This window comes from Pseudomonas sp. HAR-UPW-AIA-41, from assembly GCF_002304225.1.
Classification (GTDB): domain Bacteria; phylum Pseudomonadota; class Gammaproteobacteria; order Pseudomonadales; family Pseudomonadaceae; genus Aquipseudomonas.
This window is the reverse complement of record NZ_NSLB01000004.1, coordinates 1-111,924: the sequence shown is the minus strand read 5'-3', so window position 1 is coordinate 111,924 and position 111,924 is coordinate 1. Positions and strand designations below refer to the sequence as shown.

At 63.4% G+C, this 111,924-nt stretch carries 104 protein-coding genes, 1 tRNA gene and 2 pseudogenes (1 of these 107 only partly in view); 54 read left to right on the top strand and 53 right to left on the bottom strand.

The annotated features are described in order from the left end of the window. The 18 genes from CK486_RS09750 to dksA form a co-directional block, all read right to left on the bottom strand. Positions 1–1,320 carry the 5' portion of a rhomboid family intramembrane serine protease gene (locus tag CK486_RS09750; RefSeq protein ID WP_095940108.1) on the bottom strand. 135 nt of this gene lie to the left of the window's left edge, so the window shows 1,320 of its 1,455 coding nt (coding positions 1–1,320); its start codon is at positions 1,318–1,320; its stop codon lies beyond the left edge, outside the window. 24 nt (positions 1,321–1,344) lie between these two features. Beyond that, entirely contained in the window at positions 1,345–1,647 is a 303-nt protein-coding gene (locus CK486_RS09745) for a DUF2845 domain-containing protein (RefSeq protein WP_095940107.1), read from the bottom strand. A gap of 8 nt (positions 1,648–1,655) precedes the next feature. Beyond that, on the bottom strand, positions 1,656–1,883 hold the full coding sequence (locus tag CK486_RS09740) for a DUF2845 domain-containing protein (RefSeq protein WP_095940345.1): 228 nt from the start codon (positions 1,881–1,883) through the stop codon (positions 1,656–1,658). Positions 1,884–1,945: 62 nt separating this feature from the next. Next, on the bottom strand, positions 1,946–4,924 hold the full coding sequence (locus tag CK486_RS09735) for a DUF748 domain-containing protein (protein WP_095940106.1): 2,979 nt from the start codon (positions 4,922–4,924) through the stop codon (positions 1,946–1,948). 70 nt (positions 4,925–4,994) lie between these two features. Beyond that, the gene (locus tag CK486_RS09730; RefSeq protein WP_095940105.1) at positions 4,995–6,011 is read right to left on the bottom strand and encodes a class I SAM-dependent rRNA methyltransferase; all 1,017 of its coding nucleotides are present in this window, start codon (positions 6,009–6,011) and stop codon (positions 4,995–4,997) included. A 214-nt stretch (positions 6,012–6,225) separates the two neighbouring features. Further along, positions 6,226–7,404: an acetyl-CoA C-acetyltransferase gene (locus CK486_RS09725; RefSeq protein WP_095940104.1), complete on the bottom strand. Its 1,179-nt coding sequence runs from the start codon at positions 7,402–7,404 to the stop codon at positions 6,226–6,228. An 89-nt stretch (positions 7,405–7,493) separates the two neighbouring features. Beyond that, complete coding sequence (locus CK486_RS09720) at positions 7,494–8,372, bottom strand: oxygenase MpaB family protein (protein WP_095940103.1); 879 nt, start codon at positions 8,370–8,372, stop codon at positions 7,494–7,496. 4 nt (positions 8,373–8,376) lie between these two features. Further along, entirely contained in the window at positions 8,377–10,314 is a 1,938-nt protein-coding gene (acs, locus tag CK486_RS09715; protein ID WP_095940102.1) for an acetate--CoA ligase, read from the bottom strand. A 173-nt stretch (positions 10,315–10,487) separates the two neighbouring features. Further along, positions 10,488–12,152: a glucose-6-phosphate isomerase gene (pgi, locus tag CK486_RS09710; protein ID WP_095940101.1), complete on the bottom strand. Its 1,665-nt coding sequence runs from the start codon at positions 12,150–12,152 to the stop codon at positions 10,488–10,490. Between the two features lie 113 nt (positions 12,153–12,265). Then, complete coding sequence (gene panC / locus CK486_RS09705) at positions 12,266–13,120, bottom strand: pantoate--beta-alanine ligase (protein WP_095940100.1); 855 nt, start codon at positions 13,118–13,120, stop codon at positions 12,266–12,268. Then, positions 13,117–13,917, bottom strand: coding sequence for a 3-methyl-2-oxobutanoate hydroxymethyltransferase (panB, locus tag CK486_RS09700; protein ID WP_095940099.1), 801 nt, complete (start codon positions 13,915–13,917; stop codon positions 13,117–13,119). Before panB ends, panC begins: the two co-directional genes overlap by 4 nt. Before the next feature lie 161 nt (positions 13,918–14,078). Next, a complete protein-coding gene (gene folK / locus CK486_RS09695) occupies positions 14,079–14,588 on the bottom strand; it encodes a 2-amino-4-hydroxy-6-hydroxymethyldihydropteridine diphosphokinase (protein ID WP_095940098.1) in 510 nt (169 codons plus the stop codon). A gap of 1 nt (position 14,589) precedes the next feature. Continuing rightward, a complete protein-coding gene (locus CK486_RS09690) occupies positions 14,590–15,996 on the bottom strand; it encodes a polynucleotide adenylyltransferase PcnB (RefSeq protein WP_095940097.1) in 1,407 nt (468 codons plus the stop codon). A gap of 666 nt (positions 15,997–16,662) precedes the next feature. After that, positions 16,663–18,069: a sigma-54 dependent transcriptional regulator gene (locus CK486_RS09685; RefSeq protein WP_095940096.1), complete on the bottom strand. Its 1,407-nt coding sequence runs from the start codon at positions 18,067–18,069 to the stop codon at positions 16,663–16,665. Between the two features lie 78 nt (positions 18,070–18,147). Continuing rightward, complete coding sequence (locus tag CK486_RS09680) at positions 18,148–21,102, bottom strand: sensor histidine kinase (protein WP_095940095.1); 2,955 nt, start codon at positions 21,100–21,102, stop codon at positions 18,148–18,150. Next, a complete protein-coding gene (locus tag CK486_RS09675) occupies positions 21,086–21,262 on the bottom strand; it encodes a hypothetical protein (RefSeq protein WP_095940344.1) in 177 nt (58 codons plus the stop codon). Before CK486_RS09675 ends, CK486_RS09680 begins: the two co-directional genes overlap by 17 nt. Positions 21,263–21,338: 76 nt before the next feature. After that, positions 21,339–22,226: a tRNA glutamyl-Q(34) synthetase GluQRS gene (gene gluQRS / locus CK486_RS09670; RefSeq protein WP_095940094.1), complete on the bottom strand. Its 888-nt coding sequence runs from the start codon at positions 22,224–22,226 to the stop codon at positions 21,339–21,341. Positions 22,227–22,278: 52 nt separating this feature from the next. Continuing rightward, positions 22,279–22,722 carry an RNA polymerase-binding protein DksA gene (dksA, locus tag CK486_RS09665; protein ID WP_095940093.1) on the bottom strand — a complete coding sequence of 148 codons (444 nt, stop codon included), beginning with the start codon at positions 22,720–22,722 and terminating at the stop codon, positions 22,279–22,281. Between the two features lie 191 nt (positions 22,723–22,913). Between dksA and CK486_RS09660 the strand changes: the two genes are divergently transcribed. Further along, positions 22,914–24,095 (top strand): pyridoxal phosphate-dependent aminotransferase, encoded by a 1,182-nt coding sequence (locus CK486_RS09660; protein ID WP_095940092.1) that lies wholly within the window; start codon positions 22,914–22,916, stop codon positions 24,093–24,095. Then, on the top strand, positions 24,085–24,792 hold the full coding sequence (sfsA, locus tag CK486_RS09655; RefSeq protein ID WP_095940091.1) for a DNA/RNA nuclease SfsA: 708 nt from the start codon (positions 24,085–24,087) through the stop codon (positions 24,790–24,792). Before CK486_RS09660 ends, sfsA begins: the two co-directional genes overlap by 11 nt. A gap of 7 nt (positions 24,793–24,799) precedes the next feature. On the opposite strand, the gene CK486_RS09650 is transcribed toward sfsA, so the two are convergent. After that, the gene (locus tag CK486_RS09650; protein ID WP_095940090.1) at positions 24,800–25,117 is read right to left on the bottom strand and encodes a Rieske (2Fe-2S) protein; all 318 of its coding nucleotides are present in this window, start codon (positions 25,115–25,117) and stop codon (positions 24,800–24,802) included. Between the two features lie 58 nt (positions 25,118–25,175). After that, positions 25,176–27,449: a TonB-dependent hemoglobin/transferrin/lactoferrin family receptor gene (locus tag CK486_RS09645; RefSeq protein ID WP_095940089.1), complete on the bottom strand. Its 2,274-nt coding sequence runs from the start codon at positions 27,447–27,449 to the stop codon at positions 25,176–25,178. Between the two features lie 132 nt (positions 27,450–27,581). Between CK486_RS09645 and CK486_RS09640 the strand changes: the two genes are divergently transcribed. The 6 genes from CK486_RS09640 to CK486_RS09615 are packed head-to-tail and all read left to right on the top strand — an operon-like array spanning position 27,582 to position 32,943. Beyond that, entirely contained in the window at positions 27,582–28,250 is a 669-nt protein-coding gene (locus CK486_RS09640) for an energy transducer TonB (RefSeq protein ID WP_095940088.1), read from the top strand. Between the two features lie 36 nt (positions 28,251–28,286). Next, on the top strand, positions 28,287–29,369 hold the full coding sequence (locus CK486_RS09635; protein ID WP_095940087.1) for a hemin-degrading factor: 1,083 nt from the start codon (positions 28,287–28,289) through the stop codon (positions 29,367–29,369). A gap of 20 nt (positions 29,370–29,389) precedes the next feature. Then, a complete protein-coding gene (locus CK486_RS09630; RefSeq protein WP_371915497.1) occupies positions 29,390–30,247 on the top strand; it encodes a hemin ABC transporter substrate-binding protein in 858 nt (285 codons plus the stop codon). Positions 30,248–30,297: 50 nt separating this feature from the next. Next, positions 30,298–31,284, top strand: coding sequence for an iron ABC transporter permease (locus CK486_RS09625; protein WP_176481693.1), 987 nt, complete (start codon positions 30,298–30,300; stop codon positions 31,282–31,284). Next, positions 31,284–32,051: a heme ABC transporter ATP-binding protein gene (locus tag CK486_RS09620; RefSeq protein WP_095940084.1), complete on the top strand. Its 768-nt coding sequence runs from the start codon at positions 31,284–31,286 to the stop codon at positions 32,049–32,051. Before CK486_RS09625 ends, CK486_RS09620 begins: the two co-directional genes overlap by 1 nt. A 7-nt stretch (positions 32,052–32,058) precedes the next feature. Beyond that, positions 32,059–32,943, top strand: a complete 885-nt coding sequence (locus tag CK486_RS09615) for a ChaN family lipoprotein (protein ID WP_095940083.1) — start codon at positions 32,059–32,061, stop codon at positions 32,941–32,943. 42 nt (positions 32,944–32,985) lie between these two features. Here the strand turns inward: CK486_RS09615 and CK486_RS09610 are convergent, their stop codons facing one another. From CK486_RS09610 to CK486_RS09600, 3 genes are all read right to left on the bottom strand, one after another. Beyond that, complete coding sequence (locus tag CK486_RS09610; protein ID WP_095940082.1) at positions 32,986–33,480, bottom strand: RDD family protein; 495 nt, start codon at positions 33,478–33,480, stop codon at positions 32,986–32,988. Between the two features lie 109 nt (positions 33,481–33,589). After that, positions 33,590–33,802, bottom strand: a complete 213-nt coding sequence (locus CK486_RS09605) for a cold-shock protein (protein ID WP_095940081.1) — start codon at positions 33,800–33,802, stop codon at positions 33,590–33,592. A gap of 245 nt (positions 33,803–34,047) precedes the next feature. Beyond that, positions 34,048–34,133: transfer RNA gene (locus CK486_RS09600), tRNA-Leu, on the bottom strand. Positions 34,134–34,265: 132 nt separating this feature from the next. Between CK486_RS09600 and CK486_RS09595 the strand changes: the two genes are divergently transcribed. From CK486_RS09595 to CK486_RS09565, 7 genes are all read left to right on the top strand, one after another. Beyond that, positions 34,266–35,012: an ABC transporter substrate-binding protein gene (locus tag CK486_RS09595; RefSeq protein ID WP_256574398.1), complete on the top strand. Its 747-nt coding sequence runs from the start codon at positions 34,266–34,268 to the stop codon at positions 35,010–35,012. A 77-nt stretch (positions 35,013–35,089) separates the two neighbouring features. Next, complete coding sequence (gene queA / locus CK486_RS09590; RefSeq protein ID WP_095940080.1) at positions 35,090–36,145, top strand: tRNA preQ1(34) S-adenosylmethionine ribosyltransferase-isomerase QueA; 1,056 nt, start codon at positions 35,090–35,092, stop codon at positions 36,143–36,145. 5 nt (positions 36,146–36,150) lie between these two features. Then, on the top strand, positions 36,151–37,269 hold the full coding sequence (gene tgt / locus CK486_RS09585) for a tRNA guanosine(34) transglycosylase Tgt (RefSeq protein WP_095940342.1): 1,119 nt from the start codon (positions 36,151–36,153) through the stop codon (positions 37,267–37,269). Positions 37,270–37,397: 128 nt separating this feature from the next. After that, on the top strand, positions 37,398–37,739 hold the full coding sequence (yajC, locus tag CK486_RS09580; protein WP_095940079.1) for a preprotein translocase subunit YajC: 342 nt from the start codon (positions 37,398–37,400) through the stop codon (positions 37,737–37,739). 67 nt (positions 37,740–37,806) lie between these two features. After that, positions 37,807–39,669, top strand: a complete 1,863-nt coding sequence (secD, locus tag CK486_RS09575; RefSeq protein ID WP_095940078.1) for a protein translocase subunit SecD — start codon at positions 37,807–37,809, stop codon at positions 39,667–39,669. Between the two features lie 12 nt (positions 39,670–39,681). Then, the gene (secF, locus tag CK486_RS09570) at positions 39,682–40,593 is read left to right on the top strand and encodes a protein translocase subunit SecF (protein ID WP_095940077.1); all 912 of its coding nucleotides are present in this window, start codon (positions 39,682–39,684) and stop codon (positions 40,591–40,593) included. 162 nt (positions 40,594–40,755) lie between these two features. Then, a complete protein-coding gene (locus tag CK486_RS09565; protein WP_095940076.1) occupies positions 40,756–41,310 on the top strand; it encodes a glycine zipper 2TM domain-containing protein in 555 nt (184 codons plus the stop codon). Positions 41,311–41,369: 59 nt separating this feature from the next. Here the strand turns inward: CK486_RS09565 and suhB are convergent, their stop codons facing one another. Then, positions 41,370–42,185 carry an inositol-phosphate phosphatase gene (gene suhB / locus CK486_RS09560; protein WP_095940075.1) on the bottom strand — a complete coding sequence of 272 codons (816 nt, stop codon included), beginning with the start codon at positions 42,183–42,185 and terminating at the stop codon, positions 41,370–41,372. A gap of 142 nt (positions 42,186–42,327) precedes the next feature. Between suhB and trmJ the strand changes: the two genes are divergently transcribed. From trmJ to CK486_RS09480, 16 genes are all read left to right on the top strand, one after another. Further along, entirely contained in the window at positions 42,328–43,101 is a 774-nt protein-coding gene (trmJ, locus tag CK486_RS09555) for a tRNA (cytosine(32)/uridine(32)-2'-O)-methyltransferase TrmJ (RefSeq protein WP_095940341.1), read from the top strand. Continuing rightward, positions 43,101–43,877, top strand: a complete 777-nt coding sequence (gene cysE, locus CK486_RS09550; protein ID WP_095940074.1) for a serine O-acetyltransferase — start codon at positions 43,101–43,103, stop codon at positions 43,875–43,877. Before trmJ ends, cysE begins: the two co-directional genes overlap by 1 nt. Positions 43,878–43,883: 6 nt before the next feature. Then, entirely contained in the window at positions 43,884–45,770 is a 1,887-nt protein-coding gene (locus CK486_RS09545) for a flavodoxin domain-containing protein (RefSeq protein WP_095940073.1), read from the top strand. Continuing rightward, positions 45,760–46,674 (top strand): FAD:protein FMN transferase, encoded by a 915-nt coding sequence (locus tag CK486_RS09540; RefSeq protein ID WP_095940072.1) that lies wholly within the window; start codon positions 45,760–45,762, stop codon positions 46,672–46,674. Before CK486_RS09545 ends, CK486_RS09540 begins: the two co-directional genes overlap by 11 nt. 304 nt (positions 46,675–46,978) lie before the next feature. Further along, a complete protein-coding gene (locus CK486_RS09535) occupies positions 46,979–48,613 on the top strand; it encodes a sulfatase-like hydrolase/transferase (RefSeq protein WP_218192098.1) in 1,635 nt (544 codons plus the stop codon). Between the two features lie 20 nt (positions 48,614–48,633). Continuing rightward, on the top strand, positions 48,634–49,401 hold the full coding sequence (locus CK486_RS09530) for a hypothetical protein (protein ID WP_095940071.1): 768 nt from the start codon (positions 48,634–48,636) through the stop codon (positions 49,399–49,401). 13 nt (positions 49,402–49,414) lie between these two features. Then, on the top strand, positions 49,415–50,083 hold the full coding sequence (locus CK486_RS09525; RefSeq protein ID WP_095940070.1) for a TetR/AcrR family transcriptional regulator: 669 nt from the start codon (positions 49,415–49,417) through the stop codon (positions 50,081–50,083). Between the two features lie 63 nt (positions 50,084–50,146). Then, complete coding sequence (locus CK486_RS09520) at positions 50,147–50,824, top strand: DUF3313 domain-containing protein (protein ID WP_095940069.1); 678 nt, start codon at positions 50,147–50,149, stop codon at positions 50,822–50,824. A gap of 151 nt (positions 50,825–50,975) precedes the next feature. Continuing rightward, on the top strand, positions 50,976–52,334 hold the full coding sequence (locus tag CK486_RS09515) for a DUF1254 domain-containing protein (protein ID WP_256574407.1): 1,359 nt from the start codon (positions 50,976–50,978) through the stop codon (positions 52,332–52,334). A gap of 18 nt (positions 52,335–52,352) precedes the next feature. Then, on the top strand, positions 52,353–53,645 hold the full coding sequence (locus CK486_RS09510) for an OmpP1/FadL family transporter (protein WP_095940067.1): 1,293 nt from the start codon (positions 52,353–52,355) through the stop codon (positions 53,643–53,645). A gap of 116 nt (positions 53,646–53,761) precedes the next feature. Next, on the top strand, positions 53,762–54,184 hold the full coding sequence (locus tag CK486_RS09505; protein ID WP_095940066.1) for a MerR family transcriptional regulator: 423 nt from the start codon (positions 53,762–53,764) through the stop codon (positions 54,182–54,184). 93 nt (positions 54,185–54,277) lie between these two features. After that, positions 54,278–55,972: a VWA domain-containing protein gene (locus CK486_RS09500; protein WP_095940065.1), complete on the top strand. Its 1,695-nt coding sequence runs from the start codon at positions 54,278–54,280 to the stop codon at positions 55,970–55,972. After that, positions 55,969–56,559 (top strand): RNA polymerase sigma factor, encoded by a 591-nt coding sequence (locus CK486_RS09495; RefSeq protein ID WP_095940064.1) that lies wholly within the window; start codon positions 55,969–55,971, stop codon positions 56,557–56,559. Before CK486_RS09500 ends, CK486_RS09495 begins: the two co-directional genes overlap by 4 nt. Further along, a complete protein-coding gene (locus tag CK486_RS09490) occupies positions 56,556–57,335 on the top strand; it encodes a hypothetical protein (protein ID WP_095940063.1) in 780 nt (259 codons plus the stop codon). The genes CK486_RS09495 and CK486_RS09490 overlap by 4 nt, the downstream gene beginning before the upstream one ends. A gap of 74 nt (positions 57,336–57,409) precedes the next feature. Next, positions 57,410–59,902 (top strand): hypothetical protein, encoded by a 2,493-nt coding sequence (locus tag CK486_RS09485; protein ID WP_095940062.1) that lies wholly within the window; start codon positions 57,410–57,412, stop codon positions 59,900–59,902. Positions 59,903–60,373: 471 nt separating this feature from the next. Next, positions 60,374–60,643: a hypothetical protein gene (locus tag CK486_RS09480; protein ID WP_095940061.1), complete on the top strand. Its 270-nt coding sequence runs from the start codon at positions 60,374–60,376 to the stop codon at positions 60,641–60,643. 33 nt (positions 60,644–60,676) lie between these two features. Here CK486_RS09480 and CK486_RS09475 read toward each other — a convergent pair whose 3' ends face one another. Continuing rightward, positions 60,677–62,503, bottom strand: a complete 1,827-nt coding sequence (locus tag CK486_RS09475) for a long-chain-acyl-CoA synthetase (protein WP_095940060.1) — start codon at positions 62,501–62,503, stop codon at positions 60,677–60,679. A gap of 295 nt (positions 62,504–62,798) precedes the next feature. On the opposite strand from CK486_RS09475, the gene CK486_RS09470 reads away from it, so the two are divergent. After that, a complete protein-coding gene (locus CK486_RS09470) occupies positions 62,799–64,427 on the top strand; it encodes a mechanosensitive ion channel family protein (protein ID WP_095940059.1) in 1,629 nt (542 codons plus the stop codon). 33 nt (positions 64,428–64,460) lie between these two features. Here the strand turns inward: CK486_RS09470 and CK486_RS09465 are convergent, their stop codons facing one another. Further along, a complete protein-coding gene (locus CK486_RS09465) occupies positions 64,461–65,486 on the bottom strand; it encodes an autotransporter outer membrane beta-barrel domain-containing protein (protein ID WP_176481682.1) in 1,026 nt (341 codons plus the stop codon). Between the two features lie 668 nt (positions 65,487–66,154). Between CK486_RS09465 and CK486_RS09460 the strand changes: the two genes are divergently transcribed. The 3 genes from CK486_RS09460 (at position 66,155) to CK486_RS09450 (ending at position 67,350) form a co-directional block, all read left to right on the top strand. Further along, on the top strand, positions 66,155–66,562 hold the full coding sequence (locus tag CK486_RS09460; RefSeq protein ID WP_095940057.1) for a GNAT family N-acetyltransferase: 408 nt from the start codon (positions 66,155–66,157) through the stop codon (positions 66,560–66,562). Beyond that, complete coding sequence (locus CK486_RS09455; RefSeq protein ID WP_095940056.1) at positions 66,562–66,906, top strand: hypothetical protein; 345 nt, start codon at positions 66,562–66,564, stop codon at positions 66,904–66,906. Before CK486_RS09460 ends, CK486_RS09455 begins: the two co-directional genes overlap by 1 nt. Before the next feature lie 66 nt (positions 66,907–66,972). Next, positions 66,973–67,350, top strand: coding sequence for a VOC family protein (locus CK486_RS09450; RefSeq protein WP_095940055.1), 378 nt, complete (start codon positions 66,973–66,975; stop codon positions 67,348–67,350). A gap of 42 nt (positions 67,351–67,392) precedes the next feature. Here the strand turns inward: CK486_RS09450 and CK486_RS09445 are convergent, their stop codons facing one another. From CK486_RS09445 to CK486_RS09415, 7 genes are all read right to left on the bottom strand, one after another. Then, on the bottom strand, positions 67,393–68,211 hold the full coding sequence (locus CK486_RS09445; RefSeq protein WP_095940054.1) for an NAD(P)-dependent oxidoreductase: 819 nt from the start codon (positions 68,209–68,211) through the stop codon (positions 67,393–67,395). 93 nt (positions 68,212–68,304) lie between these two features. Then, complete coding sequence (locus CK486_RS09440) at positions 68,305–70,293, bottom strand: acetyl/propionyl/methylcrotonyl-CoA carboxylase subunit alpha (protein WP_095940053.1); 1,989 nt, start codon at positions 70,291–70,293, stop codon at positions 68,305–68,307. A gap of 22 nt (positions 70,294–70,315) precedes the next feature. Next, positions 70,316–71,113: an enoyl-CoA hydratase/isomerase family protein gene (locus CK486_RS09435; RefSeq protein WP_095940052.1), complete on the bottom strand. Its 798-nt coding sequence runs from the start codon at positions 71,111–71,113 to the stop codon at positions 70,316–70,318. 10 nt (positions 71,114–71,123) lie between these two features. Further along, positions 71,124–72,281, bottom strand: a complete 1,158-nt coding sequence (gene atuD, locus CK486_RS09430; protein WP_095940051.1) for a citronellyl-CoA dehydrogenase — start codon at positions 72,279–72,281, stop codon at positions 71,124–71,126. A 20-nt stretch (positions 72,282–72,301) separates the two neighbouring features. Further along, complete coding sequence (gene atuC / locus CK486_RS09425) at positions 72,302–73,918, bottom strand: geranyl-CoA carboxylase subunit beta (protein WP_095940050.1); 1,617 nt, start codon at positions 73,916–73,918, stop codon at positions 72,302–72,304. A 4-nt stretch (positions 73,919–73,922) separates the two neighbouring features. Then, positions 73,923–74,792, bottom strand: coding sequence for an SDR family oxidoreductase (locus CK486_RS09420; protein ID WP_095940049.1), 870 nt, complete (start codon positions 74,790–74,792; stop codon positions 73,923–73,925). Positions 74,793–74,806: 14 nt separating this feature from the next. Next, entirely contained in the window at positions 74,807–76,594 is a 1,788-nt protein-coding gene (locus tag CK486_RS09415) for an acyclic terpene utilization AtuA family protein (protein ID WP_095940048.1), read from the bottom strand. Between the two features lie 204 nt (positions 76,595–76,798). Here CK486_RS09415 and CK486_RS09410 point away from each other — a divergent pair, with 204 nt between their 5' ends. The 3 genes from CK486_RS09410 to CK486_RS09400 are packed head-to-tail and all read left to right on the top strand — an operon-like array spanning position 76,799 to position 79,122. After that, the gene (locus CK486_RS09410; RefSeq protein ID WP_218192100.1) at positions 76,799–77,422 is read left to right on the top strand and encodes a TetR/AcrR family transcriptional regulator; all 624 of its coding nucleotides are present in this window, start codon (positions 76,799–76,801) and stop codon (positions 77,420–77,422) included. A gap of 56 nt (positions 77,423–77,478) precedes the next feature. Continuing rightward, positions 77,479–78,279: an ABC transporter substrate-binding protein gene (locus CK486_RS09405; RefSeq protein ID WP_095940047.1), complete on the top strand. Its 801-nt coding sequence runs from the start codon at positions 77,479–77,481 to the stop codon at positions 78,277–78,279. 45 nt (positions 78,280–78,324) lie between these two features. Next, positions 78,325–79,122 carry an amino acid ABC transporter substrate-binding protein gene (locus tag CK486_RS09400; protein WP_095940046.1) on the top strand — a complete coding sequence of 266 codons (798 nt, stop codon included), beginning with the start codon at positions 78,325–78,327 and terminating at the stop codon, positions 79,120–79,122. Here the strand turns inward: CK486_RS09400 and CK486_RS09395 are convergent. The 6 genes and pseudogenes from CK486_RS09395 to CK486_RS09370 all read right to left on the bottom strand — a co-directional run bounded on the left by CK486_RS09395 (position 79,097) and on the right by CK486_RS09370 (position 84,613). Then, positions 79,097–79,829: pseudogene (locus CK486_RS09395) on the bottom strand (lysostaphin resistance A-like protein). The gene CK486_RS09400 and the pseudogene CK486_RS09395 overlap by 26 nt on opposite strands. 44 nt (positions 79,830–79,873) lie before the next feature. Beyond that, positions 79,874–80,041: a DUF2897 family protein gene (locus CK486_RS09390; protein WP_095940045.1), complete on the bottom strand. Its 168-nt coding sequence runs from the start codon at positions 80,039–80,041 to the stop codon at positions 79,874–79,876. Positions 80,042–80,092: 51 nt separating this feature from the next. After that, positions 80,093–80,845 carry an ethanolamine ammonia-lyase subunit EutC gene (eutC, locus tag CK486_RS09385; RefSeq protein WP_095940044.1) on the bottom strand — a complete coding sequence of 251 codons (753 nt, stop codon included), beginning with the start codon at positions 80,843–80,845 and terminating at the stop codon, positions 80,093–80,095. Further along, a complete protein-coding gene (locus CK486_RS09380; RefSeq protein WP_095940043.1) occupies positions 80,845–82,239 on the bottom strand; it encodes an ethanolamine ammonia-lyase subunit EutB in 1,395 nt (464 codons plus the stop codon). The genes eutC and CK486_RS09380 overlap by 1 nt, the downstream gene beginning before the upstream one ends. Before the next feature lie 76 nt (positions 82,240–82,315). Then, positions 82,316–83,686, bottom strand: a complete 1,371-nt coding sequence (eat, locus tag CK486_RS09375; RefSeq protein ID WP_095940042.1) for an ethanolamine permease — start codon at positions 83,684–83,686, stop codon at positions 82,316–82,318. A gap of 162 nt (positions 83,687–83,848) precedes the next feature. Continuing rightward, positions 83,849–84,613, bottom strand: coding sequence for an ABC transporter substrate-binding protein (locus tag CK486_RS09370; protein WP_095940041.1), 765 nt, complete (start codon positions 84,611–84,613; stop codon positions 83,849–83,851). Positions 84,614–84,787: 174 nt separating this feature from the next. On the opposite strand from CK486_RS09370, the gene pyrF reads away from it, so the two are divergent. Further along, positions 84,788–85,483 carry an orotidine-5'-phosphate decarboxylase gene (gene pyrF / locus CK486_RS09365; RefSeq protein WP_095940040.1) on the top strand — a complete coding sequence of 232 codons (696 nt, stop codon included), beginning with the start codon at positions 84,788–84,790 and terminating at the stop codon, positions 85,481–85,483. 17 nt (positions 85,484–85,500) lie between these two features. Here the strand turns inward: pyrF and CK486_RS09360 are convergent, their stop codons facing one another. Continuing rightward, entirely contained in the window at positions 85,501–85,932 is a 432-nt protein-coding gene (locus tag CK486_RS09360) for a GNAT family N-acetyltransferase (protein ID WP_095940039.1), read from the bottom strand. A gap of 151 nt (positions 85,933–86,083) precedes the next feature. Between CK486_RS09360 and CK486_RS09355 the strand changes: the two genes are divergently transcribed. Then, positions 86,084–86,845, top strand: a complete 762-nt coding sequence (locus tag CK486_RS09355; protein WP_095940038.1) for an SDR family oxidoreductase — start codon at positions 86,084–86,086, stop codon at positions 86,843–86,845. A 573-nt stretch (positions 86,846–87,418) separates the two neighbouring features. Further along, positions 87,419–88,307, top strand: a pseudogene (locus tag CK486_RS09350) (bile acid:sodium symporter family protein); the annotation flags it as partial. A 9-nt stretch (positions 88,308–88,316) separates the two neighbouring features. Here CK486_RS09350 and CK486_RS09345 read toward each other — a convergent pair. Beyond that, positions 88,317–89,504 carry a benzoate/H(+) symporter BenE family transporter gene (locus CK486_RS09345; protein ID WP_095940036.1) on the bottom strand — a complete coding sequence of 396 codons (1,188 nt, stop codon included), beginning with the start codon at positions 89,502–89,504 and terminating at the stop codon, positions 88,317–88,319. A gap of 221 nt (positions 89,505–89,725) precedes the next feature. On the opposite strand from CK486_RS09345, the gene CK486_RS09340 reads away from it, so the two are divergent. Next, complete coding sequence (locus tag CK486_RS09340; RefSeq protein WP_095940035.1) at positions 89,726–90,352, top strand: hypothetical protein; 627 nt, start codon at positions 89,726–89,728, stop codon at positions 90,350–90,352. Between the two features lie 25 nt (positions 90,353–90,377). On the opposite strand, the gene CK486_RS09335 is transcribed toward CK486_RS09340, so the two are convergent. After that, positions 90,378–90,830 (bottom strand): MarR family winged helix-turn-helix transcriptional regulator, encoded by a 453-nt coding sequence (locus CK486_RS09335; protein WP_095940034.1) that lies wholly within the window; start codon positions 90,828–90,830, stop codon positions 90,378–90,380. Between the two features lie 80 nt (positions 90,831–90,910). On the opposite strand from CK486_RS09335, the gene CK486_RS09330 reads away from it, so the two are divergent. Genes CK486_RS09330 through CK486_RS09320 form a run of 3 tightly spaced genes read left to right on the top strand, consistent with a single transcriptional unit; the run spans position 90,911 to position 93,259 of the window. Beyond that, positions 90,911–92,074 (top strand): PLP-dependent aminotransferase family protein, encoded by a 1,164-nt coding sequence (locus tag CK486_RS09330; RefSeq protein ID WP_095940033.1) that lies wholly within the window; start codon positions 90,911–90,913, stop codon positions 92,072–92,074. A 29-nt stretch (positions 92,075–92,103) separates the two neighbouring features. Further along, positions 92,104–92,706 carry a glutathione S-transferase family protein gene (locus CK486_RS09325; RefSeq protein ID WP_095940032.1) on the top strand — a complete coding sequence of 201 codons (603 nt, stop codon included), beginning with the start codon at positions 92,104–92,106 and terminating at the stop codon, positions 92,704–92,706. Positions 92,707–92,710: 4 nt separating this feature from the next. Next, positions 92,711–93,259, top strand: coding sequence for a GNAT family N-acetyltransferase (locus tag CK486_RS09320; RefSeq protein ID WP_176481681.1), 549 nt, complete (start codon positions 92,711–92,713; stop codon positions 93,257–93,259). Here CK486_RS09320 and folE read toward each other — a convergent pair. Further along, positions 93,243–93,788 carry a GTP cyclohydrolase I FolE gene (folE, locus tag CK486_RS09315; RefSeq protein ID WP_095940030.1) on the bottom strand — a complete coding sequence of 182 codons (546 nt, stop codon included), beginning with the start codon at positions 93,786–93,788 and terminating at the stop codon, positions 93,243–93,245. The genes CK486_RS09320 and folE overlap by 17 nt on opposite strands. Before the next feature lie 167 nt (positions 93,789–93,955). Between folE and CK486_RS09310 the strand changes: the two genes are divergently transcribed. Both CK486_RS09310 and CK486_RS09305 read left to right on the top strand, forming a co-directional pair. Next, on the top strand, positions 93,956–94,405 hold the full coding sequence (locus CK486_RS09310; protein ID WP_095940029.1) for a hypothetical protein: 450 nt from the start codon (positions 93,956–93,958) through the stop codon (positions 94,403–94,405). Further along, the gene (locus CK486_RS09305; protein ID WP_095940028.1) at positions 94,402–95,970 is read left to right on the top strand and encodes an FAD-dependent oxidoreductase; all 1,569 of its coding nucleotides are present in this window, start codon (positions 94,402–94,404) and stop codon (positions 95,968–95,970) included. The genes CK486_RS09310 and CK486_RS09305 overlap by 4 nt, the downstream gene beginning before the upstream one ends. A 6-nt stretch (positions 95,971–95,976) precedes the next feature. Here the strand turns inward: CK486_RS09305 and CK486_RS09300 are convergent, their stop codons facing one another. Both CK486_RS09300 and CK486_RS09295 read right to left on the bottom strand, forming a co-directional pair. Next, positions 95,977–96,537 (bottom strand): Smr/MutS family protein, encoded by a 561-nt coding sequence (locus tag CK486_RS09300; protein WP_095940027.1) that lies wholly within the window; start codon positions 96,535–96,537, stop codon positions 95,977–95,979. Between the two features lie 36 nt (positions 96,538–96,573). Beyond that, positions 96,574–96,894, bottom strand: coding sequence for a hypothetical protein (locus CK486_RS09295; RefSeq protein ID WP_095940026.1), 321 nt, complete (start codon positions 96,892–96,894; stop codon positions 96,574–96,576). Between the two features lie 116 nt (positions 96,895–97,010). Here CK486_RS09295 and prmB point away from each other — a divergent pair, with 116 nt between their 5' ends. After that, positions 97,011–97,922: a 50S ribosomal protein L3 N(5)-glutamine methyltransferase gene (prmB, locus tag CK486_RS09290; RefSeq protein ID WP_095940025.1), complete on the top strand. Its 912-nt coding sequence runs from the start codon at positions 97,011–97,013 to the stop codon at positions 97,920–97,922. 204 nt (positions 97,923–98,126) lie between these two features. On the opposite strand, the gene CK486_RS09285 is transcribed toward prmB, so the two are convergent. Beyond that, positions 98,127–98,912 (bottom strand): hypothetical protein, encoded by a 786-nt coding sequence (locus CK486_RS09285; protein ID WP_095940024.1) that lies wholly within the window; start codon positions 98,910–98,912, stop codon positions 98,127–98,129. 144 nt (positions 98,913–99,056) lie between these two features. Here CK486_RS09285 and aroC point away from each other — a divergent pair, with 144 nt between their 5' ends. The 6 genes from aroC to CK486_RS09255 all read left to right on the top strand — a co-directional run bounded on the left by aroC (position 99,057) and on the right by CK486_RS09255 (position 102,818). Then, entirely contained in the window at positions 99,057–100,148 is a 1,092-nt protein-coding gene (gene aroC / locus CK486_RS09280) for a chorismate synthase (protein WP_095940023.1), read from the top strand. Continuing rightward, on the top strand, positions 100,145–101,308 hold the full coding sequence (locus CK486_RS09275; protein WP_095940022.1) for an MFS transporter: 1,164 nt from the start codon (positions 100,145–100,147) through the stop codon (positions 101,306–101,308). The genes aroC and CK486_RS09275 overlap by 4 nt, the downstream gene beginning before the upstream one ends. Positions 101,309–101,322: 14 nt before the next feature. Next, complete coding sequence (locus CK486_RS09270; RefSeq protein WP_095940021.1) at positions 101,323–101,865, top strand: acireductone dioxygenase; 543 nt, start codon at positions 101,323–101,325, stop codon at positions 101,863–101,865. A 70-nt stretch (positions 101,866–101,935) separates the two neighbouring features. Continuing rightward, on the top strand, positions 101,936–102,331 hold the full coding sequence (locus tag CK486_RS09265; protein WP_095940020.1) for an MAPEG family protein: 396 nt from the start codon (positions 101,936–101,938) through the stop codon (positions 102,329–102,331). Positions 102,332–102,342: 11 nt separating this feature from the next. Continuing rightward, positions 102,343–102,534 (top strand): PLDc N-terminal domain-containing protein, encoded by a 192-nt coding sequence (locus tag CK486_RS09260; RefSeq protein WP_095940019.1) that lies wholly within the window; start codon positions 102,343–102,345, stop codon positions 102,532–102,534. A 68-nt stretch (positions 102,535–102,602) separates the two neighbouring features. Next, complete coding sequence (locus tag CK486_RS09255; protein WP_095940018.1) at positions 102,603–102,818, top strand: VF530 family DNA-binding protein; 216 nt, start codon at positions 102,603–102,605, stop codon at positions 102,816–102,818. On the opposite strand, the gene CK486_RS09250 is transcribed toward CK486_RS09255, so the two are convergent. From CK486_RS09250 to CK486_RS09220, 7 genes are read right to left on the bottom strand one after another with little or no spacing between them, the layout of a single operon-like run. Next, positions 102,815–104,770: an acetoacetate--CoA ligase gene (locus CK486_RS09250; protein ID WP_095940017.1), complete on the bottom strand. Its 1,956-nt coding sequence runs from the start codon at positions 104,768–104,770 to the stop codon at positions 102,815–102,817. The genes CK486_RS09255 and CK486_RS09250 overlap by 4 nt on opposite strands. A 2-nt stretch (positions 104,771–104,772) precedes the next feature. Then, positions 104,773–105,687, bottom strand: a complete 915-nt coding sequence (locus tag CK486_RS09245; protein ID WP_371915492.1) for a hydroxymethylglutaryl-CoA lyase — start codon at positions 105,685–105,687, stop codon at positions 104,773–104,775. Then, on the bottom strand, positions 105,684–107,633 hold the full coding sequence (locus CK486_RS09240; protein ID WP_095940016.1) for an acetyl/propionyl/methylcrotonyl-CoA carboxylase subunit alpha: 1,950 nt from the start codon (positions 107,631–107,633) through the stop codon (positions 105,684–105,686). The genes CK486_RS09245 and CK486_RS09240 overlap by 4 nt, the downstream gene beginning before the upstream one ends. Next, positions 107,633–108,430 (bottom strand): gamma-carboxygeranoyl-CoA hydratase, encoded by a 798-nt coding sequence (locus tag CK486_RS09235; RefSeq protein ID WP_095940337.1) that lies wholly within the window; start codon positions 108,428–108,430, stop codon positions 107,633–107,635. Before CK486_RS09235 ends, CK486_RS09240 begins: the two co-directional genes overlap by 1 nt. A gap of 5 nt (positions 108,431–108,435) precedes the next feature. Then, the gene (locus tag CK486_RS09230) at positions 108,436–110,043 is read right to left on the bottom strand and encodes a carboxyl transferase domain-containing protein (protein WP_095940015.1); all 1,608 of its coding nucleotides are present in this window, start codon (positions 110,041–110,043) and stop codon (positions 108,436–108,438) included. A gap of 50 nt (positions 110,044–110,093) precedes the next feature. Further along, entirely contained in the window at positions 110,094–111,257 is a 1,164-nt protein-coding gene (locus tag CK486_RS09225; protein ID WP_095940014.1) for an isovaleryl-CoA dehydrogenase, read from the bottom strand. A gap of 40 nt (positions 111,258–111,297) precedes the next feature. Beyond that, positions 111,298–111,687, bottom strand: coding sequence for a MerR family DNA-binding transcriptional regulator (locus CK486_RS09220; protein ID WP_095940013.1), 390 nt, complete (start codon positions 111,685–111,687; stop codon positions 111,298–111,300). Between the last annotated feature and the right edge of the window lie 237 nt (positions 111,688–111,924).

The window sequence follows — 111,924 nt, the reverse complement described above, 5'->3', positions numbered from 1 at the left end:
CAGGCTCAGTGTGGCCAGTTGAGCGGGCACGGGTGTCTGTGCAGCGAGCAGGCGCCAGGGATGCAGAGCATGGCGGCTGTCGCCTTCACGCAGCAGATGCTGCAGCAGGTGCAGCAGCACGCTGGGGTGCCTGAGCATCGGTGACTGACCTTCGCCGGCGTCGCTGGCAAGCTTCTGCAGCAGGGCCAGTTGTCCGCTACCGGGGGGCAGAGTAAACAGCTGCTTGAGCAATGCGCTGAACAGCGCCTTGTCCTGGCGCGTCTTGGCCACTGGGTAGAGCTTGTCGAGCAGCTCCAGGCGCTCGGGGTAGCGCTGCAACAGGTCCAGTCCGCGAGTGGCGGCCAGGTCGAGAACGAAGCGACCGATCAGTTGATCCAGCGCCTGCAGCTCGCGCTTGAACGGCGCATCGGCATCTTCTTTGTTGATATAGGCCTCATCGACCTTGATGCGGTTGAACTGACGTGGCAACCAGACGGCGATGAAGCCGAAGGCGATACCGCCAAAGTGCGCCCAGTAGTTGACGTTATTGTCGGCCAGCAGGGCGCCATAAAGCTCCTTGCCGAGAAATACCGGCAGTACCCACAGGGCCGGCGCCGTGAAGTAGCCAAACAGCGGGCCTAGCCAGTAGAAGAACTTGATCTTGCGCAGGCCGTAGACACCCAGATACATGCCCATCAGTCCAGCAATCGCACCCGAGGCGCCTACGCCTGGCACCCAGGCTGGCTCTACGGCCCACCACAGTAGGTGCGAGGCTAGGCCGCTGGCCAGATACAGCAGCAGGTAGGTGGCTTTGCCCAGTGCCAGCTCCAGAGCAAAGCCGAAGATGAAAAGGAACAGCATGTTGCCGAACAGGTGATCGAAGCTGCCATGCAGGAACATGGCGCCGAACAGCCCCTGAACGGTAAAGCGCTCGGGAATGAAGCCGAAGCGGAAACTACTGATCTGATCGCGGGCGGCTTCGGCGGCCTGGCGCTTGGCCTGCCATTGGGCATCGGCCTGGTAGTCGGCGCGTTGGTGGATCTGCTGTTCGAACTCCAAATCGGTGAGCGCGGCGCCCGCCAGTTGCTGACGAGGCATGGCCTGGACCTGCTCGCGTTCGTACTCCTTGAGCTCATGCTCCTGCATCAGTCGCTCGACGATCAGATTGCGCTCCCGATTCAGCAGTCCGCCATCGAGGTAGCTCTTGATGGCGGCTTCCTGTCGCGCCTCATCGCCACTCTGGTAGGCGAAGTAGATCAGGCAGTTGAGCAGGATCAGCAGCAGGGTGATGACCGGCGGGCGTTTCCAGTCGAGCGGGTGTTCCGCCGGAATGATCAGCATGGGGGACTTCCGTGTGCTTGGGTTTTACTGCTTGCGCTTGCTGGTCACACTGGTCAGGCGACCGCCTTTGAAGCGCAGAAAATGATACATGCCGCTGCGTGGGCCGTAGACCCATTCCTCCACCGCGACTTCGTTGCGTTCGCCATAGTAGCCGGTGACGACTCGGTAACCGAGGAAGTCGCGGCTGATCGGTTCGCCGCAGGTGCTGATTACTTCGCCGGTGGTGTCGCCGCTGCTGACCAGGCCACTGCCGCAGCGCAGGGTTGAGCTGGCCCAGAGTGAGGGGCTTACCAGCAGGAGCAGGCAGAGCAGCAGTCGGCAAGGCATGGCAGAACTCACTGGTTGCGTTTGGTTTCGATGCTGCGCAGGCGGTTGGCCTCGAAGGTGAGGATATACAGCATGCCGTTGTTCGGCCCGTACACCCACTCCTCAATCCTGAACTCGCGGCGGTCGTATTCGCCCAGGCTGTAACCCAGCACGTCGCGGTATTTCGGCGGGCCGCAGCGCTGCTCGACCTCGAAGGCGCGGTCGCCCACGCTGACCAGCGCGCTGCCACAGCGCATGCTTTCTGCCTGGCTGGCGGCGCTCCAGGTCGCCAGCAGGAGGAACCACAGAGGTTTGTTCACTATTCGCTGTCCAGGTGCAGGGCGCTGGCGGTGCGCCCGGGTTCGGCGGTGTCGCTGAGGGCGACATCTAGCAGGAAGATGCGTTCGTCGGCCAGGCCCTGACTGACCAGGAAATCCTTGATGCTGCGGGCGCGATCCTGAGCCAGCTGACGCAGCAGCAGCTCGCTGCCCTGCCAGTTGGCGAGCACCGCCTGCTCCAGGCGGGCACTGCGCTCCGCATCACCCAGCTCTTTCCATTCGGTCGGAGGCTGTTGTTTCAGGCGGGCGCGATAGATGCCTTCGAGCAGGCTGGGTTTGATGCCGTCCGGTACTTCAAGCTCGCTGGGGCTGGCCGGGACCTTGTCACCGCTGCGTTGCAGCATGCGGTAGTAGTTGCTCTGGTACTCCTCCTGCAGGCGCTGGCTCGCCAGCAGGGGGCCATCATTGGCCTTGGCGCTGACGCCTTCCACGTCCAGGCGCAGGGCGGGGCGTTCCTGCAGGGCCTTGGCCAGGGTCTCCAGGGTGCCCGTGGCCTGTTTGTCCAGACTGTCGCTGCCGGGGGCAAAACTGACCTGACTGAGGTCGGCCTGCTCGCCGCCGACCAGCCCGGCAATGAAGTTGAACGGCGCCTGTACGGCCCGCACCACCAGATTGCGCAGTGTCTGCCAGACGATGGGCATGACACTGAATTCAGGATTGTTCAGATCGCCCGATACCGGCAGCTCGATGCTGATCTTGCCTTCGCTGTCCTTGAGCAGCGCGACGGCCAGGCGGATGGGCAGATCCACGGCATCCTTGCTGTCCACCTGCTCACCCAGTTGCAGCTGTTCCAGCACCAGTTTGTTGTCGGCATTCAGCTGGCCTTTCTCTATGCGGTAGTGCAGGTCGAGGTTGAGGCGGCCCTTCTTGATCCGGTAACCGGCGAACTTGCCGGAGTAGGGGGTCAGGGTGGTCAGTTCAACGTGTTGGAAGCTGGTGGCGATATCCAGTTTGTCCAGCGGGGCGAAGGGGTTCAGCGCGCCCTTGATGCTGACCGGCGCATAGCGATCGACACGGCCTTTGATATCGACAGCTGCCGCCTTGGGCGAGCGACTGTCGATGGTGCCGATGTGGCCCTCGAGGCGCTGAATGGCGGTGGCAAAGTTGGGGCTGAGGCTGAAGTCGGCAAAGTTGGCTGAGCCGTCGGCAATCGCGATGCCACCGATATGAATGCCCAGCGGTTTGCCTGGGGCACTGGGGGCAGGGCTGGCGGGTTGCGGGATCAGCAGCTCGTTGACGTTGGTGGTCAGGTCTTCGTTGATGATGAAGCGGGCGTAAGGCTGCTGCAGACGGATCTTTTCGATACGCAGCTGATCGCCATGGACATACTGCAAACCATCAAGCTGAAGCCGCTGCCACTTGAGAAAGTCGCGGTTCTTCAGGGTGTCGAGTGTATGCAGCTGATGCACTTCGGCACTGCCGGCAACGCTGAAGACCAGTGGCGCAGCACTCTTCAGATCGACCTTGAGATCGCTGCCCAGCAGGCCGCTGCGTAGCTCCAGGCGCACGAACGGCTGAAGATAAGCCTGCGCCAGACGCAGGTCGATATCCTTCGTGGTGACCTGCAGCTGGGCACCGAGCGGTTGCAGCAGGACCTGGCCGGCCGCGCTGAGCTTGCCTTGCTTGCCCAGGCCACTGTCGAGTTTCAGCTGGAAGGGCTGATCACCGCTGCTGACGAAGTTCTGCAGGTCGAGATCCAGAGGGCCGACATCCAGTTTCACCGCCCGTTCGGGTACGCGGTCTTCGAGATGCGCGCGGTAGCCGCGTAGCTGGGTATCGACCAGGGTGATCTGCCAGGGTTTGTCTGTGCCAGGCTCTGCCGGCGCCGCTGTGGCCTGGTCGTTCGCCTTGGTTTCGCCGGCCGCTGGTGTCGGGGTGGTTGTGGCTAATGCAGTTGTTGCTGTTATAGCCGGTTCAGCCGGGCTGGCGCTCGGCTCTTCGCTGGCTGCCGGTTTGGCCGGGGTAGCCAGCAGTTTCTGCCAGTCGAGTTGGCCATCCTTCTCGCGGGCCGCCCAGGCTTCCAGGTTCTGGCTGCGAATCTGGCCGATGATCACTTGCTTTTGCGCCAGATCGAGCGAGCTGTTGCTGATGTCCAGTCGCTCGAGCTTCAGCAGCGGTTTCTGTTCTGGGCTCTGGATGGCAAAGGGGGCAAGGCTGACGGCGAGTTGCTCAAGCTTCAGGGCGGTACCCTGCAGCAGGCTGAACTGGTAGTTGGTGCTGGCGCTCAGGGTGCCTTCCTGCAGGTCCAGTGGCACGGCATCACGCACATAGGGCCAGAAGGCTTTGAGCTTGGCATCGCTGAGCTTCAGGCTGCCCGTGGAGGCCAGAGGGCTGAGGCTGAACTCGCCCTGCCATTCCAGCTTGCCGCCGTTGGGACCGGTGGCCATGAGCGTCAGATCGGCATTGTCATCCGGCAGGGTGCTGAGCTTGTGCAGGCTCAGGTCGAGGCTGTCGTAGGTGAATTCGATGGCTTCAGTCGGGCGCTCATCCTTGAAGTGCAGGCTGCCACCGTTGAGGGCAAAGTGGTCCAGACGCAGCGGGAAGGGTTCGGCCGCCGGCTCTTCGGTCTTGCCTTGGCTGGCGGGCAGTTTGAACAGTTGGGTCAGGTTGAGCGTGCCGTCCTTGGCGAACAGCAGCTCGGTGTGCGGTTTGTTCAGTTCGACGCTGGCCAGGTGCAGCGCGCCGCTCCACAGACTGTTCCATTGCAGGTCGATGCCCAGGTGCTCGAAACCGACCTGACGCTGCGTGTCGTCACCCAGTTGCAGGCCCCAGAGATCAAGCCTGAGGGTGAAGGGATTGAGCTCGATGCGCTGCAGGCTGGCCGGCACGGCGGCATACTGAGCCAACTGCTGGTTGACGACGCGCTGTGCGACGCCGGGCAGAATGAGGAAGCCCAGCAGGCTGTAGGCGCCGGCGGCGACGGCGAGTGTGGTGAGGCCGCGTTGCAATCCTTTGGACATGGCTGTGTGCACTTTCCCGACACATGATGCCTTGAGTATGGCTGCCCGAGCGTGAAGTGGTCTAGCTGGCTTAGAGTTGCAGGCGCAGTGTCTTCAGTGGCGGCTTGCCATCGCGCGAGGGGAAGTCGTCGGCCGGGCGGATCACCTGGCAATCCCGAACCGGTCTGCCGAGTTTTTCCGCACAGCGCAGCACTTGGTTCCGCCAGTCTTCCAGCTCGACCTTGGCCAGGTTGTTACAGCACACCAGCGTGCCGCCCTCGGCAGTTGCCAGCAGGGCCGGCTTGAGCAGGCTCTGGTAATCACGCAGCAGATCCACCGTGCCAAAGGCGCTCTTGGCCCAGGCGGGCGGGTCGAGCAGAACCAGATCGAACTGGCGCTGTTCCAGGCGTGGATAGTGCGGCAGCTTCTGCCCGCGCCGCGTACTGACCGGCAGTCCGGCGAGCTGGCGGATGGCCGGGAAATAGTCGGACTGGATGAACTGCATGGCTGGCAGTTGTGGATTCAGTGCGCCGTTTTCCTTACCCACCGCCAGATTGCCCTCGGCAAAGTCGAGGTTGACCACTTCGCGGGCGCCACCGGCTGCGGCACACAGGCCGACGCCGCAGGTGTAGGCGAACAGATTGAGTACCGATTTGCCTGCGCTGTGAGCCTTGATCCAGCCGCGGGTATTGCGCAGGTCTAGAAACAGCAGCGGGTCCTGTCCCGGGTGGCGCGCGCGTACCCGGTAGTTGAGGCCCCACTCGTGGCCGATCTGATCTTCCAGGGCGGCGGGTTCGATCTGATACACCGGGTCGCTGCGGTCGATCCGCGAATTGCTGCCGGAGCGGTCGTTGTAGACCAGCTGTAGTTCCAGTCCCAGAGCCTGGTTGACGGTGGCGTGCAGTTGCAGGAGAGCATCGCGCTCGATGGGCTGGTGGAAGCTCTGCACCATCAGTTGCGGACCGTAGCGGTCGGCTGTCAGGCCGGGTATGCCCTCCTGGCTGCCATGGAACAGGCGGTAGCAGTCGGTGCCCTGGTTGTGCAGTTCCGCCAGCAGGGTTTCGCGGGCGGCGAAGGCGGCGCGCAGCGCCTGGTCGAGAGAGGACATGCGCGGCGTCTCGCAAAGGGAAGGCGCGCAGTTTACCAAGAAAAACGCCGGCACTAGGCCGGCGCTAATTGGAATAGCAGGAGCAATCGCGTCGCGAGCGTAGGTCAGGCTAGGCGAAAGCTGGCGAGGGCGCGGAGTTTACTTGTGTGTAAATGAGCAGCCCGAGCCTGCTTTCAACAACGCCTGATCAAGCGCAGCAGCGATTGACCTGCTATCAGCGTTCGATGGCCAGGGCCACGCCTTGCCCGCCACCGATGCACAGGGTGGCCAGGCCTTTCTTGGCGTCGCGCTTGATCATCTCGTGTAGCAGGGTCACCAGCACGCGGCAGCCGGAGGCGCCGATCGGGTGGCCGAGGGCAATGGCACCGCCGTTGACGTTGACCTTGCTGGCATCCCAGCCCAGTTCCTTGCCGACGGCCAGGGCCTGTGCGGCAAAGGCTTCGTTGGCTTCGATCAGGTCCAGGTCGGCCAGCTGCCAGCCGGCCTTGGCCAGCGCGCGCTGGGTGGCGCAGACCGGGCCGATGCCCATGATGGCCGGGTCTACACCGGCATTGGCGTAACCGGCGATGCGCGCCAGTACCGGCAGTCCGAGCTCCTTGGCCTTGTCGGCACTCATCAGCAGCACGGCAGCGGCGCCGTCGTTGAGGGTGGAGGCGTTGCCGGCGGTGACGCTGCCGTCTTTCTTGAACGCCGGCTTGAGCTTGGCCAGCGACTCGGCGGTGGTGCCGGCGCGCGGCTGTTCGTCGGTGGCGAAGCTGACCGGCTCGCCCTTGCGCGAAGGAATCAGGATCGGGGTGATCTCGTCAGTGAAACGCCCGGCCTCGATAGCGGCGGCGGCCTTGGCCTGGGAAGCGGCGGCGAAGGCGTCCTGCTCCTCGCGGCTGATGCCGTACTTTTCCACCAGGTTCTCGGCGGTGATGCCCATGTGGTAGTCGTTGAAGGCGTCCCACAGGCCGTCCTGGATCATGGTGTCGACCAGCTTGCCGTGGCCCATGCGCTGGCCGGTGCGGGCCGCGGGCATGACATAGGGCGACTGGCTCATGTTTTCCTGACCGCCGGCGATGACCACCTCGGCATCGCCGCAGCGGATGGCCTGGGTGGCCAGGTGCAGGGCCTTGAGGCCCGAGCCGCAGACCTTGTTGATGGTCATGGCCGGGACCGTGTGCGGCAGGCCGGCCTTGATCACGCTCTGGCGTGCCGGGTTCTGGCCGGCACCTGCGGTAAGAACCTGGCCGAGCAGCACTTCATCAACCTGCGCGCCGTCGAGGCCGGTTTGAGCCAGCAGCTGCTTGATGACAGCGGCGCCCAGCTCGGTGGCCGGGACGTTGGCCAGAGAGCCTTGGAAGCTGCCGATGGCGGTGCGGGTGGCGGCGACGATAACGACTTCACGCATGGAGCTTGTCCTCACAACGGATAACGACGGTCAGGGACTGACCGGGAAAGCGGCAATGGTCGCATACCGGGCAGGCAGCAGCCAGCGGCTCAGTCGCGTGTTGGCAGTCCCATCCTGCGCCGGGCGCGCTGAGCGGCTCCGTCGCGTACGGCCCAGCGCAATAGCGGAGCCAGGGTGTGCACACCGCTGCGGATCAAGGAGCGCTGCCAGGCACCTAGTTGCAAATGGAGTTGTGTGCGAGCCCAGTCAGGCAGAAGGTCGATGCCGGCCAAGCGAAACAGATGGGCGATCGGTACGCTGATACGGCTGGGAGCAGGTGCGTCGCGCAGCAACTGCCAGACTTCCACGGTGCGCTCATCACAACGCAGTTGCGGACGCATGGCCGTCAGATAGTCCGCTACTGCCAGGCACGAAGTGGGAACGTTGGTGGCGCCTAACCCTTCGGCAACCCGAGCCATTTCCGCGTAGTAGCGATCTTGTTCGGCGACACTCAGATGGGGGTTGCAGTAACGCCTGTAGCTAGCAAGAAAGCAGGAAACTTCGGCGACGTGTACCCAAGTCAGCAGTGCTGGATCACTGGCCGCGTAAGGTTGACCATCAGTTGTGATGCCGTTGACGCCCTGATGGATTTGCCGAACCCGTTTTAGCAGCCAGTCCACAGAGGCGCTGGGGCCGAAGGTGGTTCCTGCGACGAACTGGCCCGTCCGACGGAGGCGCCCCAGCATATCCTGACGAAAATTCGAGTGGTCCCAGACTCCTGCTAGCGCAAGCGGGTGGAGCATCTGCAAGAGCAGTGCAGCCACTCCGCCGACCAACATGCAGGTGAAATCGCGGTGCACCTCCCAGGGCATGGAGTCGGGGCCGAAAAAGCCCTTATCGCCTATGGGGTGCTCGTAGTCGATTTGCCCCAGAGCCAGGCCGCTCAGACTGAGAACCTGGGCTTCGATGCGCCGTCGCAGTGCTTCCACGGTGTTAGCGGTTTAGGCGCTGTTCAATCAGGCTTTCGACCACACTGGGGTCTGCCAGGGTCGAGGTGTCGCCGAGGTTGTCCAGCTCGTTGCAGGCAATCTTGCGCAGAATGCGGCGCATGATCTTGCCCGAGCGGGTTTTCGGCAGCCCCGGTGCCCACTGCATCAGCTCAGGCTTGGCGAAGCTGCCGATCTCCTTGCTGACCAGCGCGAGCAGCTCGGCCTTGAGGCGCTCGCACAGCTCCACGCCCAGTACGGGGGTGACGAAGGCGTAGATGGCCTGGCCCTTGATATCGTGAGGGTAGCCCACTACTGCGGCTTCGGCGATGGCGTCATGCAGGACCAGCGCGCTTTCCACTTCGGCGGTGCCGATGCGGTGGCCGGAGACGTTGATCACGTCGTCGACCCGGCCGGTGATCCAGTAGTAGCCGTCCTCGTCGCGGCGCGCGCCGTCGCCGGTGAAGTAGTAGCCGGGATAGGGCTTGAAGTAGGTGTCGATCATCCGCTGGTGATCGCCAAAGACACTGCGGATCTGGCTTGGCCAGCTTGACTTGATCGCCAGTACGCCACTGCCCGGTCCGTCGATTTCATGCCCCTTGTCGTCCAGCAGCACCGGCTGTACGCCGAAGAAGGGGCGGGTGGCCGAGCCGGGTTTGAGGTTGGTGGCGCCAGGCAGCGGGGTGATCATGATCGAGCCTGTTTCGGTCTGCCACCAGGTGTCGACGATGGGGCAGCGGGTATCTCCGACCACGTGGTAGTACCACTCCCAGGCCTCCGGGTTGATCGGTTCGCCCACCGAGCCGAGCAGGCGCAGGCTGGAGCGGTTGGTCTTGCGCACCGGCTCCTCGCCTTCGCGCATCAGGGCGCGCAGGGCAGTGGGGGCGGTGTAGAAGATGTTGACCTGGTGCTTGTCGATCACCTGCCAGAAGCGCGAGGCATCCGGGTAGTTCGGCACGCCCTCGAAGATCAGGCTGGTGGCGCCGTTGGCCAGCGGGCCGTAAACGATGTAGCTGTGCCCGGTGACCCAGCCGACGTCGGCGGTGCACCAGTAGATGTCGCCCTCGTGGTAGTCGAACACGTATTTGTGGGTCATGGCGGCGCCGAGCAGGTAACCGCCGGTGGTGTGTAGTACACCCTTGGGTTTGCCGGTGCTTCCGGAGGTATAGAGGATAAACAGCGGGTCTTCGGCATCCATCGGCTCGGCCGGGCAGTCACGGCTGACCGTCTGCATGGCCTGGTGGTACCAGAGGTCGCGGCCCTCAACCCAGTTCACCTCGCCCTGGGTACGCTCCACGACAACCACGGTGGAGACCTCCGGGCAGCTTTCCAGTGCCTTGTCGACATTCTTCTTCAGCGGGATGTACTTGCCGCCGCGCACGCCTTCATCGGCCGTGATCACCGTGCGGCAGTCGGCGTCGAGGATACGGTCACGCAGGGCATCCGGAGAGAAACCGCCGAACACCACCGAATGCACTGCGCCGATGCGCGCACAGGCGAGCATGGCGTAGGCGGCTTCGGGGATCATCGGCATGTAGATGCACACCCGGTCACCTTTCTGTACGCCGCGGCTTTTCAGGACATTGGCCAGCCGGCTGACTTTGTCGTGCAGGCGGTTGTAGGTGATGTGCGCCGATTCGCTGGGGTTATCACCTTCCCAGATCAGCGCAATCTGCTCACCCCGCTCAGCCAGGTGGCGGTCGATGCAATTGTGCGCGACGTTGAGCAGACCGCCCTTGAACCACTGCGCCTCGCCTTTGGCGAGATCGCTGTGATGCAGCTGATCCCAGGGCTTGAACCAGTCGAGGAAGGTCCGCGCCTGTTCGTTCCAGAAGGCTTCGGGCTGTTCGATCGACTGGCGATACAGGCGCAGGTAGGCGTCGTTGTCCAGGTGCGCGCGGGCGCGCACGGCATCGCTGACCGGATGCTGGGTGATGGCGTACATGGCGAGGTCCTTATTGTTGTGATTTCGCTATGGACGCTAGGGTGAACCAAGCAACTGCTTGGTTCAATAGTTGGTGCGCAGTATATGGCTGGCATATTGGTCAGCCGATGGCGACAAAAAAGCCGACCGGTCTATACGGCGCGATCGGCTTTGACTGCGGCGGGTGGCTTTGCTTAGCCGCGGTGGCGACCGCGGAAAAACTCGATCAGGCCCTGGGTCGAGCCGTCATCGGCCTGGCTGTCGTCGCTGCCGGTGAGGCGCGAATAGACGTTCTTGCCTAGCTCCTTGCCAAGCTCCACACCCCACTGGTCAAAGGCATTGATCCCCCAGAGCACGCTCTGTACATAGACCTTGTGCTCGTACATGGCGATCAACGCGCCGAGGCGGCGCGGGCTGATGCGTTCCAGCACCAGGGTGTTGCTCGGCCGGTTGCCGGGGATCACCTTGTGCGGCGCCAGGCGCTGCACTTCGCTTTCCGGCAGGCCCTTGCTGCGCAGTTCGGCCTCGGCTTCCTCACGGCTCTTGCCCTGCATCAGCGCCTGGCTCTGCGACAGGCAGTTGGCATACAGCCACTGGTGGTGGTCGGCGACCGGGTTATAGCTGGATACCGGCACGATGAAGTCGGCCGGAATCAGCTGGCTGCCCTGATGCAGCAACTGGTGATAGGCATGCTGGCCGTTGCAGCCGACGCCACCCCAGATCACAGGGCCGGTGCCGGCGGTGATCGGCGAGCCATCCTGGCGCACAGTCTTACCGTTGGACTCCATGTCCAGTTGTTGCAGGTGGTCGGTGATGTTGCGCAGGTAGTAGTCGTACGGCAGGATCGCCTGGCTGCGTGCGCCCCAGAAATCACCGTACCAGACGCCGAGCAGGGCCAGCAGCACCGGGATGTTGCGGTCGAAGGGGGAGCTCTGGAAATGCTGGTCCATGGCATAGGCGCCGGAGAGCATTTCCTTGAAGTTGGAAATGCCGATGGACATGGCGATCGGCAGACCGATGGCCGACCACAGCGAGTAGCGCCCACCCACCCAGTCCCACATCGGCAGCACGTTTTCCTCGCGGATGCCGAAGGCCTTGGCTGCGGCGACATTGCTCGATACGGCGATGAAGTGGCGGTGCAGTTCGGCCTCGCTGCCGCCCTGAGCCAGGTACCAGGCTCTTGCCGCCTGGGCATTCTTCAGGGTTTCCAGGGTGCTGAACGACTTGCTGGAAACGATGAACAGAGTGGTTTCCGCCGACAGCTTGCTGACCAGTTCGCGGAACTCGCTGCCGTCCACGTTCGCTAGGTAGTGGCAGCGCAGTCCCTTCTGAGCGAAAGGAAGCAGGGCCTCGGAAACCAGTTGCGGGCCGAGGAAGGAGCCGCCGATGCCGATATTGACCACATCGGTGATGACCTTCTCGCTGTAGCCGCGCCAAAGCCCGTTGTGCAGGCGGGTGACCAGATCGGTCATTTGCTGCAGCACCTGATGTACGTCGGTCATGATGTTCTTGCCGCCGACGAACACCTTGTCGCCCACGGGGCGACGCAGCGCTGTATGTAGCACGGGGCGCTGCTCCGAGGCGTTGATCACCTGACCGTTGAACATGGCGCTGATGGCATCGCCCAGTTGCGCCTCTTCGGCCAGTTTCACCAGCAGCTCGAGGGTCTGCTCGGTGATCAGGTTTTTCGAGTAGTCCAGCATCAGGCCGCAGGCATACAGACTGAAACGCTGAAAACGCTGGCTGTCGCCGGCGAAGGCCGCGCGCATGCTGAACGTGCTCATCGCATCCCGGTGTTCGGTGAGAGCCTTCCAGTTGGCCAGTTGGGTGACATCGAGGGGCGTCAGGTGATGATCCATATAAACCTTGCGGCAAGAGTGGCTGGCATTGTTATGAAAAAGCCCGGTAAGACCGGGCTTGATTCTAGCGGTTATGTGGCGCAAGCCAATGGCTGGCGCTCTTCGAGTCAGGTTCAGGGGTGGCTGGTGAACGCCAGATTGTCTATCAGCCGGGTGGTGCCCAGGTAGGCCGCCACCAGAATCACCAGTTCCCTGTCGCCGGCCTGGGCCGGGCGCAGGCTGCCCGCTTCGCGGATTTCCAGGTAATCGGGGCGGAAACCGGCCTTCTCCAGGTGCTTGAGACCATCCAGAGTCAGGCGTGAGAAATCGTCGCGGCCGCCACAGATGCTGTCGGCCATGTCCTTTAGGGTGGCGAACAGCTGAGGCGCTACCTGGCGCTGCTCGGCACTCAGGTAACCGTTGCGCGAGGACAGGGCCAGGCCGTCGTCGGCGCGCACCGTGGGCTCACCGAAAATCTGTACCGGCAGGTTGAGATCGCGTACCAGCTTGCGGATCACCGCCAGTTGCTGGAAATCCTTTTCACCGAAGATCGCCAGATCCGGCTGAACCATGTTGAACAGCTTGGCCACCACGGTGGCGACGCCCTCGAAATGCCCCGGGCGACTTCCGCCGCAGAGACCTTCGGATACTACCGGCACGCTGATGCGGGTCTGGTTGTCCATGCCCTGGGGATACATCTCCTCGGGCGTCGGGGCGAACAGCAGATGGCAGCCGGCGCTGACCAGTTTCTCCTGATCGGCGGCGAGGGTGCGCGGGTATTTGGCGAGGTCCTCGTTGGGGCCGAACTGCAGCGGATTGACGAAGATGCTGGCCACCACGAAGTCGGCTCGCTGGCTGGCTTTCTCCACCAGCGCGACGTGGCCGCTGTGCAGGTTGCCCATGGTTGGTACGAAGCCGATGCGCTTGCCTTCAGCGCGCGCGCGGGCAATGGCGGCACGCAGTTCGCGTACGGTCTTGACGGTGTTCATGCGGAGAATCCGTGCTCGGGAGCGGGGAAACTGCGTTCCTTCACGGCGCTCACGTAGGCGGCCAGTGCTGCCTGGATGGAAGGTTGACCGTCCATGAAGTTTTTCACGAACTTCGGTGTGCGCCCTGACAGGGCCAGGCCCAGCATGTCGTGCAACACCAGAACCTGGCCATCGGTATCGACGCCGGCGCCAATGCCGATCACCGGAATTTTCACCGACTGGCTGATTTCCGCGGCGAGTGCGCTGGGCACGCATTCGAGCAGGAGCATGGCGGCACCCGCTTGCTCCAGTGCCATGGCGTCGGCACGCAATTGACGGGCCTGGGCCTCCTGGCGCCCCTGAACCTTGTAGCCGCCGAGGATGTTGACCGCCTGCGGGGTCAGCCCCAGGTGCGCGCAGACCGGAATGCCGCGCTCGGCCAGCAGGCGGATAGGCTCGGCCAACCAGGCCGCGCCTTCAAGCTTGACCATGTGTGCGCCGGCCTGCATCAGCGCGGCGCAGTTGGCAAAGGTCTGTTCCAGCGTCGCGTAGCTCATGAACGGCAGGTCGGCGAGGATCAGTGCGCCTCGGTTACCACGTTTAACGGCAGCAGTGTGATAGGCCATGTCGGCGACGCTGACCGGCAGAGTGCTGTCCTGACCTTGCAAAACCATGCCAAGGGAATCGCCGACCAGCAGCACATCGACGCCAGCCTGGCAGGCCGCCTGGGCGAAGGTGGCATCATAGGCCGTGAGCATGGCGATCTTCTCGCCGCGCTGCTTCAGCTCTTGCAGGGTGGTCAGGGTTACATCAGGCATGGGCATGTCCTCATTCAAGCTGCCGGCGTACGGCGACTGCGCGGGGCAATGTCAGCGTCGGCAGGCCTGGATTGGCGCCTCTCGAAACAGGGCGCTAGGCAACGGGACGCCTATAGTCCTGATGGGGGGCGGGGAAGTCAATTGCAGGTGTTACCTGCGTGTTACGTCGTTACCGCCAGCAGAGGCGCCTCGGCAATACGCTCAAGGCCAGTGAAGGGGCAGGCGCTCAGCAGTGTGGCCAGCGTGCGGCCATCGGGTAGCTGCAGGTCGGGGGCCAGCTCGGCCAGCGGATACAGAACGAAGGCGCGGGCATGCATATGGTAGTGTGGCACGGTCAGGCGCTCGTCGTTCAGCAGGCGTTGGCCAAACAGCAGAATGTCCAGATCGAGCGTGCGCGGCCCCCAGCGTTCGGCCTTGCGCTGGCGCCCCTGCTCGAGCTCGATGTGCTGCAGATGATCAAGCAGCTCGTGCGGTTCGAGGCGGGTGTCGAGAGCGGCCACGGCATTGACGTAGCGCGGCTGGTCGGGTGGGCCGAGCGGGTCGCTGGCATACAGCGAAGAGCATCTGCTGAGCTGGCTGTCAGGCAGCCCCTGCAGGGCCTGCAGGGCGGCGCGCAGTTGCTCCTGAGGCTCGGCGAGATTGCTGCCGAGGCCGATATACACGCGCTCCATCTTATTCGCCGCTGGGTGCGTTGCCGTCACTGCGCGGGCCGCGACGCCGGCGATTACCGCCGCGACGGCGCTTGCGTGGCGCGCCATTGCTGTCTTCCCGCTCTTTGCTGCTGAGGTCGCGGATCATCTGCCGGCGTTCGCTGTCGGAGACTTCCTGATAGTCAGTCCACCAGTCGCCCAGACCGTCCGTTTGCTCGCCTGCGCTTTCACGCAGCAGAAGGAAGTCATAACCGGCGCGGAAGCGCGGATTTTCCAGCAGCAGGTCGGCCCGCTTGCCTTGGCGGCGCGGCAGGCGCTCCTGCATGTCCCAGATTTCGCGGATCGGAATGGTGAATCGCTTGGGGATAGCAGTGCGCTGGCACTGCTCGGCGATCAGGCTGTGTGCCGCTTCCTGCATGGCCGGGATCGGCGGCATGCCCTGTTCCTGCAGGCGCAGCACGCGGGCTGGCAGCGCAGGCCAGAGAAGCGCGGCGAAGAGGAAGGCGGGGGTAACCGGCTTGCCCTGTTCGATGCGGTCGTCGGTATTGATCAGGGCCTGGCGAATCAGCTTGCCGGCATAGTCCGGCTGCTGACGCAGGGCAGCCCCTGCGGCGGGGAACAGCGGGGCGAACAGATCATATTGCAGCAGCAGTTCGAAGGTGTGTTCGGCGTAGCCGGAGAGGAACAGCTTGAGCACTTCGTCGAACAGGCGCGCCGAGGGAATGTCGCGCAGCAGTGGGGCCAGGCGCTGGATTGGCGCGGCGGTGTGGCGTTCGATGTCGAAGTCGAGCTTGGCGGCAAAGCGCACCGCACGCAGCATACGCACCGGGTCTTCCTGGTAGCGCTGGGTCGGGTCGCCGATCAAGCGTATCTGCCGGTTGCGGATGTCAGGCACGCCATGGGCGTAGTCGAGTACGCGCTCGGTCACCGGGTCGTAATACAGGGCATTGATGGTGAAGTCGCGGCGTTGGGCGTCGTCCTCCAGGCTGCCGTAGACGTTGTCGCGCAGGATGCGCCCGCTTTCGTGGCGGGAGGATTGCTGCGGGTTGTCTTCGTCATCGATTTCCGGATGGTTGGCACGGAAGGTCGCGACTTCGATGATCTCGCGGCCGAAATGCACATGAACCAGTTTGAAACGCCGGCCAATGATGCGTGCGTTGCGGAACTCGGCTCGGACCTGTTCGGGGGTGGCGCTGGTCGCGACGTCAAAATCCTTCGGGTCGAAGTCCAGCATCAGGTCGCGGACGCAGCCTCCCACGGTGTAGGCCTGGTAGCCGGCTTTCTGCAATCGCTCGACCACATTCACGGCGTTGCGGCTGATGCGGTCGCGGGCCAGATTATGCTGGCGGGCATTGAGCACGGTGGGTGTGCTGCGCGGAGTGGCGTTGGGGCGCTTGCGTCGTAGCGACTGGATCAGCTTCTTCAGCATGGGGTGTTCTGTCGAATGGATTTCGGGGCCGGCAGGATAGAGGCCCGGGCAATAGGCGCGGATTCTAGCACTGGCACGAAGGCTGGTGAATGCAGCGGGGGGAGAAGGGGCAAAGCTACTGGGGGAACCGAAGTTCCCCCCCAAGTTGGTGCGTGCTTTGTTTTTATTATTATTACGGGCTTGTTGTTGGAATTGTTTGACCCGTAAGGCAGGCCAGGGGCCTTGTCAGCTACTCCCAAGCAGGGAGTCAGTAGCCAACGGATTGCTTTGGAAGCTGATGTTGCCATGATCAATCCATGATCCAGTCAGAGCGGCTGCTGCCTCGGGGCAGTTTTATTATTCTCGGTCTGGCTGCGGTTTTACCCGGCGGCGCTTCCTCTCCAAAACAATCAGTTAACTGCGCCTCCACATTTTTGTTTTTGTTGTGCGGGAGTCGTAACGTCTTGTTCTTATTGTTTTTGGTTGGAGCTTTTTATTGTTGTTGTGCCAAATAGAAAGCAGATGGCGTGCCAACTTTTGAAAATCCTTTAAAAACAATGGTTTGATGGTTTTGTGTGGCGCCAGTGTGGTGCTGGTGGGGGCATTCTCGTTACCGCTTTCCCCGGACTTGTTACGAGATATTGAGGGGGTAACAGCAAACTGCCGGCTCGGGGCCGGCAGTCTGGGTCAGGATGAGGCGCTGGATTTGCGCCGTGGGATGCCTAGGCGCTGGCGTCGTTCCCACAGGCACTTGCGGCTGATGCCGAGTTTGCGTGCCAGTTCGGTTTCGGTCATGTGGTCCTGGTGCTCAAGGACGAAATGCTGGAAGTAGTCTTCCAGTGACAGGTCTTCGGTAGGCTCCAGGCCAGAACCGCTGCTGCTGTTATCGAAATCGTCGTCCAGCTCCGCCAGCTCGATATCGATGCCCAGCAGCTCGGCGCTGATCTCGCCGCCCTCGCAGAGGATCACCGCGCGCTCGATGGCGTTTTCCAGTTCGCGTACGTTGCCAGGCCAGCTGTACTGGGCAATCGCCTGTTCGGCCTCGAAGCTGAAATGCAGGCCTTCGCGCGCCATCTGCGTGCACTGGCGCTCCAGAAAGGAGCGTGCGATTTCCAGAACATCATCGCCACGTTCGCGCAGAGCAGGCAGGCGCAGGGCGATGACATTCAGGCGGTAGTAGAGGTCTTCGCGGAACTGGCCGGTCTTGGCCAGTGATTTGAGGTCGCGGTGGGTGGCGGCGATCAGGCGTACGTCGACCTTCTGTGACTGTACCGAGCCGACCCGGCGAATCTCGCCTTCTTGCAGCACGCGCAGCAGGCGGGCCTGGGCTTCCAGTGGCAGTTCACCGATCTCGTCGAGAAACAGGGTGCCGCCATCGGCGGCTTCCACCAGACCGGCGCGACCGGCGCTGGCGCCGGTAAAGGCGCCTTTTTCATGACCAAAAAGCTCGGACTCGATCAGGCTTTCCGGGATGGCGGCGCAGTTCACCGAGATCATCGGTGCTTTGGCCCGGCGCGAGAGGTTGTGTAGGGCGCGGGCTACCAGCTCCTTGCCGGTGCCTGATTCACCCTGAATCAGTACGGTGGAATCGGTGGGTGCCACTTTGCGGATTTTGCTGAAGAGGTCCTGCATCGGCATGCAGTTGCCGATGATGTTCATGTCGCCTTCGCTGGCCGCGGCGGCTTTATCCTGACCGCGAGGCGCACTGCTGCGCGGGCTTTCTGCCGGGCGGTTACGGGCATTCTCGCGATCCTTGAGGATGCGGGCCACGGCCTGGAGCATCTCGTCATGGTCGAAGGGCTTGGCGATGTAGTCCACCGCGCCAAGCTTCATCGAGTCCACCGCCGAACGCAGGCTGGCATAGCTGGTCATGATCAGCACCGGGATGCCTTCGGCAAGCTTGATCAGCTCGGTGCCGGGAGCGCCGGGCAGGCGCAGGTCACTGACGATCAGGTCGAAACCGGGGATGTTGTGGCGTTCCTGAGCTTCCTGCACCGAGCCAGCTTCGCTGACCTGGTACTGGTTGCGCTCCAGCAGGCGTCGCAGCGCGGAGCGGATGATGGTTTCGTCTTCGACGATCAGGATGTTCGGCATCAATACAATTCTCTCGACGGTCGCGGGATCGGTGCTGCAACACAGTCGGCTTCAGGCCGGCCGGGAGCGCGCGATTGCTCAGGGTTCATCGGACGTCGCCTCGACATGCCGGGGCAGGGTGACACGAATGCGGGTTCCGCACTGACGGTCAGGGAAGGCCGGGCTATCGATGGATATCTGCCCATAATGCTCTTCCACGATCGAATAGACCAGTGCCAGGCCGAGGCCCGTACCTTTGCCCGGGTCCTTGGTGGTGAAGAAGGGTTCGAACAGCCGATCCATGATCGACTGGGGAATACCGCTGCCCTCATCCTCGACGGTCAGCTCGATACTGTCACCCTGCTGCTCGCTGGAGACCCGGATGATGCCGCCATCCGGTGAGGCGTCGCGTGCGTTGGACAGCAGGTTGATCAGCACCTGAGCCAGGCGCTGCGGGTCACCGTTGACCCAGTGATCGGGATGACAGAGGTTGAAGAACTGCACGTCGTTGCTGCGCTTGTTCAGCGACAGCAGGCCGATGGCCTCGCGCGCGACTTCGGCCAGGCAAACAGGTTCGGCGTCATGGGTGCGGGTGCCGGCGTGGGCGAAACTCATCAGTGACTGCACGATGCGTGAGACGCGCCTGGTCTGTTCGAGAATCTGCAGACTGATTTCCTCGAGCTCGCCGTCGCCCTCGCGTTCCTCCTTGAGGTTCTGCGCCAGGCAGGCGATGCCGGTGATGGGGTTGCCGATCTCGTGGGCGACCCCGGCGGCCAGCCGGCCGATGCTGGCCAGGCGTTCGGAGTGCACCAGCTTGTCTTCCAGCAACTGGGTCTCGGTCACGTCTTCGATTAGTAGTACCAAGCCATTGCTGCCAGGTGCCAATGGCTCTTCAATGGCGGCTTTATGCAGATTGAGCCAGCGCGCCTGGCCGTCGAGGTTCAGGCGCTGCTTGTGCAAGTGCTCAATATTCAAGTCGACGAAGCACACCAATAGCTCACGCCAGGGGCTGGGCAGGGCATCGAGTCGGGAACCGATGACCTGCTGCGCGGGAATCTCGGTGAGATCCTCCATGGCGTGGTTCCACATCACGATTTCCCGGTCGGTGGCCAGCGAGCACACGCCCATCGGCAGTTCCTGCAGGGTCTGGCGGTGGTAGCGGCGCAGGGTGTCCAGTTCGGCGGCCAGGCCGGTCAGGCGCGAGTGGTAGTCCTCCAGGCGCGTCTCGATGAAGTGGATGTCTTCGCTGACGTAGGCCTTGCTGCCGGACTTGTAGGGCAGGAAGTTTTCCACCAGATCCTGCGCCACGCTGGGGCCCATCAGGCCGGACAGGTTGGCCTCCAGGCGGTCGCGCAGACGGCGCAGGGCATAGGGGCGGCGCTCATCGAAGGGCAGGTGCAGATCGCGCAGGGCCCGCTCGACTTCCTTCTGTGCGGTCATGGGGCCGAGAGGCTTGGCCAGTTGTGCGGCAAATTCCTGTGGCGAGACGGCCAGCAGTTCGCGGCGCTGCGGGCGGTGCACATTGTCCACGGCGCAGGCTTCAGCGGCGCTGACTTCATCGGCGCTGGCCTCGGTGAACAGCGACACCAGGGTAAACACCAGCACGTTGGCGGCCAGCGAGGCGATGGCCGCGAGGTGCCAGCTGGTGTCATCCAGCACGTACACGGTGCTGAACAGCGGCACATAGAGCGTTTGCACATTACCCAGCAGTGGTAGCAGCAGGCTGACTGCCCACACCAGCATGCCGGCCAGCATGCCGGCGATGAAACCGCGCCGATTGGCGTTCGGCCAGTAGAGTACCGAGAGGGTGGCCGGAAGGAACTGCAGGGTGGCGACGAAGGCGACGATGCCCAGGTTGGAGAGGTCCTGTTCGGCCTTGAGCAGGCGATAGAAACCATAGCCGGCGACGATGATGGCGCAGATCAGGCCGCGGCGTGTCCATTTCAGCCAGCGGTAGATGTTGCCCTCGGCAGGCGGCTGGTACAGCGGCAGCACGATGTGATTGAGGACCATGCCTGACAGCGCCAGGGTCAGCACGATGATCAGACCGCTGGCCGCCGACAGGCCGCCGACATAGGCGAGCAGGGCCAGGGTCTCGCTTTCCACGGCGATGCCCAGGCCGAGGGTGAAGTATTCCGGGCTGGTGGTGGCGCCGAGCTTGAGGCACGACCAGAGGATCAGCGGGACTGCCAGACTGAACAGCAGCAGCAAGAGTGGCAGGCCCCAGCTGGCCGTGACCATGGCTCGTGGGTTGAGGTTCTCGGTGAAGGCCATGTGGTACATGTGCGGCATGACGATGGCCGAGGCGAAGAACACCAGCAGCAGGGTACGCCACGGACCTTCCTGCAGTGGCGTGTGCAGGGCGGTCAGCGCCGACTGGTTCTGCAACAGCCACTGCTGCAGATCCTGCGGGCCGTCGAACACGCCATACAGGGCGTACAGGCCGATGCCGCCAAGGGCCACCAGCTTGACCACCGACTCGAACGCGATGGCAAACACCAAGCCTTCATGTTTCTCGCGGGTGGCCACATGGCGGGCGCCAAACAGCATGGTGAACAGGGTAATCAGGCCGCAGAAGGCCAGGGCCACGCGTTCCTGCAGGGGTTCGTGGGTGAGGATACTGATCGAGTCGGCGACCGACTGGATCTGCAGTGCCAGCAGCGGCAGCAGGCCGAGCAGCATGAATACCGTGGTCAGGGTACCGGCGGCGGTGCTGCGGAAGCGGAACGCGAACAGGTCGGCCAGCGATGACAGCTGGTAGGTGTGGGTGATGCGCAGAATCGGATAGAGCAGCACCGGCGCCAGCAGGAAGGCTCCGGATACCCCCAGGTAGCTGGCGAGAAAGCCATAGCCGTACTGGTAGGCCATGCCCACGGTGCCGTAGAAGGCCCAGGCACTGGCATACACGCCCAGTGACAGGGTGTAGGTCAGCGGGTGGCGCATGACGCGCCGGGGAATCCAGCCGCGCTCACTGATCCAGGCGACGCCGAACAGGGCCAGCAGGTACAGCGTGCTGATGGCCAGCAGCTGGCTAAGGCTAAAGCTCGTCAGCATCGTGTTGGCTCTGCAGGATGAAGGTTGCCACGATCAGGATCAGCCACAGCAGGTACGGGCGGTACCAGGCGCCGGAGGGCTCGATCCACCAATCCATGATGGCGGGGGAGAACAGGTAGATCCCTACTACCAGGAGCAGGACCAGACGGTAGATGTACATGCCGGAACTCTTGACGGGCGTGCCGCGATGGTAGCGGAGCCGACCGGCGGCTGAAAGCATCGTGAGCCGCCGTGGGTCAGCGTAGCTGTGCTTCGGCCAGGGTGCGGCAGCGCGGGATGCGCTGGGCATCCCAATGACGGATGGCCCAGTCCAGCACCTCGCCGGTGTTGCAGGTGGCGAGCGCTTCCGGCGGCTGCTGGCCTAGGGCGCGCAGGGCGCGCACCAGCAGGGCGGGAGCCTGATCGGCCGGCAGCGGCGGCGAGCGGTAGGATTTGCCCAGCTTGTGGCCATCGGGCTGGATGATCAGCGGTACATGCAGGTAGCGCGGCGTGGGGAGGCCGAGCAGCTCCTGCAGGTACAGCTGGCGCGGGGTGGAATCCAGCAGATCGGCGCCGCGGACGATATCCGTGATGCCCTGCCAGGCATCATCCAGCACCACAGCCAGCTGATAGGCGTAAAGCCCGTCGCGGCGGCGGATGACAAAGTCACCGACCTCGCGGCCCAGATGCTGGCGGTATTTGCCCTGTACCCGGTCGCAGAAGTGGTACTCCAGCTCCGGCACGCGCAGGCGGATGGCGGCGTTCTCGGCGGGCAGCTGGCGATTGCGGCAGGTGCCGGGGTAGATGCCGTGGTGGCCTTCGAGCTGCTTGCGCGAGCAGTCGCAGGCGTAGGCCAGGCCTTGCTGCAGCAAGCGCTCGATCACCGCCGCGTAGGTTGCGTGGCGCTCGCTCTGGCGAATGACCTCGCCGTCCCAGTGCAGACCGTAGATTTCCAGAGCGCGCAGAATGGCGTCCTGGGCACCGGGCATTTCCCTTGGTGGGTCGAGGTCTTCCATGCGCACCAGCCAGCGGCCGCCCACATGGCGGGCGTCGAGGAAGGAAGCGAGAGCAGCTACCAGTGAACCGAAGTGCAGGTGGCCACTGGGGGTGGGAGCGAAGCGCCCGATATAGGAACTGGCGGTCATGGCGAGGCAGGCGGCAGAAATGCAACGGGGCGCCTAGGCGCCCCGTCCGGGATCAGGAACCGATCTGCTTTTCCTTGATTTCCGCCAAGGTCTTGCAGTCGATGCAGAGAGTGGCGGTAGGGCGGGCCTCGAGGCGGCGAATGCCGATCTCAACGCCACAGGAATCGCACCAGCCGTAGTCATTGTCTTCGATCAGCTGCAGGGTTTCGTCGATCTTCTTGATCAGCTTGCGCTCGCGGTCGCGGGCACGCAGTTCCAGGCTGAACTCTTCTTCCTGGCTGGCGCGGTCGGCCGGGTCCGGGAAGTTGGCCGCTTCGTCCTGCATGTGATGCACGGTACGGTCGACTTCCTGCATCAGCTCCAGCTTCCATTTGTTGAGAATGTCAGTGAAGTGCGCGCGCATCGAATCGCTCATGTACTCCTCACCCTTTTTCTCTTTGTAGGGTTCGAAGCCGCGAATCAGTTGGCTGTTCTGTTGTTTTGCTTTGGTGGCCATGGATGACTGCCTCTCACTTTCTCTTATCCACTGCGCAGGAACGTGTCCATCGCCCGATAAACGGGCCCTGCGGCTGCAAGCGGGCGAACTTACCAGAAGGTTCCCGTGGGCGCCACTCCCGCATGTCGTGCTTGCTGCCGTGTGCGCAGGGCTTGGGTAGAATTGCGCCTTTGTCTTTTCAGGGTAGCCCCATGGCCCAGTCTTACAGTGCACGCAGTCGTGCCATCGAGCCCTTTCACGTCATGGCACTGCTGGCGCGGGCCAATGAATTGCAGGCCGCCGGTCACGATGTGATTCATCTGGAAATCGGCGAGCCGGACTTCACCACCGCCGAACCCATCGTGCGTGCCGGTCAGGCGGCGCTGGGCGCCGGCCATACCCGTTACACCGCCGCCCGTGGCCTGCCTCAACTGCGTGAGGCCATTGCCCGGTTCTACGCCGATCGCTATCGCTTGTCGATTGATCCAGAGCGCATTCTGATCACCCCCGGTGGCTCCGGCGCGTTGCTGCTGGCGGCCAGCCTCCTGGTCGACCCGGGCAAGCACTGGCTGCTCGCCGACCCGGGCTATCCGTGCAATCGTCATTTTCTGCGTCTGGTCGAAGGTGCCGCGCAGTTGGTACCGGTCGGCCCCGAGGTGCGTTACCAGTTGACGCCGGAACTGGTCGAGCGTTTCTGGAGTGCTGACAGTGTGGGTGCCCTGGTGGCCTCGCCGGCCAATCCCACCGGTACCCTGCTGGAACGCGACGAGCTGGCTGCGCTCTCGCAGTCCCTCAGGCATCGTGGCGGGCATCTGGTGGTGGACGAGATCTACCACGGCCTGACCTACGGCTGTGAGGCGGCCAGCGTGCTGGAGGTGGATGACGAGGCATTCGTGCTCAACAGCTTCTCCAAGTATTTCGGCATGACCGGCTGGCGTCTCGGCTGGCTGGTGGCGCCGCCGGCGGCGGTGGGCGAGCTGGAGAAACTGGCGCAGAACCTCTATATCAGCGCCCCCTCGATGGCCCAGCATGCGGCACTGGCCTGCTTCGAGCCGGAGACACTGGCCATTCTTGAAGAACGCCGTGGCGAGTTCGCCGCGCGCCGCGACTACCTGCTGCCGGCCCTGCGTGAGCTGGGTTTCCGCATCGCCGTGGAACCACAGGGCGCCTTCTATCTATATGCCGACATCTCGGCATTCGGTGGCGACGCCTTTGCCTTCTGCCGGCACTTTCTGGAAACCGAGCATGTGGCCTTCACTCCGGGCATCGACTTCGGCCGTTACCAGGCCGACCAGCATGTGCGCTTTGCCTACACCCAGAGCCTGCCGCGTCTGCAGCAGGCGGTCGAGCGCATTGCCCGTGGCCTGAAGAGCTGGCGCCCCGATGCGCTTTGATCCGCCGATGGAGGAGGGCCGCCTGCTACGCCGCTACAAGCGCTTTCTCGCCGATATCGAGACAGCCGGCGGCGAGCAGCTGACCATCCACTGCCCGAACACCGGCTCGATGCTCAACTGCATGAGCGAAGGCTGCCGTGTCTGGTTCAGCCGCAGCCAGGACCCCAAACGCAAATTGCCGGGCACCTGGGAACTGGGCGAAACCCCGCACGGGCGCCTGGCCTGCATCAATACCGCGCGGGCCAATGCGCTGGTGGAGGAAGCTCTGCGCGGCGGGGTGATCACCGAACTGGCCGGTTTCGCAGGGCTCCGGCGCGAGGTGCGCTTTGGCGAGGAAAACAGCCGGGCGGACTTTTGCCTGCAGTTCGCCACAGGGCCGGCCTGGATCGAAGTGAAGAGCGTGACCCTGGGCTTTGCGGATTCGGCCGTGGCCGCCTTCCCCGATGCCCGCACTGAACGGGGCGCCAGGCACCTGCGCGAGCTGGCGGCACAGGCTCGCGCCGGTGTGCGGGCCGTGCAGCTGTATTGCGTGAACCTGAGCGGCATCGAAGCGGTACGCGCGGCGCAGGAGATTGATCCGGCCTATGCCGCCGGGTTGTGTGAAGCCCGGGAGGCGGGCGTCGAGGTGCTGGCCTATGGCGCCGAGATTACTCCCGAGGCAATTAGTCTGGTGCGGCGCCTGGAAGTGCTGCTCTAACCGGTTTCTAAAGCGAAACCCAGATGCTGCCGTCCTGCTCCTGGCAGGCCAGCGTCTGGAGCATCTGTCCGGCACAGGGGCCTGCCACGCACTCGCCGGACTCGATGAGAAACAGTGCGCCGTGGGTCGCGCACTGGATCAGACTGCCGCTGTGATCGAGAAACTGGTCGGGCAGCCACTCCAGGGCAATTCCGCGATGGGGGCAGCGGTTGCGGTAGGCGTACACCTGCCCATGCCGGCGCACCACCAGCAGGCTGGTTTCTTCAATGACAAAGCCGCGGCTCTGGCCTTCGGCCAGATCACGGCTTTCACACACTGCATGCATGGCGACCTCCGTTGGGGCGGTGATTATCACCGCCCGCGGTGGAGGCCGAAAGTGCCGCTCAGATTTCCCAGATCAGGTTGGCGGCCATGTAGCGGCCCGGCTGGCTGTAACGGCCGAGACCGGCGCTGGTGCTGCTCAGGCCGCGCACATCACCCCATTGCCAGTATTGCTTGTCGGTGAGGTTGTACAGGCCGCCATTGACCGAGACCTCCTCGGTGAGCTGCCAGTAACCCAGCAGGTCCAGGGTGCCGTAGCCGGAGGGCTGGTACTGGTTGGCTGTCTGGCTGTCGTCGATGCGCTCCTTGGCGGCGACCAGCGTCCAGGCCAGTTCGCCCCCGAACTGCCCGCTCGGGGCGTCGTAGGCTAGACCGATCACGCTTTTCAGCGGATCGATACTGTTGATCGGCTGGCCGCTTTCCTCGTCCTTGCCGCGCGCATAGGCAAGGCTGCCGCGCAGCTTGCTGCCGGCTGGCAGGCCGGCGTTGTCGAGGAACAGTTCGCCACGGGCCTCGGCGCCGCGGATGGTCACGCGGTCGAGGTTCTGCGACTGGAAGGTCAGGCGGCCATTGCCGGTCGGATCTTCCGCCAGGGTGACCTGTTCGATGAAGTCATCGTACTGGTTGTAGAACAGCGCCAGGCCCCAGCTGCCCTGCGCGTACTGGCCGCGCAGACCGACTTCGAAGCTGTCGCTGGTTTCCGGTTTGAGGCTGGTGTTGGCCAGCGTCTGGTAGTTGCTTTGCAGATTGACGAACTCGCCAAAGATGTCGATCACCTCCGGTGCGCGGAAGCCGGCGGCGTATTGACCATAGAGGCTGTGGGCATCGTCGAGCTGGTAGGTGGCGGCCAGTTTCGGCGACAGGTGGCTGTCGCTGAAGCTCGACGGGTCACGGTCCAGCGGGTTGTTCTTCAGGTACTCGGCGGTGGCATCCGGTTTCATCCGGTAGTAGTCATAGCGCAGGCCGGCGAGCAGGTTCCAGCGGCCGACATCGATGCTGTCCTGAACGAATAGGGCGTATTCGTCCTGAGTCGGGTCGGGGAAGTCGCTGAGCGGAAAGGGCTCGGGGTTGGCGTAAGGCAGCCCGGTGACGGTATTGATTTCACTGCCCTTGCGCAGGTCACTGCTTTCGCTGCGTGACAGGTCCGCGCCGTAGGTCAGCAGGTGTTCGGTCTGGCCCAGGGTGAAACCTTTCTTCAGCTGGCTGTTGAAGCTCCATTCGTCTTCCTCGTAGACCGAGTCGCGGTAACGCTGGCGCAGCGGGGCGGAGCCCGGCGGCGTGCTGCTGGCCGCGCCCGTCCAGCTGTAACGCTCCTGGTAGGTGCGCTGGCGGGTCTGGCTGGTCTGATAGTTGAGCTGCCAGTCGACATGGTCGGCCAGCAGGCTGCCGATGTGGAAACTGTGCTCAAGACCGACCCGCTCGCGGTCGGTGCTGTCCCGCCCATCGCTGCTCTTGATCAGGGTGTTGCTGTAGGTGTTGCCGAAGAGGCGGGTGCTGCTGGCCTGGTTGTAGCCGCTGCGCACCCGGGTGTCGCTATCGTCGGCGAAACGCTCATAGACCAGTTGCAGGCGATCGCCGTCAGCGTAGTTCCAGCCCAGCTTGGCCAGCAGGTTATCGGTGGTGAAGTCCACCGGGTTGGCCTCTTCACGCGAGCTGCCATTGCCGCCCTGACCACCGTAGGTGTCGAGGGCCTGGCCGGTGCGGCGGCTGAGGTGCAGCAGACCATCGAAATCGCCCTGGCGGGCCGCCAGGGTGGCGCTGCGCTGCCAGCTGTCATCGCTGCCGTCGTACCCGGTTTTCAGCCGGGCATAGCTGTCGTCGCCGTCCTCCAGATAGTCGCCGGCATCCTTGGTCAGGAAGGACACCGCGCCGCCGATGGCATCACTGCCATACAGGGTGCTGGCGGGGCCACGGATGATCTCGACCTGTTTGACGGTGTCCAGGTCGATGTAATTGCGCTGGGCACTGAGAAACGGACCGAAGGCGAACTCGCCCGGCACGCTGACGCCGTCCACCTGGGTCAGCACCCGGTTGCCACCGATACCGCGGATGCTGATGCCCGAGAGGCCGAAGCGGCTACCGGTGCCGCTGACCGACACGCCGGGTTCGTAGCGCACCAGGTCTTTCATGTTCTTGATCTGCTGCTGATCGATCTGCCGGGCATCCACCACGCTCACGGTGCTGGGCACGCTGCCAAGGCTCTGTTCGCTGTGGGTAGCGGTAACCGTCACGGTATCGAACTGGGTGGGCTGGGCTTCGCTGGCCAGCGCCAGAGGCGGGCAGAGCAGCAGGGCAAGCAGCGGGAAACGACGGGCGAAGGGCGGTGAGTACAGCATGAGCGGCTCCTGAAATGCGCCGTAGACGTGCCGGAAGGCAGATGGGCGCCGGTTGATATCGGCGCCGAACATTACTCAGCTTGACGATTTGATGCAAATGCTTATCAAATAGATTCGCATCTGGAGAGAGTCATGCTGCGATTTTTCCTTCCCCTCGGCTGTTCGCTGGTCCTGCACATGGTGCTGGGCTGGTGGCTGCGCGACGCCTGGCCGGAGGCCGCTGCACCTGTGGCAGGGCAGGCGAGTGAGGTGTTCGAGATCAGTCTGGCGCCGCTGCCAGCTCCTTCTCAGACAGTGGCGCCAGTGCCTGTGCCTAAGCCGGCAGCGAAGCCAGAGCTCAAGCCGCCAGTGACGGTGCAACAGGCGCCGGCGCGCGTTCGCCCCCGTGCCCGGCCGACCGAGGCCCGTGAGATGCCGGCGCCAGTTCCGACGGTTACCACTGGTGTGTCAGCGGCTCCGGCTACCGCAAGGAGAGAGCCGGTTGCGCCGGCGGTGGACAGGGTGTTGCCAGAGGTGTTGGTGCAGCGCCCGAGCTTTCGTCAGGCGCCGACTGCGCCGCGCTATCCGGCCCTGGCCCGGCAGCGCCGCCTGCAGGGCGTGGTGTGGGTCGAGGTACGTCTGGGTGTTCGCGGTGAGCAGCGTGAGCGTCGTCTGCTGCGTTCCTCCGGTGTGCCCATGCTCGACCGCGCGGCGCTGGAGGCCGTGCAGACCTGGCACTTCAACCCCGAGCGCGTGGGCGGTCAGGCCGTGCCCAGCCGGGTGCAGATTCCCATCGAGTTCAACCTGCTGACGGCGCGATAGCCGGCAGCGTCCATTCCCTCCGAGTAAGGACTAACCATGAATTCCGTCAGTATTTCATCCGCCGTCGTGACAACGCCTGCCCTTTACCGTGCCTGGCAGCACCTGCGCAGTGAGCAGCCCAAGCTGCGGGCGCGTGAGGCTGCCCAGCAGCTGGGTGTCAGTGAAGGCGAGCTGTTGGCCTGCCGTGTCGGCACCGATGCTCTGCGCCTGCGCCCGCACTGGGCCGACCTGCTGCCGGCGCTGGAGAGCCTGGGTTATGTGATGGCGCTGACCCGTAATGAGCACTGCGTTCACGAGCGCAAGGGCATCTACCGCGAGGTTTCGGTAAGTACCAATGGTGGCATGGGGCTGGTGGTGTCGGCGGACATCGATCTGCGCCTGTTCCTCAAGGGCTGGGAGAGCGTCTTTGCGCTGACCGAGTCGACGGGGCGTGGTGTTCAGCGCAGCCTGCAGGTGTTCGATGCGCAGGGGATGGCCGTGCACAAGGTGTTTCTCACAGAGCAGAGTGATCTGGATGCCTGGAACCTGTTGCTGGAACGCTTCCGTCATGAGGATCAGCAGCCGGAGCTGGAGATCCTTCCTGGCATGCCGAAGACGGCGGCGCGAGCCGATGACGAGATCGATGCCGACTCGCTGCGAGCTGGCTGGACAGCCCTCAAGGACACCCACCACTTCTTTGCGCTGATCAACCGGCACGCTGCTGCCCGTGAGCAGGCGCTGCGTCTGGCTGGGCGCGAGTGGGCCGAGCCGCTGGCGGTGACCGAACTGCCGCGCCTGTTCGAAGCGGCTGCCGCTCGGGAAGTACCGATTATGGTGTTTGTCGGCAACGCCCACTGCATTCAGATTCACAGCGGCCCGGTGCAGAACCTGCGCTGGCTGGACAGCTGGTTCAACGTGATGGACCCCGAATTCAACCTGCACCTGCAGACGCGCGGCGTGCATTCTCTGTGGCGCGTCCGCAAGCCGAGCACGGATGGTGTCATTACCAGCTGGGAAGCCTTCGATGCGGATGGCGAGCTGGTGCTACAGCTGTTCGGTGCGCGCAAGCCCGGCGTGCCGGAGCTGGACGGCTGGCGTCAGCTGGCCGAGTCCTTTGTGGCGCTGGAGGCGGCGCAATGAGGCGCTGGCTGTTGGCATGGATGGCGGCACTTGTTGCCGGGAGCCTGCACGCACAGGATGCCCCGCGCTGGGTCAGCGCAGGGGGCGCCATCAGCGAGTGGGTGGTTGCATTGGGTGGCGAGTCGCGTCTGGTCGGCGTGGACAGCACCAGTCTGCACCTGCAGTCGTTGGCTCAGCGGCCAAACATCGGCTACCAGCGTCAATTGGCGGCCGAAGGTATTCTGGCCTTGCGCCCGCAGGTGCTGCTGGGGACCGAGGAGATGGGGCCGCCACCGGTGCTGCAGCAGCTCAAGGCCGCCGGTGTGCAGATTGAAGTGCTGTCGGCCCGCGCCGATCTGCCGACATTGCAGGGCAATCTGCAGCGTCTGGGCCTTCTGCTGGGTGATGCGTCTGCTGCAGAGCAGGCGTGGCAGCGGTTCTCTCGTGATCTGCAGGAACAGGCCGAGGCCATTCGTCAGGCTCAGCAACGCCAGCCGGCGCCACGGGTACTGATGCTGCTGGGGCACGCCGGAGGCAGTCCGCTGATTGCCGGGCGGGACACCTCGGCGGTATGGCTGATCGAGCAGGCCGGGGGAGTCAGTCCGGTCGCGCATCAGGGATACAAGCCACTGTCGAGTGAAGCCCTGCTGGGGCTGGATGTCGATGTGCTGCTGGTGGCCGACCGGCGCCTGCGGGGTGAAGCCGCCATTGCGGCCTTGCTGGCGCAGAATCCGGCGCTTGAGCAGCTGCGTGCGGTGCGTGAGCAGCGGGTGTCGAGTCTGGATCCGAGCGTCCTGGTCGGCGGGCTGGGGCCGCGGATTCCGCAAGTGCTGGCCAGCCTGACGGCAGGCTTTTATCCTGCCGCTCCTAGTCCCCGCCTGGCGCACGCTCAGCCATGATTGCCGTCATCTCTCCCCGCACCCTGTTTATCGCACTGACGGCCTTGCTGATGGTGGCGCTGTGGTTGTCGCTGGCCCTGGGGCCGGTCAGCCTGCCATTGCTGGATACCCTTGAGGCACTGCTGCGCCTGAGCGGATTGTCCGCTGAGCAGGTGCCGGGGCAGGCTGAGCTGATCATCGGTCAGATTCGTCTGCCGCGAACCCTGCTGGGCCTGTCGGTGGGCGCGGTGCTGGCGCTGTGTGGTGTCGCCATGCAGGGGCTGTTTCGCAATCCGCTGGCCGATCCAGGTCTGGTCGGGGTTTCCAGCGGAGCGGCCCTGGGCGCGGCGCTGGTGATTGTCGGTAGCGCCACTCTCGGCTGGGGGCTGGGGCCTCTGTGGCTGCAGCCCTATCTGCTGTCGCTGGCCGCCTTCGCCGGTGGTCTGGGCGTGACGGCCGTGGTGTATCGCCTCGGCCGGCGTGACGGCCAGACCAGTGTGGCGGCCATGCTCCTGGCCGGGGTGGCGCTGAGTGCCCTGGCCGGGGCGCTGATCGGACTGTTCACCTATCTCGCCGACGATGCGACCCTGCGCAGCCTGACGTTCTGGAACATGGGCAGCCTCAATGGCGCCAGCTATGCACGGTTGTGGCCGTTGCTGCTGGTGGGTGTGGGGGTGGCCATCTGGTTGCCACGCCGGGCGACGGCGCTGAACGCGCTGCTGCTGGGGGAGTCGGAAACCCGTCATCTGGGCTTCGAGGTCGAGCGGCTGAAGCGGGAGCTGGTGCTGTGCACTGCGCTGGGGGTAGGCGCTGCGGTGGCAGCGGCCGGGCTGATCGGTTTTATCGGGCTGGTGGTGCCGCATCTGCTGCGCCTGCTTGTCGGCCCGGATCACCGCATTCTCCTGCCGGCATCGGCCATGGCCGGTGCGGCGCTGTTGCTGTTGGCGGATCTGCTGGCGCGCTTGCTGCTGGCTCCGGCGGAATTGCCGATCGGCATTATTACCGCATTGCTCGGTGCGCCGTTCTTCCTCTATTTGCTGGTCAAGGGGCGTCACTGATGCTGCAGGTAATCGATCTGGGCGTGAACCGTGGCGAGTGCCCGGTATTGCGCGACATTGCCCTGACTGTGCGGCCGGGGGAAGTGCTGGGGGTGCTGGGGCCCAATGGCGCGGGCAAAAGCACCTTGCTGGCTGCTCTGAGTGGCGAGCTGCCGGCCAGTCGCGGGCAGATACTGTTGAGCGGCACGCCGTTGCAGGACTGGGAGGCGTTGCCCCGGGCCCGGCAGCTGGCGGTGTTGCCGCAGAGCTCCACGCTGGGGTTTGCCTTCCGCGTGGATGAGGTGGTGGGCATGGGGCGCCTGCCGCACGCCAGTGGCCGGGTTGTCGATGCGCAGATCATCGAGGCCGCACTGGCTGCAGCGGATGTCGGGCATCTTGCAGGGCGCAGTTATCTGACCCTGTCCGGCGGTGAGCGCCAGCGTGTGCATCTGGCCCGGGTCATGGCCCAGTTGTGGCCGGGGCAGGCCGGACAGGTGCTGTTGCTCGATGAGCCGACCTCGATGCTGGATCCGCTGCACCAGCACACCATCCTGCAGGCGGTGCGCCAGTTTGCCGAGCGTGGCGTGGCGGTGCTGGTGATCCTGCATGACCTGAATCTGGCGGCGCGCTATTGCGATCAGTTGCTTCTGCTGAATCGCGGCGAGTCCTGTGCCTATGGTCCAGTAGCCGAGGTTCTTCAGGCTGAAACAGTGGGTCGGGTATTCGGGCTGGAAGTGCTGGTACAGGCCCATCCCGAACGTGGTCATCCGTTGATTGTGGCGCGTTGAGGTGATGATGAAGTTACGTTTTTTGCTGGTGACAGTGCTGGGGTTGCTCAGTGCCTGTCAGTCGACAGTGTCGCCAGTGCCGGCCTGGCAAGCGACGGCGCAGCGGGATCACCCGCAGTTGGGCGTCATTGAAGATCTGCGTAGCGGCCAGCGTTTGACGCCGGATGAGCTGCTGTCTCGCCTGGCGGGCGCGTCGCAGGTGTTGGTGGGGGAAAAACACGACAATCCCGACCATCATGCCCTGCAGTTGTGGTTGCTGCGCGGCCTGGCGGGCGAGCGTCCGCAGGGCAGTCTGTTGCTGGAGATGCTCAATCCGGATCAGCAGGGCAAGGTCGAGGCGGTTCAGCAGCGTCTTCGCCAAGGGGAGAGGCCTGAGAACCTGCCGCGGCAGCTGGGATGGCAGAAGAACTGGTCGTGGTCGATGTACGGCCCGCTGGTCGACTATGCCCTGCAGCAGCCGTTTCCGTTGCTGGCGGCCAACCTTGATCGTGACGAAATCATGGCGATCTATCGCAGCAAGCCCGCGCTGAGTGGCAGGGCGTCGACGGCTGAAACGGTGCAGAAAGCGCTGCTCGATGATATTCGTGCGTCACATTGCGGTCTCTTGCCGGAGGCGCAGCTGCCGGCCATGCTGGCCGTCCAGCAGCAACGTGACCGGCGCATGGCTGAGCGCCTGCTGGCGGCGCCGGCGCCGGCCCTGCTGTTCGCCGGAGGCTTCCATGTGCGCAAGGATCTGGGCATTCCCCTGCACCTGAAGGATCTGGCTGGCGACGAACCGGTCGTACTGATGTTGGCGGAGGCGGGGCAAACGGTCGGTGTCGAACAGGCCGACTATGTCTGGTACACGGCGGCCTTGCCCGAGCAGGACTATTGCGCCCAGTTGCGCCGTTAGGCATGGGGTTAAATGAAAGAAGCCGGCAACTGCCGGCTTCTTTCATTTCTTGTGCACGTTCTTCGGTAGTTGCACCACCCGGCTTTCCGAGTAGATGTCGTGCCAGGTGCGTTTTTCTTTGTCCCACAGCAGCCACAGGTAACCCAGACCGCCACAGAGCCAGGAGCCCACGGACACGACAAAACGCAGCAGTGCCTGCCACAGGCTGATGGCGCTGCCGTCGGCATTCTGGATGCGCAGTCCCCAGACCTGCATGCCGAGGGTCTGACCATTGTGGGTCCAGAATTTGGCAAAAAAGCCGAACAGCACCATGACCAGCACCGTCGAGAGCAGTGGATCGCCGTCCAGCGCGCCGGCATCGCTCAGCTGACGCAGGCGCTCTTCACCAATGATACTCATCTGGATGCCCTTGTAGATCAGGGTCACCACCATCAGCAGGGCTACGCTGAGCAGGAAGTCGTAGAACATGGCGGCCAGGCGGCGGGTCAGCCCGGCAGTGGGGAAGTCGCCCTGAGGGCGCAACTGATGTTTCGGCATGACGGGCTCACGAAGTGCATTCGGCCGTCATTGTAAGGCGGGAGCAGCAATAAATGGCAGACAGAAAAAAGCCCCCAGGGTTTCCCGTGGGGGCTTTTCTCATTTGGCCTTAGCCTACCAGTTGTACCTGGTCTGCTTGCATGCCTTTCTGGCCTTGAACGGCCACGAAAGTCACTTTCTGGCCTTCTTTCAGGCTCTTGAAGCCGTCAGCCTGAATAGCGCGGAAGTGAACGAACAGATCTGGGCCGCTTTCCGGGGTGATGAAGCCGTAGCCTTTCTCATCGTTGAACCACTTCACGGTGCCGTTTTGACGCTGGGACATGCCTAAAATCCTTGAAACTTAATAAAACGCCTCGTCCGCATGGCCGAGGGCCGGTACTGAGTTTTGCAAGGATTTAAGGAAAATCAAGCAAAGATGAAGCGGATCAGGCGATCTACTGCATCAGGTCATGTTTCTCGTGACCCATGCAAACACACAGTGAAAAGCACTCTACGCCAATGTGTGAGGATTGCCAACAGGAAAAACAGGGGGGATGCGGGGATAAAAACGAGGGGTAAATCTAGGAGTGGTGCCCCGGGAGAGACTCGAACTCTCACGTTGTTACCAACGGCGGATTTTGAATCCGCTGCGTCTACCATTCCGCCACCGAGGCACAGGGCGCGAAGTATAGGGATGCGTCTTTGGGCGGTCAATCGACAGACGGTCTTTGTCAGCGACTTTGGGCGAGCTGTCGTTCTCTGGCACGTGAGGGCTATGCTCGGGAAAACATTGCTCGGAGCCTGATGTGAAAGATCTTGCCCGGTGGGTGGTGTGGGTCTTGTTGCCTCTGTCGTTTTATGCCCAGGCGGATGCGGCCCGTTACGCTGTGACCAGTGAGAGTTGGGAGCCCTATTGGATCGTGCGCGGCAGTGCCGTCAGCGGAATCCTGAGTGATGTTATGCAGGCGCTCCAGGTGCATGTGGATGAGCCTCTGCTGCCGGACCGGCCGCTGCCGCCCCTGCGAGCGCAGAAACAGTTCCTTCAGGCAAAGGTGCAACTGGAGTGCTGTGTCAGCATGGCCTGGCGGGCGTCGCCTGAGCAGGCCGAGGTGTCGCTGTGGAGCGATACGGTGCTGGAGGCCGAAGAGGTGCTGGTGTTTCCGGTTGGCCGGGCATTTCCCTTTGGCAAGTTGCAGGACCTGCAGGGCCATACCATCGCTACCGTGCGGGGCTATGGATACATCGGCAGTGAGTACTTCATCCGCAGTGACAGTCCCGACAGTAAGTCGCAGTTGCTCCGGCTCGCTCAGGGACGGGCTGAGGCGGCGATTATCGACCGGGTGGAGCTTGCTTATTTGTTGCGCGAGCACGCGGAGCTCAAGGGGGTTGCCGGGCGGATTGAGTCGGGGCCGGTGATCAACAGATCCGCGCTGCGGATTCGGGTGCATCGTTCCCGCGCGGATCTGCTGGAGCCTCTTAATGCTGCCATTGCCACGCTGCGGAAGGATGGCACGCTCACAGGCATTGTTGAGCGTTATACGGGCGGGCGTTAGTCGGGCCGGCAGGCTTGTGCGTGGCTGAGGATAGGGGTTTCCGGTAAGATTTGCGCCCCTTACGAGAATTGCCTGTCATGCGTGTTGCCGACTTTCATTTTGAACTCCCTGAACATCTGATTGCCCGCCATCCGCTGGCTGAGCGACGTGCCAGTCGTCTGCTGGTTCTGGAGGGGGAGTCGGGTTCGCTGAATCATGGCCAGTTTGCTGATCTGCTGGATTACCTGCGCCCCGGTGATCTGATGGTGTTCAACGACACCCGGGTGATCCCGGCTCGTCTGTTTGGTCAGAAGGCCAGCGGCGGCAAGCTGGAAATCCTTGTCGAGAGAGTGCTCGATACCCATCGTGTACTGGCTCATGTGCGTTCCAGCAAGTCGCCCAAGTCGGGCACGCAGATTCTTATCGATGGCGGTGGATCGGCCGAGATGCTGGCCCGTCACGATGCGCTGTTCGAACTGCGTTTCTCCGAGCCGGTATTGCCGCTGCTGGACCGCGTCGGTCACATGCCGTTGCCGCCCTATATCGATCGCCCTGACGAAGCCTCAGACCGTGAGCGTTATCAGACGGTCTATTCCGATAAGGGCAAGGCCGGAGCGGTCGCTGCGCCTACGGCGGGTCTGCATTTTGATGAGGCGTTGCTGGCCAGTATCCGCGAGAAGGGTGTGGATATGGCCTTTGTCACCCTGCACGTCGGGGCTGGCACCTTCCAGCCCGTGCGCGTCGAGCGCATCGAAGATCACCACATGCACAGCGAGTGGCTGGAAGTCACTCAGGCTGTGGTTGATGCCGTGGCGGCATGCCGGGCTCGTGGCGGGCGGGTGATTGCCGTGGGCACCACCAGCGTGCGCTCTCTGGAGACGGCAGCGCAGAGCGGCGAGCTCAAGGCCTTCAGCGGTGACACGTCTATCTTTATTTATCCGGGGCGACCGTTTCATGTGGTCGACGCCCTGGTGACCAACTTCCACCTGCCGGAATCGACCCTGCTGATGCTGGTCAGTGCGTTCGCTGGCTACCGCGCCACCATGGCCGCTTATGCGGCGGCGGTTGAACACAGCTACCGCTTCTTCAGTTATGGCGATGCCATGTTTATCACGCGTAATCCGCAACCCGACGCGCCGGAGACCCAGGCATGAGCTTCATGAAATTCGATTTGCTGGCCACTGACGGGCGTGCCCGCCGTGGTCGCCTGACCTTTCCCCGTGGTGTGGTGGAAACTCCGGCTTTCATGCCGGTAGGCACCTACGGCACGGTCAAGGGCATGCTGCCGCGCGATATCGAGGCGATCGGCGCCCAGATCATTCTGGGCAATACCTTTCACCTGTGGTTGCGCCCGGGTACCGAAGTCATCAAACAGCACGGTGACCTGCACAACTTCATGCAGTGGCAGGGGCCGATTCTTACCGACTCCGGTGGTTTCCAGGTGTTCAGCCTCGGTGCCATGCGCAAGATCAAGGAGGAGGGGGTGTATTTCTCCTCTCCGGTGGATGGCGCCAAGGTCTTCATGGGGCCGGAAGAATCGATGGCCGTTCAGCGCGCGCTGGGCTCCGATATCGTGATGATTTTCGATGAGTGCACGCCTTACCCGGCCGACTTCGATACCGCCAAGCGTTCGATGGAGCTGTCGCTGCGCTGGGCCAAGCGTTCCAAGGAGGCCCATGGCGACAATCCGTCGGCCTTGTTCGGCATTGTTCAGGGCGGCATGCACGAAGAGTTGCGGCTGCGTTCGCTGGAAGGCCTCAACGAGATCGGCTTCGATGGTCTGGCCATTGGCGGTTTGTCGGTGGGCGAGCCCAAGGAAGAGATGATTCGCGTACTGGATTTCCTGCCGCCGCACCTGCCGGCCGACAAACCGCGTTACCTGATGGGCGTTGGCAAACCGGAAGATCTGGTGGAAGGTGTGCGGCGTGGGGTCGACATGTTCGACTGTGTGATGCCGACGCGTAACGCCCGTAATGGCCACCTGTTCACCGACAGCGGCGTGATCAAGATCCGTAACGCGGTGCACAAGCATGATGATTCGCCGCTGGATGCGAGCTGCGATTGCTACACCTGCCAGAACTTCTCGCGCGCCTATCTCCATCACCTGGACAAATGCGGCGAAATGCTCGGCAGTATGCTCAATACCATCCATAACTTGCGTCATTATCAGCGCCTGATGGCTGGTTTGCGCGAGGCTATTCAACAGGGTACATTGGCCGACTTCGTTGCGGCCTTCTATGCCAAGCGCGGCCTGCCAGTGCCGCCGCTGGCGGATTAGGCAGGGTTGAAATCGGCTCGCGTGCGCCCCACTTAATGAGAATTCCTGCCAGTTTGCAGAGTTCATGCGATATCGGCCGGGTTGGCCAGTCGCACACCATATCCAAGACCTTTGACTAGGAGTTTTACATGAGCTTTCTGATTCCCGCCGCGTATGCCGATGCAGCTGCTCCGGCTGCAGCTGCTGCTCCTGCTGGCAGCGGTTTCGAGTGGGTATTCCTGATCGGTTTCGTGGTCATCTTCTACCTCATGATCTGGCGCCCGCAGGCCAAGCGTGCCAAAGAGCACAAGAACCTGATCGGCAGCCTGCAGAAGGGTGATGAAGTGGTGACCTCCGGTGGTATCGCTGGCAAGGTGGTCAAGGTTTCCGATGAGTTCGTGGTGATCGAGGTTTCCGACACCGTCGAGCTGAAGATGCAGAAGGGCGCGATTGCTGCGGCTCTGCCGAAAGGCACACTGAAAGCCATCTGACTTTCAGGCTGGTCTTCCAATAACGGGGCGCTTATGGCGCCCCGCTTCATAATAAACGGGCGGTGTCATGCTCAATAAATACCCACTGTGGAAATACCTGCTGATCCTGGCTGTGCTGGCGATCGGCTTCATTTATTCCGCGCCAAACCTCTATCCCAACGATCCGGCCATTCAGATCAGCGGTGAGAGTACGGCGCTGAAAATTACCGAGGCAGATGTCAAGAAAGCCGAGGCGGCGCTGCAGGCGGCCGGTATTGCGGTCAAGGCCGGCAGTCTGGGCGAGAAGAACGCCCTGCTGCGCCTGACCAAGATGTCCGACCAGTTGCCGGCAAAGGATGTGCTGCGTCATGCCTTCGGTGATGGCTATGTAGTCGCATTGAACCTGGCACCGACTACGCCGCAGTGGCTGCGCAATCTGGCCGCCAGCCCGATGAAGTTGGGTCTGGACCTCTCGGGTGGTGTGCACTTCCTGCTGGAAGTGGATATGGACAAGGCCGTCACCTCGCGCGTTAAGGTCTATGAGGGTGAGGTCAAGAGCCTGCTGCGCAAGGAGCGTGTGCGCTACCGCAGCCTGCCGCCGCAGGATGGTGCCATCTCGCTGGGCTTCAGTGATGAGGCGACGCTGGAACAGGCCGAGGCGCTGGTGCGCAAGAGCTTTACCGAGTTCGAGATGACTCGCGGTGAGCGCGCCGGTCAGCAGGTGCTGCGTCTGGCTCTGAGCCAGGCCAAGCTGGCCGAGATCCGTGAATACTCGATCAAGCAGAACCTGACCACCGTGCGCAACCGCGTCAACGAGCTGGGTGTGGCCGAGCCGCTGGTGCAGCGTCAGGGCGCCAACCGTATCGTGGTCGAGCTGCCGGGCGTGCAGGACACTGCCGAAGCCAAGCGTATTCTCGGCAAGACTGCCAACCTTGAGTTCCGTCTGGCGGCCGATGCCGACACTGCACGTGCCGCGACCGAGTCTTTCGAGTTCCGTGAAGCCGGTCGCCCGGCTGTGCCGCTGGAGCGGGCGGTGATCATCACCGGTGATCAGGTGACTGATGCCCAGGCCAGCTTCGACGAGAACGGCCGCCCGCAGGTGAACATCCGTCTGGATGGTCACGGTGGTGAGCTGATGACCCGTGCCACCCGTACCAACGTCGGGCGCAGCATGGCGGTGATCTTTATCGAGCAGAAGCCACAGAGCAAACTGGTGCGCCAACTGGTCGACGGAGTCGAGAAGGAAGTCGAAGTACAGACCTTCAAGGAAGAGAAGAAGATCATCAGCCTGGCCACAATCCAGTCGGCGCTGGGCAACAGCTTCCGTATCACTGGCCTGGATGGCCCGGGCGAGTCCTCGGAGCTGGCCCTGCTGCTGCGTGCCGGTGGTCTGGCCGCGCCTATGCACTTCGCCGAGGAACGCACCATTGGTCCGAGCTTGGGCGCCGAGAACATCCAGCTGGGCATCGAGGCATCCCTGTGGGGCTTCCTCTTTGTTTCGCTGTTCATCATTGCCATCTACCGCTTCTTCGGTGTGCTGGCGACGGTAGCGCTGGGCTTCAACATGGTCGTTCTGCTGGCGCTGATGTCGGCGCTGGGTGCGACCCTGACCCTGCCGGGTATTGCCGGTATCGTGCTGACCATGGGTATGGCGGTGGACGCCAACGTGCTGATCTTCTCGCGTATTCGCGAGGAAATCGCCAACGGCATGTCGGTGCAGCGGGCCATCCATGAAGGCTTCGATCGCGCCTTCACGGCGATCATCGACGGCAACCTGACCACGCTGCTGGTTGGCGGCATTCTGTTTGCCATGGGTACCGGCCCGATCAAGGGCTTCGCCGTGACCATGTCGCTGGGCATCATCACCTCGATGTTCACGGCGGTGGTGGTGACCCGGGGCATGGTCAACCTGATCTTCGGTGGTCGGGACTTCAAGAAGCTGTGGATCTAAGGGGCTGACCAGATGAAGAAAGTCATTAATTTCATGGGTATTCGCCACGCGGCCTTTGCGGTCACCGTGGTGCTGACCCTGATTTCGCTGGGTAGTCTGGCCACCAAGGGGCTCAACTTTGGTCTGGACTTCACCGGTGGCACGCTGATCGAGTTGTCTTACGAGAAACCGGCTGATCAGCAGCAGGTCAAGGCGCAACTGGTTGAGGCCGGTTATGCCGATGCCGTGGTGCAGAGCTTTGGTGCCACCACTGACCTTCTGGTGCGTATGCCGGGCGATGATCCGCTGCTGGGCAACAAGGTGGCTGATGCGCTGCTCGAGGCAGACAGCGCCAATCCGGCTACGGTTAAGCGCGTCGAATTCGTGGGGCCCGCTGTAGGCGAGGAGCTGCGTGATCAGGGTGGTCTGGGCATGCTGTTGGCGCTCGGCGGCATCCTGCTTTACGTCGCCTTCCGCTTTCAGTGGAAGTTCGGTTTTGGCGCCATTGTGTCGCTGATTCACGACGTGATCGTGACTCTGGGCGTGTTCTCCTTCTTCCAGATTCCATTCGATCTGACTGTGCTCGCGGCCGTACTGGCGATCATCGGTTACTCGTTGAACGACACCATCGTGGTCTTCGACCGTATCCGGGAGAACTTCCGTGTGCTGCGCAAGACCGAGCTGATCGACAACATCAACATCTCGACAACTCAGACCTTGCTGCGCACCATGGCGACGTCGATCTCCACGTTGCTGGCGATCGTGGCGCTGATGATCTTCGGTGGTGAGCCGCTGTGGGGCTTTTCCCTGGCGCTGTTCATTGGTGTGTCGGCGGGTACCTACTCGTCGGTTTATATCGCCAGCATTCTGCTGATCTGGCTGAAACTGACCAGTGAGGACCTGATTCCCCCTGCGGCGTCCGAAGAGGTTGATGAGCGCCCCTGAGGTGTTGCTAATCAAGAAGCCCGGCCTTGTGCCGGGCTTTTTTGTGGGTTGAGTCGCAACTACGGGGCTTTACTGGCGGTGGCTGGAACTTGCCGGTGCAACCGCTCTCCAATGCTACAGGTGCGGGGCTTTTCCGCAGGTCTGGCCATAGTGGAGGGCGAGATGAACAAGTCGATGATCGTTGGCGCGGTGCTGGGTGCTGTGGGTGTGACTGCCGGGGGCGCCGTGGCGACCTACCATATGGTCACTGCTCCCAAGTATGCCGAAGTGCTGGCGGTGCAGCCGGTCAAGGAAACCATCAAGACGCCGCGCCAGGAGTGCCGTGAGGTAACGGTGACCAAGCAGGCTCCCGTAAAGGATCAGCATCAGATCGCCGGTACGGTGATTGGTGCGCTGGCCGGTGGTCTGCTCGGCAATCAGGTAGGTGGTGGTACCGGCAAGAAAGTGGCGACCGTGGCGGGTGCGGCGGCCGGTGGCTACGCGGGCAACAAGGTGCAGGAAAACATGCAGGCCAGCGATACCTACACCACCACTGAAACGCGCTGCAATACGGTGACCGATACCAGTGAAAAACTGGTGGGTTATGACGTGCAGTACCAGTTGGATGGCAAGATCGGTCAGGTGCGCATGGATCATGATCCGGGTCAGCGGATTCCGCTGAGTGACAGCGGTCAGCTGATTCTTTCGCAGCAGACTGTGGCACCTTCGGCGCAGTAATCTTCCGACAATAAAAAAGCGCCCTGAGGGGCGCTTTTTTATTACTGAGCAGGGTGCGCTTAGCGCTTCATGCTCGGTGCCAGGTGCGGCTGGATGGCCGTCAGGACGGCCTTGAAACACTTGGTGTTGCCCGCCACGATGTGGCCCTTCTCAAGGAATTCGTGGCCGCCAGTGAAGTCGCTGACCAGGCCGCCGGCTTCCTGAATCAGCAGGGCGCCTGCTGCCATGTCCCATTCGGACAGGCCGAACTCCCAGAAGGCGTCGAAGCGACCGGCAGCCACGTAGGCCAGGTCCAGGCTCGCGGCGCCGGCGCGGCGGATGCCGGCGGTTTCGCCGACCAGGCTGCGGAACATCCCCAGATAGTTGTCCAGGTTGTCCAGCTGGCTGTCGCGGAAGGGGAAGCCGGTGCCGAGCAGGGCGCCTTCCAGGCTCTTGCGATTGCTGACACGAATGCGACGGCCGTTCATGGCGGCGCCACCGCCACGGCTGGCAGTAAATTCTTCCTGGCGGACAGGGTCCAGAATCACCGCGTGCTCAAGGCGGCCGCGGTATTTGCAGGCGATGCTGACGGCGAAATGCGGTACGCCACGCACGAAGTTGGTGGTGCCATCGAGCGGGTCGATGATCCACAGGTAATCCTTGCCTTCGCCCTGACCTTCACTGAGGCCGCTTTCTTCGCCGTAGATGCCGTGGTTAGGATAAGCCTTGCGCAGTGCAGCGATGATGGTCTGCTCAGCCGCACGATCTACTTCGGTGACGTAGTCCTTGGCGTCCTTCTCGTTGACGGAGATGGCGTCCAGGCGCTCGATGGAACGGAAAATCAGTTCACCGGCGCTGCGGGCCGCGCGCAGCGCGATATTCAGCATGGGCTGCATGGCAATTTACCTGGGGCGTTAAAGAAAGCCGATCATATTACCAGAAAAGCGTAGGTCATGCAGGCTGCTCCGTCTGTTGCGTGCGTTGAATCGCTTCGTTCGGTAACATCGCGGCTTATCCCATGTCGTGTGAGAGTCTGTGGTGCTGCAGAACATTCGAGTCGTACTGGTTAATACCAGTCATCCCGGCAATATCGGCGGTGCTGCGCGAGCCATGAAGAACATGGGCTTGTCTCAGTTGGTGCTGGTGCAGCCTGAGGACTTCCCCAGCGGCGAGGCGGTCGCGCGTGCTTCCGGGGCGACCGATATTCTTGATGCGGCGCTGGTGGTGGATACCCTGGAAGAGGCTCTGGCTGGTTGCAGTGTGGTGCTGGGTACCAGTGCCCGTGACCGGCGCATTCCTTGGCCGCTGCTTGATCCTCGGGAATGTGCGACTACTTCGCTGGAGCATGTGGAGCAGGGTGGGCAGGTGGCGCTGGTGTTTGGTCGTGAGTACGCCGGCCTGACCAATGAGGAGCTGCAGCGCTGTCACTTTCATGTGCACATTCCTTCCGATCCCGAATTTGGCTCGCTGAACCTGGCGGCTGCTGTACAGGTGCTCACCTATGAAGTGCGCATGGCCTGGCTGGCGCGGCAGGGGCAGCCGACCAAGATGGCCAAGCTGGAAACCACGGCCATGCTCAATAGTCAGCTGGTGACGGTTGAGGAGCTTGAGGCTTACTTCCGTCATCTGGAGCAGACGCTGATCGCCATTCGCTTTCTCGATCCCGAGAAGCCGCGCCACCTGATGGCGCGCTTGCGTCGTCTCTACGGGCGCTGCGGGATCAGCCGGCTGGAAATGAACATTCTGCGCGGCATCCTTACGGAGACCTTGAAGGTTGTCGAAGGCGCTGCTTGCAAAAAAGGTGATGAGTGATGTTCGAGCGCATGCGGGAAGACATTCAGAGCGTGTTTCATCGTGACCCGGCGGCGCGCAGTGCTTTCGAGGTGCTGACCTGCTATCCGGGGTTGCATGCGATCTGGCTGCATCGCGTCGCGCATGCCTGCTGGCGGATGGGTTGGAAGTGGCTGGGGCGCCTCGTGTCCACCTTCAGTCGCTGGCTGACCGGAATCGAGATCCATCCGGGGGCCAAGATCGGCCGGCGCTTCTTTATCGATCACGGCATGGGCATTGTGATCGGTGAAACGGCGGAGATCGGCAATGACGTTACGCTCTATCAGGGCGTGACACTGGGTGGGACCAGCTGGAACAAGGGTAAACGCCATCCGACTCTGGAAGATGGCGTGGTGGTGGGGGCGGGGGCCAAGGTGCTCGGTCCCTTTACTGTCGGTGCGGGTGCCAAGATCGGTTCCAATGCCGTGGTGACCAAGGCGGTACCGGCTGGCGCAACGGCGGTGGGCATTCCGGGCAGGATCATTGCCAAAGGAGTGGATGAGCAGGAAGCCAAGCGCCAGGCGATAGCCGAGAAGTACGGGTTCGATGCCTATGGTCTGGGGCAGGACATGCCGGATCCGGTGGCGCGCGCCATCGGCCAGTTGCTGGATCACCTGCAGGCGGTCGACGAGCGCCTGGAGGGGATGTGCAAGGCGCTGACGGCGCTGGGCAGCGACTATTGCGCGAAGAAGCTCCCGGAGCTGCGTGATGAGGATTTCGCCGAGGTAAAGGGTGAGAGTGAGTCGTCGCCTCGCTGATGCCATATGGCTGCGGGCTTGTTACAATTCGCGCCCGCACGCCTGATATATCCGACTATAAAGCTAGGGCTTATAGTTGACTTAATTAGTCGGAAATCGCATACTCGCTGCAACTCAGCGAATCCGTGGTACACCCATGCGACTCACCACCAAAGGCCGATACCCCACTGGCACACGGTGGTGGCGCGCTGGACACTGCCGGTAGCCGTGGTGCTGGCCGTAAGCGGGCTGTACCTGTCCGCCAGTAGCCTGGAGTTGATTGGTGGCGACGAGGAGGGCGGCGCCAGCTATCCCGACGCCGTCTATGCGCAGCCGGCCGCCGCCCTGGGCAACCTGTCGGCGCTGCGCAATCTGGCGCTGGAAGACCTGCGCGAGCTGGAGTTTCCGGCCGACAGGGACGAAGGCAACTACTACGCCCTGCGCACGGCCACCGGCGAGGGTTTCGTCAATGCCGCCAGTGGCCAGTGGATCAGTTTCCAGCGCCATGGACTGGCCCAGCGCCTTTCGGAAACAGCCTATGTGCTGCACACCGGCGCCGGTTCGCCGTTCTGGTCGCTGCTGCTGGCCGGCTGCTCCTTGGCGCTGTTGTTTCTCACCGGTTCGGGCTTGCTGGCCTGGTGGCATCGCAGGCGCCTGACCGGCGAGTTGCGCGGCAATGTGCCGTCCGAGCAGGCGCAGGTCGTCGTGCTGGTCGGCAGCCAGAGTGGTAGCACCTGGCACTACGCCCGTCAGTTGCTCGCCCAGTTGCAGGCCGCCGGCCAGCGCGTACACGTGGCCAGCATGAACCAGCTGCAGCCGCACTATCCGCAGGCCCGCCAGCTGGTGCTGCTCGCCGCGACCCATGGCGATGGCCAGGCCCCGGACTCGGCCCGTGACTTTCTCAAGCGCCTTGAGCAGAGCCCGCAGCTCAAGCCTCTGCACACCGCCGTGGTCGGCTTTGGCGACTCGCGCTTCCAGCATTTCTGCGGCTTTGCCCGGCAGGTGGCGCAGCAGCTCGAACGTCTGGGACACGCGCTGGCACTGCCCCTGCAGTGCATCGACCGCGGCGATCCGGCGGCGCTGCAGGCGTTGGCCCAGCGTCTGGGTGTCTGGCTCGGTTGCGCCCTGCAGCTGGTACCGGCGCAGCCGCGCGTGGCCCTGCAGCGCCTGCAGTTGCTCAGCCGTGAGCTCTATGGCGAAGAGAGCGAGGCGCCGGCGGCCATCCTGCGCTTTGCGCTGCAGCCCGCAGTGCCTGCGCATGGGCTGGCGCGCCTCTGGCGGCGCCGCGCCCGTTTCTCGCCGGGCGACCTGCTGGCGATCCGACCGGGTGAGGGGCTGGCGCCGCGCTTCTACTCGATCGCCAGCAGCGATGAGGATGGCGCCGTGGAAATCTGCGTGCGCCGCCAGCCCGGCGGGCACTGTTCCGGACTGCTGCATGGCCTGCAGCCCGGCGACTGCGTGGAGGGCTTCATCCAGCCTCATCCGGAATTCCGTCCCGCGGCCGGCTGCCATCCGGTGATCCTGATTGGTGCCGGCACCGGGGTTGCTCCGCTGATCGGCTTCGTGCGCAAGAACCTCAACCAGCGTCCGCTGCACCTGTACTGGGGCGGGCGCCATCCGCAGGCAGATTTCCTCTACGGTCGCGAGCTGGAAACCTACCTGGCCGAGGGCCGCCTGAGCGGACTGCGCCTGGCCTTCTCCCAGGGGCTGGAGCCGCGTTATGTGCAGGATCGCCTGCGCGAGGACACGCAGCAGTTGAGCCTGCTGTTGCAGCAGGGGGCTCAGGTGCTGGTATGCGGTTCGCGGGAGATGGCGGCTGGTGTGCGCGCGGTGATCGAACCGATGCTGCTGGCTCTGGGCGAAAGCCTCGAACAGCTGCGCTTGCAGGGGAGGTATCGCGAGGATGTCTACTGAGCTGCTGCGCTACAGCCTGAGCGGGTCGACCATGGGCACGCGCTTTAGCGCCGTGCTGCAGGCATCCGCCGGTCTGGATACCGGGGCCCTGGGCGTCGAGCTGCAGGCGGCGGTCGATCGGGTCGACCGGCAGATGTCGACCTGGAAGCCGGAATCTGACCTGATGCGCCTGAACGCCGCGCCCTGCGGGCAGTGGCTGGCAGTGCCGGACGAGCTGCTCCGGGTGCTGCTCGGCGCACTGCAGGTGAGTGTCGCGTCAGGCGGCGCCTTCGAGATCGGGGTGGGCGAGCTGGTCACGGCCTATGGCTTTGGCCCGCAAGCCGCTGTCGGCAGCATCCCGGCCCGCCCCGGGCGCGCCAGCGAGCTGCTGGAAATCGACCCCAAAGGCAAACTGGTGCGCAAGCATGGGCCGCTGACGCTGGACCTGAACGGCATCGCCAAGGGTTTTGCCGTGGACCAGATGGCGCGCTGCCTGGAGGCGCAGGGCATCACGTCCTATCTGGTCGGCATCGACGGTGAAATGCGCGCTCGTGGCCTGAAGGCTGATGGCGCTGCATGGAAGGTGGCGCTGGAGCGGCCGCTGCGGGGCCGGCGCGAGGTGCTGGGCGCGCTGGAGCTGTCCGATATCGCCATCGCCACCTCCGGCGATTACCGCCACTGGCGCGAGCGCGACGGGCAGAGCTACTCGCACACCATGGACCCGTCCAGCGGCGCGCCGCTGCAGAGCAACCTGGCCTCCGTCTCGGTGCTGTGTGCCAGCTGTATGCACGCTGATGCCTGGGCCACCGCGCTGATGGTGCTCGGGCCTGAGCGTGGCCGGGCGCTGGCCGAGCGGGAAGGGCTGGCCGCCATCTTCGTGCTTCGCGAAGGGGATGAGCTGCGCGAGGTGATGGTCGGGTTTTGACAGCTCCTTTCTTCAGTCAAGTTTGTCGTTTGTGTCTTAGGTCTGGTGTGCACATGCTTGTCTGGTTATGAAATGAACTTGATGTTCAAAATGACAGTTTGTACAGTTCGGCTCTCTCGCTTACAGGCAGCCAGAAGGAGCCGCTCGGATGGATCACACAGGCAAAGGCGACCAGGAACAGACGACAGGGCTTTCCCGACGGGATTTTCTCAGCATGGCGGGCGTCACGCTGGCGGCATCAGCGCTTCCAAGCGGAGCCAGTGCCAGCACAACGGCTCCAGCGGCGAAGAAACCCACCCCACCCATGGGCAAGCGGAGCGGCAAGCCCAACGTGCTGTTCATCTTTACCGACCAGGAACGCTTCTCCCGAACCCTGCACAACGATCTGGGCCTGACCGCGCACCAGCGCCTGATGGCCAGCGGCACCACCTTCACCAATCACTACTGCCCGGCGGTGATGTGCACCAGCTCGCGTGCGGTGTTGCTGACCGGCCTGCAGACCAGCGACAACGGCATGTTCGAGAACGTCGACATGCCCTATGTGAAGCCGCTCTCCACCGCCACACCGACCATTGGCCACATGCTGCGCAAGCAGGGCTACTACACCGCTTACAAGGGCAAATGGCACCTCAATCGCAGCTTCGAGACGGAAACACCTGAAAAGCTGTTTACCCATGAGATGGAGGCTTACGGCTTCTCTGACTATGTCTGGCCTGGTGATGTACTGACGCACACTCTGGGCGGCTACAAGAACGACCACATGATCGCCGGCAGCGCGATTTCCTGGCTGCGCGGTACCGGCAGCCAGCTCAGCGACGAGGGCAAGCCTTGGTCGCTGTTCGTCAGCCTGGTCAACCCGCACGACATCATGTACTTCAACACCGATGTCGGCAGTGAGCAGGTGCAGGACAACGGCAAGCTGATGATGCAGTCCTCGCGCGCCCCGAGACATCCGATGTACGACAAGCGCTGGCCACTGCCGCTGCCGGCCACCCGCTACCAGAGTCTGACCAGCGCGGACCGGCCCAAGGCTCACTATGAGTTCGACCGGGCCTGGAGCTACACCCTCGGCCGCATTCCCAACGAGGATGCACGTTGGCAGCGCTTCAACGACTTCTATTACAACTCGCTGTTGTCGGTGGACGGCCAGGTCAACCGCCTGCTGGACGAGCTGGCGCAGCTCGGCCTGGAGGACAACACCATCGTGGTGTTCACCGCCGACCATGGCGAAATGGGCGGGGCTCACGGCCTGCGTGGCAAAGGCCCGTTCGCCTACGAAGAGTCGATCCACGTACCGCTGATCATCCGTCACCCGGATGTACAGGGCGGCGGCCAGTGCGTCTCACTGACCAGCCACATCGACCTGGTGCCCTCGCTGCTGTCGTTCTGTGGCGCCAGCCCCACGCAGGCTGCCGAGGCGGCTGGTCGCGAGCTGCCTGGACGGGACATCGCACCGGCGCTGAACAACCTGGTAGCCAGCGAGCTGCACACGGTGCGCGAACAGATCCTCTTCACCTACAGCGGTATCGCCACCAACGACAGTGAGCTGACCCGCGTGATCTCGGAAGGCCGCGCCCGTGGCGTGCCGCCGAAAGTGGCCGTGCAGGAGGCTGGCTACCGGCCGAACCTGAAGAAGCGCGGCAGCCTGCGCAGCATTTATGACGGCCGCCACAAGTTCACCCGCTACTTCTCGCCGATCGAGCGCAACACCCCGACCACCCTGGAAGCCCTCAGACGCTGGAACGATCTGGAACTGTTCGACCTGCACGCCGACCCGCTGGAAAAGCTCAACCTGGCTGCCCAGGCCGACGATGCGCTGCTGATGCGCCTGAACCAACAACTGAACACCGCCATCGCCCGGGAAATGGGCGCCGATGATGGCCGCGAGATGCCCGACTTCCAGGGTATCGACTGGGCCGTTTCGAGCATCGACCTGTGATGGCTGAGCGAGCATTTTTGATGAAAGCACTAAACACCCTGGCTCTGGGCACCAGTCTGGCCATCACCACTTTGTTTGCCTCGCAGGCCCAGGCCGATGAAGGCTGGGAGGTGAAGGTCACCCCCTACCTGTGGGCCACCCGTATGCACGGCAGCACGCAGATCAGAGACCTTCCGGAAGCTCAGCTCGACATGAGCTTCTCCGACATCCTGCACACCCTGGATGCCGGCTTCATGGGCGCCATGGAGTTCCAGCATGGCCGCTGGGGCATTCTGCTCGACAGCATGTACATGAAGACCTCTGACTCGGTCAGCATGGCCGGCCCGCGTGGAGCGGCCCGTGCCGACGCCGACATGACCGTACGCCAGACCATGCTCTCCAGCGCCCTCGCCTACCGCTGGCTGGATCAGGCAGCCACCTCCGATGCCTTCGTCGGTGTGCGCTACACCCGTATCCGCGAGAGCCTCGACCTGGATGCCCGAGTATTCGGTGCCACGGCCGAACTGGACCACGATCAGACCGTCGACTGGACAGAGCCTTTCATCGGTGTGCGGGGAAGCCTGCCTGTGACAGGGCAACTGGCGCTGGTTGCCAGCGCCGACGTCGGTGGCTTCGGCATGGGCTCGGACCTCACCACCCAGGCGCAACTGGGCCTTTCCTATGCGCTCAGTGAGCGCTTCACGGCCGACTTCGGCGTGCGCTACATGAAGGTTGATTACGACAAGGGCGACTTTGTCTATGACATGGAAAACGAAGGGCCGTATCTGGGTATGAGCTACCACTTCTAAACCGAGGTCTGCCATGCAGCAGAGTACGTGCATCGACCACCGCACCCGGGTAGGTGCCGACCGGCGCCTGCGCACCCGGCGCAAGCTGCTGCAGACGGCCTTTCAGCTGTTCGCCGAGCAGGGACTCGATGTGCCGATCATTGATCTGGTCATCCGTCAGGCGGGGCTGTCGCGGGGCACTTTCTACAACCATTTCCGCTGTGAGCGCGAGTTGTTTCTGGCCGTGGCTGCCGAGGTCAGCAACGAGATCGTCAGCTCGGTCGATTCCCAGGTGTTGCTGCATGACAACGCCGCAGTACGAGTGGCCTGTGGGGTGACGCTCTGCGTCCAGCTGGCGCAGCGCTATCCACTTGTCGCAGCCTTTCTGGTCAAGGGCGGCGCACAGGCGGTGTTCGCCGGAGGCGGCGCTACCAACGCCATTGCCCGTGATGTTCAGATGGGGCTGAAGGCGGGGCTGTTCACCCTGAGTGATCCGGCGCTGGCGATCGACCTGGTGCTGGGACCGGTGCTCTGCACGTTCGGCTCGCTGCTGCAGCGGCCGCTGAGTGACGCTTATGTGGCCGAGTTGGTCGGCGCCATCCTGCGCTCCTTGGGGATTGGATCGGAGGAGGCTGCCCGTGTTGCTGCACTGAGTTTTGGTCAACCACAGCCACACGAAGACGCACTGTTTATTGGTCACTGACTACTAAATCTGCGGCCATAGTGGCGGCAGATCAGCGTTTTTACTCAACCAGGAATTCACCGCATGATGTCCAAGAATTTGCTGTTCCCTGCCGTTGTTGCTCTCGGTCTGGCCCTGGCGGGCTGTACCAGCAAGACGGTCAAGCAGTCCCAATATTCCGGGTTCCTCTCCAGTTATGAGGGGCTCGAGTCGGTGAAGACGGTTTCCGGTGCCACGGTATTGCGTTGGGTCGCTCCTGGGTTTGACGTCAGCCAGTACGACAGCGTGATCCTTCAGCCACTGAGCTACTACCCTCAGCCAAAGCCCGATGCCCGCATCGATCAGGCCACCCTGGACGCGCTGCTCGCCCAGGCCAACCAGCAGATCGGCGGCGCCATCGCCCAGCGCCTGCCGCTGGTGGACGCAGCCTCGGCTGGGCCTCGTACGCTGGTGTTTCGTGGCGCCATCACCGGTGTAGCTGCCGAAACGCAAGGCTTGCGTCCCTATGAGGTGCTGCCGATCGCGCTGGTGCTTGCCGGGGCACTGACCGCCGCCGGAGAGCGTGACCAGAACAGCGAGCTCTATCTGGAAGGCGAGCTGATCGACCATCGCTCCGGGCAGCCGGTAATGCGACTGGTGCGCAAGGGCTTTGGCAAGACCTTGAGTAATGATCAGCAGAAGATCACCACCGCCGACATGCGCCCGGTGATCGATCAGTTGACCCGTGATGCGATCAGCTTCAAGCCAACTTCAGGTCACTAAGGTTACAGTGATGCTGACGTTGTAATAGGCTCGACAGTCGGCCAGGGTCTGGGGCGAAATCGCCCCAGACCCTGCGTGCGTGTTTCAGTAAGGAGATGAGGCTATGCGTAAACGGATTATTCATGCCCTCGGGCTGTCGGCGGCACTGGCTATGGGCAGTACAATCCAGCCAGTGAACGCTCAGACGCTGTCGTCAGAACAGATCACCACGCTGGCCGAAGAAAGCTTTCTCTACGGCCTGCCCATCGTGATGAACTACGCGGTGATGTACGAATACAGCGTCGATAAAAGTTCGCCGCAGTACAAAGCGCCGTTCAACGTGATCAAGAACGAGAACCGTGTCTTCACCTATGAAGACACGGCCATCGTCACACCCAACAGCGATACCCCTTACTCACTGCTCTGGCTGGACCTGCGCAACGAGCCCATGGTGCTCTCGGTACCGGCGGTACCCAAGGAGCGCTACTACTCGGTCATGCTGTGCGACGGCAACACCTTCAACTATGGCTACATCGGCCAGCGTGCCACTGGCTCGGAAGCCGGCGACTACCTGGTGGTCGGCCCGGACTGGCAGGGACAGCCCCCACCGGGCATCAAGCAGGTATTCCACTCTTCCACCCAATTCTCGGCAGTGGCCTATCGCACCCAGCTGTTCAACCCGGCAGACATGCCGAACGTCGAGGCCATCCAGGCCGGCTACCAGGTGCGCCCGCTGTCCGCCTATCTGAAACAGCCAGCGCCAGCGGCCAAACCGCTGCCGGATTTCCCGAAAATCGACAAGGAGCTGGCCAAGACCCGCTTCTGGGAATACCTGGCGTTCGCCCTGCAATTTGCTCCACCCGGTCCTGAGGAGCGGGAGGCCCGCGCCAAGCTGAACACTCTGATGAAGGCGCTCGAGACCCCAACGCCGGTAACCCAGGCCGCAGTGATCAAAGGCATGCAGCAGGGCGAAGCGAAGATCAAGGACTTCCTGCAAACAGCGCTCAAGGATATCAACGGCTGGCGGGTCGGCTCGGCCTTCGGTGACCGTGCCTTCTATAACGGCAACTGGCTGCTGCGCGCGGCGGCGGCTTCGGCCGGCATCTTCGGCAACGATGCGGTCGAGGCGGTATATCCGATGACCCGTACCCTGGCCAATGGCGAACCTCTGGACGGCAGCCAGCACAACTACACCCTGACCTTCCCGGCGGGCCAGCTGCCGCCGGTCAACTCGTTCTGGTCGGTGACCCTTTACGACGGCAACACCCAGCTACTGATCAAGAACCCGATCAACCGCTACCTGATCAATTCGCCGATGTTGCCGGACATGCAGAAAAACGCCGACGGCTCGCTGACCCTGTACATCCAGAAGGATTCGCCCGGAGCAGACAAGGAAGCCAACTGGCTGCCTGCCCCGAACGGCCCTATCTATCTGGTGATGCGCCTGTACTGGCCGCGCGTCGAGGCACCGTCGATCCTGCCAGCAGGCAGTGGCAGTTGGCAGCCGCCGGCTATCGTCAAAGCCCTGTAAGTGACCAGGAAGCCTGCCATGCCCACGATGACTCATCGCACCGCAATACTGCTTGCCAGCCTGGCCTTGGCCCCGCTGACTGCGCAGGCCGGCGGCCTGATCCTCTATGAGGTGGGTAGCGACAATGTCGGCCTGGCCAACGCGGGCGCCGCTGCCCGTGCCCAGGGGCCGGCTACTCTGGCCAGCAATGTCGCCGGCATGGCCTGGCTGCCGGGTACGCAGATCACTGCTGGCGCTCAGGTGCTGCATGGCAATCTGCGCTTCGACACCGATGGCAATACCAATATCGGTGGCGGAGACAGCGGTAACGCCATGGACTGGGCACCCGGCGGCAGCCTGTTCGTCACCCAGGCGCTGGAAGATGGCTGGTCCGCCGGCTTCGCCGCCTATGGTGATTTCGGTCTGGACATCAACTACGAGAACGCATGGAGCGGCCGCTACTTCCTGCAGAACGGCTCACTCACCGGCATGACGCTGATGCCCTCGCTGGCCTACCGTGTCGACGAGCAGTGGGCCGTAGGCATCGGCTTGCGCGCGTTCTATGCGATGTTCGACACCCAGTTGGCGTTGGACAATGATCCCTTCGGACTTCTGCAGCGAGATGATGGCCGTCTCGCTTATCAGGACAACGACTTGGGTTATGGTGCCCAGCTCGGCGTCCTGTACGAACCCGAACCCGGCACTCGCCTGGGAATGAGCTACACCAGCGAGATCGATGTGCAATTCGACGACGATCTCGACCTGCAGAACCTGGGGCCCGTCGCGGAAACCGTGCTGCGCAACCGCGGTGTACTGGAAGCATCCACGCGTATCGACATGCACCTCCCGCAGACGCTGACCTTAAGTCTGTACCACCAGCTCGATGCCCAGTGGGCGCTGCTGACCAGCCTGAACTGGCAGGACTGGTCGCGCTTCGGCGAGGTCGGCATCGACCTCGACAGCGCGACGCCTCGCTCGATCACTCAGGATGCCAACTACCGCGACACCTGGCATGCCTCGCTGGGGACGCAGTATCGTTTCGACCCACGCTGGCTGTGGAGTCTGGGCCTGGCTTACGACAGTTCACCAGTGGATGACGAAGATCGCACCTTGTCCACACCCCTGGGTGAAACCTGGCGCCTGGGGACAGGCCTCACGTACGCCCTGGATGACCGCACCGACCTCAACCTCAGCTATGAGCTGGTGTGGATGGGCGATATGGAAATTGATCAACAGAAATCCCTGCCGCTGGGCGATCCTAAGCGCGTGTCGGGCGAACTTGAGGACGCCTGGATTCAAGCGCTGAGTGTCAGTGCGACCTGGCGCTACTGAGTAGTTGCTTCCAGAACCATATGGCCGGAAATTCACGTCATTTGACTAGTGAGGTGGCAAACCGTCACCTTGCGTTAACCTTGGCCTCTGCTGAGTAGTAGACAGGGCAAGTGACAATGAAAATTGGTGAACTGGCCGAGCGTACCGGCCTCAACCCTTCCCGCATCCGCTTTTACGAAAGCATTGGCCTGCTGAAGATGGTCGAGCGTCAGGCCAACGGCTACCGGCGCTATCCGGCGGAAGCGGTGCTGGTGCTCAACCTGATCACCACGGCGCAGAAGGCGGGGTTCAGCCTCGACGAGCTGCGCACTCTGTTGCCTCAGGACCTGTCCCAGTGGCAGCACGGCACGCTGATCGACACCCTGCAGGGCAAGGTCCGCGAGATCGAGGCGCTGGAGCGGCAGTTGGGCGAGAGCAAGCGCCATCTCCTCTCGCTGATTGACGAGATTGAGTCCAAACCGGACGACATCGATTGTGCGACCAATGCTCGGCGCCTGCTGGCCGGTTGCCTGCCGGGCGGACCGCAGGGCGCCGTCTGACGTGCTGCGCAAAAGATTTAGCGGTTAACCCGCTTCACTCGATACCGCCGTCTACCTGGCTGAACACCCTGTTCATTGCCGAGGAGAGGCGCCATGACCCTGCACCCCGTTGTTCAACCGCTGCTGGCCGGTTTCACCCTGACCCTGCTGCTGGCGGCCTGCAGCGCTCCGGAAAGCCCGCAGGCGCCGGCCGGCAGGAGCCCGGCCGAAACACAGGCCGATCTCGCCAAGATCAAGTCCGAGATGCCCAGCCCGCCGCTGGCCGCCGCACCGGCCAAGCGCATGATGGCGCTGCCGGCCAGTGCCGAGGTGATGGCTTACGCGCCGCAGGCGGACAACAGCCTGCCGGGTTACCGCGATGTGCCGCGCGAGCAGTACCAGACGCTGACGGATAACCCGGTACAACTGGTCAGAGAGCAGCCGGTATCGACCTTCAGCATCGACGTGGACACCGGCAGCTACGCCAACGTGCGGCGCTTTCTCAATGCCGGTCAGCTGCCGCCCAGGGACGCCGTGCGTCTGGAGGAGCTGGTCAACTACTTTCCCTACGATTACCCGAGCCGCGCCGATGGCCGGCCCTTTGCCGTCAGCAGCGAGCTGATGACCACGCCCTGGAACCCGCAGACACGCCTGCTGCGGCTGGCCGTGGCGGCGCAGGAGCAGGGCCTGGCCGTGATGCCGCCAGCCAATCTGGTGTTTCTGGTCGATGTGTCCGGCTCCATGGACCGCCGCGAGGGCCTGCCGATGGTGCAGGCCACCCTGAAGCTGTTGGTCGAGCAACTGCGAGCCGAGGACCGGGTGGCCCTGGTGACCTATGCCGCCGATGCGCGGGTGGTGCTGGCCTCCACACCGGGTAGCGACAAGGTCCGCATCCGCGCGGCGATTGATCAGCTCAGCGCCGGCGGCGGCACGGCCGGCGCTTCGGGCATCCAGCTGGCCTACCAGCAGGCGCGCCAGAGCCTGCAGAAGGACGGCATCAACCGCATCCTGCTGGCCACCGACGGTGACTTCAATGTCGGCATCAGCGACTTTGCCTCGCTCAAGGCCATGGCCGAGCGCGAGCGCCGCAGCGGCGTGTCGCTGACCACCCTGGGCTTTGGCGTGGACAACTACAACGAACAGCTGATGGAGCAGCTGGCCGATGCCGGCGACGGCAATTACGCCTACATCGATACCCTACAGGAGGCGCGCAAGGTGCTGGTAGAGCAGCTGGCCTCGACGCTCTCGGTGGTGGCCCGCGACGTCAAGCTGCAGGTCGAGTTCAACCCGGCGCAGGTCAGCCAGTACCGCCTGCTTGGTTACGAGAATCGTCAGCTCAAGCGCGAGGACTTCAACAATGATCAGGTCGATGCCGGCGAGATCGGCGCGGGTCAGCGCGTCACCGCGCTGTACGAGATAGTCCCGGCCGGCCAGAAGGGCTGGATCGAGCCGCTGCGCTATCAGGCAGCCGAGTCGCCGGCCAGCAACAGCGGTGAACTGGCCTGGCTGCGCCTGCGCTACAAGACCGTCACGGGCGGCCAGAGCCAGATGATCGAGCAGCCGCTCCCGGCTCAGGTGGCGGCGCAACCTTCGGCCGACCTGCGCTTTGCCGCGGCGGTGGCGGCCTTTGCCCAGCAGCTGCGCGGGGAACGTTATACCCAGGGCTTTGGCGCTGACGCGACCCTGGCGCTGGCCCGGGGTGCGCTGGCGGACGATCGCTTTGGTCTGCGCCATGAGTTTGTCCAGCTGGTTGAATTGGCGCAGAGCCTGCACAATCCAGCGCTTTCCACCCAGGATGCGGTGCAATGATCCCAGAGCCATCCCCGAGCGCCAGCGATGCCGCGCTGTTGCGGCGCTACCGACAGGGCGATGCGGCGGCGTTCGGCGAGCTGTATGCGCGGCATCGCCAGGGCCTGTTTCGTTTTCTGCTCGGCCTCTGCGGCGAGCAGGCATTGGCCGAGGAGGTGTTTCAGGAAACCTGGCTGAGCCTGATCCGCACCGACAGCGATATCCGCCAGCAGGTGCAGTTCAAGACCTGGCTGTACCAGATCGCGCGCAACCGGCTGATCGATCACTGGCGTCGCCAGGGCCGCAAGGCGGCGCTGCACGACAGTTACGACGAGGCTGAGCATGGCCGCGCCGATCCTGCCGCGGGGCCCGAACAGCAGTTGAGCTTCAGCCGCGACCAGCAACGCCTGGCCGCGGCGCTGGCCGATCTGCCGGCCGAACAGCGCGAGGTGTTCCTGTTGCGTGCCCAGGGCGATCTGGAGCTGCATGAGATTGCCGAACTCACCGCGACGGCGCAGGAGACGGTGAAAAGCCGCCTGCGTTATGCCTTGCAGAAACTGCGGCGCTTGCTGGGCGAGCCCGCCACCATCGAGGAGAAGTCGGCATGAGTACGCGTCCGCCTGCGGATCAGCCGCACCTGGCAGAAGAGGCTCTGGAGGCCCAACTGCTCACCCATTTCCGCCAGCACAGCCAGGGCGAACCTTCGGCCGAACTGGATGCCCGCATTCTCGCCGCCGCAACAGCCGAGGCCCGCCGCGCGAAGCCCGCACAGGGCGGCTGGCAGAACTGGCTGCAACGCCTGCTGGCGCCCAGCGGCATGGCAGCGCTGGCCGGGGTGGCCTGTGTCGGGCTGGCCGTCAGTCTGACCTGGCGCACCCTGCAGGAGCCTGCCGCGCGAATGCCGCTGGAGGTCAGCCAGCCAATGTCGGCGCCGATTCCTGAAGCTCTGCCTGCAGCGGCATCCGCCCCGGCACCTGTGGCTGAGGAAGCGGCCGCTTTCAGCGACAGCCTGCCGGCGGCCGACAGTGCGCTGCCCGGCAGTTCACAGGCAAACAGTGCGATGGCCAAGCGCGAGGCGCCGGTTGCCGCGCAGCGTTCTGCAGAGCGTACCGCGTCAGCACCGGCTGCTACGGAGCCGGCCAAAAAAAGTCTGTTGCTCCCGGCGGCTCCGCCTGCGCAGATGATGGCGGCGCCTGCCGGTGTGACTAGCGAAGACTTGGCCAAGGCCAAAGCGCCGGCGCCAAGCCTGGAAGACAGCCTGCGCCAACTGCAGCAACTGCGTGACAGCGGCCAACAGGACGCCGCCGCCGCTTTGCTGGCCGAGCTGCAGCAGCGTTATCCGCAGCGGGATATCGAGGCGGAACTGCTGCGGCTGCCGCGTTAACTGGGTCCGGTCAGGACGGGGGCGGGTGCGATAGCATCTGTCCCCGGAACCATCCTCAAGCGCAAGGAGGCGCGATGTCCCGTTCACCCAGCTCTGAAGCCCCCGCCGAGAGCCTCGGCTATCTGCTGCTGATGCTCGTCTGGCAACTGCTGGTGTTGCTGGTGCCGATCTTCATCGTGGCGATACTGCCGCTGGCCTGGGGCCTGGCCGGCGAAGTGGCGCTGCTGCTGGTGCAGCTCCTCTGTGTACGCCTCGGCTGGCTCAAGCTCGCCGGCCATCTGTCGCGACTGCTGACGGCCTGTGTGATCGGCACCGGTTTTGCCATCGGCCGCAGTTTTGCCAGTGACTGGGCGCTGCTCGAGGCCATAGTCTGGATCGTCCTGGCGCTGGCCGGAGTAGGGAGTCTGGAGAACCGTCTGGGCCTCAAGCGAGAGGAAACGAGCGAGGAGGGTGACCGCGTGCTGACCAGTGAAACCGATGAACAAGGTGCAGGTCGCACGGGTGGCAGTGCCTGGGGTGGTGAGGAGCCAAACCGCACCCCGGAGGGTGGCATCATCCGCATGCTCGGTGGCGGCGAAATCGCCATGGGCGGCCCGGTGTACGGTGACTACCTATTCCCTGATGGCGTGCTGCTGGAAGGCATCGGCAGCTCCTGCCGGTTTTCCCCGGACGGACGCTATTTCATTGCCACCCTGCCGTCGCGCAGCAGTTGGGGACTGTTGCTGCTCGACCGTCAGGCCCGCCGTGTTTACCGCTGTCAGGCCGATGTGCCTCTGTGGGAGATCGACGACTTCGACGCCACCCATATTCGCGGCCGGCACAGCCCGCTGGTGCACAACGGCGGCGTGCGGCTGAGCCTGCAGCAGATCCTCGATCAGGCCGAGGCGGTCGATCTGGTGCCGATTGCCGACCTGTGGCTGCTGCCAGACTGGCAGGAGAAGATCGAAAAGACGCGCAAACAGTGGCCAGCAGGCCCGGGTGGACAGACGCTGGAAGGTCGCCTGGCCTTGCCGGAAAGCCTGGCTTGCCTTGACGACCCGCTGCGGCCATTGCGCTACCCCGATTACGAACTGTTGCTGGAGGAGCAGGCCACAGGGCTGCTCCTGGATGAGCAGGAACAGCCCTGCTGGCGGGCTGATGGTCAGGCACTGGCCTGTCGCGCCAGGGCTCTGGCACAGCCCGGTGAAGGCACCTCTTACTGGTTGTGGCAGGCTGCCAGTGGCTGGCAGCGCCTTCCCGAGCTGCAGTTGGTTGAGCAGCAGCGCCTGTCCATCTACTTCGGCGCTGTGCAGGCGCTGGAGGAAGGACAGGTATGGGTCGAGGCGGAGCTGGGTTCGCCGTTGCCCAACCGCGGCGAGTATGGCGAGGCGTTAAGTGACTATCTGAGTGCTACCGAGACCAAACGCGGGCATGACGCCTATGGCCGCATCATTCCCGGCGAGACAGCGCTGACCCGTTTCGAGGTAGCGTTGACCACGGATCTGGCCACGCCTGCTGTCCGTTCTCAGGTGATGGCCGATGGCACTCGCTTACAGTTCAGTGAGCATGCCGGACGCGGTCAGGGGCAGGTGGCGTATCGCCTGCAACTGGGCGACTGGACGATTCCAGGCGAGTGGCAGCTGGAACACCGTGTGTCCAACTGTGGCCGTTACGTGGCGCTGTTGCCGGCCTGTGATGGCTCGGCGCTGGCCGAGCAGGTGGTGGTGGCTGACAGCCGTGAGCGGCGCCTGCTGGCCAGCCCGTACCTGCTGGTGGAGCGACTGCGAGACTTTCACGACGGCTGCGTGGAAGTGGTCTGCCTGGCGGGGCTGTGCAGCAGCCAGTTCACCCCCGAGCCGCTGCGCCATTTTGATCAGCCGGCACCGCCGGCCCACTGCGCCGCTGCCTGCTACCGCGAACGTGGCTACGGTGGAGCCTGCCATGAGCTGCGGCGCTTTCGCCTGGGCGGGCAGGGACTTGAGGCAGTACCGGACTGGCGTCTGGCCGAGCAGCCACAGGCGGCCAATGCCGATGGCGATTTCATCCTGCCGGCGCCCCAGGGGTGCGATGCGGCCTGGCTGCGCGGCGCGGAAACCGAATACCCGGACAACTGGCTGCGCGAGCAGTGTGCGCGTCAGCTGGGCTATCTGCTGACCGCGTCGGGATGCGCGCTGTATGGCGTCACCCCGAGCTTTTGCTGGAGCGCCGACGGCCGCTACCTGGCGCTGACCCGTCTGCTGCAGTGGGATTCGCCGGACAACGACGATCCCGACCATGCCCGCCAGTGGCAGCTGTGGCTGTTGGATGTTGAGCAGCGCACGCTGCGCCGGCGCCCTGGCTCACTTGGCCATATGCCGCGTTTCGAGGCCTTTACCGGCGACAGCCTGAGCGTGCGCGTCTTTAGCCAGGACTGGGACGATCCGGCTGACCGTGGCCGGCGTATCCGCCTGAAACTCGACGAGCTGCTGGCCTTGCCGGCCGAGACACTGGAGAAGCGCGGCTGGCGCTGGCATCTGGCAGGTGAACAGCAGCCGCAGGTCCATTGGCAGAGCTTTGACATGCAGGTGCTGCAACCCTGGCGCGGCTGACTGGAGCGCTCGGCGCTTGCAGGCTTGCTCTGCGCGGGCGAGCATGTGCGCATGAAACCGATGTCCCGCCTTTTGCCATCGGCCTGTGTGGCCGTTTTTCTGTTCGCTGTGGCTGGTTGCGATGAGCAGCCAGCCAAGCCTGTTTCTGCGCCGGCTGCTGTTAAGGAGTCTGCACCTTCAACGGCCGCACCGGCAGCTCCATCTGCCGCTCCTGCCACTGCTGATCCGGCCGGGGCGCCTGCTTCTGCCGAGACCCAGTCTGCGTCGTCAGAGGCTGCGCCCACCGGCTATTCGGTAATCTCTCCAATCAAGGCAGCGCCGATCAAGCCGGTTCAGCAGCGCTCGTCTACGGTTGAAGCCGGTGAATCTCCGGTCACTCAGGCCAAGGCTCCTGCGCCTGAGGTCAGTAAACCTGCAGCCAGAGTCAGTCCGGCCAGGGCTGCGAGCAAACCAGCGCGGGAGAAGTCGGCGGTGGAGCAGAAACTGCCGCCGATCAAACTGGACCTGAGCCTGCCGCGCGAGCTGGTCGAGGATCTGCATCACGGCGAGCCGCTGCTGGAGGATAAGCCTTTGCTGCCGCCGCTGTTTGTCGAGAAAGAGGCCAAGCCGGCGCCGTTTCAGCTCAGTGGCAAGCTGATCACCAACGAGCATGAGCGCGACAAGAGCGGTGAGAAGCTGGAGCGCGACAACTACTTCGACAAGGTCGATGGCGCGCAGCTGAATTTCGAATTCCGCAACTGAGGTCAGCCCCGCTGAGGGCTGACCTCGCAGGACTCAGAAACGGTGAGTGCCGTTCTGAATCTGCTCGTAGGTGGCGCTGTCCAGTGGGGTGAATGTAGCGCTGCCCGGTAGGCGCACGTAGAGCGGATCGCTGGTCTGTTCCGGGTTGTAGGCGACCTGCTTGAGGTCGGTTTTCTTGTACTTGAAGGTGCCGGTGGTTTCCACTTCTGCCAGCAGGCGGATGAACAGCGGTGCGGCGTAGGCCGGCAGTTCGTGGTCCAGGTAGCGGGCGAGGGCGGAAAAATCCAGCTGCGCACCATGGGCCAGACGCAGTGCGGCCATGCCGCAGCGGCCATTGGTGCCTTCGATCTCGACGCCGTAGACCACCGCGTCCTCGACACCGGCAAAGCCGCCCAGCAGGCTTTCCACCTCGGTGGTGGAGACGTTCTCGCCCTTCCAGCGGAAGGTATCGCCCAGGCGGTCGACGAACTGCGCATGCTTGCAGCCGATGTCGCGCATCAGGTCGCCGGTGTTGAACCAGGCGTCGCCCTTCTTGAATACGTTGCGCAGGATCACCGCCTCGCTCTTGGCCGGGTCGGTGTAGCCGTCGAACGGCCATTTCTTGCTGATCTCGCTGATCAGCAGCCCTGGTTCGCCCTGATCGACCTTCTCCAGAAAGCCCTTGGCATTACGCACCGGGCAGTCGTTCTCCAGGTCGTAGCGGACGATGGCGAAGGTGGCCGGGGTGTAGCCGACGGTATTGTCGAAGTTGAACACGTTGGTGAAGCCGATGTTGCCTTCGCTGGAGGCATAGAACTCGGTGATGTGCTCGATGCCGAAGCGTTGCTTGAACTCGTTCCAGATGGCCGGGCGCAGGCCGTTGCCGATCATGCAGCGCAGGCTGTTGTTCTGCTCTTCCGGGGTCACCGGCTGGTTGAGCAGGTAGCGGCACAGCTCGCCGATGTAGCCGAAGCAGGTGGCGTTGTAGCGCGCCACGTCCTTCCAGAAGGCGCTGGCGGAGAACTTGCGGCGCAGGGCGATGGCGGCGCCGCCGGCCAGGGCCGAGCTCCAGCACACGGTGACGGCGTTGTTGTGGTAGCAGGGCAGGGTCAGGTAGAGCACGTCACTGTTGGTCAGGGTCAGGCCGGAATGGCCGAATCCGCCATAGGCCTTGATCCACTTGCCGTGGCTCATGATCGAGGCCTTGGGCATGCCGGTGGTACCTGAGGTGTAGATGTAGAAGCAGGCATCCTTGAGCTGTACCCGGCGGCTGTCCGGCAGGTTGTCGTCACTCTGTGCCACGCAGCTGCTGGCCAGATTGACCCAGCCTTCCGGCTCCTGACCGGCATCCTGCAGGGTGTCGCGGTCGGCCAGCCAGTAGCACGGACGGTCAGCCCGCTCGACCTCGCCACGCACTTCGCCGAAGGCCTCGACCAGTTCTTCGCCGATGACGAAGAACGACGGCTTGACCAGATTCAGGCTGTGACACAGCACCTTGCCTCGCTGGCTGGTGTTGAGCAGAGCGCCGATGGCACCCAGTTTGGCCAGTGCCGCCAGCACGGCCATCAGTTCCAGGCGGTTCTCCAGCATCACCGCGACCACGTCGCCGTGGCGCACGCCGTCGCCCTTGAATGTCCAGGCCAGGCGGTTGGCCCAGGCGTTGAACTGGCGATAGCTCAGGCGGCGGGTTTCATCCATCAACGCGGGGCTGTCCGGGAACAGGCGGGTGGCGCGCTCCAGAGCCCAGCCCAGCGAGAGCTGGCGCTCACGGTTGCGGATGCCGGCGTAGTACAGGCCCTGCAGCATGCGCGGCACGCGCGGCAGGTGCTGGGGCAGACGGGCAAGGAAGCGAACGGGGGAAATCAGGTCGGCTTGGGTCATGGCTCACGCGATTGTCGTTGTTATGGGCAAATTGCGCCTGCGGCGACTCTACGGGGAGGCCTGCCGGCGCGGCTATGACTCTGGCGCAGTCTGGTCTGGCACTTGGGCAAATGTCACGCCGTGCGTTATGTTCATACACCGGTTCTGGCGCCAGATACCCTCGAACATGGCTAAGAATTGTCACCTTGCCAGCTTGGCAGTGGCTGCAGTTGTTCTTGCCCGTTCGGACAGCGATGTCAGCGCGCCGCAGCAGGTAATGATCGATCATTGGAGCATGCACAGGGGAGTGACATCGATGGCGAGTGTTGGGTGGTGGCGGTGGTTGCTTCGTGGTGTGCTGCTTTGTCTGCTGTCGTCTGCCGCGCTGGCTGCAGATGAGTCAGATGGTGAGACGGAGGCGCCGGCTGCAGAGCTGAAAGTGGCCAACCGCACGATTCTGGTGTTGCGTGCCACGTTGCTCGGTGAGTCTCCCGAAATCCGGGCCGCACGTGCCCGCGCGGTGATCAATGAAGTACTGGATAGCAGCAGTGAGCTGAAGGTCAGCCTGCAACCGGTTCACGGCAGCATCATTGTGCGCCTGGGCGACCGCCGCGCCTTTATCGTCTCGCCGGGGGACGTCGATCCTGTTCAGTATGAGTCGGTCGAGGCGGCCGCCAATGCAGCGGCCCAGGTGCTGCACCAGGTGGTCAGCGAGAACGAGGAAAGCCGCAACCTGCGTTTCATGCTGCTGGCAGTGGTTTACTCGGTTGTTGCGACTGTTGTGTTCCTGCTTCTGATCCGGCTGATCTATTTCTTGCGCGGCAAGGTGCTCGGAGCGTTGCCTGGCGTGATGCAGCGGCATACCAGAGCACTCAAGCTGGGCAGTACTCAGGTCGTTGATGTCCATCAGCTGTTCCCGGTGGTCTCACGGGTGCTGCACGCGGTGCGCTGGCTGATAGTGCTGTTGTTGACCTATGAGTGGCTCAGCTTTGTGCTGTCGCGCTTTCCCTACACGCGCCCCTGGGGAGAGAGCCTCAACAGCTACCTGGTAGATCTGGCCCGCTACCTGTTTGATGGGATTGTCAGCGCGGTGCCGGGGCTGGGAGTCGCCGTGGCGATTTTCTTCATCGCCCGGGGCCTCAGTGCCTTTGTCCAGCGTCTGCTCAAACGCATGGCTGTGCATGGCGACAACGATGCGTGGTTGAATCAGGAAACCCTGGCTCCCACGCGGCGCCTTTCGGCGCTGGCCGTTTGGCTGTTTGCATTGGCCATGGCCTATCCCTACCTGCCCGGTGCGGGTACCGAGGCATTCAAGGGGCTTTCGGTGTTGCTTGGCCTGATGGTGTCGCTGGGCGCTTCCAGTGTGATTGGTCAGGCTGCTTCCGGGCTGATCCTGACCTACACCCGCACGTTGCGACCGGGAGAGTACGTGCGGATAGGGGAACATGAGGGCACCGTCACTGAAATGGGGATGTTTACCACCCGTATACGTACCGGCTTGGGTGAGGTACTGAGCATTCCTAACTCGATGATTACCGGCAGCGTGACCAAGAATTACTCGCGCAGCGTGAAAGGTCAGGGGTATGTGATCGATACGACGGTGACCATCGGCTACGACACCCCCTGGCGTCAGGTTGAGGCGATGCTCATCGAAGCGGCCCGGCGTACCGAGGGTATTCTGGCCGAGCCAAAGCCGCAGGTTTTCCAGACGGCACTCTCGGACTACTACCCGGAGTACCGACTGGTGGCGCAGGCTGTACCGAGTCAGCCGCGTCCCCGTGCAGCGCTGTTGTCGGCGTTGCATGCCCATATTCAGGATGTCTTCAACGAGTACGGCGTACAGATCATGTCGCCGCACTACATCGCCGACCCGCAGGACGCTAAATGGGTGCCAAAGGAAAACTGGTATGCCGAACCTGCCCGGCGGGAGCCTCCGGGCAATTGAGTGTGTGGGTATGGCTTCTGACCGTAATGCCAGTCAGAAGCCATGGGAAACGAACAGGCCTATATCCCAGACATCCAGGCCGCTAACACCAATACTTTCATAGCCAAGGCTTGCGTCGACTTGCGTGTGGCTGCCCAACAGTGCGCGCAGTCCTCCTCGGAATACGCCCTGCCACTCGGGGTAGATGCTGTTCTTGTCTTGCAGGTAGTTGTAGTAAGTGCCGACCTCTACATAGGGGCGATAGACCTCATTCCCTGCACCAACAAACAGTGTATTGAGTTCGACTGTGGCCAGTGCCTGACCGCTTTCCTGCCTTGAACCTTCGATTTCTGGCTCAAGGTAAAAACTGGCTAGACGTCCTTTGAGGGTAAAGTCCTCGATGTCTTCCTTCTGATAATTGATGCCCAGCTTCGGCCTCACATGGGTTTGTTCCGTGAGCGGGTAATCACCATAGAGGTTGATGTTTCCGCCATAGCTGCTGCTATCGCCGTCACCTTTGAACATCAGCACTTCACGTTCCATGTTGGCTGTGCCGATGGTGGCATTGGCAAATAGGGACCAGGCTGGGGAAAGTTGATAGGCGAGGTAGGGGCCCAGATTGTAGCTAGTGCCATCCGTTGTGATGTTGCCGTCAAAGCTTTCGGTTTGAAGATCGTTGATGTTCAGAAGAACACCAATGGCCAGGTCGGCGTTGATTCGCCTGTCCACGCCCATGCCAAGGCTATGGGTTTTTTCTTCCACATCACTGAACCCCCGGCGATTGCTGGTATAGATGTAATGCGGGTCAACCCAGACGTTCCACAGGCTCTCATCTGGCAGATCTCGCCCCGGCGTTAGTGGGGCTTGTGTGAGAGCCAGGCGCAGTGCGGGGCAGCGCTCAAGTGTTTCAGGCGTGTACTGGCCTGCGGCATCGCGCTCAGCGGATGGGCACAATGACGCTACTTCTGTTTGCGTCAGCGCCGGGGAGCCATTGAGCTCAGGTAGATAAGACTCCTGCGGCTGATCAGGATCAATCGGTCGGCTTACCACTGGGCGGTCTGGTAGGGCAGGTCTGGTCACAACTGGCCTGTCGGGAAGCGAGGGCCGGACAGCAATGGGGCGGTCGGGTAAGGTTGGCCGTACTGCAACAGGGCGATCAGGCAGCGAGGGGCGCACCACAACCGGTTGGTCTGGTAACTCGGGGCTAACAGGTATTGCAGGTAGATCGGGCTTCTGTGGCGGGCGCCAGGTCGGCGGAATGATCGGATTAACTTGACTGCGTGACGCCACAAAACAATTGGGTTTTGCGGGGTCGCCACTCACGCCCAGTATCTGCAGCTGATGAGTACCATTGACGCCATCCACAACAACCGGCGATACGCTGAGTCGGTATTGCGGGTTGCGGATACTGGTCCACGTATCAATATTGGCGACACCAGGGGCGCTCAGTGCATAGTCACCCAGTGTCTGGGTATTGGATATCCAGACTGACTGGCTGCTGGTTCGTCCCAGGTAGTAAAGGTTGTCTCCGACGAAGTAATCACTGCAATCAGCCCCAGGCTGAGTTCATCCCAAGCAGCGAGAGTGACAACAGCGGCGGAGCCCATTTCAATTGCGACATAAACCAATACTCCCTGTGTGCTGTTTGAGTGACTACCTGCCCTACCGACTCATACCTTCGCGAAGTATTAAAGATTCTAGCTTTGCCCAGAGTCTTGCCTTTTACTGATGCACTACAAGGATTGCTCATGCCGTTACAGATTCAACTGGGCGACAGCCTCCAGCAGGATGAAGTTGTCGCTCTCTACCGTGCCAATGACTGGTCTTCGGCCGACAAGCCCGAGCAGTTGCTGGCTGCCCTGCGCAACTCCCACAGCCTGGTGACGGCGCGTCTGGATGGCCGTCTGGTCGGGCTTGGTAATGCCATTTCCGATGGCCATCTGGTGGTCTATTACCCGCACTTGCTGGTGCATCCGGAGTTTCAGGGGCAGGGTATCGGCAGGCAGATGATGGACGCGTTGCAACAGCGCTATGCCGGGCTGCACATGCAGATGCTCACCGCCGATGGGCGGGCCATTTCGTTCTATGAAAACCTGGGTTTCAGCCGTGCCGGGCAGACTCAGCCGATGTGGATCTATGCCGGAGGTGAACACTGATGCCCGCGATACCGCGTTACCTGATCGGCGTGTTGTTGCTGGTTGTCGGGCTGGCGGCACTGGCTGGTTACGCCGTGCATCAGAGCAACCCCCAAGGCGTTCTGCTGTACACGCCTGCCCCCGGTGAGGCACCGGTGTATGAATCCGGCTGGCGCATCGGCGCGATTCTCGGTTTGACCGGTCAGGGCTTGCTCGCCGGGTTGGCCTTGCTGGTTCTTCAGCTGCTGGCCCTGGGACGCCCGGAACAGCGACAGGTGGCCTGGTTCCAGCCCGTGCAGTTGGCCGCGCTGACGGTGGTGGCGGTGGCTGGCGTTGGCACCTTGCTGGTGATGCTCGGAGGGTAAAGAACAGGTGCAGGGCGCTCCGGCAGCCTGGACCTTTTGGCTGTGACGAATCCCTGAGGGGTGGCGATGAATTTGAATCAGGTTACGGTGGCCGTCACGGATGTGCCGCGTGCTATCGCGTTTTACCAGTGTTTGGGGTTGAAGCTGATCGTCGAGAACCTGCCGGACTATGCGCGTTTTGTCTGCCCGGACGGACAGGCGAGCTTTTCGCTCAGCCGCGAGGCGCAGGTCGTGCCGGGCTCGACGCTGGTCTATTTCGAGTGCGGGGAACTGGATGCCGAGGTGGTCCGGCTGCAGGCCGAGGGCCTGTCGTTCGAACAGCTGCCACAGGATCAGCCCTGGCTGTGGCGCGAAGCCTACCTGCGTGATCCCGATGGCAACCGCATCTGCCTCTACCGCGCCGGCGAGAATCGTCTGAACCCGCCGTGGCGCCTGCCTGACTGAGTGAAGGCGCGGAAGTGGCTCCGCGCCTTGGGATCACTGGCGTCAGTCGACGAACAGATCGGTCATCAGCTTGCCGGCCGGGTCATAGCGGTACTGTTCGAAGTCCGTCTGACCTTGTTCGCGAAGAATCTCTTCGTCGATCAGCAGGCGACCGCTGATGCTGCGCTCACTGCTACTGAGGATGGCGTAGGCGGCATCGGCCATGATCGCCGGCAGGCGCGCGGCCTTCATCACGGCGGGGCCGCCGGCCTCGAACTCGATGGCGGCGGTGGCGATCACTGTCTTGGGCCACAGCGCGTTGACGCTGATGCCGTATTTCCTGAATTCCTCGTGCATCCCCAGGGTCAGCATGCTCATGCCGTACTTGGTGGTGGTGTAGGGGCCGTAGCTGGCGAACCACTTGGGGTCGAGATTCAGTGGCGGGGAGAGGCTGAGGATATGACCCTGGGTTTTCTTCAGATAGGGCAGCGCCGCCTGGCTGCAAACCATCACCGCGCGGGTGTTGATCTGGAACATCAGGTCGTAGCGCTTGGGCTCCAGGTGCTCCACGCCCTTGAGACGGATGGCGCCGGCGTTGTTGATCAGCGCGTCGATGCCGCCGAAGTGCTCGGCAGCCTGGGCCATGGCCGCTTTCACCGCTTCTTCGTCACGCACGTCCAGCTGCAGGGGCAGGGCCTTCCCGCCGGCGGCGACGATTTCCTCGGCCACCGAGAAGATGGTGCCCGGCAGTTTCGGGTGGGCCTCGGCGCTTTTGGCCGCGACCACGATATTGGCGCCGTCGGCGGCGGCCTTGAGGGCGATCTCGCGGCCGATGCCGCGGCTGGCGCCGGTGATGAACAGGGTCTTGCCGTTAAGTGACATTTGGCCTCCATAAGGGCGCTTGCACAGAAATGGGCAAACCCCGCCCAGAAAACTCTGGTGCGGGGCTTGGTATCAGCCAGTGGCGCGTGGCGATCAGGCTGGGTCGGCCTCGATTTCCACCAGCAACTGGCGGTTCTTGACCTGGTCGCCCTGGCTTACGCCGACCCGGCGTACCACGCCGTCCACGCCGGCTTTGAGCGGGTGTTCCATCTTCATGGCTTCCAGCACCACCATCAGTTGGCCCTTGCTGACGCGGGCGCCTTCCTCGGCCAGCACCTCGACAATGGCGCCGTCCATGGGGGCCTTCACCGCGCCGGAGCTGGCGGCGTTCTGGCCACCGGCCGGTTCGCGGGTCACGTCGGTGAGTTCCAGGTTGCCGAAGTGGCCGAACAGCCACAGGCGGTCGCCGTCGTGGTGATAGGCCTGGCGGCGGCGGATGCCGTCCTGCTCCAGGGTCAGCCAGCGGCCATCGCTGGCCAGCAGGCGCAGTTCAACCTGACTGTCGCCCACGCGGGCGCGCAGCTGTGGCTGGGCGCCGTCGCCGAGTACGTCCAGCTCGACCACGTGCTTGTGCTCGCCCTGCTTGAGGATGAAGCGCCACGGCGCGCTACCGGCACTGCGCCAGCCAGCCAGACCAGACTGGTGGCTGCGGCTGTTGGCCGATTCCTGATAGAGCAGGGCGGCGGCAATCGCCAGCTCGCTGGCTGCCGGCGCCTGCGGGGTCAGGCTTTCGTCGCTGGCAAAGTGCTCGGCGATAAAGGCCGTGGTGGCATTGCCGGCGGCGAATTCGGGGTTGGCCAAGAGGTTGGCGAGGAAACGCTGGTTGCCGTTGACCCCCAGCAGCACGCAGTTCTCAAGGGCACGCACCAGCTTGCGCCGGGCGTCCTCACGGGTGGCGCCGTAGGCGATGACCTTGGCCAGCATCGGGTCGTAGAAAGGCGTGACTTCCTGACCTTCGACCAGACCATGGTCGATGCGGATGCCTTCCAGCAACTCCGGCTCCCAGCGCAGCACGCGACCGGTCTGCGGCAGGAAGTTGTGCGCCGAATCCTCGGCGTACAGGCGCACTTCCATGGCGTGACCGGTGAGGGCGATCTCGTCCTGCGCAAGCGGCAGCGCCTGGCCTTCGGCAACGCGAATCTGCCAGGCCACCAGGTCCTGCCCGGTGATCAGTTCGGTGACCGGGTGCTCCACCTGCAGGCGGGTGTTCATTTCCAGGAAGAAGAACTCGCCGCTGGCATCGAGCAGGAATTCCACCGTGCCGGCGCCGACATAGTTGACCCGCGCGGCGGCCTTGACCGCCGCCTCGCCCATGGCGCGGCGCAGCTCGGGCGTCATCACCGGGCAGGGCGCTTCCTCGACCACTTTCTGGTGGCGGCGCTGCACCGAGCAGTCACGCTCACCGAGGTAAACGATATGGCCGTGCTGGTCGCCGAAGACCTGAATCTCGACGTGACGCGGGCGGATCACCGCACGCTCCAGAATCAGCTCGCCGGAACCGAAGGCGTTCTGCGCTTCCGAGCGGGCGGTGCGGATCTGCTCCTGCAGCTCGCTGGCCTGATGCACCAGGCGCATGCCGCGGCCACCGCCGCCGGCGCTGGCCTTGATCATCAACGGGTAGCCGATGCGCTCGGCTTCACGTACCAGCGTCTCGTCGTCCTGGGCTGCGCCTTCGTAGCCGGGAATGCAGGGTACGCCGGCTTCGAGCATGGCGATCTTCGACAGTCGCTTGCTGCCCATCAGGTGGATGGCCTCCACGGTCGGGCCGATAAAGACGATGCCGGCGGCTTCACAGGCGCGGGCAAAATCGGCGTTCTCGGAGAGGAATCCGTAGCCCGGGTGGATGGCGTCGGCGCCGGTCTTCTGCGCCGCTTTGATGATGTTGTCGATCACCAGATAGGACTGGTTGACCTGCGCCGGGCCGATGCACACGGCCTCGTCGGCTACCTGCACGTGGCGGGCGCCGGCGTCGGCCTCGGAGTACACCGCCACGGTGCGGTAGCCGAGTTCCTTGGCGGTGCGCATGACGCGGCAGGCGATTTCACCGCGGTTGGCGATCAGGATCTTGTGAAAGGCGGGCATGGGGCTGCTCCGTTCGATGTTCTTATTGTGCCCAGCGGGCAGCGCGTTTCTGCACGAAAGCCATGGTGCCCTCGATGCCTTCGGCACCGGTGACGGCGGCGGCGAACTGCTCGGCGGCGCGGTCCAGCAGCGGGCCGAGGGCCTCCTGCTCGGTGGCCAGCAACAGGGCCTTAGTCGCCGCATTGGCGCCCGGCGCACACTGGCGCACCTGGCCGAGTACTTCGCCCAGGCGTTGTTCCAGCGCAGCATCGGAGGCTTCGCAGTAATGCACCAGACCCAGACGCAGGGCCTCGGCGCCGTCGAAGCGGGCCGCGGTCAGCGCCAGCCGGCGTGCCTGGGTCAGACCCACGCGCTTGACCACGAAGGGGGCGATCTGTGCCGGCAGGATGCCGAGGGTGGTTTCCGGCAGGCCGAACTTGCAGGCCTGATCGGCGATGGCGATATCGCTGATGCAGGCCAGACCGAAACCGCCACCGAGCACCGCGCCTTCGAGCAGCGCGATCACCACCTGCGGCGCCTGCTGGAATTCCTCCAGCATGGCGCCGAAGGCACGGTTCAGCTCGCGGTAGGCGTCGCCGCCCCTGGCGCGGGCTCCTGCCATATCCTTGATATCACCGCCGGCACAGAAGTGGCCGCCGGCGCCGCGCAGGACAATGGCGCGTACCTCGGCGTTGGCGCGCACGCTGTCGAGCACCGCGCGCAGCTCACCGACCATGGCCAGGCTCATGGCGTTGCGGCTGTCCGGGCGGTTGAGGGTGACGTGCAGCACGCCACCTTCAAGGTTGAGCAGCAGGGTTTCGCAGTTCGGCAGCTCGGCCATGACGTGCTCCTTACTTCTTCTTGCCGGGCAGAATGCCCATCAGCTTGCAGATGATGCCCAGCATGATTTCGTCGGCGCCGCCGCCAATCGACACCAGACGCACATCGCGGTAAGCACGCGAAACCGGGTTGTCCCACATGAAGCCCATGCCGCCCCAGTACTGCAGGCAGGAGTCGGAGACTTCACGGCCGAGGCGGCCGGCCTTGAGCTTGGCCATGGAGGCCAGCTTGGTCACGTCACGGCCTTTGATGTACATCTCGGTGGCCTGGTAGACGAGGGCGCGCAGGGCTTCGATTTCGGTCTGCAGTTCGGCCAGACGGAAGTGGATGACCTGATTGTCGATCAGCGGGTTGCCGAAGGTGTGGCGCTGCTTGCAGTACTCGATGGTGCTGTCCACGCAGTGCTCCAGGCCCTTGATCATGTTGGCTGCGCCAAACAGGCGCTCTTCCTGGAACTGCAGCATCTGCATCATGAAGCCGGCGCCTTCGTGGCCGATGCGGTAGCGCTGCGGTACGCGCACGTTGTCGAAGAACACCTGAGCGGTTTCCGAGCTGCGCATGCCGAGCTTGTCCAGGTGCGGGCTGACGGTGATGCCCGGGGTCTTCATCGGCACCATGATCAGCGACTTGTTCACGTGCGGCTTGTCGTCGCTGGTATTGGCCAGCAGGCAGATGAAGTCGGCCGACGGGGAGTTGGTGATCCACATCTTGCTGCCGTTGATCACGTAGTCATCGCCGTCCTTGCGCGCGGTGGTCTTCAGACCGGCCACGTCGGAGCCGGCGCCGACCTCGGAGACGCCGATGCAGCCGACCATGTCGCCGGCAATCGCGGGCTTGAGAAACTCTTCGCGCAGCTCATCGGAACCGAAGCGGGCCAGGGCCGGGGTGCACATGTCGGTCTGCACGCCGATGGACATCGGGATGCCGCCGCAGCGGATGGTGCCGAACTCTTCGGCGGCGACGATGGAGTAGCTGTAGTCCAGGCCCATGCCACCGAACTTTTCCGGCTTGGAGATGCCCAGCAGGCCCAGATCACCGGCCTTCTTGAAAATTTCGTGGATCGGGAAGCGGCCGTCCTTTTCCCATTCGTCGACGTGCGGGTTGATTTCCTTCTCGACGAAATTCTTGACCGTGCGGCGCAGTTCTTCGTGTTCCTGGGTAAAGATCATGATGCAGGCTCCTAATGGGGTTACAGGCGGGCGACGCCGAAGGTGGACGATTTGAGCGGCCGTACCGCGGCCTCCGCGCAGATGTCGAGCAGGAAGCCCAGCAGCTTGCGGGTATCGCGCGGGTCGATCAGGCCGTCGTCCCACAGGCTGGCAGTGCCGTAGAGCGCGGTGGATTGGCTGTCGAGTTTCTGCGCAGTCATCTGCTCGAGCATGTCGAGCATTTTCGGATCGGCTTCCTTGCCTTCCTTGAGGTGCTTCTCCTCGGTGACGATGCGCAGCACCTTGCCGGCCTGCGCGCCGCCCATCACGGCGGTCTTGCTGTTGGGCCAGGCGAAGATGAAGCGCGGGTCGAGGCCGCGGCCGCACATGGCGTAGTTGCCGGCGCCGTAGGAGCCGCCGACAACGATGGTCAGCTTGGGCACGGTGGCGTTGGCCACCGCCTGGATCATCTTCGAGCCGTGCTTGATCACGCCGTTCTGCTCGGACTCCGTGCCCACCATGAAGCCGGTGGTGTTGTGGAAGAACAGGATCGGCGTATTGCTCTGCTCGCACAGCTGAATGAACTGGGCCGCTTTCGCCGCGCCACGCGGGGTGATCGGGCCGTTGTTGCCGATGATGCCGCAGCTGTGACCTTCGATCTGCAGGTGACCGCAGACGGTCTGGCTGTCGAACTCGTTCTTGAAGTCGAGGAACTCCGAACCGTCGGCGATGCGCGCGATGATCTCGCGCACGTCATAGGGTTTCTTGGCATCGGCCGGGACGATGCCCAGCAGTTCCTCGGCCGGGTACAACGGGTCGCGCCAGCTCTTGGCCGGGCGCGCCGGCAGTTGCGCGTTCCACGGCAGCATGCCGACGATCTCGCGGGCCAGACGCACGCCATCGGCGTCGTTCTCGGCCAGGTATTCGGCGGTGCCGGCGACCTGGGCATGCATCTCGGCGCCGCCCAGTTGCTCGTCGGTGGCCACTTCACCGGTGGCTGCCTTGAGCAAAGGGGGACCTGCGAGGAACATCTTGGCCTTGCCGCGCACCACCACCACGTAATCGGACAGGCCCGGCTGGTAGGCGCCGCCAGCGGTGCTGGAGCCGTGCACCACGGTGATCTGCGGCAGGCCCATGGCCGACATGCGCGCCTGGTTGGCAAAGCCGCGTGCGCCCTCGACGAAGATGTCGGCGGCGTAGTTGAGGTTGGCGCCGCCGCTTTCGGCGAGGGTCACCACCGGCAATTTGTTCTCGAAGGCGATCTGCTGCAGGCGCAGGGATTTCTTCAGGCCGGTGGGGGAGATGGTGCCGCCCTTGATCGCGCTGTTGTTGGCGATCACCAGGCTGCGCACACCGGCGATGTAGCCGATGCCGGCGATGATGCCGCCGCCGGCCATGCTGCCGTCCTTGTCGTCGTGCAGCTTGTAGCCGGCCAGCGAGGACAGCTCGAGGAACGGTGCGCCCGGATCGAGCAGCAGGTTCAGGCGCTCGCGTGGCAGCAACTGGCCACGGCGCTCGAACTTGGCCTTGGCCTCATTGGCCTTGTCCAGCACCTTTTGCTCCACGTCGCGGAAGCTGGCGATGGCGGCAAGCATGGCCTCGCGGTTCAGCGCGAAGCCTTCGCCGTGAACGTCGATTTCCGACTGGATGACAGGCATAGGGTTACTCCTGATCCTTGAATACGTCGGGCAGATAGGCCCGGTGGAAGCCGTTGTAGGACTCGCTGGATTTCGCCTTGCCCAGGGTCCAGGCGCGGGTGCCCTGGCTTGCGGCGCCATCGATGCGGATGGTGTTGCCGCTGATGAAGTTGGCGCCGGGGGTGAGCAGGAAGACGATGGCCGAGGCCACCTCCGACTCGGTGCCGATACGCTGCAGCGGCACGTGGTCCTTGAGGTTGCGGATCATGTGCTTCATGGATTCCGGGTAGGTGTCCATGCCGCTGGAGGCAATCCAGCCCGGCGCTACGGCATTGACCCGCACGCCCGAGTGGCCCCACTCGTAGGCGGCGGTCTTGGTGAAGTTCTCCATGCCGGCGCGGGCGGCGCCGGAGTGGCCCATGCCGGGCATGCCGCCCCACATGTCGGCGAGCATGTTGACGATGCTGCCGCCGGTCTTGCTCATGCTCTGCAGGTAGACTTCCTTGGCCACTAGGAAACCGCCGACCAGGTTGGTGCGCACCACCGTCTCGAAGCCTTTCTGGTTGATGCCGATCAGCGGGGCCGGGAACTGGCCGCCGGCGTTGTTGACCAGATGATGGATGGGGCCGTGCTCGGCGATGACCGCCTTGACCATGGCCTTGACCGCTTCCTCGTCACGGATGTCGCACACCTGAAAGCTGGCCTTGCCGCCGTCTTCGAGGATTTCGCCGCAGGTCTTTTCCAGCTTCTCCAGCTTGCGGCCGACCAGCACCACGTGGGCGTCCAGGTGGGCCAGTTCATGGGCCACGCAGCGGCCGATGCCGCTGCCGCCACCGGTGACCAGGATGGTCTGGCCGCTGAACAGGCCGGGCTTGAATACGGAGTCGTAACTCATCGTGCGTGTTGTCCTTACAGGCTGTCAGCCAGTGCGCGCGGCACCGGAACCGGGAATTCCAGCAACTGCTGGGCGAAGGCCTTGCCCTGCGGGTCGATGCGCAGGCTGGCAACACCGCCGCCGCCGAGAGCGTTCTCCAGCAGGAAGTTCAGGCTGTGGCTGCCCGGCAGGTGCCAGCGGCTGACCTTGCCGGTCTGGCCGTCGAGCACGTGCTGCATCCATTGCGCCACGGCGCCCTCGGTGAGCGCAGCCGCGATCCACGCCAGATATTCGGGCTTTCTGGCCATCACGCCGATATTGCTGTGGTTGCCCTTGTCGCCGGAGCGGGCCACGGCCAGCTTGATCAGCGGCACAGTCGCATCGGCGCTGCCGGCCGGAGCGGGCAGGGCAGCCTCGCTGGCGATCTGGGCCGCGTCGAACACGGCGACTTCCGGCAGGGTGACCGGCTGGCGCTCGTTGTTGATTTCGATCTCCAGCGCGCAGGCGCTCTTGTCGACCAGAAAGCTGAACAGGCGGATCACCGGGTACACGGTGGGGCGCCCACCGACGATGCCGGTCAGGCCTGGCGCCATTCCGGTGGCCGCCTGGGCGATCTCGCGGGAGAACAGGATCAGGGCTTCCTTCTTGGCGTGGCGCACGCCGAGCTTGACCACCACTTCGCGGGTGTCAGCGCGCTGGCTGCGGGGGCCATAGGTGGCCTCGGTGCCCAGCAGCTCGATGCACACTTCCTTGTACGGGCCCCAACCGCGCTCGGCGAACATCTCTTCGGTCTTGGCGATGATGGCCTGGCTGACGCGCTCTGCTTTGGCTGCGGCATCGATACCGGCCAGCAGGCAGCTGGCTGTGCAGCGGAAACCGTCCGGGTAGGTGGCACTGACCTTGTACTGACTGGTCGGCGCAAGGCCGCGGGCGCCTTTCAGTTCGACGCGGTTGGCGCCGACCTGGGTGAGTTGCACCTGGGTGAAGTCGCAGACCACATCGGGCAGGTAATAGGCACGCGGGTCACCGATCTCGTAGAGCATCTGCTCGCCCACCGAGAGGGTGGAGATCAACCCGCCTGTGCCTTCGGGTTTGGCGACCACGAAGCGGCCATCGGCCTGCACCTCGACGACCGGGAAGCCGATGTGTTCGTAGTCCGGCACGTCGCGCCAGTCGGTGAAGTTGCCACCGGTGCACTGCGCGCCGCATTCGATGATATGACCGGCGAGCGCGGCTTGAGCGAGCTTGTCGTAGTCGGTCCAGCTCCAGCCGAACTCATGTACCAGCGCGGCGCTGACCACGGCGCTGTCGACCACGCGGCCGGTGATAACGATGTCAGCATCTGCTTCCAGAGCAGCAACGATGCCCGGCGCGCCGAGGTAGGCATTGACCGACACGCACATGGGCGGCAGCGGGGCGCCGGTGAACATCTCGGTGGTCCCGGCTTTGGCCAGTTCGCCCAGCTTGGGCTGCAGGTTGTCACCGTGCAGCACGGCGATCTTCAGATTGACCCCGGCCTTCTCGCAGGCAGCGGCCAGTGCCTTGGCGCAGGAAGCTGGGTTGACGCCGCCAGCGTTGCTGATCACGCGGATCTTCTTCTGCGCGATTTCGCCCAGTAGCGGGGAGAGCACCTCGACGAAGTCGGTGGCATAGCCTTCGTCCGGCTTCTTCATGCGCGCTCCGGCCATGATCGACATGGTCACTTCGGCGAGGTAGTCGAACACCAGGTAATCCAGTTCGGCGCCACGAACCAGCTGGGCGGCGGCGGTGGAGGTGTCGCCCCAGAAGGCGGAGGCGCAGCCGATGCGTACGGTTTGGGTCATTGGAGTTATCCGCAACACATGAATAGGGTGAAACGAACACTACCAAGCAAGCGCTTGGTTGAAAAGGGCTTGCTGCATATTTTTACCCAAGCGCTTGCTTGGTAGTCTGCCAGGCCCTAAATTTCGCCCCAAGACAACTACTTGCGCGCCATCCTTCGATTGGAGGCTGACGCGACGATTGCGCAAATTGGGGGATTGATGAGCCTGGACGAACAAAAAGCCCGTGAGGTGATGCAGCAAGTGGTCGCCTCCGGCCAGGTCACCGATCCGGAAAGTGCCCGCGGTAAATTGCTGCAAACGGCTGCGCATCTGTTTCGCAGCAAGGGCTACGAGCGCACCACGGTACGGGATCTGGCCAGCGCGGTGGGCATCCAGTCCGGCAGCATCTTTCACCACTTCAAGAGCAAGGACGAGATCCTGCGCTCGGTGATGGAGGAAACCATCATCTACAACACCGCCCTGATGCACGCGGCGCTGGCCGAGGCCACTAACCTGCATGAGCGTGTGCTGGCGTTGATCCGCTGTGAGCTGCAGTCGATCATGGGCGGCACCGGCGAGGCCATGGGCGTGCTGGTGTACGAGTGGCGTTCGTTGTCCGCCGAGGGCCGCGACTACATCCTCGGCCTGCGTGACACCTACGAGCAGTTGTGGCTGCAGGTGCTGGGCGAGGCCAAGGCCGCCGGCTACTTCAAGGCCGATCCGTTCATCATCCGTCGTTTCCTCACCGGCGCGCTGAGTTGGACCACCACCTGGTTTCGCCCCGATGGCCCGATGACCCTGGATCAGTTAGCCGAAGAAGCTTTGTCGCTGGTGATCAAGGACAACTGAGCACATATCGACTAGGCTGAGATCACAAAAGCCCCGCTGTATCTGAAGAGGCCTTGATGATTTCCCTTCTGCGCAAGCTTTTTTGTGGTGTCTGGTGGTATGCGCTGCTATCTGTCGGCGCGGTACAGGCCTTTGCGCAGGAGGTCAAAGTCGGCGCCTATCACTTTCCTCCCTATGCCATTAAACCGGAAACAGCTACGCCCGGTGGGCTTCTGCCTGAGCTACTCTCGGCGCTCAACAGTAGCCAGACGAAGTACCACTTCAGCCTAGTGCCCACCTCTGTAACACGTCGCTACGCTGATCTGCAGTCAGCGCGTTTCGATCTTATCCTTTTCGAGTCACCAGCCTGGGGCTGGCAGTCCATCCCCCACCAGAGTGCGGATCTGCATATCGAGGATGCCGAAGTCTATGTGGCGCGTCAGGAGGCTGGCCGTGATCAGCGCTATTTTCTGGAGCTGGCAGATAAACGCTTTGCCCTGTACAGCGGCTATCACTATGGTTTCGCAGGCTTCAACTCTGACCCGGACTATCTTAAAAAGCACTTCAAGGTGACCTTCACCTATTCCCATGACAGCAACCTGCTGATGGTCCAGCGTAAACGCGTCGATCTGACGATCGTGGCTCGCTCTTATCTGGCGCTGTATTTCCGTGACAACCCGGAATATCGCAGTCAATTGCTGGTTTCCGAGCGAGAGGATCAGGTTTATCGCCATCGGGCGCTACTGCGCCCCCAGGCACCACTTGATGGTGCTCAACTGCGACATCTGCTTGATGATCTGAAAGATACTGGCGTCCTGATGCCGCTGCTGCAGCGTTACCAGTTGTCCATGCATGGCGATTCCGCTACCTCACATTGACCTGATGTTCAGGAAATGCGTTAAGGTTGCGCCAAGCAGGAATTGATGGGTAAGGCCATGAGCAGGACGTTCTTGTCGGCGCTGGGATGTTTGGTGTGCTTGGGCTGGAACCAGTCCAGCCTGGCAGCTGTGCCAGAGATCAAAGTCGCCAGTGTGCACTTTCCCCCTTATGTTTTTGAGGATGAGCCAGGGCGTGGCTTGCTGCCTCAACTCCTCGAAGGGCTCAATCGTCAGCAGCGCGACTATCGATTCGTTGCTCGAAGCACCTCCTTGGCCCGTCGATTTGGTGATCTTCGCGATGGGCAGATTGATCTTGCAGTGTTTGAGAATCCTGACTGGGGTTGGCAAGGCATCGCGGCTGCTCGTCTGGAGATGGGCCTGGAAGATGCCGAGCTCTTTGTTGCTCAGGCTAAGCCAGGGAGAGACCAGCGTTTCTTTCAGCCGCTCAAGGGGAAGCGACTGGCCCTGTTCAAGGGCTACCACTACGGCTTTTCGGGTTTTGCCAATGACCCGAGCCTGCTGCGTCAGCATTACAACGCTGAACTCACCTATTCCCACGACAGTATTCTGGGCCTGGTGCTGCGCGGTCGAGCCGACATTGGTCTGCTGACCCGCAGTTGGCTCAAAGAGCGCCAATTGCGCGAGCCAATACTGCAGGAGCAGTTGCTGGTCGGCGAACAGGTTGATCAGACCTACAGGCATTACATGTTGTTGCGTCCACAAGCTTCGATCACCCCTGATCAGCTGCAGGCGCTGCTGGAGCAGATGAGGCATCGCGGTGAGCTGCAGCGGATCTTCGAACCCTATGGTGTACGAGTTAAGCCATACGTAGCGGATAGGTAAGCAGCAGCACGTGGCAGAGGTTGACGGCCAGGTGCAACAGCATCGCCAGCCACAGGCGACCACTGAAGTGAAAAGCCAGTCCGTAACCCAGGCCCGCCAGCATGGCGACAGCGGCAAACAGCGGGCTGAACGGCCAGTGGGCGGCACCGAACAGCAGTGCAGTCAGGCCTATGCCCAGCAGCGTGCCCAGACGCTGCAGCAGCCAAGTCTGCAGCAAGCCGCGAAACAGCAGCTCCTCGGCCAGGATCGCGCCCCCCAGATTCAGCAACAGCCACAGCGCCAGCTGTTGCGGCCACTTCGGCTGCCAGCCAACCACGCCCAGGCCCAGGGCTGCCAGAGGAACCAGCAGCAGGGTGAGAAGGCTGATCAGCAGCGCAGCCTTCCAGTGGGGGGGCAGCACGGGTGGGCTGTTGCAACCACCAGGCGAGCAAACCCAGGCCGGCCAGCACCTTGTCCCACGACAGGCGCAGCAGCACAGGGCGGGCATCGGGGCTCCAGGCCAGTGGTTCGCTGAGCGGCATCGGTGTGAAACCCGGCAGCAGGTGAGCAGCCAGCATCAGGCTGCTCAGGAGGGTGACGCTGCGCCAGAGCCAAGGCGCGATGCGCGGGCTGCATGCCAGCCAAAGAACAAACAGACAACCCAGCAACAGACCGATAAAAGAAATCTGACCCAGTGCCCCGCCAATCGTCAGCCAGGTTAACGGCAGCGCCCAGTAGCGGAACGAGTATTCACTTCCGTGTGTTAGCTGCTTCAACGGCTTCCGGCGTCCTTGGCATCGGCCTCGGCGTTGCGTTCACGGATGCGTTTGAGCTGTTCCTCGCTCAGTGGCAGTTTGCTGGCGCTGTCGCGCAGCAGCATGAGACTGCCGACGATGGAGCCGAGCGCGAGGATTATGACCATCCAGGCGTACCAGGGCATGGAATTCTCCTTGGGTAGAGACTTCCACAATAGCCTTGTAGGTCTGCGCTGTCAGTTGCTCAGAACATTTTGCAGGCTGCTGTCGTCCTTAAGCTCGACACCGGAGAGCTGCAGGCGCAGGGCCTGGCGGGCGAGGAAGTCCAGCTTGTGCGCCGCCAGTGCATAGGGCAGGCCCTCCGGGCGCACGTTGGAAATGCAGTTGCGCTGGCTGTCCATCATGCCCGGCCTGGGCTGGTAGGTCAGGTAGATGCCCAGGCTGTCTGGTGAGCTGAGTCCCGGTCGCTCGCCGATCAGCACAATCACCAGGCGCGCGCGCAAGGCTTCGCCGATGCCGTCGCCAATGGCCACGCGGCCCTGTTCGGCCAGTACGACCGGGGTGTTGGCCCAGTCGGTGTCGAAGTGCTGACGAAACAGATCGAGCAGGGGCAGGGCATGGCGCTGAATGGCGATGGCGGAAAGGCCGTCGGCGAGAACCATGGCTAGCTCCGGGGCTGGTGCTTCCTCTTGCAGGCGCGTGGCGCATTCCGCCTTGAGCTGGCGGCCCTTGTCCGGACGCAGCAGGTAGGTGGAACGGTCGGGCGCGTCACTGGCGACCTGCAGGCAACGAAAGCCATGAGCCTCCAGCTCGCTGCGCAGGGCGGCGAAATCCAGCGGGCGGTGCACGGCATCGCGGGCCTGTGCATGAGCCAGACCGAACTTGAGCACCTCTGCGGTCGGCAGGCTTGATCCGACGCGGCCAAGCGCTATGCGTGCCGAGGTGTGGGCGCGCAACTCGTCCCACGGATTGTGCTGGATCAGATCCATCAGGCTGCTCCTGAAAGAGTGGGCAGTTGCTTGAGCAGGCTGTGGCCGCGGCCGATCTCGCGCAGTGCGCCGCCAGATTCGGTAATGGCCATGCGGGTCAGCCAGGCGTCGAATTCGGGGGCACGCTTGAGGCCCAGGACCGAACGCAGGTACAGCGCGTCGTGAAACGAGGTGCTCTGGTAGTTGAGCATGATGTCGTCGGCGCCGGGGATGCCCATGATGAAACTGATGCCGGCCGCGCCGAGCAGGGTCAGCAGGCTGTCCATGTCGTCCTGATCGGCTTCGGCATGGTTGGTGTAGCAGACGTCGCAGCCCATCGGCAGCCCCAGCAGCTTGGCGCAGAAGTGGTCTTCCAGACCGGCGCGAATGATCTGCTTGCCGTCGTACAGGTATTCCGGGCCGATGAAACCGACCACGGTATTGACCAGCAGCGGGCGGAACTCGCGCGCCACGGCATAGGCGCGGGCCTCACAGGTCTGCTGGTCGACACCGTGGTGACCGCCGGCCGACAGCGCGCTGCCCTGACCGGTTTCGAAGTACATGCAGTTGTCGCCCAAGGTGCCGCGCTGGAGGCTCAGCGCTGCCTCATGGGCCTCCCTGAGGATGGCCAGCGACACGCCGAAACTGGCATTGGTCTTCTCGCTGCCGGCGATGGACTGGAACACCAGGTCGATGGGCGCACCAGCCTCGATGGCCTGAATCTGCGTGGTGACGTGGGTGAGCACGCAGCTCTGCATGGGGATATCGAAGTGCTGGCGTACCTCATCCATCATCTGCCATAGGCGCATCAGGGTCGGCAGTGAGTCGCTGGCCGGGTTAATTCCCACCGTGGCGTCGCCCGAACCATAGAGCAGGCCGTCGAGCAGGCTGGCGGCGATACCGCGTACATCGTCAGTGGGGTGATTGGGCTGCAGGCGCACCGAGAGGTGGCCTGGCAGGCCGATGGTGTTGCGAAAGCGGGTGATTACCCGGCACTTTCGGGCGACCAGAATCAGGTCCTGATTACGCATCAGTTTGCTCACGGCGGCTGCCATTTCCGGGGTTATCCCCGGTGCCAAAGCGGCCAGCGTGACGCTGTCGGTAGTGTCGAGCAGTAGCCAGTCGCGCAGGTCGCCGACCGTCAGGTGACTGATCGGGGCGAAGGCATTCGTGTCGTGGCGGTCGATGATCAGGCGGGTGACTTCGTCCTGCTCGTAGGGGATCAGTGCCTCGTTGAGGAAAGTCTTGAGCGGCACATCGGCCAGGGCGATCTTGGCGGCCATGCGCTCTTCGTAGGTGGCGGCTGCAAGCCCCGCCAGGTAGTCGCCGGAGCGGGCCGGGCTGGCCTTGGCCAGCAGGGTCTTGAGATCGGGGAAACGGTACAGGGTGTTGCCGACGCTGGTCTGGTAGGCCATCGCTGACTCCGAACAGGGAAAAGCCGTGCCCGGCGGGGCACGGCTCGGGGACTTTCTCAATAGCTTGTCAGGCTAGTTAAGCAGCACCGCCGGTGAGCAGGGTATCGCCAGCTGCGGCTTCGCGATGATGAGCGGTGAACTGGAACCAGACGAAGCCGGCAGCCATGAAACCGAGGAAAATTAGACCGATCGTGGTGTTGAACCAGGCCATTGCCACCAGGCAGACCAGAGCGAGAGCAAGGGCAATGGCCGGAATCACCGGGTAGCCCGGCGCCATGAAACTGCGCTGCAGGTTCGGCTCGGTCTGACGCAGACGGAACAGGCTGAGCATGCTCATGATGTACATGACGATGGCACCGAACACGCTCATGGTGATCATGGCGGCGGTCAGGCTCATGCCCTGCAGGTTGATCAGACCGTCGCTGTAGATGGCGGCGATGCCGATCAGCCCGCCGGCGATGATGGCGCGGTGCGGGGTGTGGAAACGGTTGAGCTTGGCCAGGCCTGCCGGCAGGTAGCCTGCGCGGGCCAGGGCGAAGAACTGCCGCGAGTAGCCCAAGATGATGCCGTGGAAGCTGGCGACCAGACCGAACAGGCCGATCCACACCAGCATGTGCAGCCAGCCGGAGTTCTCACCGACCACGGTCTTCATCGCCTGGGGCAGCGGGTCGTTGATGTTGGACAGGACTGTCCAGTCGCCCACGCCGCCGGCGAAGATCATCACGCCAAGAGCCAGCAGCACCAGGGTCAGGATGCCGCTGATGTACGCCTTGGGAATGGTGCGCTGCGGGTCCTTGGCTTCCTCGGCGGCCATGGCCGCGCCTTCGATGGCGAGGAAGAACCAGATGGCGAAGGGGATGGCGGCGAAGATGCCGGAGATCGCCCCGAGGTTGAACTCGTTGCTGCCGGCCCAGCCGTTGAGCACAAAGTTGCTGAAGCTGAAACCGGGTGCCACCACGCCCATGAACACCAGTAGTTCGACCACCGCGAGGATGGTCACCACCAGCTCGAAGGTGGCGGCAATGCTGACCCCGACAATATTCAGGCCCATGAAGATGATGTAGGCGCCGACGGCCGCGAGTTTGGGATCGAGGCCCGGGAACTGCACGTTGAGATAGGCACCGATGGCCATGGCGATGGCTGGCGGGGCGAAAACGAATTCGATCAGGGTGGCCAGACCGGCGATCAGTCCGCCGCGCTCGCCGAATGCCCGACGGCTGTAGGCGAAAGGTCCGCCGGCATGGGGAATGGCAGTAGTCAGTTCGGTGAAACTGAAGATGAAACAGGTGTACATGGTCGCCACCAGCAGGGCGGTGATGAGGAACCCCAGGGTTCCCGCTACGCCCCAGCCGTAGCTCCAGCCAAAATATTCGCCAGAAATCACCAGGCCTACGGCGATGCCCCACAGATGCGGGGTTCCGAGACTGGCTTTGAGTGTTGTGCCCATGCTGTAACCCTCGAAGTTGACTAAAGTGTCAACGCCTTAAGCATGGTCTATGCCAGATGTGGGAGTCCTTGAAATACGGGCGTTACAGCAGTGCCGCGCTGATGCTTTTGCCCACCGATGGGTCAGCAGCGGGCGAGTTTGCACAATCACGGCGCAGTGGCCTCAGAGGTAGTCGAGCAGGATATCGTCGTAGCGTGTCTTGCCGACCCGGCCAGGCTGCTGACGCAGATTATCGATAGCCTGCTGCAGTTCACTGACTTGTACATCACTGACCTGTGGGTTGAAGGCAAACCACAGCTCACCCTGCTTGAGCAGATAGACCGACTCGAAGTCGTCAGGCTCGAGCTTGGCATTGCTGAGGAACCAGCGGGCGACGTTTTCCTCATAGGCCCACAGATCAATGCGCCCCACCTGCAGTTGCTGGGCGAGGGCAATGGCATTGGCCGAGTGTTTCAGCTGTTTTTCGCTCACGCCCATGGCAAGGAGTAACTGCTCACCGATATCGTCCGGCACCGTGCCGATACGGTACTGCTGCAGATCAGCGGCTGACTCGATGCGGATCTGTTTGGATTTGCGCGCCAGCAGCACCACACGGGTGGTGGCGATGGGGCCTGCCCACTTGAACAGCTTTTCCCGCTCCTCGGTGCGGGTGGTGGAAAACAGTACGGTATCGGGCTTGCTGAGTGCAGTGCGGTAGGCGCGCGGCCAGGGTTGCAGGCGGATCTGACTGCGGGTGACAGGCTTGCTGGTGTGCTGCGTGGCGCTGATTAGCAAATCCACGGCGATGCCGCGCAGGATATTGTCATCGCTGTAGTTGTAGGGCGGATAGGCTTCGGTCAGGTAGCTCAGGGGCGCCGGCTGCTCGGCGCTTACCGGCAGACCCAGACAGAGCAGCAACAGCAGAGCGGGGCGTAGGCGCTTGATCATGGTCGTGCTCCTGGCTGCGGTTGATGGCGGTGCTGTTGAGAATAGGTGGTTTTAGGTTGCAAGCGATGCGACCTGACCACCTGCTTTGTGTCTGCTGTCGTAAGGCTGAAGGTCGGCAGGGCGGCGGCCATCGGCTACAATGCGCGCCGATTCGTTATTGCCCGAGATTTCGCCATGGCCTGCCAGACCCCGATCATCGTTGCCCTCGACTTTCCTTCCCGTGATGCGGCACTGGCTCTGGCCAGCCAGCTTGATCCGGCGCAGTGCCGGGTGAAAGTCGGCAAGGAACTGTTCACCCGTTGTGGCCCGGCGGTGGTCGAGGCGTTGCAGGCCAAGGGCTTCGAGGTGTTCCTCGACCTGAAATTCCACGATATCCCCAACACCACGGCCATGGCGGTCAAGGCTGCTGCCGAGCTGGGGGTGTGGATGGTCAATGTGCACTGCTCCGGTGGCCTGCGCATGATGAGTGCCTGCCGCGAGGAGCTGGACCGTCTGGCCGGCAACAAGCCGCTGCTGATCGGTGTGACGGTGCTGACCAGCATGGAACAGAGCGATCTGGCCGGCATCGGCCTGGACATCGCTCCGCAGGAGCAGGTGCTGCGCCTGGCGGGTCTGGCGGCACAGGCCGGTCTGGACGGTCTGGTCTGTTCCGCACAGGAAGCGGTGGCGCTCAAGGCCGCACAGCCGCAGCTGCAGCTGGTCACGCCGGGGATTCGTCCGGCGGGCAGTGCCGCGGATGACCAGAAGCGCATCCTCACGCCGAGCCAGGCGCTGGCGGCCGGCTCCGATTATCTGGTCATCGGCCGGCCGATCAGCCAGGCGGCTGATCCGGCTGCTGCTCTGGCCGCTGTGGTCGCTGAACTGGCCTGAGGTGTTGACCTGACGGCTCAGGCCGTCAGGGATTTCTTCAGGTAGATGCGCTGGTAACCCGGCGGGCAGTCGTCCAGTACGCCCATCGGCTGATAGCCCTGTTTCTGATAGAACCCCGGTGCCTGGAAGCTGTAGGTGTAGAGGAATACACCGACGCAACCGCGCTGCCGGGCCTCCTCTTCGGCCAGCCCTAGCAGGTGTGCGCCGAGCCCCTGGCCGCGCTGGCTGTCGTGCAGCCACAAGTAGTCGATGTACAGCCAGCCTGCTCCTGAGTGGCCGAACATCCCGCCGACCACCTGATCCTGCCCGTCGCGGGCATAGAGGGCGAAGTCGTGGTAGGGGTTTTCCCCTATCAGCGCCGTATTGAAGGCCTCGAGCCCTGAGCGCACGACCTCGTGAGCCTTGTCGTCGCGGCCCAGGCTGAAACGGTAGTTTTCCTTCTGTGTCATGGCAGTCCTCCTGGATGAGGCGGCAGTCTATCGACGCTCAACGCGTTCTTCATCAGTTACCTGCATGACGCCTGCTACAGCGGCCTGATAGTGCTGCCCCTGCCGTGGAGCGGCTGGCTAGACTGCCGGCCATTCAATGGGAGGATGCTGCATGAGCGCTACATATTCTGGAAAAGTGGCCCTGGTGACTGGCGGTGCCGCCGGTATCGGCCGCGCCACTGCCCTGGCATTTGCCGGTGAAGGTCTGCAGGTGGTGGTCTCCGACCTCGACGCCGTGGGTGGTGAAGGTACTGTGGAGCTGATCCGCGCTGCCGGCGGAGAGGCTATCTTCGTGCGCTGCGACGTCAGCCGCGACGAGCAGGTGGTGGCGCTGATGGCGACCATCAAGGAGCAGTACGGCCGTCTGGACTACGCCTTCAACAACGCCGGGATCGAAATCGAGAAGGGCAAGCTCAACGAGGGCAGCGAGGCCGAGTTCGACGCCATCATGGGCGTCAACGTCAAGGGCGTGTGGCTGTGCATGAAGCACGAGCTGCCGCTGCTGCTGGCCCAGGGCGGCGGCGTGATCGTCAACACCGCATCGGTGGCCGGTCTCGGTGCTGCGCCGAAGATGAGCATCTACAGCGCTTCCAAGCATGCGGTGATCGGTCTGACCAAGTCGGCTGCCATCGAGTATGCGAAGAAGAAAATCCGCGTGAATGCCATCTGCCCGGCAGTGATCGATACCGACATGTTCCGCCGCGCCTACGAGGCCGACCCGAAGAAGGGCGAGTTCGCCGCTGCCATGCACCCGGTCGGGCGTATCGGCAAGGTCGAGGAGGTGGCTGCTGCTGTGCTTTACCTGTGCAGCGATGCGGCTGCCTTTACTACCGGTCAGGCGCTGGCAATCGATGGTGGCGTAACGGCGATGTAAGCAGCGAGCAGTGGAGTAATGCGGCTCGCTCAAAGCGCCGCATACTCCGCTCATTGTCGAAGTGGCTGGGATGCTCATTTTCGCCCTGCTGGGCGAGTTTCTTTTGGCATTGCCCCAAAAGAAACCAAAGGTCTAGCCCCGTCATCCGGCCCTGCGCTTCGCGCAGGGTTCCTTCGCTACGTCATTGCTCCGAGGGGCCACGGCGAAGGGCCATCCCTGGCCCATCGCCGCTTGCGCCGCTCCCTGCGGCTTACCCCTCTACACAACGACTGCACTCCGCCGGACGAAAGGGGCGCCTGTGCGCTGCCTGACCGTTAAGGTCAAACTGTTGAAAGCGTGGAGGTTGCGGGCACCCCAAATGCTTCTTGCAGATGAGCTGAAATAAAAACTGAGGCTCCAAGGCAGTAAGGCATGAGTGCTTAGCGAACCTCTGGCTGAGCGAATGGCATCAGCACTGTCGCTTCCTGCTTGTTTTCGCTTACAAATTGCAGGCTACTGGCCGCCTGAGTCACTGGCCAGCCGCGCCGCACTCTGGGCACAATCGATCAAGCTTTCCGTTCGAGAATAAAAACAATGACCGCCGATCCCTTGTTGACCGTTTTTCTTCCCGCCGCGCTGGGCATCATCATGCTCGGTCTGGGGCTTTCGCTGACGCTGGCGGATTTCACCCGGGTGGTGAAATACCCCAAGCCGGTGATCATCGGCCTGGTCTGCCAGATCCTCATCCTCCCGGTGGCCTGCTTCTTCATTGCCAAGGGCTTTGCCTTGGCGCCGGCTCTGGCCGTGGGGCTGATGCTGCTGGCGGCTTCGCCCGGTGGTACCAGTGCTAATCTCTACAGCCACCTGGCCCATGGCGATGTGGCGCTGAACATTACCCTTACCGCGGTGAACTCGGTCATCGCCGTGCTGACCATGCCGATCATCGTCAATCTGTCGATGAACTACTTCATGGCGGCCGATCAGGCTCTGCCGCTGCAGTTCGGCAAGGTGCTGCAGGTGTTTCTCATCGTGCTCGGGCCGGTGGCCATCGGCATGCTGGTGCGGCGCGTGGCGCCGGGCTTTGCCGCGCGCATGGATAAGCCGGTCAAGATTCTGTCGGCCTTGTTCCTGGCGCTGGTCATCGTGCTGGCGGTGATCAAGGACTGGGACACTGTCACCACCTATGCCGCGGAAGTCGGCCTGGCCGCGCTGGTCTTCAATCTGGTCAGCCTGGCGGTGGGTTACTGGGTACCGCGTCTGATGCGCCTGAGCCTGAAACAGTCGATTGCTATCGGCATGGAGATCGGTATTCACAACGGCACACTGGCCATTGCCCTGGCGCTCAGTCCGGCGTTGCTGAACAACCCGACCATGGCCATTCCGCCGGCGATCTACGGCTTCATCATGTTCTTCACCGCCGGGGTGTTCGGCTGGCTGGTCAATCGCGTGCATGGCCGCGAGCTGGCCGGCGGCGCTGCCTGACAGGATTGATTCAGGCGCGCCGGCCGAGCTTGCCGATCCACAGCACGGCCAGGCCCAGCAGCAGCCCCCAGAAGGCCGAGCCGATACCGCCAAGGCTGATGCCCGAGGCGGTGAGCATGAAGGTCAGCAGGGCCGCTTCACGCTCCTCGGCATTGTGCAGGGCGGCCTGCAGGCCATTGCCGATGGAGCCGAACAGGGCAATGGCCGCCACCGACAGCAGCAGCGCCTTGGGCAGGGCGGCAAAGAGTGCCACTAAGCTGGCGCCAAACAGACCCGCCAGCGCATAGAACAGACCACAGAAAACTGCAGCGGTATAACGCTTGCTGGCGTCTTCATGGGCCTGCGGGCCCGTGCAGATGGCGGCGGTGATGGCGGCCAGGTTGACGCCGTGACTGCCCAATGGCGCCAGCAGCAGCGAGGCAAAGCCGGTCACGCTGAGCAGTGGCGAGGCGGGCACCGGGTAGTGATCGGCGCGCAACACGGCCAGGCCCGGAATGTTCTGCGAGGCCATGGCCACCACGAACAACGGCAGCCCGATGCTGATTACGGCACTGAGGCTGAACGCCGGCGTTGTCCACTGTGGGACGGCCAGCTGCAGCGGTACCTGCGACAGGTCGAGCAGGCCGTTGGCGCCGGCCAGCGCCGCGCCCACCAGCAAGGCGGCCAGTACCGCATAGCGCGGCTGCAAACGCTTGATCAGCAGGTAACTGAACAGCATGGCCAGCACCAGCAGCAATTGGCTCTGGGCGGCGAGGAAAATCTCGCTGCCGATGCGGAAGAGGATGCCGGCCAGCAGGGCAGCAGCCAGCGAATTTGGCAGATGGCGCAGCAGGCGCTCGAAGGTGCCGGTGATGCCGACCAGCGTCAGCAGCAGGGCGCACACCAGATAGGCACCGATGGCTTCGTTGAACGTCACACCCGGCAGGCTGCTGATCAGCAGTGCCGCGCCCGGTGTCGACCAGGCCACCACGATGGGGGCGCGGTAGTACAGCGACAAACCGATGGTGCAGCAGGTCATGCCCAGTGACAGGGCCCAGATCCAGGAGGCGATCAGTCCGCTGTCCAGTCCGGCGGCCTGGCCGGCCTGGAAGATCAGCACCAGACCACTGGTGTGCCCGGTCAGCATGGCGATGAAACCGGCAACCAGCGCGGAAAGGGAGCTGTCGCGCCAGAACTGGCGCAGTGGATTGGCCGGCATCGGGACGCTCCGGAAAACGATTGCTGAGATGAACCTGCGCACTGGCGCGAAGGTGTCGACTGAGCGGCGCAGGTCAGGTGCAGTTGAGCGCGGAAGCATAAAGTCGTGCAACTGTGCCTGTCGCGATACAGCCGGGGGGCGAAAGGCCCATACAGTTGCCAGGCCTGCTAGAGTCGCAGGCATACACAAATCGTAGTGAGACAAGCGCCGGGAGAGGTGCCATGCAGGATGACAACCCTTTTGCCGCCCCGACGGTGCCACTGGTAGACACTCAGCCGAGCGAGCTGCAAGGCTGGACGGCGGGCCGGCTCAATCTGCTGGGCTGGCTGTGCCTGGCGGGAGTGCTGGGCAATACCCTGCTGTGGTTATCGTCCTTTGCCGGCGTCTGGCTGGATCCGGCGCAGCTGCAGGTCCTCAATGACTGGCTGGGCGTGGCGCTGGTTCTGCTCGGCTGCTATCTGCTGCTGCAGCTCAAGCAACTGGCCGAGGCCCGCTTTAATGCGCAAGGCTTGCAGCGCCCGGTGTGGGTCATGGTGCTGTTTTCCCTGTTGTTCGAGGGCGGCATGCTGCTTCTGGGCGAGCCGACCGGCGAGCTGGACTGGCCGCTGTTCCTGAGTCTGGCCGGGGTTTTCCTGCTGGGGTGCATCAGTCTGTGGCTGGGGATTCGCCTGTTGCGGGTGGAGAACGTCTACCCGTCCTTTCGCCTGATGGCCTGGCTGGACATCGCCGGCGGGGTGATGCTGATGAGCCTGCTGCTGGCTCTGCTCGCGCCGTTACCGCTGATCGGGGCTCTGCTGGCGCAGATGCTGCTGTTTTTCCGTGTGGCCGCCGAGCTGCAAGAGGCTTAGCTGCCGTTGACGCGCTGGCGATCAGCTAGTCGCTGTGCTCGGCCTGACGAATACGCCCCAGCGCCTGATTGACGCTCAGCCAGTTCTCGACCGCCTGTGCGCCGACCTCATCAAAAACGCGCTCAAGCAGGCGGGCCTGTTCGCGGCGCAGGGCTTTTTCCAGCTTGGCGCCTTCGGGCGTGAAGCTGAGCAGGCGCTTACGTTTGTCATCCGCGGCCACCACACTCTCCACCAGATGCATCTCCATCAGCTGGCGCAGCGGCGTGTTCAGTGCCTGCTTGCTGACGCCCAGGTAGGTCAGCAGTTCCTTGACGCTGAGATCGGGGTATTTGGCGATGAAGAACAGAATGCGGTGGTGTACCCGCGACAGCCCGCGGCGGGCGAGGATTTCGTCCGGTTTGGCGGTGAATGCCTGGTAGCCGAAGAAGAAGGCTTCCATCGCCTGCTGCTGAACGGTTGGGTTTTTTAGGTCAGGCATGTTGACGTATCTGTGGTGGTTGGCGTAGTTTCGGTCAATCAGTTTGACTTAATTTATCCGCTTTAGCATCCGGTGTCCCCATGGCCTTCTCCGAACGTGTTTCCCGCCTGAAAAGCTCTCTGATCCGTGAAATCCTCGCCGCGGCCCAGCGCCCGGAGGTGATGTCCTTCGCTGGCGGCCTGCCGGCCGAGCCGATGCTGCCGAAGGTGGACTGGAGCGGTATGCCGGCGAGCATGAGTCAGTACGGCATGAGTGAGGGTGAGCCGGAGCTGCGCGAGCGCATTGCCGAGGAGGCGCGCAAGCTGGGCGTGCCCTGTGAGGCCAGTCAGGTGCTGGTGGTCTGTGGTTCGCAGCAGACGCTGGATCTGGCCAGCAAGCTGTTCATCGATCCGGGCACCGAGATTCTGGTCGAGGCACCGACCTACCTGGCCGCGCTGCAGTCCTTCCAGCTGTTCGGCGCCGACTGCCTGACCGTGCCGCAGGAGGCCGACGGCCCCGAGCTGGAGGCACTGCGCGTGCGTCTGGAACAGCACAAGCCGGCGTTCGCCTACCTGATCCCGACCTTCCAGAACCCCTCGGCGGTGCGTTACAGCGAAGCCAAGCGCGACGCCGTGGCGGCGCTGCTGGACGAGTTCAATGTTACCCTGATCGAAGACGAACCCTACCGCGAGCTGGTGTTCGACGAGGGCAGTGCCACGCCGATCGTCAGCCGCCTCAAGCGCGCCAGCTGGATCTACACCGGCACCATGTCCAAGACCCTGCTGCCAGGCCTGCGCGTGGGCTTTCTGATTGCCACTCCGGACCTGTTCCCGCACCTGCTGCGTCTGAAGCAGTCGGCCGACCTGCACACCAACCGCATCGGTCAGTGGCAGGCTTTGCAGTGGCTGGGCACCGAGCAGTACCACGCGCACCTGGCCGAGCTGCGCGATTTCTACCGCCAGCGCCGTGATGCCATGCAGGCCGCCCTGGAGGAACACTTCAGCGACCTGGCCGGCTGGCAGGTGCCGCAGGGCGGGCTGTTCTTCTGGCTGACCCTCAAGCAGCCGCTGGATACCCGTACCCTGCTGCAGCCGGCGATGGCGCAGAACGTTGCGTTTATGCCTGGTGAGCCGTTCTTTACCGAGCCGGATGCCCATCCGGGGCATTTGCGTCTTAACTTCAGCCATGTGGAGCCGGAGCGACTGGGCGAGGGCCTGCGCCGCTTGGCCTCCGTGGTCCGTGAGGCGCAACAGGCACAGCAGTGAGTCAGCCGTCAGTATAAGGAGAGAAGGGGATGTACAAGGTTTACGGCGATTACCGTTCCGGCAACTGCTACAAGGTCAAGCTGGCGCTGCACCTGCTGGATATTCCCTATGAGTGGGTGGCGGTCGATATTCTCAAGGGCGAGACCCGCAGCGAGGCCTTTCTGGCCAAGAACCCCAACGGCAAGATTCCGGTGCTGGAGCTGGAAGACGGTACCTGCCTGTGGGAGTCCAATGCCATCCTCAATTTCCTGGCTGACGGCAGCGAGCTGCTGCCGCGCGAGCCGCGTCTGCGCACCCAGGTGCTGCAGTGGCAGTTTTTCGAGCAATACAGCCATGAGCCCTTTGTCGCTGTGGCGCGTTTCATCCAGTTCTACCAGGGCCTGCCCGAGGAGCGGCGTGCCGAGTACGAGCGTTGCCATATCGACGGCTACAAGGCGCTGGCGGTGATGGAGCAGCAGCTGATGCGCACGCCGTATCTGGTGGGTGACAGCTACACCATCGCCGATATCGCCCTGTACGCCTACACCCATGTGGCCCACGAGGGCGGTTTCGACCTGTCCGGCTTCCCGGCAATCAACGCCTGGCTGGCACGGGTGGCCAGCCATCCGCGCCACGTCGGCATGTACGACTGAAATCATGAGCGTCGAGCTGCTCAGCGCCCGACTGCGCCTGCGTCCTCTGGGACTGCAGGACGGTCAGGCGCTGCGCGGCGACCCGGCGGTGCTGGGCGGTATGCACAAGTTGCCGCGCATGCTCGATGGCTGGGTGGCGGATCTGCTGGCCGGTGAATCGGGTGAGCTGACCTGGGCGGTCAGTCCGCGTGGCAATCGTTCGCTGAATGGCTGCCTGGGCATGCTCAATGCATCGCTGGACGACGATGAGGCCGAGCTGTCCTGCTGGATTGCCCCGGCGTACCGGCGCCAGGGCTACGCCAGTGAGGCGTTGGCGTGCATCATCGACTACCTGTTCGAGGACGCACAGCTGGTGGGCATGCGCGGCAGCTGCTACCGGCACAACTGCGCGGCGGCGCGGGTGCTGGAAAAGTGCGGGATGCAGCTGCGCGGCACGCTGCAGGGTGTGGCCAGGCCCGACGGGCAGCAGGGCGACCTGCTGCTTTTCAGTCTCTCCCGGGCGGACTGGCAGACCCGTCGCCTCGGCCTCGAACCGGTTAGCGGACCAGACTGAGGAACTCGCTGCGGGTGGCCGGGTTGCTGCGGAACTCGCCCAGCATCACCGAGGTGACCATCGACGAGTTCTGCTTCTCCACGCCGCGCATCATCATGCACATGTGCTGCGCTTCGATCACCACGGCAACGCCCAAGGCACCGGTCACCTGTTCGATGGCTTCGGCAATCTGCCGGCTGAGATTTTCCTGAATCTGCAGACGCCGGGCGTACATGTCGACGATGCGTGCCACCTTGGACAGGCCCAGTACCTTGCCGTTGGGGATATAGGCCACATGGGCCTTGCCGATGAAGGGCAGCAGGTGGTGCTCACACAGGGAGTACAGCTCGATGTTCTTCACCAGCACCATCTCGCTGTTGTCAGAGCTGAACAGCGCACCGTTGGTGACTTCTTCCAGCGTCTGCTGGTAGCCGCGACACAGGTACTGCATGGCCTTGGCCGCGCGCTTGGGGGTGTCGAGCAGGCCTTCACGGGACACGTCTTCGCCGAGTTGACCGAGAATGGCGGTGTATTGCTGTTCCAGGGACATGGGAATTCCACTCAAATTTGCAGCCGCGCAGGGTAGGCGGCGCGCACGTTGCTGGCAAGTGCCACTCGCCTTGGCGATTACCACCCTGTTGTTGGCGGATATGCGTGCTGCCGCAGGCGAGGATGGCGATTAGTCTGGAGCAATAACTCTAAGAATAAGGTGCTGCCATGAATGACACGCTCAACCAGCTTTCTCTGGGCCAACTGCTGTCCCGCTACCGTCAGTTACCTGCTGCGAAAACGCTTACAGGGCGCTGGCGCGCTGAATTCGTCGGGCCCTGGTGGCTGCGTTTGAGTGCCGGCCCGAGCATTGCCCTGAGCGGCATGCCGGGCTGGTACGGCAAGCGTTTTCTTGAGCCGAGTTCTGCGGTCAACCTGCAGCGGCGCGGCGATCAGTTGTCCGAACTGCTGCCGATGAGCTGCAGCGAGCAGCCTTCCTGGCTCGATGGCCAGCCGTGCGCCGCGCTAGCCTATGGCGCGGCCACCCGTCGGCCGTGGCGCTGGGTGCGGGATGAACTGCGTCAGCTGGATGAACAGCGCTGTTTGTGCCTGACCTTTGTTGATCTGCCTGGGCTGAGGAAACTCGGTTTTCCCTTCCTGCTGGTGCGTGAGGCATGAGTGAGGCCTTCGATGTGCTGATCATCGGATCAGGCTTCGGTGGCAGCGTCAGTGCCCTGCGCCTGGCCGAGAAGGGCTACCGGGTGGCTGTGCTGGAGCAGGGGCGCGAGCACAGTGCCGATGACTTTCAGCGCGCGGGGCAGTCGATGCGTCATCTGCTCTGGGCGCCGGCGCTGGGCCTGCGTGGCCCGCTGGCACAGAAGGTCTACCGCAATGTCGGTGTCGTCCACGGCGTCGGCGTGGGTGGCGGCAGTCTGGTGTATGCCGCGGTGCTGCTGGAGCCGCAGGCGGCCTTCTATCGCGACCCCGCATGGGCGTCGCTAGACAGCGACTGGCAGGCGAGTCTGGCGCCGCATTACCGGCGCACCCGGCAGATGCTCGGTGTGGCCGATAACCCCTATCAGGGGCTGCAGGACCGCTGGCTGGCGCAGACTGCCACGGCCATGGGCGTCAGCGGGAGTTACGGGCCGGTGCCGCAGGGTATCTACTTCGGCGCGCAGAAAGATCCAGTTGATCCATTTTTCGCCGGTGAGGGTCCACAAAGGCGGGGCTGCAATCGCTGCGGCAGTTGCATCAGCGGTTGCCCGCAGGGGGCGAAGAACAGTCTGGACCTGAACTATCTGTATCTGGCGCGCAAACTGGGTGTGCAGGTCTTCAGCGAAACCCGCGTCAGCCATATCAGCCGCCACGGTGCGGGCTACCGGGTGCACCTGCGCAGCCGCACGTTACCGTTGCGCAGCCTGGATGCGGCGCAGGTTATTGTCGCCGCCGGGGTGCTCGGCAGCTTGGAGATCCTGTTTGCCAGTCGCGATCGCTACCGCACCCTGATGCACCTGCCGGCGGCACTGGGCGAGCATGTGCGCACCAACAGCGAGGCGATTGTAGCGATCCGTGGGCAGAGCGGGGTGGATGTCAGCGAGGGCACCACCATCTCCAGCCATTTTCACGCCGATGCCCAGACTCACATCACCCAGAACCGCTTCCCGCCGAGCTACAACTTCATGCGTCTGTACATGGGGCCGCTGGTGGATGAGGCGCGACCACTGCGGCGTGCCGGCAAGGTGCTGGGCCAATTGCTGCGCCGGCCTCGGCATTGGCTGGGGCACTGGCGCACGGCGGACTGGTACCGACGCATCTCGGTGCTGACGGTGATGCAGCAGGCCGACAACCAGCTGGCCTTTGCCTACCGCCGGCGCTGGTGGCGGCTGGGCGGTTTCGCTCTGGATTCGCGCGTGTCCGTCGGCGAGGCTTCACCCACCTATCTGCCTCAGGCCAACCGGGCAGCCCGGACCTTTGCCGAGGTCAGCGGTGGGGAAGCGCTGAATGTCTTGCCGGAAAGCCTGGGTAATCGCGCGGTGACGGCCCACCTGCTGGGCGGTGCGGTGATGGCAGCCAACCCCGAACTGGGTGTGGTGGATGCCCGGCATCAGGTGTTCGGGTATCCGGGGCTGTACGTAATCGACGGCAGCAGCATCGCCGCCAATGTCGGGGTCAATCCGAGTCTGACCATCGCCGCGCTGGCCGAACGGGCCATCAGCCTGTGGCCGGCGCGTGGTGCCGGTTGAGCCGCCTCAGTCCTCGTCGCGGCCATCCATCATGGTGCGTTTGAGCAGGATGTAGACCGCTCCGGTACCGCCATGCTTGGGCAGGCAGGAAGTGAAACCGAGCACCTGCGGGTGCTGACGCAGCCAGGTGTTGACGTGGCTCTTGATCATCGGCCGCTTGCCGTCGAGGCGCGCAGCCTTGCCGTGGGTCACGCGTACGCAGCGTACTTCGTAGCGCGCGGCTTCGGCAAAGAAGTCCCAGAGCGTCTCCCGGGCCTTTTCCACGCTCATGCCGTGCAGGTCGAGGCTGCCTTCGAAGGGCACCTGGCCGGCCTTGAGCTTGCGCAACTGGCTGTCCTGCACACCGTCGCGGGCCCAGTACAGCTCATCCTCGGCACCGACATCGATGACAAACTGATCGGACAGACCGTCGACCTTGGTTTCGCTGCTGCGCACCATGGCATTCTGCCGGCGCTGCTGAATCTGCTGGCGATCAGGGCGAACCTTGCCGGTGTCGGCCTGATCTACCTGGATACGTTTGACACCACGCATCTCGCTGGTGAACAGGGAAAAATCATCGTCTGACATGGAAGGCTCCGCACTGAGACGGGCATTTTAGCCTGATCAGGGCTGGCGTTTCAGCAGGTCCCGGGCGAAGGACAGTTGCTTGCTGCGGCAACGGTGGCGGCGTGCCACGCGCCAGAGCCGGACGCCACCGGTCAGCGCGCTCACGGCGGCCAGACCGAGCAGGGCACTGACGGCGGCCGACGGACTGGCGCTGCTGAATGGTGTGGCCTGGCCCAGCAGGCCGGCCAGTGTTGCCAGTAGTAGCAGAACGCCCGTGGCGCTGAGCAGGGCGCCGATGGCGGCCAGCAGACGCCAGCGCCAGACGGGCGGGCGCTGATCGCGAAGGGTGCGTGCGTTGAATTGTCCCGAGAGCTTCATGGCGCTCCTCCAGCGGCTTGGCCGTTTGACTCTCGGCCGCGCGATAAGTTCAGGGGGCAGGTGTGCCGTCTGCACTTAGGGTTTAGAATCGCCCACCCGTTTTTCAGGAGTGTGCCGTGAACCCGTCCCGTCTGCTTACCCTGCGTGACCATATCCGCTGGGCCGTCAGCCGTTTTCATGCCGAAGAGCTGTTTTTCGGTCACGGTACCGACAACGCCTGGGACGATGCCCGGCAACTGGTGCTCGGTGCCCTGCATCTGCCGTTCGAGATCGCCGACAGCTACCTGGATTGCCGTCTGGAGGATGATGAACGCGAGCATCTGCAAGTGCTGCTTCGCCGTCGTATCGAGGAGCGTGTGCCGACGGCCTATCTGATCGGCGAGGCCTGGTTCTGCGGGCTGCCCTTTCTGGTCGACGAGCGGGTGCTGGTGCCGCGTTCGCCCATTGCCGAGCTGATTGGTGCGCAGTTCGAGCCCTGGCTGCCCAAAACGCCGGCGCGGATTCTCGACCTGTGCACCGGTTCTGGTTGCATCGGTATTGCCTGCGCCTATGCCTTCCCTGAGGCCGAAGTGGTGCTGGGCGATCTGTCCTTTGACGCTCTGGAAGTGGCTTGCCAGAACATCGAGCGGCATGGCCTGGAAGATCGGGTCTACACCGTGCAGGGTGACGGATTCGATGGCCTGCCCAAGCAGCGCTTTGACCTGATCGTCTCCAACCCTCCTTACGTGGACGCCGAGGACTTCGCCGACATGCCGGCCGAGTATCAGCATGAGCCGGTGCTGGGGCTGGCCTGTGGCGAGGATGGTCTGGATCTGGTGCGGCGCATGCTGGCCGAGGCGGCCGATCATCTGACGGAGCAGGGCGTGCTCATTGTCGAGGTGGGTAACAGCCAGGTGCATGTGGAGACGCTGTACCCGGAGGTGGATTTCACCTGGCTGGAGTTCGAAGAGGGCGGCCACGGCGTCTTCCTGCTTGCGGCGGCGCAGTGCCGCGAACATCAGGCGCTGTTTCGCTCGCGCCTGCTCTGAGCGAGGCTGGTTCTCAGAGCCTGTCTACGGGCTCGCGAGCTAGAGAAAAACAAGGCGAAAGCGGTTGAGGAAGCGGACGCCTGCAGGGATGCAGGCGTTAGAGCGAAGCAGGATGCCAGAGCCGAGTTTACAGGTTGTAAATGAGCATTCTGAGACCGCTTTGAACGCAGTTTTTCCGACGCGCAGCAGGTTGTAGATAGGTTCTCAGAAGATCATCAGTAGAAAGACCAATGCCGCTTCAAACAGGCTGAACAGCACCAGCAGGCTGATGGTAAAGCGCAATGCCGACTCATCCCGCTTATTGGCCGATAGCTGTTCTTCCAGTGTGCGAATCTTGAGCGCCTGTTCATGCAGGCTCTGGTCGGCCTGCTGCAGCATCTGACCGGCATCGAGCATGCTCAGCGGCATCAGCTTTTCATGGTTCCAATCGGCATTCAGGCTGGCGACCAGGCCGGCATGGATGCGCCCCTTCATGTGCAGCTTGTCTTCGTATTCGATTGTAAAACCCAGACTTTCCAGAAGCTTATCGCGGCGATGGCGGTTCTCGTCGTCCAGGCTGCCCTTCATGCCCAGGGCAAAGTCACCTACCTGATAGGCCGAGAAATGCTGGCGTGCCCAGCTGATGGCCTGAGCCAGGAGAAAGCGGCCCAGACCGCGGTTGCCGGGTTCGACCTGCAGGCCCGTTTCGGGAGCGAAGCTGATGCGGCGCTCGGCGTGATTGACCCACACCTCCAGCAGGTTGGTTTCCTTGTGCAGCATCTGGCCGGGCAGTTGTACGGTCAGGCGCAACAGGCTGAGATCCTTGGTGTGGCGCTCCACCCGGCCCAGCTCGGCAAAGCGCAGCGGCCGCGCGCCGGCTCCGCGCTCGGTGGGTTGCGCGGCAAGGCGCAGCAGATGGAACTGCTTGGGTTTCAGCTCCGCCCACTGCGCCTTGAGCAGGGCAATCGGGTCGACAGGCTGTTCTTCAGGGGGGCTGGGCGTTTCGCTCATGCTGGTGCTGCCAGTTCTTGTTGTTTCCTCTATATCGGCCAAATGACGCGACTCTGCAACTGTGGCGGACAATCATGGGCGTGTCAGGCCAGGACGGCATGGGTATACTGGCGGCCCGTTTTAAGCCCTCTGCGGAGCCTTGTGATGTCCGGCAATACCTACGGCAAGCTGTTTACCGTCACCACCGCTGGCGAAAGCCATGGTCCGGCGCTGGTCGCCATCGTCGACGGTTGCCCGCCGGGCATCGAGATTTCTCTTGAGGACCTGCAGCGTGACCTTGACCGCCGCAAGCCGGGCACCAGCCGCCATACGACCCAGCGCCAGGAAGACGATGAGGTCGAAATCCTCTCCGGGGTGTTCGAGGGCAAGACCACCGGTTGCTCGATCGGTCTGCTGATCCGCAATACCGATCAGAAGTCCAAGGACTACTCGGCGATCAAGGATCTGTTCCGTCCGGCCCATGCCGACTACACCTACCACCACAAGTACGGCACCCGTGACTACCGTGGCGGTGGCCGCAGCTCGGCGCGTGAGACCGCCATGCGCGTGGCCGCCGGTGCCATCGCCAAGAAGGTGCTGGCCGGTTTCGGCATCACCGTGCGCGGCTACATGAGCCAGCTGGGCCCGATCGAGATTCCCTTCAAGACCTGGGACAGCGTCGAAGAGAATGCTTTCTTCAGCCCCGACCCGGACAAGGTGCCGGAGCTGGAGGCCTATATGGATCAGCTGCGCCGCGACCAGGATTCGGTCGGTGCGAAGATCACCGTGGTCGCCGAAGGCGTGATGCCGGGCCTGGGTGAGCCGATTTTCGACCGCCTGGACGCCGAGCTGGCCCATGCGCTGATGAGCATCAATGCGGTCAAGGGCGTCGAAATCGGCGATGGTTTTGCCTGCGTTGCCCAGCGCGGCACCGAGCACCGCGATGAGCTGACGCCGGACGGTTTCGTCAGCAACCACGCCGGCGGCATCCTCGGCGGTATTTCCTCCGGTCAGCCGATCGTCGCCCATCTGGCGCTCAAACCGACTTCGAGCATCACCACGCCGGGCCGCTCCATCGATATCCACGGCAACCCGGTGGAAGTCATCACCAAGGGTCGCCACGATCCGTGCGTTGGTATCCGCGCCACGCCGATCGCCGAGGCGATGATGGCCATCGTTCTGCTCGATCACCTGATGCGCCACCGCGCGCAGAACGCCGCCGTGCAGGTGATCACGCCGGTACTGCCGCAACTGTGACGGCCAAGCCGCTGCCGTACTGGCGGCTGTCCGGCTTCTATTTCTTCTACTTCGGCCTGCTCGGAGCCACGGCGCCTTTTCTGGCGCTGTACTTCGAGCAACTGGGCTTTTCGCCGGCACGCATCGGCGAGCTGGTGGCCATTCCCATGCTGATGCGCTGCGTGGCGCCGAACCTGTGGGGCTGGCTCGGTGACCGCACCGGACAGCGCCTGCTGATCGTGCGGCTGGGCGCCTTTGCCACGCTGGCCAGTCTCAGCCTGATCTTCATCAGCCAGAGCTATGCCTGGCTGGCGCTGGTGATGGCGCTGCATGCGTTCTTCTGGCATGCCGTGCTGCCGCAGTTCGAGGTGATCACCCTGGCGCACCTGCGCGAGCAGTCAGCCCGCTACACCCAGTTGCGCCTGTGGGGCTCGATCGGTTTCATCCTCACGGTGGTCGGTCTGGGTGAGCTGTTCGAGGTGTTCAGCCTGGCCATTTACCCCTGGGTGCTGCTGGCGATCATCGCCGGCATTGCCCTGTCCAGCTGCTGGGTACCCGATGCCCGGCCGGTCGCTCATCTGCAGCACGATGCCGGCCATGGCTTTGTCCGGCAGTTGCTGCAGCCGGGCGTGCTGGCCTTTTACCTCTGTGTGGCGCTGATGCAGCTGTCCCACGGGCCGTACTACACCTTCATCACCATTCACCTGGAAAGCCTGGGCTACTCGCGGGGTGTGATCGGTCAGCTGTGGGCACTCGGCGTGGTGGCGGAAATCCTGCTGTTCATGGGCATGGCGCGTGTGCTCCAGCATGTCAGCCTGAAGCAGCTGCTGATTGCCAGTTTTCTAATTGCCGCGTTGCGCTGGTTGCTGCTGGGCTTTGTTGCCGATCATCTGTGGCTGCTGCTGTTTGCCCAACTGCTGCATGCCGCCACCTTTGGCAGTTTCCACGCAGCGGCCATTCACTTCGTGCAGCGCAGCTTCGGCCCCGGCCAGCAAGGTCAGGGCCAGGCCTTGTATGCCGCGCTGGCCGGGGTAGGCGGAGCACTGGGCGCTCTCTATGCCGGTTACAGCTGGAACAGCCTGGGCCCGGCCTGGACCTTTGCTCTGGCCAGTGTGGCGGCACTGGCCGCAGCAGCTATCATGGCCGCCTGTCTGCGTGACCCTGCTGTACACACCGAATAAGGGGAGAACCGATCATGAGCCGCCTGAGCGTCTACCACGAGAGTCTGCCGGCCTTGCCGAACAAGGTGCTCAGCCAGCCGGAGCACATCAGCGCGACCCTGGCCGAGTTGGGTGTGCAGTTTGCCCAGTGGCCGCGCGTGCAGCTGCCGGCGGACGCCGATGACGCGGCGATTCTGGCCGCCTACCGCGAGCCACTGGCGGCGCTGCAGGCTGCCGGAGATTACCCGCACGTCGAGATCAGTCGCGTGTGCCCGGATCAGGCCGACCGGGCCGAGTTGCGTGACCGCTACCTGGCCGAGCACCGCCATGCGGGCGTCGAGGCGCGGTTCTTTGTAGCCGGGCAGGGCCTGTTCAGCCTGCATATTGCCGATCATGTTTACGAAATACTGTGCGAGCGCGGCGATCTGTTGGTCATCCCGGCCAATACCTGGCACTGGTTCGATATGGGTGAGCGACCGAGTTACGTGACGCTTCGGCTGCTGGGGCAGGCGGATGGCTGGCAGGCCGAGTACAGCGGCGACGAGATCGCCAGTCGCTTCAACCGGCTGGAGGATTGATCGGTTAACGCGACAGCCGGCGGGCACTAGGGTTAGTCTTGCCCGCATAACAACAACGAAGGAGTGTTCCATGCTGCCCATTACCGCTTTGTATGCCTCCCTGCTGGCCGCTCTGGTCATGGTGCTGGCTGGACTGGTCGTCGCCATTCGCAAGACTCAGAAGATCGGCCTCGGCGATGCCGGCAACCAGGAGTTGCAGGTGCGTATCCGCGCTCACGCCAATGCGCTGGAAAACATTCCGCTGGCCCTGATCCTGCTGGCCCTGGCCGAACTCAACGGTCTCTCGCCGATTCTGCTGCACCTGGCCGGGCTCACCCTGCTGGTGGCGCGCATTGCCCATGCCTACGGCTTTCTGGCCACACAGGGGCAATACTCGCGGGGGCGTTTCTTCGGCACCCTGGCGACCTGGCTGCTGATCCTCGGCCTCGCGCTGGCCAACTTCCTGCTGGCCCTGAGCCACGTTTGAGGTGACGGCACATGGCTAGCCTGTTCAGTGCTCTGGTCAGTCTCGGTTTCATCGCCCTGGTGCTGTGGGCCATTCTGGAAGTGGTCAACAGCCCGGCCGAGGTCGGCTTCAAGGTGCTGTGGATTCTGCTGCTGTTGTTCCTGCCTCTGATCGGGCTGATCATCTGGGCTCTGGTCGGCCCGCGCCGCGTAAAGCCAGCCTGAGGCTCTCTCTAGTCGAAGCGGCTGCGCTGCACTAAGCTGCGCAGCCATTTCCTGTTGCGGACAGCGCCATGACCACTGCCAAAGATCCACTCCACGGTGTCACCCTGCAGGCCATTCTGGTCGAGCTGGTGGACACCTACGGCTGGAGTGGCCTGGGCCAGCGCATCGATATCCGCTGCTTCAAGAGTGACCCGAGCATCAAGTCGAGCCTGACCTTCCTGCGCAAGACGCCCTGGGCGCGAGAGAAGGTCGAGGCCCTCTACATCCAGCTCAAAAGTCGTTAACTCATCAGCTCCGGCAGGTCACGGAAGAATTCCAACGCCTGCGGATTAGCCAGGGCGTCGGTGTTCTTCACCGGTCTGCCGTGCACCACGTTGCGCACCGCCAGCTCGACAATCTTGCCGCTGATGGTGCGCGGGATGTCGGCGACCTGGACGATCTTCGCCGGCACATGGCGTGGCGTAGTGTTGGCGCGGATCACCTGGCGGATCTCGGCCTGAAGAGCGTCATCCAGCACGACGCCTTCGCGCAGACGGACGAACAGCACCACGCGCACATCGCTATCCCAGTCCTGACCGATGGCGATGGATTCCAGCACCTGCGGCACCTTTTCCACCTGGCGGTAGATTTCGGCGGTACCGATGCGCACGCCGCCGGGGTTGAGCACGGCGTCGGAGCGGCCGTGGATCACCAGACCAGCGTGTTCGGTGATCTCGGCGTAGTCGCCATGGGCCCAGACGCCGGGGAAGCTGGCAAAGTAGGCCGCGTGAAATTTCTCGCCAGCCGCATCGTTCCAGAAGCCCACCGGCATGGACGGGAAGTGCCGGGCGCAGATCAACTCGCCTTTTTCCCCGGTGACTGGAAGCCCTTCGTCATTCCACACCTGTACGTCCATCCCCAGGCCCTTGCACTGCAGCTCGCCGCGCCACACCGGCAGGGTCGGGTTTCCGAGGGCGAAGCAGGAGACGATGTCGGTCCCGCCGGAGATGGAGGACAGGCAGACATCACGCTTGATGTCGCGGTAGACGTACTCGAAGCTCTCGTGGGCTAGCGGCGAGCCGGTGGAGAGGATGGCCTTCAGCCGGCTCAGCTTGTGCGTTTCGCGCGGCTTGGCACCGGCCTTTTCCAGTGCAGCGATGAACTTGGCGCTGGTGCCGAAGATGCTGATGTTCTCGGCGTCGATCAGGTCGATCAGGCGCTCGGCCGATGGGTGGAAGGGTGAGCCGTCGAACAGGACCAGAGTGGCGCCCAGTGCCAGGCCTGAGACCAGCCAGTTCCACATCATCCAGCCGCAGGTTGTGTAGTAGAACAGGGTGTCGTCGGCCGTGAGGTCCGTATGCAGGCCCAGTTCCTTGATGTGCTGCAGCAGGGGGCCGCCGACACCATGCACGATGCATTTGGGCACACCCGTGGTGCCGCTGGAATAGAGGATGTACAGCGGTTGCTCGAAGGCGACCGGCATGAACTGCGGCTCGCCGCCAGCCTGATAGAAGTCCTGCCACAGGGCGACGCAGGCGTTGGTGCGGAAGTCATCCGCCTGGGCTTCGGTGCGGGAGTAGGGCACCACCACCAGCTGCGCCAGCGAAGGCAGGCGTTCGAGGATCTCGTTGAGTTTGGCGGTCAGGTCGATGTTTTTGCCGGCGTAGCGATAGCCTGCGGCGGCGATCAGCACCTTGGGTTCGATCTGGCCGAAGCGGTCGATCACGCCCTGGGTGCCGAAGTCCGGGGAGCAGGACGACCAGGTGGCGCCGAGGCTGGCGGTGGCGAGCATGCCGACCACCGTCTGCCAGGTGTTTGGCATAAACGCGGCCACGCGGTCGCCCACGCCGACACCGGCGGCCCTGAGGCTTTGCTGCAGGCCGGCGACATGGGCGGCCAGCTCGGCATAGGACAGTTGCTCGCGGCTGCCGTCCTCGCTGATGGCGACCAGCGCCGGGTGGTCATCGCGGCGACGCAGCAGGTGCTCGGCGAAGTTCAGGGTGGCGCCGGGGAACCAGTGCGCGCTGGGCATGGCATCGCCCTCACGCAGCACGGCTTCGGCCTGGCCGCTGAAACGAATGTCGAAGAAATCGACAATGGCCTGCCAGAACGCCTCGCGCTGCTTAACGCTCCAGGCATGCAGCGCCGGGTAGTCGTTCAGCTGGAGTGCGTGACGCTGGTTGACGAAGCGGCGGAAGGCATCCATGCGGCTGGCGGCGATGCGTTCGGCGGAGGGCGCCCAGAGCGGGGTGTTCATGCTCAGACTCCCTGACAGCCGAGGCGGGCGCGGGCCACCCGTGAGCCATTGGGCTTGCCGAGCACGTCGCAGATGCGCTGGCCGGCGGCGATCAGTTGGTCCATGTCGATGCCGGTGTGGATGCCCAGCCCATTGAGCAGGTAGAGCACGTCCTCGGTGGCGACGTTGCCAGTGGCGCCCTTGGCGTAGGGGCAGCCGCCCAGACCTGCAACAGAGCTGTCGAATACGGCGATGCCTTCCAGCAGGCTGGCGTAGATATTGGCCAGCGCCTGGCCGTAGGTGTCGTGGAAGTGGCCGGCGAGTTTCTCGCGCGGGATATCACGACCGACCACGTCGAACAGGCGGCGAGTCTGCCCGGCGGTGCCGACACCGATGGTGTCGCCCAGCGAGACTTCGTAGCAGCCCATGGCCAGCAGTTCGCGGGCCACCGGAGCGACCTGCTCGGCGCGGATCTCGCCTTCGTAGGGGCAGCCGAGTACGCAGGATACATAGCCGCGCACCGTGATGCCGTGGGCCTTGGCCGCTTCCATCACCGGCACGAAACGCGCGAGGCTTTCGGCGATGGAGCAGTTGATGTTCTTCTGCGAGAAGGCCTCGCTGGCGGCGGCGAAAACCGCCACTTCCTTCACCCCGGCCTCGACTGCGGCCTCGAAGCCTTTGAGGTTGGGCGTGAGGGCACCGTAGACCACGTCGGGTTTCTGGTGAATACCGGCAAAGACTTCGGCGCTGCCGGCCATCTGCGGTACCCACTTGGGCGAGACGAAGCTGCCGACTTCTATATAGGAAAGCCCGGCGGCGCTCAGGTCGTCGGTCAGGCGTACCTTGTCGGCCACGCTGATCGGCTGTTTCTCGTTCTGCAGACCGTCGCGCGGGCCGACTTCGACCAGACGGACCTGACTAGGCAGGGCAATGCTCATTCTTCCAGCTCCACCAGCGCGCTGCCTTCGCTGACCAGGTCACCTTCTGCGCAGTACAGCGCCTTGACGATACCCGCGTGAGGCGCGCGAATGCTGTGTTCCATCTTCATGGCTTCCAGTACCACCAGCGCGGTGCCGGCTTCCACGGCCTGCCCGGCCTCCACCAGGATACGCACGATGCTGCCATTCATCGGAGCGGTCAGACCGCCGTGCTGGGCGTGGCTGGCTTCAGCTTCGGCGATCGGATCGACGCGGCGCACTTCACGAAGCTCTCCCTGCCACTCGATGAACAGTGCTTCCCCCTGGCGAATGGCGCGGCGGCTGCTCAGTTGGCCCTGGTCCTGACGGTACAGGCGCTCGCCATCCAGGCACCACTGGGGTTCCGTCTTCTGCTGACGCAGGCGCAGCCAGTGACGTTGTCCCTGACAGCTCAGGTGCAGGCTGATTTCCGCCGGCAGCCCGGCGCGCCAGCCGTTGTGCATGGCCCAGGGCGAATGCGGATCATCGGCCCGGCCCCGGCCAGCTTCGCTCTGCACCCAGGCCTGACCGGCCATCTGCCAGAAGTCTTCCGGCAGTTCGTCAGGCGCTGGCAGCAGCTCGGCCTGATGACGGCCGATAAAACCGGTATCCAGTTCGGCAGCGGCGAAGGCCGGGTGAGCCAGTACGCGCTGGAGGAAGGCGAGGTTGGTCTTGAAGCCGCCGACGCTGGTGTCGGCGAGCATACTGAGCAGACGCAGGCGCGCTTCCTCGCGGTTCTCGCCCCAGGCGATCAGCTTGGCCAGCATCGGGTCGTAGAACGGTGAGATGGCATCGCCCTGGCGTACGCCACTGTCGACACGGCGACCTTCGCCGCTGGCCGGCTCCCGGTAGAGGGCGAGGGTGCCGGAGGCCGGCAGGAAGTCCTGCTCGGTGTCTTCGGCATACAGACGGACCTCGATGGCATGACCCCTGAGCGGGACCTGCTCCTGGGTGATCGGCAGCGCCTCGCCGCGGGCCACGCGGATCTGCCAGGCGACCAGGTCGAGACCGGTGATGGCCTCGGTGACCGGGTGCTCCACTTGCAGGCGGGTGTTCATTTCCATAAAGAAGAAATGGCCGCGGGCATCCAGCAGAAACTCCACGGTGCCGGCACCCACATAGCCGATGGCCTGGGCGGCCTTGACTGCGGCCTCGCCCATGGCGCGGCGCAGTTCGGGCGAGAGCCCCGGTGCGGGGGCTTCCTCGACCACCTTCTGGTGGCGACGCTGGATCGAGCAGTCACGCTCATTCAGGTACAGGCAGTTGCCATGGCTGTCGGCGAAGACCTGGATTTCCACGTGGCGTGGCTGCAGCACGTATTTTTCGACGAGCATGCGCGAGTCGCCGAAGGCGGACTGCGCTTCGCGCTGGGCAGAGGCGAGGGCTTCGGCCAGTTGCGCTTCGCTTTCCACCACTTTCATGCCCTTGCCGCCGCCACCGGCAGCGGCCTTGAGCAGTACCGGATAGCCGATGGTTGCGGAAGCGGCGCGGAAGGTTGCCAGGTCCTGCGCCTCGCCATGGTAGCCGGGCACCAGAGGCACTCCGGCTTCTTCCATCAGCGCCTTGGCGGCGGACTTGCTGCCCATAGCGCGGATGGCGCTGGCCGGTGGGCCGATAAAGAGCAGATTGTGTTCGGCGCACAGCTGGGCGAAATCGGCATTTTCCGAAAGAAAACCGTAGCCAGGGTGGATGGCCTGAGCGCCGCTGGCTTTGGCGGCAGCGATGATCTTGTCGGCCAGCAGATAGCTGTCGGCGGGTTTGGCACCGCCCAGATCGATGGCGATATCGGCCTCGGCGACATGCCGGGCGTGTTGGTCGATGGCGCTGTGCACGGCCACGGTGCGAATACCCATGGCCTTGGCGCTGCGCATCACGCGGCAGGCGATCTCGCCACGGTTTGCCACCAGCAGGGTGTTGATCGGCTTCATCAGTGCGACTCCTGCCAGGCTGGCGTGCGTTTGTTGAGGAAGGCATTGAGGCCCTCCTGGCCTTCGGCGCTGACGCGGATGCGGGCGATGGCGTTTTCCGTGTAGCGGCGCAGCGCCGGGCTGAGGGCGCCCGGGCCGACTTCGCGCAGCAGATCCTTGCTGGCCTGCATGGCCTGCGGGCTGTTCAGCAGCAGGTTGCTGATCCAGCTCTCCGTCTCGCTGTCCAGTTGACTGGCTGAGTAGCATTCGGCGAGCAGGCCGAGTTCACGGGCGCGCAGGCCATCGAAGCGCTCGGCGGTTAGCGCATAGCGCTTGGCCGCGCGCTCGCCCAAGGCCTGTACGACGAAGGGGCTGATCACTGCCGGCGCCAGGCCTATGCGCACCTCGGACAGGGAGAACAGTGCATCTTCGGCACCGATGGCCATGTCGCAGCAGCTGACCAGTCCTACCGCTCCACCGAAGGCGGCGCCCTGCACCACGGCCAGGGTCGGGATCTTTAGGTAGTACAGGTTGTACATCAGCTCGGCCAGTTCGCGGGCATCGTTCAGATTGGCGTTGTAGTCGAGGCCGGCGGCTTGTTGCATCCAGGCCAGATCCGCGCCGGCAGAGAAGTGCTTGCCGCGTCCGCGCAGCATCAGAAACCGCAGGGTTTTGTCTTCCTGGACGGCATCCAGCGCGAGGATCAGCTCGCGGATCATCTCGGCGTTGAAGGCGTTGTTCTTCTCCGGACGGTTCAGCCAGAGGGTGGCGAAACCGCGCGGGTCCCTGACCAGTTCGACGCTGTTGAAGGTGGTCATGCTCATTACATCCGGAAAATGCCGAACTGGGTCGGCTCGATGGGGGCATTGAGGCTGGCCGAGAGTGCCAGGCCCAGTACGTCGCGTGTCTGTGCCGGGTCGATGACGCCGTCGTCCCACAGGCGGGCGCTGGAGTAGTAGGGATGCCCCTGGCGCTCGTACTGTTCCAGAATCGGTGCCTTGAGCTGCTGTTCCTCGTCGGCGCTGAAGCTCTGCCCGCTGCGTTCGGCCTGTTCGCGCTTGACCTGAGCGAGCACGCCGGCGGCCTGTTCGCCGCCCATCACGGAGATTCGCGCGTTGGGCCACATCCACAGGAAGCGCGGATCGTAGGCGCGGCCGCACATGCCGTAGTTGCCGGCGCCAAAGCTGCCGCCAATGATCACGGTGAATTTCGGCACCTTGGCGCAGGCCACGGCGGTCACCAGCTTGGCGCCATGTTTGGCGATACCGCCGGCTTCATACTTCTGTCCGACCATGAAGCCGGTAATGTTCTGCAGAAACAGCAGCGGAATGCCGCGCTGGCAGGCCAGCTCGACAAAGTGCGCGCCTTTCTGCGCCGACTCCGCGAAGAGAATGCCGTTGTTGGCCAGGATCGCCACCGGGTAGCCGTGCAAGTGCGCGAAGCCGCAGACCAGGGTGGTGCCGAACAGCGCCTTGAATTCATCGAGCTGCGAGTCGTCGACCAGGCGGGCAATGACTTCGCGCACATCAAAGGGCTGCTTGCTGTCGGCGGGAATCACCCCGTATAGCTCCTCGCTGGCGTAGCGCGGCGCAATCGGTGTGCGTGCCTGCAGCTGACCCTGTTTGCGCCAGTTCAGGTTGGCGATTGAGCGGCGGGCGATGGCTAGGGCGTGTTCGTCGTTCTCGGCATAGTGATCGGCCACGCCCGAGGTCTTGCAGTGAACATCGGCGCCGCCGAGATCTTCGGCGCTAACCACTTCTCCGGTAGCGGCGCGCACCAGTGGTGGTCCTGCGAGGAAGATGGTGGCCTGATTGCGCACCATGATGGCTTCGTCAGCCATGGCCGGCACATAGGCGCCACCCGCGGTACAGGAGCCCATCACCACGGCGATTTGTGGAATGCCCATCGCGCTCATGTTGGCCTGGTTGAAGAAGATGCGCCCGAAGTGCTCGCGGTCGGGGAATACCTCGTCCTGTCTAGGCAGGTTGGCGCCGCCGGAGTCAACCAGATAGATGCACGGCAGGCGGTTCTGCTGGGCGATGGTCTGCGCACGCAGGTGCTTCTTCACCGTCAGCGGGTAGTAGCTGCCGCCTTTGACCGTGGCATCGTTGGCCACGATCATGCATTCCACGCCGCTGACCCGACCGATACCCGCCACCACACCAGCGGCCGGCACATCTTCACCGTACACCTCATGAGCGGCCAGCGGGGCGACCTCCAGAAAGGGCGAGCCCGTGTCGAGCAGGGCGTTGATACGCTCACGGGGCAGCAGCTTGCCACGCGAGGTATGCCGCTCCTGTGCCTTGGCACCGCCGCCCTGATGGATGTGATTGAGCAGCCGCTGCAGCTCATCGACCTGGCGCTGCATCGCAGCCTGGTTGGCGGCGTACTCCGGCGAGCGTGTATTGATCTGGGTGTTGAGGATGGCCATCTGGCGAACTCCGTCTCTCAGCGTTACGCCGGCCAGTGGCCGGCGACGGGTCACTTGGTTTCGTTGAACAGCTCGCGGCCGATCAGCATGCGGCGGATTTCGCTGGTGCCGGCGCCGATCTCGTAGAGTTTGGCGTCGCGCAGCAGACGGCCTGCCGGGTACTCGTTGGTGTAGCCGTTACCACCGAGGATCTGGATGGTATCCAGCGCCATCTTGGTGGCCATCTCGGCGGTATAGAGAATGACCGCCGCGGCATCCTTGCGCGACTCCTCGCCACGGTCGCAGGCCTTGGCCACGTTATAAAGGTAGGACTTCGACGCATTCATGCCGGCATACATGTCGGCCAGCTTGCCCTGGATCAGCTGGAATTCGCCGATCGACTGATTGAACTGGCGGCGTTCGTGTACGTAGGGCACCACCACGTCCATGCAGGCCTGCATGATCCCGGTCGGGCCGCCGGAGAGCACGGTGCGCTCGTAGTCCAGGCCGCTCATCAGCACTGCTACGCCTCGTCCCTCGGCACCGAGGACGTTCTCTACCGGCACTTCGCAATCCTCGAAGACCAGTTCGCAGGTGTTGGAGCCGCGCATGCCCAGCTTGTCCAGCTTCTGGTGACGGGAGAAACCCTTGAAGTCACGCTCGACGATAAAGGCCGTCATGCCCTTGGAGCCGGCGCTGACATCGGTCTTTGCATAAATCACGTAGGTGTTGGCATCCGGGCCATTGGTGATCCACATCTTGTTGCCGTTGAGCACATAGTGGTCGCCCTTGCGATCAGCGCGCAGCTTCATCGACACCACGTCGGAGCCGGCATTGGGCTCGCTCATGGCCAGCGCGCCGATGTGCTCGCCGGAGCACAGCTTGGGCAGGTATTTGGCTTTTTGCTCGTGGGTGCCGTTCTTGTGGATCTGGTTGACGCACAGGTTGGAGTGCGCCCCATACGACAGCCCGACCGAGGCCGAGGCGCGGCTGATCTCTTCCATGGCAATCACGTGCGCCAGATAGCCCATGTTGGTGCCGCCGTATTCCTCCACGACTGTCATGCCGAGCAGGCCCATGTCGCCGAACTTGCGCCACATGTCCATGGGGAACTCGTTGTCCCGGTCGATCTGCGCGGCACGGGGTGCCAGTTCGGCCTGAGCGAACTGCCGGACTGAGTCGCGCAGCATGTCGATGGTCTCGCCGAGACCGAAGTTGAGGGACGGATAGCTCATGGTTCCACCTGTGTCTTGTCTTTATTAATGAAAAGGGGAGTTAGGCCTGTTGCGATTCGGTTGCCTCAAGCGCTGCCAGGCAGCGCTCTTCGGCAGTATCCAGTTCCAGCTGCATCTGCTGGATGTCGAGTAGCTGCTGCTCAAGCTGAGCACGGCGCTCAGCAATCTTGTGCATGAAGGTTTCCAGCTGCTTGCGGTTCCCACTCTCGGGGTCGTACAGCTCGATCAGCTCTTTGCACTCGGCCAGGGAAAAGCCGATGCGCTTGCCGCGCAGGATCAGCTTGAGTGTCACCTTGTCTTTGGGGGAGTAAACCCGTTCCTGGCCACGCCTCTCGGGTGTGAGCATGCCTTGCTCTTCATAGAAGCGGATCGCGCGGGTGGTGATGTCCAGCTCGCGGGCCAGGTCGGAGATGCTGTAGGAGCTGCTCATAAGGGCACTTTTTCTATTACCTTTACGTAAACGTAAGGCATGCTTTACGCATACGTCAACGTGCTGGACGTGATTTCTGTCGCTTTGCTGGTGTAATCGTTCATCAGGGCGGCATTTCTAAGATATTTGTGAAATGCCGGTTGACGTCGAAATCTGCGGCCCTATAATGCGCCCCACTTTCAGCGCTTCTGCAAAGAAAGCCTTCCAAAACAATAAGTTATGTTCTGGTTGGTGCTG

What these genes read in the sequence shown, in the direction of transcription:
- CK486_RS09745 (WP_095940107.1), bottom strand. Translation starts at nt 1,647, where the DNA reads ATGCCTTGCCGACTGCTGCTCTGCCTGCTCCTGCTGGTAAGCCCCTCA.
- CK486_RS09740 (WP_095940345.1), bottom strand. Translation starts at nt 1,883, where the DNA reads ATGCGCTGTGGCAGCGCGCTGGTCAGCGTGGGCGACCGCGCCTTCGAG.
- CK486_RS09735 (WP_095940106.1), bottom strand. Translation starts at nt 4,924, where the DNA reads ATGTCCAAAGGATTGCAACGCGGCCTCACCACACTCGCCGTCGCCGCC.
- CK486_RS09730 (WP_095940105.1), bottom strand. Translation starts at nt 6,011, where the DNA reads ATGTCCTCTCTCGACCAGGCGCTGCGCGCCGCCTTCGCCGCCCGCGAA.
- CK486_RS09725 (WP_095940104.1), bottom strand. Translation starts at nt 7,404, where the DNA reads ATGCGTGAAGTCGTTATCGTCGCCGCCACCCGCACCGCCATCGGCAGC.
- acs (WP_095940102.1), bottom strand. Translation starts at nt 10,314, where the DNA reads ATGTACGCCATCACCCAGCATCCGGTCAGCGATGCCGTGCGCGCCCGC.
- pgi (WP_095940101.1), bottom strand. Translation starts at nt 12,152, where the DNA reads ATGGATCATCACCTGACGCCCCTCGATGTCACCCAACTGGCCAACTGG.
- panC (WP_095940100.1), bottom strand. Translation starts at nt 13,120, where the DNA reads ATGAACACCGTCAAGACCGTACGCGAACTGCGTGCCGCCATTGCCCGC.
- panB (WP_095940099.1), bottom strand. Translation starts at nt 13,917, where the DNA reads ATGCCTGATGTAACCCTGACCACCCTGCAAGAGCTGAAGCAGCGCGGC.
- folK (WP_095940098.1), bottom strand. Translation starts at nt 14,588, where the DNA reads ATGGAGCGCGTGTATATCGGCCTCGGCAGCAATCTCGCCGAGCCTCAG.
- CK486_RS09690 (WP_095940097.1), bottom strand. Translation starts at nt 15,996, where the DNA reads ATGCTGAAGAAGCTGATCCAGTCGCTACGACGCAAGCGCCCCAACGCC.
- CK486_RS09685 (WP_095940096.1), bottom strand. Translation starts at nt 18,069, where the DNA reads ATGCCGAACATCCTGATCGTCGAAGACGAAACCATCATCCGCTCCGCG.
- CK486_RS09680 (WP_095940095.1), bottom strand. Translation starts at nt 21,102, where the DNA reads ATGCTGACGAGCTTTAGCCTTAGCCAGCTGCTGGCCATCAGCACGCTG.
- CK486_RS09675 (WP_095940344.1), bottom strand. Translation starts at nt 21,262, where the DNA reads ATGTACATCTACCGTCTGGTCCTGCTCCTGGTAGTAGGGATCTACCTG.
- gluQRS (WP_095940094.1), bottom strand. Translation starts at nt 22,226, where the DNA reads ATGACCGCCAGTTCCTATATCGGGCGCTTCGCTCCCACCCCCAGTGGC.
- dksA (WP_095940093.1), bottom strand. Translation starts at nt 22,722, where the DNA reads ATGGCCACCAAAGCAAAACAACAGAACAGCCAACTGATTCGCGGCTTC.
- CK486_RS09660 (WP_095940092.1), top strand. Translation starts at nt 22,914, where the DNA reads ATGGCCCAGTCTTACAGTGCACGCAGTCGTGCCATCGAGCCCTTTCAC.
- sfsA (WP_095940091.1), top strand. Translation starts at nt 24,085, where the DNA reads ATGCGCTTTGATCCGCCGATGGAGGAGGGCCGCCTGCTACGCCGCTAC.
- CK486_RS09650 (WP_095940090.1), bottom strand. Translation starts at nt 25,117, where the DNA reads ATGCATGCAGTGTGTGAAAGCCGTGATCTGGCCGAAGGCCAGAGCCGC.
- CK486_RS09645 (WP_095940089.1), bottom strand. Translation starts at nt 27,449, where the DNA reads ATGCTGTACTCACCGCCCTTCGCCCGTCGTTTCCCGCTGCTTGCCCTG.
- CK486_RS09640 (WP_095940088.1), top strand. Translation starts at nt 27,582, where the DNA reads ATGCTGCGATTTTTCCTTCCCCTCGGCTGTTCGCTGGTCCTGCACATG.
- CK486_RS09635 (WP_095940087.1), top strand. Translation starts at nt 28,287, where the DNA reads ATGAATTCCGTCAGTATTTCATCCGCCGTCGTGACAACGCCTGCCCTT.
- CK486_RS09630 (WP_371915497.1), top strand. Translation starts at nt 29,390, where the DNA reads ATGGCGGCACTTGTTGCCGGGAGCCTGCACGCACAGGATGCCCCGCGC.
- CK486_RS09625 (WP_176481693.1), top strand. Translation starts at nt 30,298, where the DNA reads ATGGTGGCGCTGTGGTTGTCGCTGGCCCTGGGGCCGGTCAGCCTGCCA.
- CK486_RS09620 (WP_095940084.1), top strand. Translation starts at nt 31,284, where the DNA reads ATGCTGCAGGTAATCGATCTGGGCGTGAACCGTGGCGAGTGCCCGGTA.
- CK486_RS09615 (WP_095940083.1), top strand. Translation starts at nt 32,059, where the DNA reads ATGAAGTTACGTTTTTTGCTGGTGACAGTGCTGGGGTTGCTCAGTGCC.
- CK486_RS09610 (WP_095940082.1), bottom strand. Translation starts at nt 33,480, where the DNA reads ATGCCGAAACATCAGTTGCGCCCTCAGGGCGACTTCCCCACTGCCGGG.
- CK486_RS09605 (WP_095940081.1), bottom strand. Translation starts at nt 33,802, where the DNA reads ATGTCCCAGCGTCAAAACGGCACCGTGAAGTGGTTCAACGATGAGAAA.
- queA (WP_095940080.1), top strand. Translation starts at nt 35,090, where the DNA reads ATGCGTGTTGCCGACTTTCATTTTGAACTCCCTGAACATCTGATTGCC.
- tgt (WP_095940342.1), top strand. Translation starts at nt 36,151, where the DNA reads ATGAAATTCGATTTGCTGGCCACTGACGGGCGTGCCCGCCGTGGTCGC.
- yajC (WP_095940079.1), top strand. Translation starts at nt 37,398, where the DNA reads ATGAGCTTTCTGATTCCCGCCGCGTATGCCGATGCAGCTGCTCCGGCT.
- secD (WP_095940078.1), top strand. Translation starts at nt 37,807, where the DNA reads ATGCTCAATAAATACCCACTGTGGAAATACCTGCTGATCCTGGCTGTG.
- secF (WP_095940077.1), top strand. Translation starts at nt 39,682, where the DNA reads ATGAAGAAAGTCATTAATTTCATGGGTATTCGCCACGCGGCCTTTGCG.
- CK486_RS09565 (WP_095940076.1), top strand. Translation starts at nt 40,756, where the DNA reads ATGAACAAGTCGATGATCGTTGGCGCGGTGCTGGGTGCTGTGGGTGTG.
- suhB (WP_095940075.1), bottom strand. Translation starts at nt 42,185, where the DNA reads ATGCAGCCCATGCTGAATATCGCGCTGCGCGCGGCCCGCAGCGCCGGT.
- cysE (WP_095940074.1), top strand. Translation starts at nt 43,101, where the DNA reads ATGTTCGAGCGCATGCGGGAAGACATTCAGAGCGTGTTTCATCGTGAC.
- CK486_RS09545 (WP_095940073.1), top strand. Translation starts at nt 43,884, where the DNA reads ATGGCTGCGGGCTTGTTACAATTCGCGCCCGCACGCCTGATATATCCG.
- CK486_RS09540 (WP_095940072.1), top strand. Translation starts at nt 45,760, where the DNA reads ATGTCTACTGAGCTGCTGCGCTACAGCCTGAGCGGGTCGACCATGGGC.
- CK486_RS09535 (WP_218192098.1), top strand. Translation starts at nt 46,979, where the DNA reads ATGGGCAAGCGGAGCGGCAAGCCCAACGTGCTGTTCATCTTTACCGAC.
- CK486_RS09530 (WP_095940071.1), top strand. Translation starts at nt 48,634, where the DNA reads ATGAAAGCACTAAACACCCTGGCTCTGGGCACCAGTCTGGCCATCACC.
- CK486_RS09525 (WP_095940070.1), top strand. Translation starts at nt 49,415, where the DNA reads ATGCAGCAGAGTACGTGCATCGACCACCGCACCCGGGTAGGTGCCGAC.
- CK486_RS09520 (WP_095940069.1), top strand. Translation starts at nt 50,147, where the DNA reads ATGATGTCCAAGAATTTGCTGTTCCCTGCCGTTGTTGCTCTCGGTCTG.
- CK486_RS09515 (WP_256574407.1), top strand. Translation starts at nt 50,976, where the DNA reads ATGGGCAGTACAATCCAGCCAGTGAACGCTCAGACGCTGTCGTCAGAA.
- CK486_RS09510 (WP_095940067.1), top strand. Translation starts at nt 52,353, where the DNA reads ATGCCCACGATGACTCATCGCACCGCAATACTGCTTGCCAGCCTGGCC.
- CK486_RS09505 (WP_095940066.1), top strand. Translation starts at nt 53,762, where the DNA reads ATGAAAATTGGTGAACTGGCCGAGCGTACCGGCCTCAACCCTTCCCGC.
- CK486_RS09500 (WP_095940065.1), top strand. Translation starts at nt 54,278, where the DNA reads ATGACCCTGCACCCCGTTGTTCAACCGCTGCTGGCCGGTTTCACCCTG.
- CK486_RS09495 (WP_095940064.1), top strand. Translation starts at nt 55,969, where the DNA reads ATGATCCCAGAGCCATCCCCGAGCGCCAGCGATGCCGCGCTGTTGCGG.
- CK486_RS09490 (WP_095940063.1), top strand. Translation starts at nt 56,556, where the DNA reads ATGAGTACGCGTCCGCCTGCGGATCAGCCGCACCTGGCAGAAGAGGCT.
- CK486_RS09485 (WP_095940062.1), top strand. Translation starts at nt 57,410, where the DNA reads ATGTCCCGTTCACCCAGCTCTGAAGCCCCCGCCGAGAGCCTCGGCTAT.
- CK486_RS09475 (WP_095940060.1), bottom strand. Translation starts at nt 62,503, where the DNA reads ATGACCCAAGCCGACCTGATTTCCCCCGTTCGCTTCCTTGCCCGTCTG.
- CK486_RS09470 (WP_095940059.1), top strand. Translation starts at nt 62,799, where the DNA reads ATGGCGAGTGTTGGGTGGTGGCGGTGGTTGCTTCGTGGTGTGCTGCTT.
- CK486_RS09460 (WP_095940057.1), top strand. Translation starts at nt 66,155, where the DNA reads ATGCCGTTACAGATTCAACTGGGCGACAGCCTCCAGCAGGATGAAGTT.
- CK486_RS09455 (WP_095940056.1), top strand. Translation starts at nt 66,562, where the DNA reads ATGCCCGCGATACCGCGTTACCTGATCGGCGTGTTGTTGCTGGTTGTC.
- CK486_RS09450 (WP_095940055.1), top strand. Translation starts at nt 66,973, where the DNA reads ATGAATTTGAATCAGGTTACGGTGGCCGTCACGGATGTGCCGCGTGCT.
- CK486_RS09445 (WP_095940054.1), bottom strand. Translation starts at nt 68,211, where the DNA reads ATGTCACTTAACGGCAAGACCCTGTTCATCACCGGCGCCAGCCGCGGC.
- CK486_RS09440 (WP_095940053.1), bottom strand. Translation starts at nt 70,293, where the DNA reads ATGCCCGCCTTTCACAAGATCCTGATCGCCAACCGCGGTGAAATCGCC.
- CK486_RS09435 (WP_095940052.1), bottom strand. Translation starts at nt 71,113, where the DNA reads ATGGCCGAGCTGCCGAACTGCGAAACCCTGCTGCTCAACCTTGAAGGT.
- atuD (WP_095940051.1), bottom strand. Translation starts at nt 72,281, where the DNA reads ATGATCTTTACCCAGGAACACGAAGAACTGCGCCGCACGGTCAAGAAT.
- atuC (WP_095940050.1), bottom strand. Translation starts at nt 73,918, where the DNA reads ATGCCTGTCATCCAGTCGGAAATCGACGTTCACGGCGAAGGCTTCGCG.
- CK486_RS09420 (WP_095940049.1), bottom strand. Translation starts at nt 74,792, where the DNA reads ATGAGTTACGACTCCGTATTCAAGCCCGGCCTGTTCAGCGGCCAGACC.
- CK486_RS09415 (WP_095940048.1), bottom strand. Translation starts at nt 76,594, where the DNA reads ATGACCCAAACCGTACGCATCGGCTGCGCCTCCGCCTTCTGGGGCGAC.
- CK486_RS09405 (WP_095940047.1), top strand. Translation starts at nt 77,479, where the DNA reads ATGATTTCCCTTCTGCGCAAGCTTTTTTGTGGTGTCTGGTGGTATGCG.
- CK486_RS09400 (WP_095940046.1), top strand. Translation starts at nt 78,325, where the DNA reads ATGGGTAAGGCCATGAGCAGGACGTTCTTGTCGGCGCTGGGATGTTTG.
- CK486_RS09390 (WP_095940045.1), bottom strand. Translation starts at nt 80,041, where the DNA reads ATGCCCTGGTACGCCTGGATGGTCATAATCCTCGCGCTCGGCTCCATC.
- eutC (WP_095940044.1), bottom strand. Translation starts at nt 80,845, where the DNA reads ATGGATCTGATCCAGCACAATCCGTGGGACGAGTTGCGCGCCCACACC.
- CK486_RS09380 (WP_095940043.1), bottom strand. Translation starts at nt 82,239, where the DNA reads ATGGCCTACCAGACCAGCGTCGGCAACACCCTGTACCGTTTCCCCGAT.
- eat (WP_095940042.1), bottom strand. Translation starts at nt 83,686, where the DNA reads ATGGGCACAACACTCAAAGCCAGTCTCGGAACCCCGCATCTGTGGGGC.
- CK486_RS09370 (WP_095940041.1), bottom strand. Translation starts at nt 84,613, where the DNA reads ATGATCAAGCGCCTACGCCCCGCTCTGCTGTTGCTGCTCTGTCTGGGT.
- pyrF (WP_095940040.1), top strand. Translation starts at nt 84,788, where the DNA reads ATGGCCTGCCAGACCCCGATCATCGTTGCCCTCGACTTTCCTTCCCGT.
- CK486_RS09360 (WP_095940039.1), bottom strand. Translation starts at nt 85,932, where the DNA reads ATGACACAGAAGGAAAACTACCGTTTCAGCCTGGGCCGCGACGACAAG.
- CK486_RS09355 (WP_095940038.1), top strand. Translation starts at nt 86,084, where the DNA reads ATGAGCGCTACATATTCTGGAAAAGTGGCCCTGGTGACTGGCGGTGCC.
- CK486_RS09345 (WP_095940036.1), bottom strand. Translation starts at nt 89,504, where the DNA reads ATGCCGGCCAATCCACTGCGCCAGTTCTGGCGCGACAGCTCCCTTTCC.
- CK486_RS09340 (WP_095940035.1), top strand. Translation starts at nt 89,726, where the DNA reads ATGCAGGATGACAACCCTTTTGCCGCCCCGACGGTGCCACTGGTAGAC.
- CK486_RS09335 (WP_095940034.1), bottom strand. Translation starts at nt 90,830, where the DNA reads ATGCCTGACCTAAAAAACCCAACCGTTCAGCAGCAGGCGATGGAAGCC.
- CK486_RS09330 (WP_095940033.1), top strand. Translation starts at nt 90,911, where the DNA reads ATGGCCTTCTCCGAACGTGTTTCCCGCCTGAAAAGCTCTCTGATCCGT.
- CK486_RS09325 (WP_095940032.1), top strand. Translation starts at nt 92,104, where the DNA reads ATGTACAAGGTTTACGGCGATTACCGTTCCGGCAACTGCTACAAGGTC.
- CK486_RS09320 (WP_176481681.1), top strand. Translation starts at nt 92,711, where the DNA reads ATGAGCGTCGAGCTGCTCAGCGCCCGACTGCGCCTGCGTCCTCTGGGA.
- folE (WP_095940030.1), bottom strand. Translation starts at nt 93,788, where the DNA reads ATGTCCCTGGAACAGCAATACACCGCCATTCTCGGTCAACTCGGCGAA.
- CK486_RS09310 (WP_095940029.1), top strand. Translation starts at nt 93,956, where the DNA reads ATGAATGACACGCTCAACCAGCTTTCTCTGGGCCAACTGCTGTCCCGC.
- CK486_RS09305 (WP_095940028.1), top strand. Translation starts at nt 94,402, where the DNA reads ATGAGTGAGGCCTTCGATGTGCTGATCATCGGATCAGGCTTCGGTGGC.
- CK486_RS09300 (WP_095940027.1), bottom strand. Translation starts at nt 96,537, where the DNA reads ATGTCAGACGATGATTTTTCCCTGTTCACCAGCGAGATGCGTGGTGTC.
- CK486_RS09295 (WP_095940026.1), bottom strand. Translation starts at nt 96,894, where the DNA reads ATGAAGCTCTCGGGACAATTCAACGCACGCACCCTTCGCGATCAGCGC.
- CK486_RS09285 (WP_095940024.1), bottom strand. Translation starts at nt 98,912, where the DNA reads ATGAGCGAAACGCCCAGCCCCCCTGAAGAACAGCCTGTCGACCCGATT.
- aroC (WP_095940023.1), top strand. Translation starts at nt 99,057, where the DNA reads ATGTCCGGCAATACCTACGGCAAGCTGTTTACCGTCACCACCGCTGGC.
- CK486_RS09270 (WP_095940021.1), top strand. Translation starts at nt 101,323, where the DNA reads ATGAGCCGCCTGAGCGTCTACCACGAGAGTCTGCCGGCCTTGCCGAAC.
- CK486_RS09265 (WP_095940020.1), top strand. Translation starts at nt 101,936, where the DNA reads ATGCTGCCCATTACCGCTTTGTATGCCTCCCTGCTGGCCGCTCTGGTC.
- CK486_RS09260 (WP_095940019.1), top strand. Translation starts at nt 102,343, where the DNA reads ATGGCTAGCCTGTTCAGTGCTCTGGTCAGTCTCGGTTTCATCGCCCTG.
- CK486_RS09255 (WP_095940018.1), top strand. Translation starts at nt 102,603, where the DNA reads ATGACCACTGCCAAAGATCCACTCCACGGTGTCACCCTGCAGGCCATT.
- CK486_RS09250 (WP_095940017.1), bottom strand. Translation starts at nt 104,770, where the DNA reads ATGAACACCCCGCTCTGGGCGCCCTCCGCCGAACGCATCGCCGCCAGC.
- CK486_RS09245 (WP_371915492.1), bottom strand. Translation starts at nt 105,687, where the DNA reads ATGAGCATTGCCCTGCCTAGTCAGGTCCGTCTGGTCGAAGTCGGCCCG.
- CK486_RS09240 (WP_095940016.1), bottom strand. Translation starts at nt 107,633, where the DNA reads ATGAAGCCGATCAACACCCTGCTGGTGGCAAACCGTGGCGAGATCGCC.
- CK486_RS09235 (WP_095940337.1), bottom strand. Translation starts at nt 108,430, where the DNA reads ATGACCACCTTCAACAGCGTCGAACTGGTCAGGGACCCGCGCGGTTTC.
- CK486_RS09230 (WP_095940015.1), bottom strand. Translation starts at nt 110,043, where the DNA reads ATGGCCATCCTCAACACCCAGATCAATACACGCTCGCCGGAGTACGCC.
- CK486_RS09225 (WP_095940014.1), bottom strand. Translation starts at nt 111,257, where the DNA reads ATGAGCTATCCGTCCCTCAACTTCGGTCTCGGCGAGACCATCGACATG.
- CK486_RS09220 (WP_095940013.1), bottom strand. Translation starts at nt 111,687, where the DNA reads ATGAGCAGCTCCTACAGCATCTCCGACCTGGCCCGCGAGCTGGACATC.